Origin of the sequence: [Mycobacterium] stephanolepidis (genome assembly GCF_002356335.1) — a bacterium.
GTDB classification, from domain to species: domain Bacteria; phylum Actinomycetota; class Actinomycetes; order Mycobacteriales; family Mycobacteriaceae; genus Mycobacterium; species Mycobacterium stephanolepidis.
This window is the reverse complement of record NZ_AP018165.1, coordinates 1,026,119-1,139,274: the sequence shown is the minus strand read 5'-3', so window position 1 is coordinate 1,139,274 and position 113,156 is coordinate 1,026,119. Positions and strand designations below refer to the sequence as shown.

The 113,156-nt window shown below is 64.8% G+C and carries 112 protein-coding genes, 4 tRNA genes and 2 pseudogenes (2 of these 118 running past the window's edge); 60 read left to right on the top strand and 58 right to left on the bottom strand.

From position 1 onward, the window contains the following. The 6 genes in view from MSTE_RS05720 to MSTE_RS05695 are tightly spaced (at most 15 nt apart) and all read left to right on the top strand, a layout consistent with a single transcriptional unit that may run on beyond the window. On the top strand, positions 1-1,283 hold the 3' portion of the coding sequence (locus MSTE_RS05720) for a CoA-acylating methylmalonate-semialdehyde dehydrogenase (RefSeq protein ID WP_096499651.1). It extends 235 nt beyond the left edge of the window; the window shows 1,283 of its 1,518 coding nt (coding positions 236-1,518); the start codon falls outside the window, past its left edge; it ends in the stop codon at positions 1,281-1,283. 2 nt (positions 1,284-1,285) lie between these two features. Beyond that, complete coding sequence (locus MSTE_RS05715) at positions 1,286-2,434, top strand: isobutyryl-CoA dehydrogenase (RefSeq protein WP_096499649.1); 1,149 nt, start codon at positions 1,286-1,288, stop codon at positions 2,432-2,434. Continuing rightward, positions 2,431-3,462, top strand: a complete 1,032-nt coding sequence (locus MSTE_RS05710; RefSeq protein WP_096499647.1) for an enoyl-CoA hydratase/isomerase family protein — start codon at positions 2,431-2,433, stop codon at positions 3,460-3,462. The genes MSTE_RS05715 and MSTE_RS05710 overlap by 4 nt, the downstream gene beginning before the upstream one ends. Then, entirely contained in the window at positions 3,459-4,340 is an 882-nt protein-coding gene (gene mmsB, locus MSTE_RS05705; RefSeq protein ID WP_096505494.1) for a 3-hydroxyisobutyrate dehydrogenase, read from the top strand. Before MSTE_RS05710 ends, mmsB begins: the two co-directional genes overlap by 4 nt. Then, positions 4,337-5,110 (top strand): enoyl-CoA hydratase, encoded by a 774-nt coding sequence (locus tag MSTE_RS05700; protein WP_096499645.1) that lies wholly within the window; start codon positions 4,337-4,339, stop codon positions 5,108-5,110. Before mmsB ends, MSTE_RS05700 begins: the two co-directional genes overlap by 4 nt. A 15-nt stretch (positions 5,111-5,125) precedes the next feature. Then, complete coding sequence (locus tag MSTE_RS05695) at positions 5,126-5,623, top strand: MarR family winged helix-turn-helix transcriptional regulator (RefSeq protein WP_096499643.1); 498 nt, start codon at positions 5,126-5,128, stop codon at positions 5,621-5,623. A 62-nt stretch (positions 5,624-5,685) separates the two neighbouring features. On the opposite strand, the gene MSTE_RS05690 is transcribed toward MSTE_RS05695, so the two are convergent. Beyond that, positions 5,686-6,054 (bottom strand): rhodanese-like domain-containing protein, encoded by a 369-nt coding sequence (locus MSTE_RS05690; protein ID WP_096499640.1) that lies wholly within the window; start codon positions 6,052-6,054, stop codon positions 5,686-5,688. Further along, positions 6,051-6,611 (bottom strand): cysteine dioxygenase, encoded by a 561-nt coding sequence (locus tag MSTE_RS05685; RefSeq protein WP_057967227.1) that lies wholly within the window; start codon positions 6,609-6,611, stop codon positions 6,051-6,053. Before MSTE_RS05685 ends, MSTE_RS05690 begins: the two co-directional genes overlap by 4 nt. Positions 6,612-6,756: 145 nt before the next feature. On the opposite strand from MSTE_RS05685, the gene MSTE_RS05680 reads away from it, so the two are divergent. From MSTE_RS05680 to MSTE_RS25835, 4 genes are all read left to right on the top strand, one after another. Beyond that, a complete protein-coding gene (locus MSTE_RS05680) occupies positions 6,757-7,227 on the top strand; it encodes a lipoprotein LpqV (RefSeq protein WP_096499638.1) in 471 nt (156 codons plus the stop codon). Positions 7,228-7,404: 177 nt separating this feature from the next. Then, positions 7,405-7,992: a hypothetical protein gene (locus tag MSTE_RS05675; RefSeq protein WP_162291374.1), complete on the top strand. Its 588-nt coding sequence runs from the start codon at positions 7,405-7,407 to the stop codon at positions 7,990-7,992. Further along, positions 7,985-8,461 carry a hypothetical protein gene (locus MSTE_RS05670; protein WP_030094632.1) on the top strand — a complete coding sequence of 159 codons (477 nt, stop codon included), beginning with the start codon at positions 7,985-7,987 and terminating at the stop codon, positions 8,459-8,461. The genes MSTE_RS05675 and MSTE_RS05670 overlap by 8 nt, the downstream gene beginning before the upstream one ends. A gap of 128 nt (positions 8,462-8,589) precedes the next feature. Continuing rightward, the gene (locus MSTE_RS25835; protein ID WP_096505490.1) at positions 8,590-9,204 is read left to right on the top strand and encodes an LGFP repeat-containing protein; all 615 of its coding nucleotides are present in this window, start codon (positions 8,590-8,592) and stop codon (positions 9,202-9,204) included. A 30-nt stretch (positions 9,205-9,234) separates the two neighbouring features. Here the strand turns inward: MSTE_RS25835 and MSTE_RS05660 are convergent, their stop codons facing one another. Both MSTE_RS05660 and MSTE_RS05655 read right to left on the bottom strand, forming a co-directional pair. Next, a complete protein-coding gene (locus tag MSTE_RS05660) occupies positions 9,235-9,609 on the bottom strand; it encodes a hypothetical protein (protein ID WP_096499636.1) in 375 nt (124 codons plus the stop codon). Between the two features lie 44 nt (positions 9,610-9,653). After that, the gene (locus MSTE_RS05655) at positions 9,654-10,043 is read right to left on the bottom strand and encodes a VOC family protein (protein WP_096499634.1); all 390 of its coding nucleotides are present in this window, start codon (positions 10,041-10,043) and stop codon (positions 9,654-9,656) included. Positions 10,044-10,091: 48 nt separating this feature from the next. Between MSTE_RS05655 and MSTE_RS05650 the strand changes: the two genes are divergently transcribed. Further along, positions 10,092-10,754 (top strand): DUF3060 domain-containing protein, encoded by a 663-nt coding sequence (locus MSTE_RS05650; protein ID WP_096505488.1) that lies wholly within the window; start codon positions 10,092-10,094, stop codon positions 10,752-10,754. A 2-nt stretch (positions 10,755-10,756) separates the two neighbouring features. Here MSTE_RS05650 and MSTE_RS05645 read toward each other — a convergent pair whose 3' ends face one another. After that, complete coding sequence (locus MSTE_RS05645; protein WP_096505486.1) at positions 10,757-12,079, bottom strand: acetyl-CoA hydrolase/transferase family protein; 1,323 nt, start codon at positions 12,077-12,079, stop codon at positions 10,757-10,759. 349 nt (positions 12,080-12,428) lie between these two features. On the opposite strand from MSTE_RS05645, the gene MSTE_RS05640 reads away from it, so the two are divergent. Then, positions 12,429-12,501 (top strand) — tRNA-Arg (locus MSTE_RS05640). A gap of 152 nt (positions 12,502-12,653) precedes the next feature. Here MSTE_RS05640 and MSTE_RS05635 read toward each other — a convergent pair. From MSTE_RS05635 to MSTE_RS05620, 4 genes are all read right to left on the bottom strand, one after another. Further along, positions 12,654-12,989, bottom strand: coding sequence for an Imm63 family immunity protein (locus tag MSTE_RS05635; RefSeq protein ID WP_096505484.1), 336 nt, complete (start codon positions 12,987-12,989; stop codon positions 12,654-12,656). Between the two features lie 58 nt (positions 12,990-13,047). After that, positions 13,048-14,754: a TNT domain-containing protein gene (locus MSTE_RS05630; RefSeq protein ID WP_231897002.1), complete on the bottom strand. Its 1,707-nt coding sequence runs from the start codon at positions 14,752-14,754 to the stop codon at positions 13,048-13,050. Positions 14,755-14,783: 29 nt separating this feature from the next. Then, positions 14,784-15,961 (bottom strand): IS3 family transposase gene (locus MSTE_RS05625; protein WP_408645809.1). Its coding sequence is split into 2 segments (ribosomal slippage): positions 14,784-15,692 and positions 15,695-15,961, totalling 1,176 coding nucleotides; the frame shifts between segments, so codons are not numbered across the junction. Positions 15,962-16,127: 166 nt separating this feature from the next. After that, positions 16,128-16,433, bottom strand: a complete 306-nt coding sequence (locus MSTE_RS05620) for a hypothetical protein (RefSeq protein ID WP_096499632.1) — start codon at positions 16,431-16,433, stop codon at positions 16,128-16,130. Between the two features lie 424 nt (positions 16,434-16,857). Between MSTE_RS05620 and MSTE_RS05615 the strand changes: the two genes are divergently transcribed. Together MSTE_RS05615 and MSTE_RS05610 are read left to right on the top strand one after the other, a co-directional pair. After that, positions 16,858-17,556 (top strand): ABC transporter ATP-binding protein, encoded by a 699-nt coding sequence (locus tag MSTE_RS05615; protein WP_096505480.1) that lies wholly within the window; start codon positions 16,858-16,860, stop codon positions 17,554-17,556. A 128-nt stretch (positions 17,557-17,684) separates the two neighbouring features. Next, the gene (locus MSTE_RS05610) at positions 17,685-20,084 is read left to right on the top strand and encodes an FtsX-like permease family protein (protein WP_231897071.1); all 2,400 of its coding nucleotides are present in this window, start codon (positions 17,685-17,687) and stop codon (positions 20,082-20,084) included. A 15-nt stretch (positions 20,085-20,099) separates the two neighbouring features. Here MSTE_RS05610 and MSTE_RS05605 read toward each other — a convergent pair whose 3' ends face one another. The 4 genes from MSTE_RS05605 to MSTE_RS05590 form a co-directional block, all read right to left on the bottom strand. Further along, on the bottom strand, positions 20,100-20,723 hold the full coding sequence (locus MSTE_RS05605) for a class I SAM-dependent methyltransferase (protein ID WP_096499630.1): 624 nt from the start codon (positions 20,721-20,723) through the stop codon (positions 20,100-20,102). Next, a complete protein-coding gene (locus MSTE_RS05600; RefSeq protein WP_096505476.1) occupies positions 20,720-21,292 on the bottom strand; it encodes a DUF4389 domain-containing protein in 573 nt (190 codons plus the stop codon). Before MSTE_RS05600 ends, MSTE_RS05605 begins: the two co-directional genes overlap by 4 nt. Before the next feature lie 17 nt (positions 21,293-21,309). Further along, the gene (locus MSTE_RS05595) at positions 21,310-22,515 is read right to left on the bottom strand and encodes an FAD-dependent oxidoreductase (protein WP_096499628.1); all 1,206 of its coding nucleotides are present in this window, start codon (positions 22,513-22,515) and stop codon (positions 21,310-21,312) included. Between the two features lie 111 nt (positions 22,516-22,626). After that, a tRNA-Leu gene (locus MSTE_RS05590) sits at positions 22,627-22,700 on the bottom strand. A gap of 313 nt (positions 22,701-23,013) precedes the next feature. Here MSTE_RS05590 and MSTE_RS05585 point away from each other — a divergent pair. The 4 genes from MSTE_RS05585 to MSTE_RS05570 all read left to right on the top strand — a co-directional run bounded on the left by MSTE_RS05585 (position 23,014) and on the right by MSTE_RS05570 (position 27,125). Then, positions 23,014-24,855 (top strand): fatty acyl-AMP ligase, encoded by a 1,842-nt coding sequence (locus MSTE_RS05585; RefSeq protein WP_162291373.1) that lies wholly within the window; start codon positions 23,014-23,016, stop codon positions 24,853-24,855. 85 nt (positions 24,856-24,940) lie between these two features. Further along, positions 24,941-25,420 carry a transcriptional regulator gene (locus tag MSTE_RS05580; protein ID WP_096499626.1) on the top strand — a complete coding sequence of 160 codons (480 nt, stop codon included), beginning with the start codon at positions 24,941-24,943 and terminating at the stop codon, positions 25,418-25,420. A 2-nt stretch (positions 25,421-25,422) separates the two neighbouring features. Next, positions 25,423-25,941: an ImmA/IrrE family metallo-endopeptidase gene (locus tag MSTE_RS05575; protein ID WP_030094601.1), complete on the top strand. Its 519-nt coding sequence runs from the start codon at positions 25,423-25,425 to the stop codon at positions 25,939-25,941. Further along, complete coding sequence (locus MSTE_RS05570) at positions 25,938-27,125, top strand: MAB_1171c family putative transporter (protein ID WP_096499624.1); 1,188 nt, start codon at positions 25,938-25,940, stop codon at positions 27,123-27,125. The genes MSTE_RS05575 and MSTE_RS05570 overlap by 4 nt, the downstream gene beginning before the upstream one ends. On the opposite strand, the gene MSTE_RS05565 is transcribed toward MSTE_RS05570, so the two are convergent. The 7 genes from MSTE_RS05565 to MSTE_RS05535 all read right to left on the bottom strand — a co-directional run bounded on the left by MSTE_RS05565 (position 27,052) and on the right by MSTE_RS05535 (position 33,244). Beyond that, positions 27,052-27,924: a sulfite exporter TauE/SafE family protein gene (locus tag MSTE_RS05565; protein ID WP_269458227.1), complete on the bottom strand. Its 873-nt coding sequence runs from the start codon at positions 27,922-27,924 to the stop codon at positions 27,052-27,054. The two genes, MSTE_RS05570 and MSTE_RS05565, sit on opposite strands and share 74 nt — an antisense overlap. After that, positions 27,921-28,811, bottom strand: coding sequence for an alpha/beta fold hydrolase (locus tag MSTE_RS05560; protein WP_162291372.1), 891 nt, complete (start codon positions 28,809-28,811; stop codon positions 27,921-27,923). The genes MSTE_RS05565 and MSTE_RS05560 overlap by 4 nt, the downstream gene beginning before the upstream one ends. Before the next feature lie 217 nt (positions 28,812-29,028). Further along, on the bottom strand, positions 29,029-29,982 hold the full coding sequence (locus MSTE_RS05555; RefSeq protein ID WP_096499622.1) for a Ppx/GppA phosphatase family protein: 954 nt from the start codon (positions 29,980-29,982) through the stop codon (positions 29,029-29,031). Further along, positions 29,979-30,458, bottom strand: a complete 480-nt coding sequence (locus MSTE_RS05550; RefSeq protein WP_070951433.1) for a DUF501 domain-containing protein — start codon at positions 30,456-30,458, stop codon at positions 29,979-29,981. Before MSTE_RS05550 ends, MSTE_RS05555 begins: the two co-directional genes overlap by 4 nt. Next, positions 30,455-30,985, bottom strand: a complete 531-nt coding sequence (locus tag MSTE_RS05545; RefSeq protein WP_162291570.1) for an FtsB family cell division protein — start codon at positions 30,983-30,985, stop codon at positions 30,455-30,457. The genes MSTE_RS05550 and MSTE_RS05545 overlap by 4 nt, the downstream gene beginning before the upstream one ends. Positions 30,986-31,101: 116 nt before the next feature. Beyond that, complete coding sequence (eno, locus tag MSTE_RS05540; RefSeq protein WP_046252782.1) at positions 31,102-32,394, bottom strand: phosphopyruvate hydratase; 1,293 nt, start codon at positions 32,392-32,394, stop codon at positions 31,102-31,104. Between the two features lie 82 nt (positions 32,395-32,476). Then, positions 32,477-33,244, bottom strand: coding sequence for a lytic transglycosylase domain-containing protein (locus MSTE_RS05535; RefSeq protein WP_096499618.1), 768 nt, complete (start codon positions 33,242-33,244; stop codon positions 32,477-32,479). Positions 33,245-33,417: 173 nt separating this feature from the next. On the opposite strand from MSTE_RS05535, the gene efeU (MSTE_RS05530) reads away from it, so the two are divergent. From efeU (MSTE_RS05530) to efeB (MSTE_RS05520), 3 genes are read left to right on the top strand one after another with little or no spacing between them, the layout of a single operon-like run. After that, positions 33,418-34,317: an iron uptake transporter permease EfeU gene (gene efeU, locus MSTE_RS05530; RefSeq protein WP_096499616.1), complete on the top strand. Its 900-nt coding sequence runs from the start codon at positions 33,418-33,420 to the stop codon at positions 34,315-34,317. Then, on the top strand, positions 34,314-35,468 hold the full coding sequence (gene efeO / locus MSTE_RS05525; protein WP_096499614.1) for an iron uptake system protein EfeO: 1,155 nt from the start codon (positions 34,314-34,316) through the stop codon (positions 35,466-35,468). Before efeU (MSTE_RS05530) ends, efeO begins: the two co-directional genes overlap by 4 nt. Beyond that, entirely contained in the window at positions 35,449-36,720 is a 1,272-nt protein-coding gene (gene efeB, locus MSTE_RS05520; protein WP_096499612.1) for an iron uptake transporter deferrochelatase/peroxidase subunit, read from the top strand. The genes efeO and efeB (MSTE_RS05520) overlap by 20 nt, the downstream gene beginning before the upstream one ends. Here efeB (MSTE_RS05520) and efeB (MSTE_RS05515) read toward each other — a convergent pair. The 4 genes from efeB (MSTE_RS05515) to mfd all read right to left on the bottom strand — a co-directional run bounded on the left by efeB (MSTE_RS05515) (position 36,717) and on the right by mfd (position 44,756). Then, on the bottom strand, positions 36,717-37,943 hold the full coding sequence (gene efeB / locus MSTE_RS05515; protein ID WP_162291371.1) for an iron uptake transporter deferrochelatase/peroxidase subunit: 1,227 nt from the start codon (positions 37,941-37,943) through the stop codon (positions 36,717-36,719). The two genes, efeB (MSTE_RS05520) and efeB (MSTE_RS05515), sit on opposite strands and share 4 nt — an antisense overlap. 17 nt (positions 37,944-37,960) lie before the next feature. Next, positions 37,961-40,015, bottom strand: coding sequence for an iron uptake transporter permease EfeU (gene efeU / locus MSTE_RS05510; RefSeq protein WP_096499608.1), 2,055 nt, complete (start codon positions 40,013-40,015; stop codon positions 37,961-37,963). Between the two features lie 101 nt (positions 40,016-40,116). Beyond that, positions 40,117-41,106: a nucleoside triphosphate pyrophosphohydrolase gene (locus MSTE_RS05505; RefSeq protein WP_096499606.1), complete on the bottom strand. Its 990-nt coding sequence runs from the start codon at positions 41,104-41,106 to the stop codon at positions 40,117-40,119. Next, complete coding sequence (gene mfd, locus MSTE_RS05500; RefSeq protein ID WP_096499604.1) at positions 41,103-44,756, bottom strand: transcription-repair coupling factor; 3,654 nt, start codon at positions 44,754-44,756, stop codon at positions 41,103-41,105. Before mfd ends, MSTE_RS05505 begins: the two co-directional genes overlap by 4 nt. Before the next feature lie 107 nt (positions 44,757-44,863). Here mfd and lysA point away from each other — a divergent pair, with 107 nt between their 5' ends. After that, a complete protein-coding gene (gene lysA / locus MSTE_RS05495; protein WP_096499602.1) occupies positions 44,864-46,210 on the top strand; it encodes a diaminopimelate decarboxylase in 1,347 nt (448 codons plus the stop codon). On the opposite strand, the gene MSTE_RS05490 is transcribed toward lysA, so the two are convergent. The 6 genes from MSTE_RS05490 to MSTE_RS05465 form a co-directional block, all read right to left on the bottom strand. Beyond that, positions 46,207-46,506: a hypothetical protein gene (locus MSTE_RS05490; RefSeq protein ID WP_096499600.1), complete on the bottom strand. Its 300-nt coding sequence runs from the start codon at positions 46,504-46,506 to the stop codon at positions 46,207-46,209. The two genes, lysA and MSTE_RS05490, sit on opposite strands and share 4 nt — an antisense overlap. Positions 46,507-46,597: 91 nt before the next feature. Beyond that, a complete protein-coding gene (locus MSTE_RS05485) occupies positions 46,598-46,864 on the bottom strand; it encodes a hypothetical protein (RefSeq protein ID WP_096505471.1) in 267 nt (88 codons plus the stop codon). 118 nt (positions 46,865-46,982) lie between these two features. After that, positions 46,983-47,222: a hypothetical protein gene (locus MSTE_RS05480; protein WP_096499598.1), complete on the bottom strand. Its 240-nt coding sequence runs from the start codon at positions 47,220-47,222 to the stop codon at positions 46,983-46,985. A 104-nt stretch (positions 47,223-47,326) separates the two neighbouring features. Next, positions 47,327-47,626, bottom strand: a complete 300-nt coding sequence (locus tag MSTE_RS05475; protein ID WP_096499596.1) for a hypothetical protein — start codon at positions 47,624-47,626, stop codon at positions 47,327-47,329. 93 nt (positions 47,627-47,719) lie between these two features. Continuing rightward, a complete protein-coding gene (locus tag MSTE_RS05470; protein WP_044104543.1) occupies positions 47,720-47,899 on the bottom strand; it encodes a hypothetical protein in 180 nt (59 codons plus the stop codon). A 128-nt stretch (positions 47,900-48,027) separates the two neighbouring features. Next, positions 48,028-48,621 carry a TetR/AcrR family transcriptional regulator gene (locus MSTE_RS05465; RefSeq protein ID WP_030094579.1) on the bottom strand — a complete coding sequence of 198 codons (594 nt, stop codon included), beginning with the start codon at positions 48,619-48,621 and terminating at the stop codon, positions 48,028-48,030. Positions 48,622-48,772: 151 nt separating this feature from the next. Here MSTE_RS05465 and MSTE_RS05460 point away from each other — a divergent pair. The 4 genes from MSTE_RS05460 to MSTE_RS05445 all read left to right on the top strand — a co-directional run bounded on the left by MSTE_RS05460 (position 48,773) and on the right by MSTE_RS05445 (position 52,112). Continuing rightward, positions 48,773-48,844, top strand: a tRNA-Gln gene (locus tag MSTE_RS05460). A gap of 16 nt (positions 48,845-48,860) precedes the next feature. Next, a complete protein-coding gene (glmU, locus tag MSTE_RS05455) occupies positions 48,861-50,309 on the top strand; it encodes a bifunctional UDP-N-acetylglucosamine diphosphorylase/glucosamine-1-phosphate N-acetyltransferase GlmU (protein ID WP_096499592.1) in 1,449 nt (482 codons plus the stop codon). Positions 50,310-50,482: 173 nt separating this feature from the next. Further along, on the top strand, positions 50,483-51,469 hold the full coding sequence (locus tag MSTE_RS05450) for a ribose-phosphate diphosphokinase (RefSeq protein ID WP_005059141.1): 987 nt from the start codon (positions 50,483-50,485) through the stop codon (positions 51,467-51,469). Next, entirely contained in the window at positions 51,462-52,112 is a 651-nt protein-coding gene (locus MSTE_RS05445) for an LpqN/LpqT family lipoprotein (RefSeq protein WP_096499590.1), read from the top strand. The genes MSTE_RS05450 and MSTE_RS05445 overlap by 8 nt, the downstream gene beginning before the upstream one ends. Here the strand turns inward: MSTE_RS05445 and MSTE_RS05440 are convergent. Beyond that, a complete protein-coding gene (locus MSTE_RS05440) occupies positions 52,099-53,277 on the bottom strand; it encodes an erythromycin esterase family protein (protein WP_157997644.1) in 1,179 nt (392 codons plus the stop codon). The two genes, MSTE_RS05445 and MSTE_RS05440, sit on opposite strands and share 14 nt — an antisense overlap. Before the next feature lie 41 nt (positions 53,278-53,318). On the opposite strand from MSTE_RS05440, the gene MSTE_RS05435 reads away from it, so the two are divergent. The 4 genes from MSTE_RS05435 (at position 53,319) to MSTE_RS05420 (ending at position 56,647) form a co-directional block, all read left to right on the top strand. Continuing rightward, a complete protein-coding gene (locus tag MSTE_RS05435) occupies positions 53,319-54,191 on the top strand; it encodes an oxidoreductase (protein ID WP_096505469.1) in 873 nt (290 codons plus the stop codon). A gap of 155 nt (positions 54,192-54,346) precedes the next feature. After that, on the top strand, positions 54,347-55,000 hold the full coding sequence (locus MSTE_RS05430) for a 50S ribosomal protein L25/general stress protein Ctc (RefSeq protein WP_096499586.1): 654 nt from the start codon (positions 54,347-54,349) through the stop codon (positions 54,998-55,000). A gap of 27 nt (positions 55,001-55,027) precedes the next feature. Further along, positions 55,028-55,594: an aminoacyl-tRNA hydrolase gene (gene pth, locus MSTE_RS05425; protein ID WP_162291567.1), complete on the top strand. Its 567-nt coding sequence runs from the start codon at positions 55,028-55,030 to the stop codon at positions 55,592-55,594. 30 nt (positions 55,595-55,624) lie between these two features. After that, positions 55,625-56,647 carry a beta-ketoacyl-ACP synthase III gene (locus MSTE_RS05420; RefSeq protein WP_096499582.1) on the top strand — a complete coding sequence of 341 codons (1,023 nt, stop codon included), beginning with the start codon at positions 55,625-55,627 and terminating at the stop codon, positions 56,645-56,647. A gap of 16 nt (positions 56,648-56,663) precedes the next feature. Here the strand turns inward: MSTE_RS05420 and MSTE_RS05415 are convergent, their stop codons facing one another. From MSTE_RS05415 to MSTE_RS05405, 3 genes are all read right to left on the bottom strand, one after another. After that, the gene (locus MSTE_RS05415) at positions 56,664-57,047 is read right to left on the bottom strand and encodes a hypothetical protein (RefSeq protein ID WP_096499580.1); all 384 of its coding nucleotides are present in this window, start codon (positions 57,045-57,047) and stop codon (positions 56,664-56,666) included. Between the two features lie 3 nt (positions 57,048-57,050). After that, positions 57,051-58,700 carry a fatty acyl-AMP ligase gene (locus MSTE_RS05410; protein WP_096499578.1) on the bottom strand — a complete coding sequence of 550 codons (1,650 nt, stop codon included), beginning with the start codon at positions 58,698-58,700 and terminating at the stop codon, positions 57,051-57,053. Positions 58,701-58,931: 231 nt separating this feature from the next. After that, positions 58,932-59,882: a 4-(cytidine 5'-diphospho)-2-C-methyl-D-erythritol kinase gene (locus tag MSTE_RS05405; protein WP_162291370.1), complete on the bottom strand. Its 951-nt coding sequence runs from the start codon at positions 59,880-59,882 to the stop codon at positions 58,932-58,934. An 83-nt stretch (positions 59,883-59,965) separates the two neighbouring features. Between MSTE_RS05405 and MSTE_RS05400 the strand changes: the two genes are divergently transcribed. After that, entirely contained in the window at positions 59,966-60,883 is a 918-nt protein-coding gene (locus MSTE_RS05400; protein ID WP_096499576.1) for a bifunctional helix-turn-helix transcriptional regulator/GNAT family N-acetyltransferase, read from the top strand. Between the two features lie 135 nt (positions 60,884-61,018). Beyond that, positions 61,019-64,060: an MMPL family transporter gene (locus MSTE_RS05395; protein WP_096505465.1), complete on the top strand. Its 3,042-nt coding sequence runs from the start codon at positions 61,019-61,021 to the stop codon at positions 64,058-64,060. 24 nt (positions 64,061-64,084) lie between these two features. Here MSTE_RS05395 and MSTE_RS05390 read toward each other — a convergent pair whose 3' ends face one another. Then, entirely contained in the window at positions 64,085-64,741 is a 657-nt protein-coding gene (locus tag MSTE_RS05390) for a TetR family transcriptional regulator (protein WP_096499574.1), read from the bottom strand. A gap of 165 nt (positions 64,742-64,906) precedes the next feature. On the opposite strand from MSTE_RS05390, the gene MSTE_RS05385 reads away from it, so the two are divergent. The 4 genes and pseudogenes from MSTE_RS05385 to MSTE_RS05370 all read left to right on the top strand — a co-directional run bounded on the left by MSTE_RS05385 (position 64,907) and on the right by MSTE_RS05370 (position 70,629). Continuing rightward, a complete protein-coding gene (locus MSTE_RS05385; protein WP_096499572.1) occupies positions 64,907-65,329 on the top strand; it encodes an MmpS family transport accessory protein in 423 nt (140 codons plus the stop codon). Next, a complete protein-coding gene (locus MSTE_RS05380) occupies positions 65,326-68,274 on the top strand; it encodes an MMPL/RND family transporter (protein WP_096499570.1) in 2,949 nt (982 codons plus the stop codon). The genes MSTE_RS05385 and MSTE_RS05380 overlap by 4 nt, the downstream gene beginning before the upstream one ends. Before the next feature lie 49 nt (positions 68,275-68,323). Continuing rightward, on the top strand, positions 68,324-69,124 hold the full coding sequence (locus MSTE_RS05375; protein WP_096499568.1) for a serine/threonine-protein kinase: 801 nt from the start codon (positions 68,324-68,326) through the stop codon (positions 69,122-69,124). A gap of 19 nt (positions 69,125-69,143) precedes the next feature. Further along, a pseudogene (locus MSTE_RS05370) lies at positions 69,144-70,629 on the top strand (amino acid permease). A 3-nt stretch (positions 70,630-70,632) separates the two neighbouring features. Here the strand turns inward: MSTE_RS05370 and rsmA are convergent. The 3 genes from rsmA to MSTE_RS05355 form a co-directional block, all read right to left on the bottom strand. Further along, positions 70,633-71,523 (bottom strand): 16S rRNA (adenine(1518)-N(6)/adenine(1519)-N(6))-dimethyltransferase RsmA, encoded by an 891-nt coding sequence (gene rsmA, locus MSTE_RS05365; protein ID WP_162291565.1) that lies wholly within the window; start codon positions 71,521-71,523, stop codon positions 70,633-70,635. Beyond that, positions 71,496-72,623 (bottom strand): resuscitation-promoting factor, encoded by a 1,128-nt coding sequence (locus MSTE_RS05360; RefSeq protein ID WP_096499564.1) that lies wholly within the window; start codon positions 72,621-72,623, stop codon positions 71,496-71,498. The genes rsmA and MSTE_RS05360 overlap by 28 nt, the downstream gene beginning before the upstream one ends. A gap of 73 nt (positions 72,624-72,696) precedes the next feature. Further along, entirely contained in the window at positions 72,697-73,572 is an 876-nt protein-coding gene (locus MSTE_RS05355) for a TatD family hydrolase (protein WP_096499562.1), read from the bottom strand. Between MSTE_RS05355 and metG the strand changes: the two genes are divergently transcribed. The 5 genes and pseudogenes from metG (at position 73,454) to MSTE_RS05330 (ending at position 79,437) form a co-directional block, all read left to right on the top strand. Then, positions 73,454-75,163: a methionine--tRNA ligase gene (metG, locus tag MSTE_RS05350; RefSeq protein WP_269458226.1), complete on the top strand. Its 1,710-nt coding sequence runs from the start codon at positions 73,454-73,456 to the stop codon at positions 75,161-75,163. The two genes, MSTE_RS05355 and metG, sit on opposite strands and share 119 nt — an antisense overlap. A gap of 89 nt (positions 75,164-75,252) precedes the next feature. After that, on the top strand, positions 75,253-76,410 hold the full coding sequence (locus MSTE_RS05345; protein ID WP_096499558.1) for an NAD(P)/FAD-dependent oxidoreductase: 1,158 nt from the start codon (positions 75,253-75,255) through the stop codon (positions 76,408-76,410). 2 nt (positions 76,411-76,412) lie between these two features. Further along, positions 76,413-77,318 (top strand): RNA polymerase sigma-70 factor, encoded by a 906-nt coding sequence (locus MSTE_RS05340; protein WP_096499556.1) that lies wholly within the window; start codon positions 76,413-76,415, stop codon positions 77,316-77,318. A 41-nt stretch (positions 77,319-77,359) separates the two neighbouring features. Beyond that, positions 77,360-78,179: pseudogene (locus MSTE_RS05335) on the top strand (GNAT family N-acetyltransferase). A gap of 4 nt (positions 78,180-78,183) precedes the next feature. After that, positions 78,184-79,437 (top strand): aminodeoxychorismate synthase component I, encoded by a 1,254-nt coding sequence (locus tag MSTE_RS05330; protein ID WP_096499554.1) that lies wholly within the window; start codon positions 78,184-78,186, stop codon positions 79,435-79,437. Here the strand turns inward: MSTE_RS05330 and rsmI are convergent. Further along, positions 79,421-80,254 (bottom strand): 16S rRNA (cytidine(1402)-2'-O)-methyltransferase, encoded by an 834-nt coding sequence (gene rsmI / locus MSTE_RS05325; protein WP_096499553.1) that lies wholly within the window; start codon positions 80,252-80,254, stop codon positions 79,421-79,423. The genes MSTE_RS05330 and rsmI overlap by 17 nt on opposite strands. Before the next feature lie 86 nt (positions 80,255-80,340). Here rsmI and MSTE_RS05320 point away from each other — a divergent pair, with 86 nt between their 5' ends. After that, positions 80,341-81,894, top strand: coding sequence for a dolichyl-phosphate-mannose--protein mannosyltransferase (locus MSTE_RS05320; RefSeq protein WP_096499551.1), 1,554 nt, complete (start codon positions 80,341-80,343; stop codon positions 81,892-81,894). Here the strand turns inward: MSTE_RS05320 and arcA are convergent. After that, positions 81,891-83,105, bottom strand: coding sequence for an arginine deiminase (gene arcA, locus MSTE_RS05315; RefSeq protein ID WP_030094551.1), 1,215 nt, complete (start codon positions 83,103-83,105; stop codon positions 81,891-81,893). The genes MSTE_RS05320 and arcA overlap by 4 nt on opposite strands. 53 nt (positions 83,106-83,158) lie before the next feature. Here arcA and MSTE_RS05310 point away from each other — a divergent pair, with 53 nt between their 5' ends. Beyond that, a complete protein-coding gene (locus MSTE_RS05310; RefSeq protein ID WP_096499549.1) occupies positions 83,159-83,770 on the top strand; it encodes an alpha-ketoglutarate-dependent dioxygenase AlkB family protein in 612 nt (203 codons plus the stop codon). Here MSTE_RS05310 and MSTE_RS05305 read toward each other — a convergent pair. Continuing rightward, complete coding sequence (locus tag MSTE_RS05305; RefSeq protein ID WP_096499547.1) at positions 83,767-84,453, bottom strand: DUF5642 family protein; 687 nt, start codon at positions 84,451-84,453, stop codon at positions 83,767-83,769. The genes MSTE_RS05310 and MSTE_RS05305 overlap by 4 nt on opposite strands. A gap of 96 nt (positions 84,454-84,549) precedes the next feature. Here MSTE_RS05305 and MSTE_RS05300 point away from each other — a divergent pair, with 96 nt between their 5' ends. Both MSTE_RS05300 and MSTE_RS05295 read left to right on the top strand, forming a co-directional pair. Next, a complete protein-coding gene (locus MSTE_RS05300; protein ID WP_057963776.1) occupies positions 84,550-84,864 on the top strand; it encodes a hypothetical protein in 315 nt (104 codons plus the stop codon). Positions 84,865-85,133: 269 nt separating this feature from the next. Further along, positions 85,134-85,445 carry a hypothetical protein gene (locus MSTE_RS05295; protein ID WP_057963775.1) on the top strand — a complete coding sequence of 104 codons (312 nt, stop codon included), beginning with the start codon at positions 85,134-85,136 and terminating at the stop codon, positions 85,443-85,445. 53 nt (positions 85,446-85,498) lie between these two features. On the opposite strand, the gene MSTE_RS05290 is transcribed toward MSTE_RS05295, so the two are convergent. The 4 genes from MSTE_RS05290 to MSTE_RS05275 all read right to left on the bottom strand — a co-directional run bounded on the left by MSTE_RS05290 (position 85,499) and on the right by MSTE_RS05275 (position 88,767). Further along, entirely contained in the window at positions 85,499-86,392 is an 894-nt protein-coding gene (locus MSTE_RS05290) for a metal-dependent hydrolase (protein ID WP_096499545.1), read from the bottom strand. A 90-nt stretch (positions 86,393-86,482) separates the two neighbouring features. Beyond that, entirely contained in the window at positions 86,483-87,244 is a 762-nt protein-coding gene (locus tag MSTE_RS05285) for a DUF1295 domain-containing protein (protein WP_096499543.1), read from the bottom strand. 29 nt (positions 87,245-87,273) lie between these two features. Then, positions 87,274-87,906, bottom strand: coding sequence for a sensor domain-containing protein (locus MSTE_RS05280; protein WP_096499541.1), 633 nt, complete (start codon positions 87,904-87,906; stop codon positions 87,274-87,276). A 51-nt stretch (positions 87,907-87,957) separates the two neighbouring features. After that, positions 87,958-88,767, bottom strand: coding sequence for a sulfite exporter TauE/SafE family protein (locus MSTE_RS05275; protein WP_096505463.1), 810 nt, complete (start codon positions 88,765-88,767; stop codon positions 87,958-87,960). Between the two features lie 88 nt (positions 88,768-88,855). Between MSTE_RS05275 and MSTE_RS05270 the strand changes: the two genes are divergently transcribed. From MSTE_RS05270 to MSTE_RS05260, 3 genes are read left to right on the top strand one after another with little or no spacing between them, the layout of a single operon-like run. Further along, positions 88,856-89,611, top strand: coding sequence for an AraC family transcriptional regulator (locus MSTE_RS05270; protein WP_096499539.1), 756 nt, complete (start codon positions 88,856-88,858; stop codon positions 89,609-89,611). A 16-nt stretch (positions 89,612-89,627) separates the two neighbouring features. After that, the gene (locus tag MSTE_RS05265) at positions 89,628-89,903 is read left to right on the top strand and encodes a hypothetical protein (RefSeq protein WP_096499537.1); all 276 of its coding nucleotides are present in this window, start codon (positions 89,628-89,630) and stop codon (positions 89,901-89,903) included. Between the two features lie 56 nt (positions 89,904-89,959). Then, positions 89,960-90,184 (top strand): hypothetical protein, encoded by a 225-nt coding sequence (locus tag MSTE_RS05260; protein WP_046252744.1) that lies wholly within the window; start codon positions 89,960-89,962, stop codon positions 90,182-90,184. A 30-nt stretch (positions 90,185-90,214) separates the two neighbouring features. Here MSTE_RS05260 and MSTE_RS05255 read toward each other — a convergent pair. Together MSTE_RS05255 and sepX are read right to left on the bottom strand one after the other, a co-directional pair. After that, a tRNA-Ala gene (locus MSTE_RS05255) sits at positions 90,215-90,290 on the bottom strand. An 84-nt stretch (positions 90,291-90,374) separates the two neighbouring features. Beyond that, a complete protein-coding gene (sepX, locus tag MSTE_RS05250) occupies positions 90,375-91,376 on the bottom strand; it encodes a divisome protein SepX/GlpR (protein ID WP_096499535.1) in 1,002 nt (333 codons plus the stop codon). A 272-nt stretch (positions 91,377-91,648) separates the two neighbouring features. Between sepX and MSTE_RS05245 the strand changes: the two genes are divergently transcribed. Continuing rightward, positions 91,649-92,542 carry a DUF559 domain-containing protein gene (locus MSTE_RS05245; RefSeq protein WP_096505461.1) on the top strand — a complete coding sequence of 298 codons (894 nt, stop codon included), beginning with the start codon at positions 91,649-91,651 and terminating at the stop codon, positions 92,540-92,542. Positions 92,543-92,566: 24 nt separating this feature from the next. Here the strand turns inward: MSTE_RS05245 and MSTE_RS05240 are convergent, their stop codons facing one another. The 3 genes from MSTE_RS05240 to MSTE_RS05230 are packed head-to-tail and all read right to left on the bottom strand — an operon-like array spanning position 92,567 to position 95,494. Beyond that, positions 92,567-93,220, bottom strand: a complete 654-nt coding sequence (locus tag MSTE_RS05240; protein ID WP_044104202.1) for a GNAT family N-acetyltransferase — start codon at positions 93,218-93,220, stop codon at positions 92,567-92,569. 28 nt (positions 93,221-93,248) lie between these two features. Continuing rightward, the gene (gene glp / locus MSTE_RS05235) at positions 93,249-94,553 is read right to left on the bottom strand and encodes a molybdotransferase-like divisome protein Glp (protein ID WP_096499533.1); all 1,305 of its coding nucleotides are present in this window, start codon (positions 94,551-94,553) and stop codon (positions 93,249-93,251) included. A gap of 11 nt (positions 94,554-94,564) precedes the next feature. Further along, positions 94,565-95,494: a UTP--glucose-1-phosphate uridylyltransferase gene (locus MSTE_RS05230; protein ID WP_096499531.1), complete on the bottom strand. Its 930-nt coding sequence runs from the start codon at positions 95,492-95,494 to the stop codon at positions 94,565-94,567. Positions 95,495-95,592: 98 nt separating this feature from the next. Here MSTE_RS05230 and MSTE_RS05225 point away from each other — a divergent pair, with 98 nt between their 5' ends. The 4 genes from MSTE_RS05225 (at position 95,593) to mscL (ending at position 97,714) form a co-directional block, all read left to right on the top strand. After that, positions 95,593-96,153 (top strand): 5-formyltetrahydrofolate cyclo-ligase, encoded by a 561-nt coding sequence (locus MSTE_RS05225; RefSeq protein WP_231896999.1) that lies wholly within the window; start codon positions 95,593-95,595, stop codon positions 96,151-96,153. A 90-nt stretch (positions 96,154-96,243) separates the two neighbouring features. Further along, on the top strand, positions 96,244-96,570 hold the full coding sequence (locus tag MSTE_RS05220; protein WP_096499529.1) for an FmdB family zinc ribbon protein: 327 nt from the start codon (positions 96,244-96,246) through the stop codon (positions 96,568-96,570). 64 nt (positions 96,571-96,634) lie between these two features. Further along, entirely contained in the window at positions 96,635-97,309 is a 675-nt protein-coding gene (locus MSTE_RS05215; protein ID WP_096499527.1) for an SAF domain-containing protein, read from the top strand. Positions 97,310-97,318: 9 nt separating this feature from the next. Continuing rightward, positions 97,319-97,714: a large-conductance mechanosensitive channel protein MscL gene (gene mscL / locus MSTE_RS05210; RefSeq protein ID WP_096499525.1), complete on the top strand. Its 396-nt coding sequence runs from the start codon at positions 97,319-97,321 to the stop codon at positions 97,712-97,714. A gap of 27 nt (positions 97,715-97,741) precedes the next feature. Here the strand turns inward: mscL and MSTE_RS05205 are convergent, their stop codons facing one another. The 8 genes from MSTE_RS05205 to rpmF all read right to left on the bottom strand — a co-directional run bounded on the left by MSTE_RS05205 (position 97,742) and on the right by rpmF (position 104,178). Next, on the bottom strand, positions 97,742-98,371 hold the full coding sequence (locus MSTE_RS05205) for an MspA family porin (RefSeq protein WP_231897069.1): 630 nt from the start codon (positions 98,369-98,371) through the stop codon (positions 97,742-97,744). A gap of 264 nt (positions 98,372-98,635) precedes the next feature. After that, positions 98,636-99,241, bottom strand: a complete 606-nt coding sequence (locus MSTE_RS05200; RefSeq protein WP_408645908.1) for an MspA family porin — start codon at positions 99,239-99,241, stop codon at positions 98,636-98,638. Positions 99,242-99,610: 369 nt separating this feature from the next. Beyond that, positions 99,611-99,814 carry a hypothetical protein gene (locus MSTE_RS25440; protein ID WP_096499519.1) on the bottom strand — a complete coding sequence of 68 codons (204 nt, stop codon included), beginning with the start codon at positions 99,812-99,814 and terminating at the stop codon, positions 99,611-99,613. A gap of 4 nt (positions 99,815-99,818) precedes the next feature. Continuing rightward, positions 99,819-100,355 (bottom strand): MogA/MoaB family molybdenum cofactor biosynthesis protein, encoded by a 537-nt coding sequence (locus MSTE_RS05190; protein ID WP_070943063.1) that lies wholly within the window; start codon positions 100,353-100,355, stop codon positions 99,819-99,821. Next, positions 100,352-101,653: a S1C family serine protease gene (locus MSTE_RS05185; RefSeq protein ID WP_096499517.1), complete on the bottom strand. Its 1,302-nt coding sequence runs from the start codon at positions 101,651-101,653 to the stop codon at positions 100,352-100,354. Before MSTE_RS05185 ends, MSTE_RS05190 begins: the two co-directional genes overlap by 4 nt. A gap of 41 nt (positions 101,654-101,694) precedes the next feature. Beyond that, complete coding sequence (locus MSTE_RS05180) at positions 101,695-103,245, bottom strand: HAMP domain-containing sensor histidine kinase (RefSeq protein WP_096499515.1); 1,551 nt, start codon at positions 103,243-103,245, stop codon at positions 101,695-101,697. Positions 103,246-103,250: 5 nt separating this feature from the next. Next, entirely contained in the window at positions 103,251-103,937 is a 687-nt protein-coding gene (locus MSTE_RS05175) for a response regulator transcription factor (protein WP_030094525.1), read from the bottom strand. Between the two features lie 67 nt (positions 103,938-104,004). Further along, entirely contained in the window at positions 104,005-104,178 is a 174-nt protein-coding gene (gene rpmF, locus MSTE_RS05170) for a 50S ribosomal protein L32 (protein ID WP_005063395.1), read from the bottom strand. Between the two features lie 313 nt (positions 104,179-104,491). Here rpmF and MSTE_RS05165 point away from each other — a divergent pair, with 313 nt between their 5' ends. The 7 genes from MSTE_RS05165 to MSTE_RS05135 all read left to right on the top strand — a co-directional run. Then, positions 104,492-106,210, top strand: coding sequence for an acyclic terpene utilization AtuA family protein (locus MSTE_RS05165; RefSeq protein WP_096499513.1), 1,719 nt, complete (start codon positions 104,492-104,494; stop codon positions 106,208-106,210). Beyond that, positions 106,210-107,358, top strand: coding sequence for an acyl-CoA dehydrogenase family protein (locus tag MSTE_RS05160; protein ID WP_096499511.1), 1,149 nt, complete (start codon positions 106,210-106,212; stop codon positions 107,356-107,358). Before MSTE_RS05165 ends, MSTE_RS05160 begins: the two co-directional genes overlap by 1 nt. Beyond that, a complete protein-coding gene (locus MSTE_RS05155; protein ID WP_096499509.1) occupies positions 107,355-108,950 on the top strand; it encodes an acyl-CoA carboxylase subunit beta in 1,596 nt (531 codons plus the stop codon). Before MSTE_RS05160 ends, MSTE_RS05155 begins: the two co-directional genes overlap by 4 nt. 13 nt (positions 108,951-108,963) lie before the next feature. After that, entirely contained in the window at positions 108,964-110,973 is a 2,010-nt protein-coding gene (locus tag MSTE_RS05150) for an acetyl/propionyl/methylcrotonyl-CoA carboxylase subunit alpha (RefSeq protein ID WP_096499507.1), read from the top strand. Continuing rightward, positions 110,970-112,139 carry an acyl-CoA dehydrogenase family protein gene (locus MSTE_RS05145; RefSeq protein ID WP_096499505.1) on the top strand — a complete coding sequence of 390 codons (1,170 nt, stop codon included), beginning with the start codon at positions 110,970-110,972 and terminating at the stop codon, positions 112,137-112,139. The genes MSTE_RS05150 and MSTE_RS05145 overlap by 4 nt, the downstream gene beginning before the upstream one ends. Before the next feature lie 12 nt (positions 112,140-112,151). Beyond that, on the top strand, positions 112,152-112,937 hold the full coding sequence (locus MSTE_RS05140; RefSeq protein WP_096499503.1) for an enoyl-CoA hydratase family protein: 786 nt from the start codon (positions 112,152-112,154) through the stop codon (positions 112,935-112,937). Between the two features lie 86 nt (positions 112,938-113,023). Beyond that, on the top strand, positions 113,024-113,156 hold the start of the coding sequence (locus MSTE_RS05135; RefSeq protein WP_096499501.1) for a DUF1707 SHOCT-like domain-containing protein. The gene runs 470 nt beyond the window's last position; the window shows 133 of its 603 coding nt (coding positions 1-133); the start codon lies at positions 113,024-113,026; its stop codon lies off the right edge, out of view.

Sequence of the window (113,156 nt, the reverse complement as noted above, 5' to 3'; positions counted from 1 at the left end):
TCGTCGACCTGGTCCGCGCGGAGATCGACGACCTGGCCACCATGCTGTCCCAGGAGCACGGCAAGACGCATGCCGACGCCAAGGGCGATATCGAACGCGGGCTTGAGGTCTGCGAGTTCGCCACCGGCATCCCCCACCTCATCAAGGGTGAATACACCAGCGGCGCGGGCACGGGTATCGACGTGTACTCCATCCGCCAGCCCCTGGGCGTGGTCGCGGGCATCACCCCGTTCAACTTCCCCGCCATGATTCCGCTCTGGAAGGCCGGCCCCGCACTGGCGTGTGGAAACGCCTTCGTGCTCAAGCCCTCCGAACGCGACCCATCGGTGCCACTACGTCTTGCCGAGCTGTTCCTCGAAGCAGGGCTGCCACCGGGCGTCTTCAACGTGGTCAACGGCGACAAGACCGCCGTCGACGCACTGCTGCACGATCCGCGCATCGCCGCGGTCGGCTTCGTCGGATCGACCCCGATCGCGCAGTACATCTACGAGACCGCCACCGCGAACGGCAAACGCGCCCAATGCTTTGGCGGCGCCAAGAACCACATGATCATCATGCCGGACGCCGACATCGACCAGGCCATCGATGCGCTCATCGGTGCGGGATACGGCTCGGCCGGTGAGCGCTGTATGGCGATCTCTGTTGCGGTACCCGTCGGCGAATCCACCGCCGAGCGGCTCGTCGACGGCCTGACCAAACGTGCCCGCGAGCTGGTGGTCGGACCATCCCTGGACAGTGGCGTCGACTTCGGCCCGCTGGTGGGCGCCGACGCCCTCAAGAGGGTGCGCGACTACATCGATATCGGCATCGCCGAGGGAGCCGAGCTGGTACTCGACGGCCGCGATCTCCAGGTCGCCGGCCATGAAGACGGATTCTTCATCGGCGCTTCGCTTTTCGACCACGTGACGCCCGATATGCGCATCTACAAAGAAGAGATCTTCGGGCCGGTGGTATCGGTGGTGCGCGCCAAGGATTACGACGAAGCGCTGCGCCTGCCGTCCGAGCATGAGTTCGGAAACGGTGTCGCGATCTTCACCCGCGACGGCGACACCGCACGCGACTTCTGCGCCAGGGTCAACACCGGAATGATCGGCGTGAATGTTCCGATTCCGGTTCCGGTGGCGTACCACACGTTTGGCGGCTGGAAGCGATCCGGATTCGGCGACCTCAACCAGCACGGGCCCGACTCGATCCGGTTCTACACCAAGACCAAGACGGTGACCCAGCGTTGGCCTTCCGGCACCAAAGAAGGCGCCTCCTTCGTCATTCCCACCATGGACTAGCGGTGTTTTCACTCACCGACGAGCAGCGCGAAATCTGGAATACGGCGCGGGAATTCGCCGATATCCACATCGCGCCACACGCCCTGGAATGGGACCGCGACAAGTACTTCCCGGTCGAGGTGTTCCCGAAAGCCGCGGCCCTGGGCATGGGTGGCATCTACATCGATCCCGATGTCGGGGGCTCCGGGCTCACCCGCCTGGATGCCTCGTTGATCTTCGAGGCAATGGCCACCGGGTGCTCCGCCGTCTCGGCGTTCATCTCCATCCACAACATGGCCGCCTGGATGATCGACGAGTTCGGCGATGAGGAGCAGCGGCAACGATGGCTGCCCTCGATGTGCACCATGGAGACGATCGGGGCCTATTGCCTCACCGAGCCCGAATGCGGCAGTGACGCATCGGCCTTGCGGACCAGCGCGGTTCGCCAGGGCGACGAGTACGTGCTCAACGGCGTCAAGCAGTTCATCTCGGGCGCCGGGGCCGCGGATCTGTACGTGGTGATGGCACGCACCGGTGGCCCCGGCCCGCGGGGCATCTCGACCATCGTGGTGCCCAAGGACACACCGGGCCTGTCTTTCGGGCCGCCCGAACGCAAGATGGGCTGGCATGCCCAGCCCACCGCGCAGGTTGTCTTCGAGGACGTCCGGGTTCCGGTGGACAACCGGATCGGCGAGGAAGGCATCGGATTCACCATCGCGATGCGCGGCCTCAACGGTGGCCGGCTCAACATCGCGTCGTGCTCACTCGGCGGTGCCCGATCCGCACTGGAGAAGGCCATCGAGTACCTGCGCACACGGAAGGCATTCGGTGACGAGCTGATCAAGTTCCAGGCACTGCAGTTCAGGCTCGCGGATATGGCCACCGAGCTGGAGGCCGCCCGCACCATGGTGTGGCGTGCCGCCTCTGCGGTGCACGAGGGCGATCCGCGTGCGGCCGAGCTGTGTGCCATGGCCAAACGCATCGCCACTGACGTAGGTTTCACGGTGGCCAACGAGGCGTTACAGCTACACGGCGGCTACGGCTACCTGGCCGAGTACGGCATCGAGAAGATCGTCCGCGACCTACGGGTGCACCAGATTCTGGAAGGAACCAACGAGATCATGCGAGTCATTGTGTCCCGCAAGCTTATCCAGGAAGGGCTCCCGGCGTGACGGATCAGATCCAGACGCGGGTCGAAAAGGGTGTCGGCCTGCTGACGCTCAACCGCCCCAAGGCCATCAACTCACTGACCAACGACATGATCACCGCGATGTCGGTGGCCCTGTCCGAGTGGGAGGCCGACGACGCGATCCGCGCCGTGGTGCTCTCCGGCGCCGGGGAGCGTGGCCTGTGCGCCGGTGGCGACGTGGTTCAGATCCACGACAGCGCCAAGATCGACGGTGTGGTGGCCCGCCGCTTCTTCCGCGAGGAGTACCAACTCAACGCCCAGGTCGGCCGGTTCCCGAAACCGTATGTGGCGCTGATGGATGGCATCGTCATGGGCGGCGGCGTCGGAGTGGCCGGACACGCCAACACCCGCATCGTCACCGACACCTCCAAGGTCGGCATGCCCGAGGTGGGCATCGGATTCATCCCGGATGTGGGCGGAACCTATCTGCTGTCCCGCGCCCCTGGACAGCTGGGACTGCACGCCGGACTCACCGGGGCCCCGTTCTCCGGTGCCGATGCCATCGCGTTGGGGTTCGCCGACCATTACGTGCCCCATGACCGACTCGGGAAGTTCGTCAAGGCCATCATCGACAGCGATATCGCCACCGCACTCACTGTGCACGGCGCCATCGCCCCCTCGAGTGACCTTGTTGCCCAGCGCAGTTGGATCGACGAGTGCTATGCCAAGGACAGCGTCGCCGACATCGTGGCGGCACTGCAGGCCCATGGCGACGAACGTGCCCGCGCGGCCGCCGATCAGATCCTGACCCGCTCCCCCATCGCCTTGTCGGTAACGCTCGCAGCGGTGCGGCGGGCGCGCGAATTGCCCTCGCTGGAAGCAGTTCTCACGCAGGAGTACCGGGTGTCCAGCCAATCGGTGAGCTCCCACGACCTCGTCGAGGGCATCAGGGCGCAGTTGGTCGACAAGGACCGCAACCCGCAGTGGAATCCGAAGACACTCGCCGAGGTCACGGCGGCCGATGTCGAGGCCTTCTTCCAGCCGGTCAGTGATGATCTGGAGTGGTCATGACGAACATTGCCTTTATCGGCTTGGGCCACATGGGGTTACCGATGGCGGTCAACCTCACGAAGGCCGGGCATGCCGTGGCCGCCTTCGACCTGTCCGAGCAGGCACGTGCTGCCGCCACCGAGGCCGGCGTACCGCTGGCGGAATCGGGCGCGGCGGCCGCCACGAACGCCGAGGTGGTGATCACCATGCTGCCCAAGGGCGAGCATGTGCTCGCCGCCTATCAGGAACTGCTGCCCGCAGCGCGCCCGGGCACGCTGTTCATCGACTCTTCCACCGTCGATGTGGCCGACGCCCGCGCCGCACATGACGCGGCGACGGCCGCAGGCCATCGCTTCGCCGACGCTCCGGTTTCCGGCGGCGTACCCGGCGCCACCGCGGCGACGTTGACATTCATGGTGGGTGCCGATGACGCCGTATTCGCCGACGCCGAGCCGATTCTGACCGCCATGGGCAAGCGCGTCGTGCATTGCGGCGGCCCCGGCGTGGGGCAGGCCGCGAAGATCTGCAACAACATGATCCTCGGGATTTCGATGATCGCGATCAGCGAGGCATTTGCGCTGGGCGAGAAGCTCGGTCTGAGTCATCAGGCGCTTTTCGATGTCGCGGCCAACGCCTCGGGGCAGTGCTGGGCACTGACGTCGAACTGTCCGGTCCCCGGGCCGGTGCCCACCAGCCCGGCCAATCGCGACTACACACCCGGCTTCGCGGTCGCGTTGATGGCCAAGGACTTGGGGCTGGCCGCCAATGCGGTGCGCACCAACGGAGTTGATGCGCAGCTTGGCCTTGCGGCCGCCCATATCTACGACGACTTCAATACCTCGGGCGGCTCGGGCCTAGACTTCTCGGCGATCTTCACGCGAATTCAAGGAGCGTCATGACTTTCGAAACCATCCTCACCGAGCGGATCGACCGCGTCGCCGTCATCACCCTGAACCGGCCCAAGGCGCTCAACGCGCTGAACTCGCAGGTGATGAATGAGGTCACCACCGCCGCAGCCGAATTCGACGCCGATCACGGCATCGGGGCGATCATCATCACCGGCAGCGAGAAGGCATTCGCAGCGGGTGCCGATATCAAGGAGATGGCCGACCAGTCGTTCAGCGACATGTTCGGCTCCGACTTCTTCGCCGCCTGGGGAAAGTTGGGCGCCGTGCGCACCCCGACGATCGCCGCGGTCAGCGGATACGCCCTCGGCGGCGGATGTGAGCTGGCCATGATGTGCGACCTGATCATCGCCGCCGAGAACGCCAAGTTCGGACAGCCCGAGATCAAACTCGGCGTACTGCCGGGCATGGGCGGGTCACAGCGGCTCACCCGCGCCATCGGCAAGGCGAAGGCCATGGACATGATCCTCACCGGGCGCAACATGGACGCCGCCGAGGCCGAGCGCAGTGGTCTGGTGTCGCGCGTGGTCGCCACCGAGAGCCTGCTCGACGAGGCCAAGGCCGTCGCGAAGACCATCTCCGAGATGTCTCTGTCGGCCTCGATGATGGCCAAGGAAGCCGTCAACCGGGCCTTCGAGTCCAGCCTCACCGAGGGATTGCTGTTCGAGCGCAGGATCTTCCACTCGGCATTCGGCACCGCTGACCAGTCAGAGGGCATGGCCGCGTTCGTCGAGAAGCGCCCCGCCAACTTCAGTCACCGGTAAAGATTCGTCGGAACCATGACTCTGCCGTTCGATCCCGTCGACGATGCCCATCGCCATTGGGTTGAGAACGGCTGGGGTGAGGTCGCCGACGGGATGGCCGCCGTCACGTCGGTGATGCGTGCCCACCAGATCATGCTGGCGCGGGTCGAAGATGTGTTGCGCCCGCACGGCTTGACCTTCTCGCGCTACGAGCTGCTGATGCTGCTGTCGTTCAGCCGGGCCGGCTCCATGCCGATGGCCAAAGCCAGTGCGCGACTTCAGGTTCACCCGACCTCGGTGACCAATACGGTGGACCGGCTGGAGGAGGCGGGGCTGGTGCGCCGGGTGCCCAACCCCGCCGACGGACGCGGAACGCTGGTGGAGATTACCGATGCCGGACGCGATCTCGGTTCGGCGGCGACCACCGACCTGAACGCCAAGGTGTTCGCACAGATCGGGCTGTCACCCTCACGCACCCGCTCGCTGGTGTCGGTGCTGACGCACCTGCGGCGCGACGCGGGCGACTTCGGTTAAGCCAGACGTCCTGGACCTATCGCACGTGGTGCCCGCGTCTATGCGACAGCTGCCGTGCGTGCCTAGATCAGGATGCCCTTGTCCTTGAGGGCCTTGTATCCCCCGATGACATCGGTGGCCCGGTACAGGCCGATCTCCTGCAGCGAGGCCGCGGCCAGGCTGGAGGTGTAGCCCTCTTGGCACAGGATGACCCATTCGATGTCGTGATTGCCCGCCTCAGGGATGCGGGCGTCACTTTCGGGGTCCAGCCGCCATTCCAGGACGTTGCGTTCGATGACGAAGGCATTGATCACTTCACCCTCTTGCGCACGTTGCGCGGCGGGGCGAATGTCCACCAGGAACGCGCCGCGGCCCAGCGCGGTGGGGACTTCGTCGGCGGGCAGGCGCCGCAGCCGACCACGCGCCGTGGCCAGCAGATCGTGCACCGTCATGCCGCCGGTCCTTCGGGCTCGTCGGTGAGGATGGTGCGGCTGCGTCGCAACGTCTTGGCCTGGGTCACTTCGTAATACGACATAGCGGTCAGCGGCGGCGAGTACGCGTGCACGCTCAGCGTGGGTCCGGTGGCGATGCGCACGGGCGCCTCAGGTGCACGCATCACATCGTGCACCCAGCCCAGCGGGAATCCGGCCTGATCCCCCGCGTCGAGCCGACGGCGCACCAGTTGGCTTCCATCCCAGCGATATTCATGCAGAGAGCCGTTGAGCACGGTCAGTGCGCCGAGCGAACCGCAGTGGTCGTGCAGCTCGGTGGATTTGTCGGGCACCCAGCTGATCAGCCAGACATCGAGCTCGTCGTCGGCGTGAATGCGGGTGGCCCAGCGCTCGTCGACAGGAAGCCCGCCCTCGGGCAGCAGATGGTCGAAGCGGCCGTGCAGCGCGTCGTCGGCGCCCTCATCGGTGATACGGAGCAGATCCGGCAGTCGCAGGCGAGTGGGAGAGGATCCGGCGGAGGCAGGGCGGCGCAGATCCAGGACAGATGCAGTGGTCATGAAGGCTCAAATCGATGGCAGGGGCAGGGATGGTGGCGGCTAGCCGCAACACCACCCCTGAAAACCCCTGTGTCCCATCACAGCTGAAATGGTACCGGCGTTTTCCAGCGGTTTTGCCCCCAGGGCAAAAGCTCTGAGTGAGTAAATGTTGCCGCTGGTAGGCACTTGCTACTTTGGAGTGGTGACCGCCCCAATCCGCATCGCCGCGACCCTGATGGCCCTCTGCGTCCCGTTGATCGGTACGGCGTGCACGTCGAAATCCGACGAAAAGGCGGCCCCTAACCCGGCCGGCGCCTCCACCACCCCGATCGAGGCGCCCGCGGCGCAGCCGCCGGCTTCCGGCTCGGGGATGTCCCCGGCGGGCGTCACAACGTCCGTGGACGCCGCACCCAGTTCCCTGGAAGAGGAGTACTACCAGGCCTGCCGTGCAGCCGCCGACTGGATGACCGGGAAGCAGGATGGCCCCGCCCAGCTCGTGGAGGGCTATCTGCAGTCCATCCAGACCAATGGGAACGTCGGCCCCGGGACTTTTCACAAGGCCTGGCACGAGCTGCCCGCGGACCGGCAAGCTGCGGTAATTGTGGCGACGAATGCCGCCGCCGAGCAGCAGTGCTAAGAACTGCCCGATAGGGCCCCTATCGACACCCCTTGCGATTCAACAATATTCGAAAAAATCCGACGCGATCGCAACACTCAGCAAACATCGAGTAATGCGCGTAACCTCACCTTGGACGAACCTGTACACGGTGTTAGCATGCTCCGGTCAGTGCTCATGGGGTCACGGATGCAATGAATGTGTCCACTCACCGAACGGACGGTAACGACGTTGGCAAATTCAGATCAGCTTCCCCCGAAGCCCACGCTGGTTCATTGGACGATCGTCGGAGCGGCGGTTGTCGCAACCATCGTCGCGGCGGTTGTCGGCTTCACGGCGGGCGACACCGAACTCGTGCGATTCGTACAGGGCATCGTCACACCGCTGCTTGCCCTCGTCTCCGGAATCTTGATTGCCGATCTGTATCACCGCATTCAGCAGAGCAACAAGCTTGACCGCAATGTCGGACAGTCGGCGTACGCCACGATGGTGACCCTGCAGGGCATGATCGACGTGGACAAGCACCTTGCGACCGCGTCGAACGACCTCAACGAGGGCAACAAGCACTCCGCTTCCAGCGCGCTGAACCTGGCGCTGACCATCAGCCGCCTGACTTTGCGCCACGCCTTCCAGGCGCTGCGCGAGTCGGAGAATGTCTCGAGCACGGCAGTGGCCAAGGCCAAGACCGATTTCGCGACGGCCGAGACCGCCGGACAGCCGGAGCGGCAAAAGATCGAGACCGCGTCGCGCGCCAACAACTACACCGTCGGCGTGGGCAATGCCTGAAGAGACGAAACCAGCGGAGCAATCGGCTGGTGAGCTGGAGCCGGAGCCCGTCGACCCCATCATCGGGAAGGTCGCCGATATCGTCGACCGCTACTCGGTGCTGGTCAACAAGGGCGATGAGGCCGGCGTAGAGGTCGGGATGATCTTCTCGGTCATCGGAGCCACCGGCACCGCGGTACGCGACCCGGAAACCGGCGATGACCTGGGCACCTTGCCTATCGAGAAGGCGCGCATCCGGGTCACCGAGGTGTACTCGAAGTTCTGCCAGGCCGAGACCTACCGCATCACCGAACCCGCAGTCGCCGGTCTGATCAGCGACATCCTGCAGGAACAGTGGCCGGGAACTACCGATGAGTTCGGCCGCGAGCAGTTCCAGCTCAATGTCGTGCCCACTCCCACGGTTCCGGACGCGACCGAGGTACACATCGTGGTCGGCGACTACGTCTGCGAGCTGACACCGGTTTCGTAGTTTTCGCGTAATTTCGGTGCATTTTCGTGCGTTCAACGCGCCTTTTTCCACCGAAATCGATCGATGACCAATTGGTGAACATCGAAAAACTCACCTATTGGCCCGGTTTACATTGTTACGTTCGGTTCATGGATACCAATCTGATGAAACGAGCAGCAGGCGCGGTTTCCATCGTCGCCATGTCAGCAGCAGTCGTTGTCGCGTGTTCTCAAGATGACAAAAACGCCGCCAAGGAGTCGCTGTCGAGCGCGACCAGTGCGGCATCGTCGGCCATCAGCGCTGGTGGTAGCGCCGCATCGAGTGCCGCATCGTCGGCAAGCAGTGCGGTGTCGTCCGTCATCGCCGGGGCTCCCTCCACCGTCAACGTGCCGGGTGTCGGCGACGTGACGCTGGAACCGCCGGTCGCCGAGGCGTACACCAAGGCCGGCGGAGAAGCCAAGCTCGGCTTGCCGACCGGACAGCCCGAGAAGGTGGGTGACGGCACGGTGCAGGCCTTCGCCAAGGGCACGATCTTCAGCTCGCCGTCCACCGGTGCGCACCTGGTTCAGGGCGAAATCCTGAAGGTGTACACCGAGCAGGGTGGCGCGGGCGGCACGCTCGGCTTCCCCACCGCCGACGAGACTGAGACGGCCGGCGGGCCCGACGTCGCCAAGGGCGGCTGGATCGGCGAATTCCAGAAGGGCACCATCACCTGGCTGAACCAGGGCGACGGGACCTTCAAGGAGACCGTCACCCCGAAGTAGAGACTGGCTGCCGCGACGGGCGCTGAGCGGTTAGCGCCTGTCGCGGAACCAGTGCGGGTTTTCTGCCGGTGACCATCCCGGCAAGGTGAGATCAGGCCATGGCGGCCGGCGGATCAGGGCTGTCAGTCCCAGCACCGCCGCGACCATTCCGGTGAGTATGCCCAGGGTCGAGGCCCGGTCGGCGTTAAAGGCTGGCTGCCATTGAGCGTTCCCGTCCTTGACGACGAAGACTCCTAATGGTCTCGCACGCGTTTCCACGGGTTCGCCGTCGGCGCCGCTGCCCCGGGTGCGCACCTTGGCAACCGTGATGACCAGGGTGCCGTCGGCTGTCGTGTACGGCTCGCCGTAGACGATGGACTTGCCTCCGTCGGTGACGAGCCCTTCAAATGAGGTTGGCAATCGCATGCCTCATTGTCATCGCTCAGCGCCCCAATGGCGAGAGCTTCTTTTCAGGCTTCCGCGCCCGAGAACAACAGCAGGTTCCCGTCGGGGTCCTTCACGATGAAGGTGACGCTGCCCCACTCCTCGGTCCGCAGGGGCTGATGGAAGGCCACACCCGCCGCCTGGTACTCGTCGTGCAGGGGGCCCAACTTATAGGTCGTGAGCGTGGCGGCAAGCGGATCATGTTCCGTGGCAAGGAAATTGCCGTCATACACCGGGCCGTCGACCTTGCGTAGGTTCAAGCTCGCCCCTCCGCGCCGCACCTGGCCGTAGAAGGGCGGCTCACCGTAGGTGAAGGCCACGTCGAATCCGAGCGTATCCACGTAGAAGCCGATGGCGCGCTCGAAGTCGGTGACGAACAGTTGTGGTTCGGCGGCGACAATCTCGGAGGACCCCATAACCAAAACGCTACCGCCGCGGCGGCCCCTGTGTGGGACTATCTGTGGGTGGAGCCGGACGGTGACCCCGAAGCCCGAATCCGAGAGCTGGAACGCTCCCTGAACGAGACGGCGCGGACCTCGGAACTGGGTGTCACGAAACCGAACCCGTATCCGCCGACGGTGTCGAGCCCGTATCCACCCCCGCCGGTGTACGGGACGCCCTATCCGCCCCGGCTCTCCGTCCGCAGATTTCGCCGGCGATTCATCGTCTTCTTCGCCCTGATCACGGCGGGAGTTGCCGGACTGGTGTTCTACGCCGCCAAAACCACACTGCCCCAGCATGTACGCACGAGTCCGGGCCCAACAAGCACACTGCCCGTGAGATCGACTCTCGTGCCGCCTGCGACGCGTACCCGCGCGACTGCCTCGTCGAGCGCGCCCGCGGGTCCCACATTTGTGCCCGCGGGTTCGACCTTCAGCGTCTCCGGTACGCATAAACAGGTCGCGGTCGACTGCGACGGCTGTCTGATCAACGTCAGCGGAGTGTCCAATACCGTTGAAATCACCGGCAATTGCGACACCCTCACGGTATCCGGTGTCGAGAACACGGTGCACCTGGAAACAGCCCGCAAGATCGGCGTCTCGGGCTTCGACAACAAGGTCACCTATTACTCCGGGGAACCGGAAGTCTCCAAGTCCGGTAACAACAACACCGTCGAGCAGGGCTGAGCTCAGCTGACCGGTGAGCGGCCATTCGACGCACGCTCAGCAGCCGCCAACAGGTCATCCCGGAACTGCGGGTGGGCGATGGATGCCAGCGCCTCTCCGCGCTCACGGACCGTTCTGCCTTCCAGTTCTGCGGCGCCGTACTCGGTGATGATCACATCGACCTGGTGACGCGGCGTGGTGATGACGGCACCCGGGCCGAACCACGGCACGATGCGCGACTGCAGCACCCCATCCTTTTCGAAGGTTGAGGGCAGACAGATCAGCGAGCGGTCCGACAGCTCCAGCCCGGCCCCGGCCACGAAGTCTTCGGCGCCACCGATCCCGCTGAACTGCCCTCCGTTGATGGTGTCGGCGACAACCTGCCCCTGGATGTCGATTGAGAGCGCCCCGTTGATCGAGATCATGTCGTTGTTGGCGCCGATAACCTCTGGCGCGTTGACAATCTCGACCGGCAGGAACGCGACATCGGAGTTGCCGTCCAGCCACTCGTACAGCTGTGGCGATCCGAAGGCGAAGGTCGTCACGCTGACGCCGTCGTACTGTCCCTTGCCGGTGTTGGTGATCTTGCCTGCGCGGTGCAGATGCATGCAGCCGTCGGTGAACATCTCGCTGTGCAGACCGTAGCCGCCGCCATCGCCTTCGGCCAAGAGGGTCGCAATCTGGTTGGGAATGGCGCCGATTCCGGTTTGCAGTGTCGCTCCCGGGCCGATGAAGGCCACCGCGTACTGCGCGATCGCCCGATCGACGTCCGACGGCTCCGCATCGCCCCCGGGCAGCGCCAGCGGTGCATCCGTCGAGCGCAACAAGATGTCGATCTCGTCCATATGCAGCGCGTGGCGATGATCCTCCCCGAATCCGAAGGTGCGCGGATATCCTTCCGAGACTTCGGCAATGAGCAGTCGCTCCGGATCGGCGCCCGCTCGGCGCAGCTCACCGATGGTCCCGCCCGCGTGTAGCGACAGGGAACACCAGCCGTCGGCATCCGGTGGTGCCGCGACGGTCGTCATCACCCGCGGCGACTGGCGCTCAAGTAATGGCCCGAACCGGCGGAAGTCTGCGGCGGCGAATTCGATATCTGCGCCCATGTCCCGCAGCGCGCGTTCGAGTGGGCCGAAAAAGCCCGACAGGTAATGCACACCCTGCCGCGAGAACAGTTCGGTGCCGACCGCCAACAGCGCGCCGTACACCCGCAGGTCCGTCCAGTCCGTGCGCACGCCGAGGGCGCGCAGGAAGGCCGGTGGCTGGCCGGGGCCCAGAGGGATTCCCAGTGTGTCGACGGGTTTCAACAGTGCAGCGGCTTGTTCTGCGGTGAGCTCCTGCGGCATGGCATCCATCTTGCATGAACCGGTGGGCGACGGTTGGACGTTGCCAATGAGCAGGTCCGGCCCTGGTCTCAACCGCGGAAATGGCGGTGGCGCTCCGTCAAAAGTGCGTACAAACGAGCCCGTCGCTTGATGCCTACCGCTTCTTAAGAACATACGGGCCGACTATCGTGCAATCACTCGAAAAGTTCACGGCGTATAACAAGCCGGCTGGAACGTTGCCCAGATGGTGTCGTACAGCCCTATGCCGCCCGCGGACACCGGTAAGCGGCGTTAACTAAATTGAAACGCGCATTCCCAACGCCAGACAACAGTATCGTGTTGGTTCCTACGTGGCCCAGCGCTGCGTGGCGGGGCCATAGCTCAGTGGTAGAGCGCTCGATTGCGAATCGAGAGGCGGGGGTTCAAGTCCCCTTAGCTCGCCAGTGGTACCTAAGTTGCAAAGGCGCCCAGTCGTCGTCTTTTCGAGCGCAACGGGACCTCCGCAATTCTGAAACCACTCGTACCGAGTACATAACGATCCCTGCGAAGGCCTACCGCCCCCTTCTAACAGGAAGCCTCGGCTGAGGCCCCACCCTTACAGAGGTTCGCCGATATCTGGAAGTAGCGAAATATCCTGCGGCTTACCGTATCTCCGAAACATGGCAGCTGTTTCTCGGACATTCCGTTTAGCCCAGTCAACACTGAAGTCACTCAGCCATTGATACTCGAACTTGAACCGCTCTTTGCGGTCGCTCACGCGCTTTGAAGCTTGACTTGAAATGACGTCTTCGCAGTACCAATAGAGAAGGTCGTCAAGGCTTCCCGATTGGTCGAAGCCAAGTTGTCCCCGCTCATAGAATACGAAGTGGTACGAACCATCTTCTGCGACAAAGATGTTGAGCCCGTCATTGGTGCGCTGCCCGACGAGCATCGGACGCACCCCCAGCTTTTCTGATAGTCGATTGATCTCGGCCTGAAGTTGGTTTGACTTATCGTCCAAGGGGAGGTCCATCCTCTTCGATTATTCCCATCTTCAGTAGATCCCTGACCTTCGGCGTGACGCCTTCGGGACCGACAATCATGTACTGCGGGACGCCGGGCGAGGGAGTCTGCCCAAACCATGGTTGCACTGGCCCCTCGACGATGTCCCAACCAGGAGGCAGGGGCTCTCCTGTAAGCATGTACCGCGTGTATGAACCGCCCACTGTTTCAGGCGCTATTGCTCGGCCAGAAGCAGGAGTACCGTCCGGCGCAAGATAGCGGCCCCACTCTGAGCCGAACCTGTCGATGATCGTGCCTGCCGGAAGATTGGCCGACTTTGGGACGTAGCCGGGCGGAAAACCATTGTTCTCCGTCGGGTAGTGCCGCGCTTCTGGTGTCCCGAAATGGCTTTCAAAGTCCTTCCAAGGCATACCACCAGTCGGATTCCATCCCCGCAGCACAGATGCTGGCGCTCCACCCTCGGTGAGGATTTCGGCAGGAAGCCCCGCCCTGACAGCTGCTCCTTCGCCACCCAGAATGAGGCCCGGAACCATCTGGGTGGCAATGGCGGATTTGTGGCCGAGGAAGGCTTCCGGGTTATCTACAGCGCCTTTGAGTTCGTTGATTCCGTCGATGACGTTGTTGATCGGGTTTAACTGGTGCAGTAGTCCTTCGCCAGTGTTCTTCCAGGCGTCCTTGAAATCGTCAAGTCCGTTGGCACCCAACATGTCTTGGATGCCTTTGATGCCCTCGTCCCAGCTAGCGCGGTAGGCGTCTTTGAAGGTTTCCCTAACTCGCTCTTGTGGACCAGGTTCTGGCACCGCGACCATGGGGCGGTCTTGTTGAGCGCCCTTGATCGCCTCTTGAAGCCGCTGCTCTGCCTCGGCAGGTGGGTAGATCTTCTGCAGATATCCACGCATCTGGTCGATGGCAGCTTTGCCTTGTGGACTGTTGGGGTCGAGCTTCGGTGCTGCCGGGCGCAGCTGCTGTTCCAATGGACTCTTCGGGTCCGTGATGCCCAGCGCACCCAAGTTCCCTGTGAGGCTGCCCGCCCGCGGATCGGGCTGGAGCGGCTTGTCGCCGGGTACGGGTGGGCCAAGCTTGGGTGCGTTCGGGTCCACTGCGGTGGCGGCTGCGGCTTCAGTGCTGACCGGTGCGCTGGACCGCGGATACCATTCCTTGTAGAAGTTCGCATCTTTCGCACTGGGAACATCGGCAGGTTTTGTCTGGGCGGCGGCATTGTTGACGTTGAACGTCGCGGCTGCAAGATTCAACTCACCCGCGACCTTCGCTTCGCCGGTCTCGATCTGGCTTTTGACAGTTTGTGTTGCTGCCCACCATTTATCAGCGCTGTCTTTAAGTTCCTTGGCCATGGTTGCCACAGCCTGACGGCTCTTCTCAATCGCCTCATCACTCATACCACTGGGTGGGGTATAGGTGATGGACAGATCATCGTTGACCGTCACACCTTGTTGCTGCTCGGCGTGATTGATGATCGCCTTAGCGGCGGTCAACGGCGGCAACACACTGTAGGTGACCGTGGACGTGACTTCGTCAGCGAGCCCATCGATCGTGTCGCGAATGGAGCCAATAGTTTTCAGGCCATCGCCGGCGTTCTGCTGGGCCGCCTCGGCGAACTGCCCCTCCCAGTAGGTGCCACCTGGCTTGTCCACATAGCCTTTGAACGTTTCAGTCCGTGACTCTAATTTCTGCACGGGTCTGCTGCACGGATAGGTGACAGTCTTTAGGCGGCCTGATTGGCCGGTGTGGTCATGATGGTCTCGTATTCGATGGGGGTCAACTTGCCGAGGGCGGGTTGGCGTCGGCGGCGGTGGTAGGTGCGTTCGATCCAGGTCACGATCGCTGTCCGTAGTTCGTCGCGGGTGTTCCATCGGCGCCGATTCAGGACGTTCTTTTGCAGCAGGGAAAAGAAGGACTCCATCGCGGCGTTATCACCGGCGGCGCCAATCCGGCCCATGGAGCCAATCATGTTGTGCCGGTTGAGGGTATGCACGAATTTTCGGGACCGAAATTGGCTGCCCCGGTCGCTGTGGACGATGCACCCACTCACATCGCCACGGCGGGCCACCGCATTGTTGAGCGCGGTCACCGCTAGGGCAGCTTTCATGCGGTTACTGATGGAATAGCCGACGATGCGGTTGGAGAACACGTCCTTGATCGCGCACAGATAGAGCTTGCCTTCGCTGGTCCGGTGTTCGGTGATATCGGTCAACCACAACATGTTTGGGGTGGTTGCGGTGAAATTGCGGCATACCAGATCGTTGTGAACAGGTGGGCCTGGTTTCTTGCCGACACGGCTGCGTTTCTTGCCGAATGCCGACCACCAGCGGTTCTCGCGGCAGCGTTTCCACACCGTCCGGTCAGACACAGCGATTCCCGCGGCCCGGACTTCATCAGCGAGGAATCGGTAGCCGAACTCGGGGTCATCACGGTGGGCGTCATAGACCGCGTTCGTCACTGACGCTTGCACCCACTCAGTTCCAGTGACCGGGCCAGCACACCAGCGATAAAATGGCTGACGAGCGATTTTGAGGACCCGGCACGTCACCGTGACGGGAACACCGTCGGCGGCCAGCTCACGAACGAGCGGGTACATCATTTTGGGGACTGACCCAGCTTGAGGTTGGCCTGCGACAAATAGGCCGCCGCCCGCCGCAACACCTCATTTTCCTGCTCCAGCAACCGGACTCGCTTCTTGAGTTCGCGGTTCTCGGCGGACTCAGTGGCGGTCACACCAGGGCGAACCCCCTCATCGACATCGGATTGGCGTATCCATTTCGACAGCGTCATCGGGTGAATACCGAAATCAGCAGCGACCTGCTCCAACGTCACACCAGCATCGCGATCACGGGCAATTCGCACCACATCGGCACGGAACTCTGCAGGAAACGGCTTCGGCACAGCGACATCCTTCCAGGCCCACCCCACAGGGCAAGCCATCTCAGTTGTCACCTATCCGTGCACCAGACCCCACGGACTGTTTCCAGCCCTGTATCGGAGCAAGGTAGGCATTCTGGTCGGTGTTCAGAATCAGCTGTTTAGTGGGAGACATAGCAGATGTCCTAGGTCAGCCCTTGCGGCCCAAGGTTGGGACGCTTTTCATCAGCGCCACTCCGTGCTCCTCATTCGCGATCAAGCCTTGCCGACCGGCTTCGCATACTTCACCGAACACGTTCATCCATCCGGCGACAATCTTCTGGGCGTTCGGCAACGTCCTACCCGTCAACGATGCAATCGCCGCCAACGCCGGATCGCTACCGCCGGACGCCGCCCCTGCGGAGGCTGTCTCGCCTTGGATCGCTTGAGCTAGCTCTTGAACCTGCGGACGCAGCTTTCCCAACGCGTCCAAATCGGCCTTAATCCGATCTACCACCCCAATGCCCCCTGCGGTTTGATACAGCAATACGAACTGCTGCTAGCCAAACTATACGCGGTAGCCAAATTCCGGTATCCACGATTTCACAGGGTGCGAGCAACGCTACTGGCGGCCGCTCTCGCCGCCGGTCACCGTTTCCGCATACCGATAAGACCGTCTAGTCGTGGGCCTCGTGACATATGTCCGCCTATGGACTCTGCCCCCTATTCGGACTCACGCGGCACGTGGCGGATTTCGTGCCCGCTGGCTCGACCAATGGGGTTGCCGGGCTCACTTAGGAACCTCGCGTAAGCCCATATGTGGCAAGAGCGCCGGGAGTAGGCTCCGCATATCCCGACCGCGCCTCCGCGCGCCGGGTAACTCGGTCTCGCGGGAGGCCACCTTGAGACAACTGGACAACGTCGATACGCCCCAGCGCGAACTGGCCATCGAACTGCGCAATGTAGTGCGCGAGTACAGGGTTGGTGGGCAGACGGTGCGCGCCCTCAACGAGATCAGCCTGCACCTTGCCGGCGGCCAGTTCGTCTCGATCGTTGGGCCGTCGGGGGCGGGGAAAAGCACATTGCTACATCTGCTCGGGGCGTTGGACTCCCCCGACTCGGGATCGATCACCTTCGACGGCGAGGAGATCGGCAGGCTCCGCGACGAGCAACAATCGGAGTTCCGTCACCATCGGGTCGGGTTCGTCTTTCAGTTCTTCAACCTGCTCCCCACGCTCTCGGCGTGGGAGAACGTGGCGGTGCCGAAGCTGCTCGACGGCATCCGCCTCGGCAAGGTCAAAGCGGACGCGGTTCGACTGCTGGACAGGGTCGGCCTCGGTAAACGGACCGAACACCGACCGGCTGAACTGTCCGGCGGCGAGATGCAACGCGTCGCGGTGGCACGGGCAATGATGATGGACCCACCGCTGATCCTCGCCGACGAACCCACCGGGAACCTGGATTCCCACACGGGTACCGCCATCCTGGCTCTGCTCGCCGAGGTCGCCCATGAAGAGGGCTCCGGCCGCCTGGTGGTGATGGTGACCCACAACGCCGACGCCGCCGCGGCAACCGATCGGGTCATCACACTGCAGGACGGTCGGCTTGGTTCCGACGAGATGTCGGTGGCGCCAGGGTGAGTGGCGGCGGACGCGAAGAGCAGCACGGCCCCGGAGCCACCATCGCCGCCGCAGCGAGCAGGCTACGTGTGTTCAGTCTGCGCGAGCTGACCGTACATCGTCGACGCACCATCGCCTCGATCGCCGTAATGGCCGTTTCCGCAATGTATCTCGTGGCGATATTCGGAATCTTCGGGTCGATCACCGGATCGGTCAATCGGCTGGCGGACGGAGTCGCCGGCGTCGCCGCACTCGAGGTATCAGGTATCACCGATGCGGGCTTCCCCGAAGCGGTGCTGGCCGACGTCGCCAAGGTTCCCGGAGTGGCGACCGCGGCACCGATGATCAGGATGTCCGCACCCACAGATGCCGAGCCGGTTCTGCTGTTCGGCGCCGACGACCGCAGCGCCGCGCTGGAAGGCGCCTTGAAAGATGCTGTCGGAGTGAAGGTTGACGCACCATCGCGGACAGCCGCCGGTGTGCAGATCGGACCGTCCGTGGGCCATACGAAAGGCGATACATTCCGGCTCGGCTCGGGTTCGGTCACCGTCGCCGAGGTGCTCCAGGGCAAGCAACTCGCGGATCTCAACGGCGGGCACTATGTGCTCGCCGCGCTGCCGTTGGCGCAGGAGGTCACCGGACGGCAAGGTCAGCTCGATTCGATTCTGGTCACGACAACGCCGGGTGCGGATCTGGCCGCGGTCCGGGACGGGGTCACCGCCGCCGTGAACGGCCGGGCGATCGTCGCTGATCCGAGCCTGCGGGCGGTGCGGGCCGGCGACGGAGTCAAGCTCATGAACTACATGGCTCTGATGGGCGCGGCGGTCGCGCTGGTGGTCGGCGCGTTCCTGATCTACACGACGATGACCATGGCGATCGCCCAACGCCGCCCGGTCATCTCGATGCTGCGCGCCATCGGTGGCCGCCGCGTCACGATCATTCGCGACATGCTCGCCGAAGCCGCGATCCTCGGGCTGATCGGCGGAGCCATCGGGTCTGCCCTCGGAATACTGCTGGGCCGAAAGGCGATTGGCCGTTTGCCGCCGACGGTAACCCAAGGACTCGAAGCCCGCATCGAATACTGGCTGCCCGATTATGCGATCCCGGCGGCCGTCGCCGCGACGGTACTGACCAGCGTGACCGCGTCGGCGATGGCCGCACGGCAGGTGTACAAGGTGTCACCGATCGAGGCGCTGGCGCCCGTCGGAGTTTCCGTGGCCGACAACGTGCCGCGCTGGCTGCGTATCGCCAGCGGGGTCGTAGCGGCGGCGGTGTTAGCGGCATCGATGCTGACCGTGTTCTACCAAGCGGGGTCGCTTGCCTTCGTCGCGATCGCAGCACTGTTCGTCGCCGAGATCGCGCTGGGCTTCGCGCTGGCCGGACCCATCGTCAGTGCGACAGCCACAGTGGCCCGAGTGTTCGGTTCGCCCGGGGCGCTGGCGGCGCCGACGGTCCAGCGTGCGCCGCGGCGGGTGTGGGCCACGGTCATGACCGTGCTCATCGCTGTGGTCACCACCGTGGTGATCACCGGGACGAACAACGACATGATCCGATCCGCGCGCGCCATCTTCGCGCCGGTCGCCGATGTCGATGTCTGGGTGAGCGCGAACTCACCCGACCGCTACCCCACTGACGTTCTGCCGCAAGGTCTTACCGAGAAGGTGGCGGCGGTGCGGGGTGTCGCGAACGTCGTCGAAGGTGCCTCCGGATTTGCCGTCATCGGCGGCACCCGCGTGATGCTCGACGGGTTCTCCCCCGGCACCCACGATCCGCTTTTCCGTGCGCTCGACGGACGGGTACGTCAGGACGTACTCGCGGGCCGGGGCGTGGTGCTCTCACAGAACCTGGGCAAGACTCTCGGCGTCCGGGTGGGCGACGAGCTGGAGTTGCAAACGCCCCACGGTCCGCAGCGCACGCCCGTGCTGGCCCTGGTGCCCTATTTCTCGACGGTCATCGGCACCGTCGGAATGAGCCTGGATCGCATGCGGGCATGGTTTGACCGCCCGGGCACGACGACACTGCAAGTTACCGCCGTCGAGGGCGCCGATCGCGGACAACTGCTGGCCGGCGTGCGCGGTGCGGTGCCCGCACCGAACTATGTGTACGACGGCCGCACCGCCTTGGCCGGTCTGGAAGCCCCGCTGCACCAAAGCATGCTGATCGCCAACGCCGTGTGGATCATCGTGGTGTTCGTCGCCGCGGTCGCGCTACTCAACACGTTGACACTCTCTGTACTCGAACGACGCCGGGAAATCGGTGTGCTGCGGGCGATGGGATCGAGCCGCCGATACACCTTGGGCATGGTTCTTGCCGAGGCCGCGGCCATCGGGCTCGTGGGCGGTGTCGCGGGGCTGCTAATTGGTGTGGTTGATCAGTGGCTGTTCAGCCTCGTCAGCGGCACCATCATGAACTTCGACGTCACTTTCCGGCCGAGCCCGATGGCGGTGGCCTTCACCGTGGGCGCGTTGGCGATCAGCCTGCTGGGCTCGGTCCCACCCGCACGCCGCGCGGCGCGGCTCAACATCATCGAGGCCATCAGCGTCGAATAGCGATGTCGAATAGCACTATTCGGTTACGGTGGCGACGCCTTGCAGGTGAGGCGTGCACGGCGGCGGAACCAGGGTTCGTCGAACGCTGTGCAGGCCGCTGGTATCGAATCCGGCCGCGGCAATCGCTTCGACGGTCCGGCGGTTCGGCTCGCACCCGGAGGCCAGCCACGACCATGGCTTGGCGATCAGATCCTGGAAGCGCCCCATCACGCCGTCCCCGCGGACATGCTCAAGAACCACCAACCGGCCTCCCGGCGCAAGCACCCGCCGGATCTCACCGAGGGTTGCCGCCACATCGTCCACCGAGCACAACACCAGCCCGACATGTACCGAGTCGAAACTGTTGTCCGGGAACGGTATCGCCTCCCCGACCCCCTCCAGGATGTCGACCTCGACGCCACAGCGGCGTGCCAGGGCGCCAGCCATCCGACGCATCGCCGCCTCCGGCTCGACCGCCGCGACCGATGTCACCGCGGGCGGCAGAAACATGAGATCGGTGCCCGGGCCGAGGCCCACGATCAGCAACCGGCCGGTCGCAAGACTCATCGCCGCCCGCCGGTATCGGCGATAGAACAGCCGGTCGAATATCGGCATGCCGAGCCCATATATATACGGGAACAATGGATTACGGTGCTTCACGTGCCGCCACCGCCCAAGTCCATTCGGAATGGCGGATACTCGTCGCACATCAACGAGACATACACGGCCACCCGGTAACGCCACCGCACGATTCCCATGAGGAGGTCGAACATGCCTTGCGACACCGTGCCTCTGGCCAACAACCGCACCGCGGAAATCACCGCCAGCACCTGCAGCAGTGGCTCCATGGCCCAGCAGATGATGATCTGCGGCAGTGCCAGTAGCAGCTTTACCAGCACCGCCCACTGGGTGAGGTGTTCTGGATAGTCGACGTCGAGTTCGCCGGGATAGTCGGGCCGCGCGGCGAGCGTGAAAGGCGGATACCTATCGGTGCTGTTCATCGGAAACCGGTAGTTCATCACCCGCCAGGACCACCGCAGCACTCCGACGTTGACGTCGAAGATGATTCGCGGATATCGCCCCGTGAACAAGATCGCGATACCGGCGATCACGGTCAGCACCGGATACATCAGATAAAGGACGATCAATATGGGGTAGTGCGGCACCGCCAGCACGCACCATTTGACGAGAAAGAGCCAGCGCGAGGGCGCGTCGATCGTGCCTCGCACATGAACAGCCTCGGACATCACGGCCGGCAGGCTGTGTCGGCGGCATGGCCCCGGCTGATGTCAGCGGCCATCCGGCGATGACTCACCGACTGTAAGAAGGTCGCCAGTGCCCACGTCATGAAACGGTCCGAGACCAGCCCCGCCGTTCTCAGCACACCCTCACCGTGCGAAACCTGAAGCGAGGCAACCCGGGAGACGGCGGCAGCGCGGCGCCGCCTGGTCTTCTCATACCAGCGCAACGCCTCGGGCAGATCAGTGTTGTTGCCGCGCTGAAATTCCGAAACCGCCCTACACAGCACCATCGTGTCGAGCAGTGCCTGGTTGGCGCCTTGCGCAAGCGTGGGCGGCATGGTGTGGGCCGCATCCCCGAGCAGCGTCAGCACTCCATGGCCCGGCCGGGGAATGGGATGGCGGAAATGCGGATAGGGCGAATGCGCCAGATCGTCATCGGTGAGCGTCGCAAGTACGCGATCGACGGGCCCGGACCACCCGGCGAACGTGGACCGGATCATGTCGATCGGGCGTTCGGGTCTGACAAAACCGGACGACCAGGGCAAGTCGAACCACCACTGCACATCGGAGCCTCCAGCAGGCCACAGGCCGAGGCTTGCGTGCTCACCGATGACGACGAAGCCGACCCGCTCATTGGCGCCGTCCGGGAGGGTTGTCAGCCCCTGCCAGCTGCACCATCCGGTCGACTGCCCACGCTCCGCGCCGACAACATCACGAACAAGCGAATGCCTGCCATCGGCGCCTATCACCAGGTCTCCCTCGGCCACGCTGCCGTCCGCGAACTCCACTCGCGCTCCGTTGCAGCCGCCACCCACGGCGACGGCCCTGGCATTACACCGGATACGTTCGGCCGGAAAACCTTTCAGCAGCCGCTCAAGCAAGACGTGGCGCGGGACCATCCGAACCGGCTCGCCCAGCCGGTCGGCGATGGTGGCCACGTCCAAGGTGGCCAGCGAGTGCCCCGTCGATGTCATGACCCGCACCGTGGACAGCTGCTGGCCGGCCCGGTCCATATCCACACCCAGCTGCCGCAGCACCGTGGCGCCATTCGACCAGATCGTCACCGCACCGCCACCGGCGTGCACATCCGGACGCTGCTCGTAGACGGTCACGTCATGGCCGTCGCGCAATAGTCCCCGCGCGATGGAGATACCGCCGACACCGGCACCGACGACCAGGACCCGCAACGATGGCGCCTGCGCTGCTGGCATCAGCTTCGTGGGTCGGCTCGTGAGCCGTTTTGGCTCCACGGCTCAATGTATGACCGCTGCGAGCGCGCTGTACACGGTTTGACCCCAGGGCCGTTACCAATTCGTACTCTGTGCCCCCAGTCGGACTCGAACCGACACTTGGCGGATTTTAAGTCCGCTGCCTCTGCCAATTGGGCTATGGGGGCCTTGCAGGTCAGCCCTAGTTCTACCCGGCGTATCCCGTGGCGCCAACTTCCGGCCCCGACCCTCACCGGCCTACGACAAAGATCACACCCCGGCGCGACACACCCTCGCGTCACATTGAAACTCTCCGACAGATAGTGATACCCCTTGTACAACACCGGGATTCGATCGGACTCTGGTGTGATTCGTCACCAGACCGCGCGATCGCCGACATTGAAAGTTGCCGCCCGCTCCTCGTACGACGGGTCACCTGCGAACAAAGAGATCCCTTAGTTAGCGCAGGTAGTGTTTTTCATCGTGAGTCGGGAGTGGGATATGTCAGATGCAGTGGCGGTTCGCCAGAGTGGAATTGAGGATTATCTCGACGCCCAGGGCTCGATCGACCTTCCCCCAGGCACCACGCTGCTCTCCAACTTCGCACACAACATCGCCGAGTTCGGCGCTACCGCCGCCTACCGCTACCTGGACTTCACCCGCGACGATGACGGCGTCGCAATCGAACTGAGCTGGGTGGAGCTGGACACCCGGATGCGCGCGATCGGCGCCCGCCTGCAGCAGGTCACCCAGCCGGGTGATCGCGTCGCGATCCTGGCGCCGCAGGGTCTGGACTACGTCATCGGATTCTTCGCCGCCATCCAGGCCGGAAACATCGCGGTTCCCCTCTTCGCCCCCGAGCTGCCCGGCCACACCGAACGCCTCGACGCGGTGCTCGCCGACGCGACACCGTCGGTCATCCTGACCACCGACAGTGCCGCCGAATCGGTGAACGCGTTCCTGCGCAAGCTTCCTCGCGGGCGGCGCCCCCGCGTCATCGCCATCGACGCGGTGCCGGACTCGGTCGGCGCGACATTCATCCCCGCCGAACTCGACTCTGAGGATCTCGCCTACCTGCAGTACACCTCGGGTTCCACCCGTACCCCGGCCGGTGTCGAGATCACCCACCGCGCGGCCTGTACGAACGTGCTGCAGATGATCCTGGCGGGCGGCCTGGACACCAACATCCGCAGCGTGAGCTGGCTGCCGCTGTATCACGACATGGGCTTGATCATGATCCTGTTTCCCCCGTTGTGCGGCGGCCACATCACCTTGATGTCGCCGTTGGCCTTCGTGCGGCGCCCCCGGCGCTGGGTCAAGCAACTGGCCACCGAATCCGCGTTCGGGCGGGTGTTCGCCGCCGCCCCCAACTTCGCCTTCGAACTCGCCGCCCAGCGTGGCCGCCCACCGGCCGGTGAGACCTGGGATCTGAGCAATGTCGCGGGCCTGCTCAACGGATCTGAGCCGGTGACCATTTCCGCGATCGAGAAATTCACCGAGGCCTTCGCCCCCTACGGATTTCCGGCCACCGCGATCAAACCGTCCTACGGCATGGCCGAAGCGACGCTCTCCGTGGCCACCATCGCCACCGACGCGCGCCCCAGCGTCATCTACCTGGACCGCGACCAGCTGGCCGAAGACCGCGCCGTGCCCGTCTCACCGGACGCACCCATGGCGGTCCCCCATGTCTCCTGCGGTCAGGTGATCTCCAGCCAATGGCTGACCATCGTGGACCCGCGCACCGGAAACGAACTCCCCGAAGGAGAAATCGGCGAGATCTGGCTGCACGGCGACAACATCGGCCGCGGCTACTGGGGCCGCACCCAGGAAACCCAAGACACCTTCCACAACACGCTGAAATCACGGCTCACCCAGCGCAGTCACGCAACCGGGACAGCCACCGACAGCCGATGGCTGCGCACCGGGGACCTTGGCGTGTACCTGAACGACAACCTCTACGTCACCGGCCGCATCAAGGACCTCATCATCATCGACGGGCGCAACCACTACCCGCAGGACATCGAGGCCACCGCCTCGGAGGCCTCGACTGCGGTGCGTTCCGGCTATGTGGCGGCGTTCTCCGTCGCGGCCAATCAGCTCGCCGAAGCCGCCATTGCCGACACCAGCGAGCGCCTGGTGATCGTCGCCGAACGCGCCCCCGGATCGGGACGGGCCGAGCACGCCCCCGTCGTCGAGGCGATCCGTGCCGCCATCTCACGCCAGCACAATCTGCCCGTGGCCGACGTCCGGTTGGTCGCCGCCGGCGCGATACCCCGCACCACCAGCGGAAAGCTGGCCCGCGGCGCATGCCGCGCGGAATACCTCACGGACACCTACCACTAAATCCGGCCTCAACTGTGCGTTGAATCACACTGGGAGTCTGCCCCCTCACGTTGAGGGCGCGCGGCATCGGTGTTTGACTTAGTAGATGGCCACTACGAGCCCGCCGCAGGTGTCCCTTCAGGACGCCAAAGCCGCCGACGCGAACCTTGCTGATCGCATCAATGCGCTCTTCCAGTCGCATCGTCGTCCCGACGGCCGGATGTGGACCAATGATGAGGTCGCCAACGGCATCAAGAAGGCTCACCCCGGCATCAAGGTCGGCGGTGCCTACCTCTCGGCGCTGCGCACCGGTAAGCGCGCCCGTCCCGCCATCGACCTGCTCGGCGCGCTGGCCGATTTCTTCCGCGTTCCGCTCTCGGTGCTCATCGACCCCGAGCGCACCTACTCGCTCGACGAGCGTCTGGGTGCGCTGGATGAGACCACGCGGGACGAGGTGGAGCTGATCGCGTTGCGCGCGATCGGTCTGAACAAGCAGAGCCTGGAAACAGTCGCCGCGGTACTCGATCACGTGCGCGCGTTGCAGGGCCTGCCGACGGTGGACAACTCGGTCAGCAACGGGCAGTAATCATGCCGAAGATGCGTTGTGTCACAACCGATCTACGATCGACTCGCGAACTTCAGGCCATCCACAAGCAGTGCACCCGCAAGCTGGCGGATCTGGGCCTGGACACGCTCACTACGGTCGAGGACATCCGCGCCCGCGCCAGTGAACTCAGCGAGCGCGATATCCAGTTGGTGCCCTACGCGCTCTCCGGCAGCGGAGTGCACGGCCTGCTGGTCCGCACCGATGCCACCGATTACGTGGTGTACGACAGCGATACCACCACCATGCATCGCGAGCACATCATCCTGCACGAGCTGAGCCATGTGATGTGTGGACACACCAGTTCAAGCAAGCGCGAACTGGCCGAAGTCCTGTGTCGCGAGACCTATCTCGACGACCAGGAGGTCGAGGCAGAAATGCTCGCCTCCATGATGGGGCAGCGCGTCAGTCCCGACAGCCACCGCCCCATCCCCGTCACGAACGCCAACCTCCGGCGCATCCTGGCATCACTCGTGCTGGAAGGCTCACCGGCGGCACCGTGACCTCAGTTTTTGAAGACTCCGCCGCGGCGTATTCGATAGCGGCCGTCTTCAGCTTTGGTGCAGTGGTCGTGGTTGCCGCCGCGATGCTGCGTTCCCGGGTCCGTCCACCCGCGTCGGTGGCACTGTTGCTGTCATTCCTCTTCAAGGGGATTGCCGTCACGTTGGCGACTCCACCCCTGTACGAGAAGTTCGACAACTTGGTCGGCGTGCACAACATGGGCCGGCTCGTCTTGAACCTCTCGGGCGGCATGGCGTGGACCGCATGCGTTCTCACGGTCATCACCTTCTGGGGTGAATCCGGTCCACGTGCGGTGCAGCGCGCACGGCTCTGGGTCGGCATGGCAGTAGCCATCGGCGCCGCGCTGGTTCTCTGCTGGTTTGTGGCACCGACTTCCGAACTGCCACAGGACTTCTACGCCTCACACGGCAACAAGCCGGCCTGGGTGCTCTACATGCTGATCTATCTGATCACCTACGGCCTGGGCGCACTCCTGATCACCGTCAAATGCCTGCAGTACGCCCGTTTTCACGATGTGGCGTGGCTGCGACGCAGCATGCTGCTCACCGCGGCAGGAGCCGCCATGTGCCTGTTGTTCTGCATCATGCGGGCACACTCGGCCATCTACGGCATGATCACCAACGACAGCTACTCCTGGCAGCGTCTGGCCCCGCTGGCCGCCACCATCGGGCAGATCCTCATCGTGGTAGGCCTTGCCGGACCGTCCTTCTCACAGCTGGTCGCCTCGGCACGCCAACGCATCCAGGCCTACCGGCAGCACCGTCAACTCGAACCGCTGTGGACCGCGCTGTATGAGGGCAACGCCCAGATCGCACTGGCACCGCCGCAGGCCGCCATCGGTGATCACAACTACCGGCTCTACCGCAGAATCGTCGAGATTCGCGACGGCCTGAGCGCCATCGGCCCCTACCTCACCGAAGACGCGTCCACCACATCAGCGGCGCGCCAGATTCATTCGGCCATCGAACAACAGCGCACCGCACCGCAGCACGACAAGACCTCCGGCACCAAGATCATCGGCGAACGTACGGGCGCCAACCGCAAGGAAGAACTGAGCTGGCTCCTGGACGTCGCCCGGGAGCTGCAGAAGATCAACCGCCAACACACGCCTGCGACGCCGGCGCCGGACTTGGTTTCTTCGTCGTACGGGCAGGCGAGTTCGTAAACACCCGCACGATCTCGCGCACGGCGATGAACACCAGATAAGACCCGAACACCAGCGCCAGCCAGCGCGCGTTCAGGGCGAGCGCCAACAGCGCCCCGATGACGGTGCCCGGCAACGCGAATGCCGCCAGCCGGAAGCCGATCGGAGCATCAGCGGTACCCTGACGCAGATATGTGGTCGCAGCGACCAGCGCGTTGGGCAGCATCACCATCAACGAGGTGCCCTCTGCCACGTGCAGATCGGAACCGAACAGCCCCAGCATCGCCGGAACCGTCAGCAGCCCACCGCCAAGACCCAGTGCGGCCGACCACGCGCCGACCAGGAAACCAACGACAGCACCGATAGCGATGACCGATGGCACATGGGCGAGCACAGCATCGGGAAGCAGCGCCTCACCCGCCGAGGGGTCGATGCCGGCGGCACTGAGCAGCAGTTTGAGCGCGGTGGCCAGCAGCACAAAGACGAACAGCGCCTTGAGGATCCACTCGGGGATGCGAGACACCAGCTTGGCCCCCACCACCGCGCCGATCACGCCGCCCGCCATCAGTCCGGCGCCCGCCACCAGATCCACCTTCGCCCCGTGCAGCGCGTAGACGGTGCTGCCCGCGATCACAGCAGAGACGTTCGGCAGCGTCGAGGTGCCGTGAATGACGGCCCGGCTCAACGTGGTCGCCCGAGCCAGCGAGGGCACGGTGATCACCCCGGTGCCACCGCCCAGCAGCCCGCCCGACATGCCGCCGAGCACACCGATGCGGGCAAGCGTCGCCAGGCTCGGGCGCGGCCCGGAATCTCCGGTCACCCGGCCACCCGCAGCTTCTCGATATCGGAGAACTCAGACAGCCGGAAGAACGCCTCGGCGCGATCCAGAATGCGCTCGCGCATCGTCACCGTCTGCCCGTGGTTGCAGCCGTCCAGCAGGGCGAAGTAGGCACACGGCATCCGGACGGCCGCCTCCCGGGACTCGGCCAGTCGCATGGGGTCTTCGGACCCGGCGAAAAACAGTGTGGGCGTCTCGATTTGGAGCAAGGCGTCCTCGGCGACACCCGGCTCGGCATCCCACTGCCGCAGCAGGGCCGCCAGGCCACGCTGGCCCAGGGCCTCGATGGTCGCCCGGAATCCCGAGCCCATCTGCCGACCGCGGTGTGCCTCCCAGCCGTCGACGAACGCCTCCAGACCGGACTCCTCCACCACGCGAACGGCGTTGGGGAAGATCAAAACGTCCACCGCACCACACTGTGGCCGGTGCGAGGACCCCGCCACCACCAGTGAGGTGAGCCGCTCGGGAGCGGTGGCGGCAAGGGTGAGCCCGATACGCCCGCCCAGCGAGTAGCCGATGTAGTGCGTCCGATGAATGCCCAGATGGTCCATGACCGCGCAGACATCCCGTGCCGACGAGGCGATGGCGTATCCGCCGGGATGATCGGGCTTCTCGCTGGCGCCGTGCCCACGCACGTCGATGGTGGTCACCCGGTACTGCTGAGAGAGCTGCGCGATGTAGCCGTGCTTGGACCACACGGTCGAGTTCTGCAGGCTGCCGTGCACCAACACCACGTCGGCGACACCGGGCCGCGCACGCCCATATGTCCGGTAGGCGACCGCGGCACCGTCCGGGTCGGGCCGTCGCACGAAACCTGTTTCCGAAACCCCAATTTCGCGTACTTCGGCCTTCGACATCAATCCGGACATGAGATATCCAAACCTTCCGCACCTAATCAAACGTTGCTGATCCGGGCTCGTGCGCGACGCTGCGCCTCCTCAACTGACCGTTTATGAGACTTCAACTGCCCGCTATCGGTCTGTGTTGATATATCAACTGTCAGTTGATTTGATCAACTTGTCAACTGGAGGAAGGGGTACATTGTCAACTGTTACGCAGGTCACACGGTTGCGTGTTAAGGCCCAGTTACCTGCGCAAGGACATTGCGATGCCGTCGAGGATGTCGTGCTCGCTGACTACCAGCTCGGTGATGCCGGCGCGGGCGGAAAACTCTCGCGCCAGTTCCTGCACGACGATCGATCCACCACCGATGACGTCGACGCGTCCCTCATGCATCGGCCCCAGGGCGGCCCGCTGTGCGCGCGGCATCGCGATCAACTCGGACGTCACCTCGGACAGACGCCCCAACGGCACCCGCGACAGATGGATCGCCGCGGGATCGTAGGCGTCCAGCCGGTGCGCCAGCGCCGCCAGCGTGGTGAAGGTGCCCGCGACCCCCACCCAGGTTCGCGCGCCCTGAACCGGCACCACCTCGAAGGTGCGGGCCAGCTGCGCACGCACCGCATCGCGTGCGGCCTCGATCTCGTCGTCGGTGGGCGGATCCGAATGCAGGCACCGCTCGGTGAGCCGTACGCATCCGATATCGGCCGAGAAACTGGCCGTCACCCCGTCGGCATCACCGATCACCGTCTCGGTCGATCCCCCGCCGAGGTCCACCACGACATATGGTCCCGCCGCCGAGTCCAACTCGCCTACCGCGCCGGCAAACGACAGCCCGGCCTCCTCGGTGCCCGTGATCACCTCCGCCACCGCCCCTGGGACGACGGATCCGAGCAACTCAGCGGTCATCGCAAAGAATGCCTCGCGGTTCGTGACGTCACGCGCGGCCGAGGTGGCCACCATGCGCACACGCTGCACCCCAAGGGAGCCCATCAATTCCGTGTACGCCCCGAGCGCGACCCGGGTGCGCGCGATGGCCTCCGGGGCGAACTCTCCCGTCGCGTCCACACCCTGTCCCAGCCGCACAATCCGCATCTCGCGGTGCACATCGGTCAGCCGTCCGGCGTCGTCGACATCCGAGACCAGCAGACGGATCGAGTTGGTACCGCAATCCACGGCGCCAACCCGAAGGGCTGTCACCAGACCTCCGGCAGCACGCCCGGCATGGTGCCCAGCAGCTCTCGAATCGCCTCATCCCCCAAGGGATTGACTCCCGGCCCCACCGCAAGTGAATGTCCGATCAGCACATGCAGACACTTCACCCTGTCGGGCATTCCGCCCGCGGTCACCGTGGTGCCGAGCGGCTCGATCGCGTCACGCTCGGCGAGGTAGCTCTCATGGGCGCGCTGATACGCGGCGGCCAGATCCTCATCGGAGGCAAGGCGATCGGTCATATCGCGCATCAGCCCGCCGGACTCCAGACGGCTCGCCGCGGCCGTAAGAGCCGGGTGCGTCAGGTAGTAGAGCGTGGGAAACGGTGTGCCGTCGGGTAGCCGCGGAGCGGTCTTGACGACGGCGGGTTCCCCGTTGGGGCAACGGTAGGAGACCTCCAGCATGCCTCGCGGCGCGCGACCCAATTGCCTTGTGACCGCGGCGATATCGTCGTCGGAGATCACGGGATCGGCACCGGGGCGGCTGGTATGGCCGTGGGCGAGTCGGCGATGTTGTGCCACAGGTTGGTGTACCACGGGTTGCCGTTGTCCACCGGCCCCTGGCCCTGCGGCTTGGCATCGACGGGAGTATTCGGCAACTGCACCTGGAACGGCACCTCACCCGGCATCACGAACCCCAGGCGCTCACGCGCCTGAGCGGCGATGTAGGCCGGGTCCGCCAGCCGACGCTTCTTGTCCTCGAGCCCGGCGATCTGGTCCCGCAGCTGAGCCTCCGCCGCCGCAAGCTGGTTCCGTTCGGCCTGTTGCGAGAAGTAGGTGCGCACCGGACCGGCCACGGTCAGGGTCAGGGCACACACCACGGCGGCCAGGACGGCGGCCCGGCGTGCGGTGGACCCCAGGCGCTGCTCGGACTGGTGCTCGGCACTGCGTTCGATCGAGGCAGCCACCGCGCCGGTAGCCCCGCCCGTCTTGGCAGCCTTGGCAGGAGCCGCCGGACCGCTGCCGGCGGGGCCTCGGACGACCTTCTGCACCGGCCGCTTCACCGGCGTCCGTTTACGGGCAGCCGGAGCCGGACCCCGCGACCTACCGGACGCGGGGCGGCGTTTGGAATCAGCCATAGCTCGGCCTCAGCCCGTCGGCTTGTCCGCTAGTCGGACGTCTCGATCGAGAAGCGCGGGAAGGCAAGGTCTCCCGCAAAACGGGCAGCGTCCCCAAGTGTTTCCTCGATACGCAGCAGCTGGTTGTACTTGGCCACCCGCTCGCTGCGCGCCGGGGCGCCGGTCTTGATCTGACCGCTGCCCACCGCGACCGCCAGGTCCGCGATGGTGGTGTCCTCGGTCTCGCCACTGCGGTGGCTCATCATCGTCTTGTAGCCGCTGCTGTGCGCCAGTGTCACCGCGTCCAGGGTCTCGGTAAGGGTGCCGATCTGGTTCACCTTGACCAGCAGGGCGTTGGCGGCGCCCCGCTCGATGCCCTCTTCCAGGCGCTCGGGGTTGGTGACGAACAGATCGTCGCCGACCAGCTGAACACGGTCACCGATCGCCGTGGTCAGTGCTACCCATCCGTCCCAGTCGTCCTCGGAGAGCGGGTCCTCGATGGACACCAACGGGTAGGCGTCGAGAAGCTCGGCGTAGAAGGCGCCCATCTGCTCGGCGGTGCGCTTTTCCTTCTCGAAGCTGTAACCGTCTGCGGCGCTGTAGAACTCGGTGGCCGCGACGTCCAGCGCCAGCGCCACATCCGAGCCCAGCTTGAGGCCCGTCGCCTCGATCGCGGTGCTGATCAGATCCAGCGCGGCCCGGGTCCCGGCGACATCGGGGGCGAACCCGCCCTCATCACCCAGTCCGGTGGACAGGCCCTGCTTCTTGAGCACCGACTTGAGCGAGTGGTACACCTCGGTGCCCCAGCGCAGCGATTCCTTGAAGCTCGGCGCACCGATGGGCGCCACCATGAACTCCTGGACATCGACCCCGGTGTCGGCGTGCGCGCCGCCGTTGAGGATGTTCATCATCGGCACCGGCAGGATGTGCGCGTTCGGGCCACCCAGGTACCGGAACAGCGCCAGCCCGGCCGAGTCGGCAGCAGCCTTCGCAACCGCCAGCGAGACACCCAGAATGGCGTTGGCGCCGAGGCGCGACTTGTCCGGGGTGCCGTCCAGATCGAGCAGAGCCTGATCGATGAGGCGCTGGTCGTCGGCGCTCTCACCGATGATGGCCGGGGCGATCTCGTCGAGCACGGCGTTCACGGCCTTGGTGACGCCCTTGCCGCCGTAACGTGCGTCGCCGTCGCGCAGCTCGACGGCCTCATGCTCACCGGTGGAGGCACCCGAGGGAACCGCCGCCCGTGCGAACGTGCCATCGGTCAAGGCGACCTCGACCTCGACGGTCGGGTTGCCGCGTGAATCGAGGATCTCGCGGGCGCCTACCTGCTCAAGAATCGGCACTGTCTCTCCTTAGGGGTGCTGCGGTTCCGACGTCGTATGTTGATGAGCCACTCGGGCGAAGAACATCGGGTACAGACTAGTGCTACAGCGACCCGCCCTTGGCGTAGGCCGTGGCCCAATCCCGTACCTGCTCGGCGTACACGTCCGACATGTTGTACGCCCACAGCGCCTTGATCCAGCCCTCGGTGGTGCTCAGGTCGCCACCGCGCGAGCACAGGTATCCCGCCGCCGACAACGCCGCATCGTCGATGTTGTCGGGGCTGGGGTCGCCCTCACCTGCGGCGCGGACACCGTAGATGCGCCAGGTCTCGGGGATGAACTGCATGGGCCCCATCGCCCGGTCCTGGTTCGCGTCGCCGTCCAAGAGGCCCTTGTCCGTGTCCGGAAGCCGCAGGTTTCCATTGGATCCGTCCAGGCGAACCCCGCGGATCGGCGGCAGTGCGTCGCCGTTGGGGTGCAGTTCGGCGCCGTGGTAGGTGCCGTTGTGGCTCTCGACGGTGCCAATTCCGGCCAGCGTCGTCCACGCGATCTTGCACCGTGGGTTCTCGCGCTCGGCAACCTTGGCCGCGTACGCGTACGCCTCAAGGGCGATGACGGGGATTCCCGTCTTCTGGGCACGTGGAGTGGACCAGTCACGGAGCTGGTCGGCGGGACGGCCATGGATCTGCGCGGGCGGCGTCTCGATGTCGGGCACCGGATCACCGGCGGGCGGCGGCACCCCCTGCGGTAGCGGCGTACGCCCGCCCAACTGCCAGGAACAGCCCGCTGCCAGCAGAAACATCGAAATGGAGACGACGAGCACGATCCGCACTAAGCGCGCCGACAAGGAGCGCACGGCGAGGGACGACACGACGGAACTCCTAGACGGTGCGATGGATTGCCTTCCATCGTCGCATGAGCTGGACACACACGGATGCAACCGATGCGCTGCCATCGCTTCCACAGGACCTGTTCAGGTAAGGTCAGCCGCACCTTGGCAAGCGTTGGCTAGCCAAAGTCACATGAAGGAAAAGGACCCTGGACATGCGCAGTATCGGCGTCCTAGCCGACGGGCCGACACACTTCTCGCAATACTTCAGCAGCGGCCTCATCGGACTGCGCGAAGGCCTTGAATGCGGAATCGTCGTCACCATCCTGGTGGCGTTCCTGGTCAAGTCGAACCGCCGCGACGCGCTGCGCTGGGTGTGGTTGGGCGTGGCCGGTGCCATCGCGATGACCTTGCTCGTCTTCGTGACGATCCACTTCGGCAGTAACACCATCAGCGACCTGGGCGCCGAAGCGATCGCCGGGGTGGCCTCACTGGTCGCGGTGGCGATCGTGACCACCATGGTGCTGTGGATGCGCACCGCCGCCGCCAGCATCGCCGGGGAACTGCGCCAGGGCATGGCCCAGGCGCTGGAGGCCGGCTCGTTGGCGGTCCTGACTGTGGCGTTCCTGTCGGTCGGGCGTGAGGGAGTCGAGACGGCCCTGTTCATGGTCGGGTACGCCAAGGCCGAAACCGCCTGGCCCCTAGCCGGACTGGTCACCGGAGTCGCTGCCGCGGCCGCGTTGTCCTATGGCATGTACCGCGGCGCGGTCAGAATCAACTTGAGCAAGTTCTTCAAGTACACCGGCGCCTTCCTGGTGGTGGTGGCCGCAGGCATTCTTTCCTATGGCATCGGCGCCCTCCAGACCGTCGGATGGCTTCCCGGGCTGTCGCGCAAGGCCTTTGACATCACCGGCTGGTTCGACTGGAGCGCCTGGTATGGCGAGCTGCTGCGCGGAATCTTCAACGTGACACCGACTCCGACAGTGCTGCAACTGGCGGGCTGGATCACCTACCTGGTGATCGTGCTCGGCCTCTTCCTACGTCCTGTGGCCACTGGGCCCAAGGCACCCACCACCAACACCACAGAAGCCCAACCCGAGAGGACCGCTGGATGAAACCATCACTCGCCTACGTAGCCGCCGCGCTTGCGATGGCCACCGGTACGACCTTGGCTGCCTGCACCCCCAAGGAGCCTGCCGAAAGCGGTGCCGCCGGTGCGGGCCAAGAAATCACCGTGACCGCCACCGACACCAGCTGCGACGTGTCCAAGACCGAGGCCACCACGGGCCCAGTCACTTTCAAGGTGACCAACAACGGGTCCAAGGTCACCGAGTTCTACGTCTACGACAAGGGCGACCGCGCGCTCGGTGAGGTCGAGAACATCGGCTCGGGCATCAACCGCAAGCTCATCGTGCAGTTCACCGAGCCCGGCACGTATCAGACCGCCTGCAAGCCCGGCATGATCGGCGACGGCATCCGCGGCGATTTCACAATCACCGGAGCCGCGGTGAAGCTCGACGCCGAGGGCAAGTTCAAGGACGCCACGGACCGTTACCGGGGTTACGTGATCAGCCAGGTGGACGCCCTCAGTGAATCCGCCGCCAAGTTCGTCGAGGCGGTCAAGGCCAAGGACATCGCCTCGGCGAAGGCGCAGTACCCGACCAGCCGCGTGTACTACGAGCGGATCGAGCCGGTCGCCGAGGCCTTCCCCAACGACCTGGACCCGCGAATCGACTTGCGCGAGGCCGACCTTCAGCCCGGCGAGAAGTGGACCGGCTACCACCGGCTGGAGAAGGACCTGTGGGTGACCGGCCTGCAGCCCGATACCGACGCGATCGCCGATCAGCTGCTCAAGGACATCAAGGAGCTCTCGGACGGCGTGCGCGCCAAGGACTTCGACATCAACACCACCAAGATCGCCGGTGGAGCGCAGACTCTGCTCGACGAGGTGGCCAGGACGAAGATCTCCGGCGAGGAAGAGGCCTTCAGCCACACCGATCTGTGGGACTTCCAGGCCAACGTGGACGGCTCGCAGAACGCGGTCGCTACCGTGCGCCCGATCCTCGATGAGCGCAAACCCGAACTGGGACAGGCGATCGACAAGCGGTTCAAGGAAGTCGACACACTGCTGGGCAAGTACCGCAAGGGTGACGGATTCGTCTTCTACGACACGGTGACCCAAGATCAGCGCATCGAGCTCGCACATGCGATCGACGCGTTGTCCAAGGAGGTCAGCGAGGTGCAAGGTGTCATCGCCGGACGGTAACGGCTTCAACCGCCGCAAGCTGCTGGGCGCGGCGGGGGTTACCGCCGCCGTGGCCGGCGCTGCGGGAGCGGGAGTGCTGGGCGGCCGCGCGAGCGCGGCCAGCGTCGGACCGGACAACGTCAAGGTCCCGTTCCGCGGCGAGCACCAGGCCGGGATCACCACCCCGGCGCAGGACCGGATGCACTTCTGCGCCTTCGACGTGATGCCCAATGCCACCCGCGGCGAGGTGCAGGCCATGCTGCGCCAATGGACCGAGATGGCCGAGCGGATGTCCCAGGGCGAGGAGACCACACCGGGCGGTGCGATCGACGGCAATCCCTATGCCCCGCCTACCGATACGGGCGAGGCATTGGACCTGGCCGCCTCCGCGCTGACCCTCACGATCGGCTTCGGTCCTTCGTTCTTCCGCAAGGACGGGGTGGACCGGTTCGGCATCGCCGACAAGCTACCGGCACCCCTGCAGGAACTGCCGAAGTTCCGTAACGAGAAGCTGGACCCCGCCCGCTGTGGAGGCGATATCTGCATTCAGGCCTGCGCCGACGACCCGCAGGTCGCGGTCCATGCCATTCGCAACCTGGCCCGGGTGGGCTTCGGAACCGTCGCCGTCAAGTGGTCGCAGCTGGGATTCGGCCGCACCTCCTCGACCAGCCGGTCCCAGGTGACGCCGCGAAACCTGTTCGGATTCAAGGACGGCACCCGCAACATCAAGGCCGAAGACACCGGGAAGGTGGACACCAGCGTCTGGGTGGCCAAGGGCGATAACCCCGAATGGATGACCGGCGGCACCTACCTGGTGGCGCGGCGCATCCGGATGCTCATCGAGAGCTGGGACCGCACCGTACTCAACGAGCAGGAACGGGTCATCGGTCGCTCCAAGGGATCTGGTGCGCCGATCGGTCAGAGCGACGAGTTCGCGGCCATCGACTTCACCGGCAAGAAACCCGACGGGGAACCGCTGCTGGACGTGGACGCGCACGTGAGACTGGCTTCCGCCGAAGAACTGGGCGGTATCGAGATCTTGCGCCGCGGGTACAACTTCACCGATGGCTCGGACGGGTTCGGACATTTGGACGCGGGGCTGTTCTTCATCGCCTTCGTGCGCAATCCGCAATCGCAGTTCATCCCGATGCAGCGCAAGCTGGCCACCGAGGACGCCCTCAACGAATACATCTTGCACACCGGGTCGGCGATCTTCGCCTGTCCACCGGGCCTGGGCGCCAAGGAGTATTGGGGTCAAGCGCTCTTCGGCTAGCTGAGCAGGGCCCTGCCATACCAGTCGTTCTCATCGACGACACCCGGCAGGGCGAAAAAGTACCCACCCCCGAACGGCTGCACATAGTCGACGAGAGGCTCGTCGTTCAACCGGTTCTGCACGGTTTCGAACTGGCGCTCAAGGTCCTGCTGGAAACAGACGAAGACGTGCCCCGACTGCATGTTCCCGTTCGGTTCCACGCCCAGGTCGTAGTTGTAGGAGCGCCGGACCAGCCGCTGGTTGTCGGTTTCCGTGGTGCGCGGGTTGGCCAGCCGGATATGCGCATCAAGAGGAATGGTCTGACCTTCGGGATCAGTCGTGTAGTTGGGGGTATCGAACTCGTTGTTCCCGTCCAGCGGTGCGCCGCTGTCACGACGTCGACCGAACATCCGCTCCTGCTCATTGATGGAAACCCGGTCCCAGAACTCGACGAGCATCCGGATGAGGCGCACCACCATGTAGGTGCCATCCGCGGTCCAGGCCGGTTCATCATCGCCGACCCAGATCAGCTTTTCGGCATCGTTTGACACCGGGTTGGCGGTGCCGTCCTTGAATCCCAAGAGGTTTCGTCCCGTTCCGGACGGGCGCGGGGGCGAGTTGTATCCCTCGATACGCCAACGCATCTGCAGATCGCCCCGCACCGCGCGGGTGATGTCGCGCAGTGCGTGATGCACCGTATCGGGATTGTGGGCACACAGCTGAACCAGCAGATCACCATGCGTCCACGCCGCGTCGGGAAAGTCGTTGGGAAACACAGTCATTGGTTTGAGCTTGGCAGGCTTGCGGTCCGTCAGCCCGAATCGCTTATCGAACAGGCTCGACCCGACGGCCACTGTGACGGTGAGACCATCGGCCTCGACCACGGGCCCGACCACCTCGCTATCCGCCGGCGGTTGCCCCACCCCCAGCTCGGGTGGGGTGCCGCCGGTACAGAGGAACCGTGCCCGCTCGGTCAACTTTTTGAAGGTCGCAGCCAGCGCATCCCTGTTCTTTGACGTGACGTCGAATGCCACGTGACAGGCGAAGTTCTGCTTCTCGGCGGGCACCGGGGTGAGGATTCCCGATTGCTTGGCCCCGTGAAAGGGGTACCTACTCGGGGGCGACGCCACTGCCGCCGCGTTCGCATCGACCTCGGCGCCGTGGGCCAGCACCGCGCCCGTTACGGCCGTGCCGGCCGCCCCGATAGCCGCGCCGCGGAGGAAGTTCCTGCGGTTGACATCCATGTTGCGCGCCTCCTTGGTCATCGGCTCGGCGGAAGTTCGATGAGCAGCGGTACCGAGGCGAGCGTCTCGAGTACCTGCCCCAGCGCGGCATCCACCGCCTGGCGACCGGCCAACGGCACCTGCTCGAGCGGACGCCACTGCCGACCCTGCTGCGTCGCCCTGAGTGCGGCGTCAAGGATGTCGAGCTGGGAATTGCTCTCTGCCAACAACTTCGGTGTACGGGCGTCGATCAGCACAGAGAACTGGCCTAGCACCGCACGGGTGGCCTCGACCGCCGCTGCCGCCTCCGCATACTCGGTTCCCGCTCCCTGATTCGTGTAGCCCATGAGCTGGAATCGCAAGGTGTCCTCGAGGATTTCGTGTGGGCGTTTCGTCTGGTCGGCCGGCTCGGTCATCACGTCCGCCAGGTTGGCGCGCAGTGTGTCGATGGTGGAGACCAGCTCGTCCGCCACCGGTACCAACGTCGACGAGGGCTGCCCGTGCCACAACCCGTACTCCAGGCGCCGTAAGCCCTTGAAATCGGGATCGTTCACCCCGTCGGGGAGCCCATGCGGCAGCCCGGCGATGGCATCCCCATAGTCCTTGAAGCTGCCGTACGCCGCACCGATTCGATTCCAGGTCAGAATCGCCGGCAGCCAATCCTTCTTGGCCGCTTCGATGTTGCCCGCCACAAGGTCGGCACGAAGGGCCCGTGCCTGGGTGCCCAGCACCGCCAGGAGGTTGTTCGCGTAACGCTGGTAGGCCTCCAGGGGCGGCTTGAGATCGTCCTCGGTCACCCTGACCACCGGCTGCGGCGCTCCGGGAACAGCCTTCCCCCGGACTTGTTGGGATGCCGAGTATCTGGCGGGCTCTCCGGCCATCAGACACGCGAACTTGTACGTGCCGTCCGATAGCGTCGCGGTGAGTGTGGCGCTGGTCGACGGGCCCAGAGTCTCGATCTCGGCGACCACACCGTTATTGCCGTCGACCAGGTTGATCTCACCGGTCTTGCCCGACTTGTTGACGACAGAGAACGTCTGCAGGCCGGTACCCGCGGACGCCCAGTCGTCGGCGCACCCGCTAGCCGTCACGGTGACGTGCGTATCGGCATCACGGTTGGCGGACGGCAGAATCGCAATCACCGCGGCCGCCACGAGCACCGGCACCACCACGATGGTCGCGGCGACCGCGAATGGGCGCCGGCCGATCAACCGCGCGAAGGCAGAGGGTTCCCCGTCGAGCTCGGACGCGCCAGTGGGCGAATGGCTTTCGCGCGATACCCGCAGGAACGGCGGTATCACCAGTATCAGGTATCCAGCCCAGGCCACCACCTGCAGCACGGTCATCCGCGGGGTGAGCTGGGTGATGCCGGTGACGATGGTGACCCACCAGGAGTCCGCGGAAATGCGTTGACTCAGATCGAAGGCGTACCAGGTGCGCCCGGGCAGCCAGCCCGCGGTCTGCAGGTCCCCGATGCCGTACGCCAGGATTCCGGCGGCGATCACAATGAGCACCACCGCCGTGCGGGTGAAGAACACTTTGAGGTTGAGCTTCACCGCGCGGCGGTACAGCAGCCAGCACAGCGCGACCGCAATGGCCAGGCCGAGGGTGCCGCCGATCACCGGCCCGGTGGTCTCCCCCGCTGCCTTGGCCGCGGTCCAAAAGAACAGTGTGGTCTCTAGTCCCTCGCGGGCGACCGCCAGGAACGCCGTCAGGGCCAGCGCACCCGCGCCGAGTGTGAGCGCGTGCTCCACCTTGCCGGACAGCTCACCGGAGAGGCTGGCGGCGGTGCGCGACATCCAGAAGATCATCGCGGTGACCAATCCGACGGCAAGGATGCTGAGCAGACCGCCCACCACGTCCTGGCCGTTTGCCCCGAGCGAGCTGGTCGTGGAGGTGAGCACCGCCGCGAAGCTCGCCGATACCGACAGCGCCCCGAGCACGCCCAACCACACCGGCTCGGTGGCCCTGCGCCCGTCGGCCGCCAGCGGTGAACGATGGACAGCGGCGAGCAGGATGCTCACCACAAGTCCTGCTTCGAGACCCTCTCTCAGGCCAATCAACAGATTGGGGACCGCGTCCGATAACACCACGTGGATAAGGTATGGCGTACCTAAATACTGTGCAAATGCTGTGCGGACCACGGTCACACGACACCGGGCACAAAGTCCCGTCGCACGGTTTCCCGAGCTACCTAGCTCTTGGCGGGTACCTCACCGGCGTCGTCGGCAGGTGCCTCAACCGGATTCCTCAGCCAATGCGCGCGCCATTCCCCGGCATCGACACCACGCAGATCGGCGCTGGCCAACCCGGCGGCGGTGTCCTCGCCCCGGCGATCCGCCAGGATGCCCTTCTCGGCGCGTCGCACGGTGTCCATGAACTCCAAAACATCTGCGCGCAACTGGTTCTCGGCATCCCCATCCAGCTCGATGGTCACCGACAGCAGCTGCGCCGGAATCAACTCGCTCGGTAGACCAGCGGCCGTCACTCGGCCGAGCACCTTTTGGGTGAGCGCGAGCGCGGGCTGACTGCTGGACACGCCATCCAGACAGGAGTCGCGATCCTTCTCCTGCGCCTTCCGCTCTTCCCATTGCGCCAGTTGCTCTTCCAGCGAGATCGAGCTGGAATCGCCACCGGCGCCGAGTATCACCGGAATACGGTTGCCCAACTTGTTCAGCAGCGCCTCGGCGACATCGTCGATATTGAACGGATGCTCCGGGGCGTCCTCGGCGATGCGGGCGTGAAACAGCACCTGCAGCAGCACATCCCCCAGCTCTTCACGAAGCTCGTCGACGTCACCGGTGCGCACCGCGTCGAACAGCTCGTAGGTCTCTTCGAGCAGATACCGCCGCAGCGAATCGTGGGTCTGGGTGCCCTCCCAGGGGCCGTTAGTACGCAGCCGATCCATCACCGCCACCGCGTCGATGAGCTTCTCGCCCTGCCGCACCGGCGGTGCGATGACCGTGGCCCCGGCCGCGATCCGCGCCTTCACCTCGGGATGGTTGCGGTCCGAGGACAACAGCGCCGGTGCGTCCTCGCCGATGTACACCGGCCGCGCGGTCGACAGCGACCACGCCAGCCGGACGGGAAGCTCCTCGGTGTACTGCAGATCACCGGCAAGCAAACCGACAGCCTCGACCGGGACCATCGACGGATGGCGCGGATCCACAAGGATGACGGTCATTTGCTCACCTCCACTGGTGTTATATCAACACTGCCCGCGGGACGCCCCGACAACGCCAGCAGCAGATCGACGATCATGTGCACCAGCTCCAGGTCGCGGATGCGCTCCGAACCCACACCCCCGTCACCGGCGCGCGGGATAGGCACCTGCACAACGGAAGTCGTCGCGCGATACTGCGCCGCCGGATGCAAACGTTTGAGCCGCAATTGCGCCGAGTCCAGAAGCGGCAACGGCTGTATTCGGATGTTGGTACCGACCACCGAAAGATCGGTGATCTCCATCTCACGACACAGCAAACGCAGCGAGGCCACCGCGACCAGTCGCTGCACCGGAAGCGGCAGCGGACCGTAACGGTCGACGAGCTCCTCGACCGCCGCGCCGATCTGCGCGGCGTCCCCGGCCGCCGCCAGCCTGCGGTATGCCTCCAGGCGCAGCCGATCGCTACCGATGTAGTCCGTGGGCAGGTGCGCATCGACCGGCAGATCGATACGCACCTCCTTGGGCTCCTCGGCGGTCTGCACCGTCTTGCCGTCGGCCGCCGCGCGATACGCCTCGACAGCCTCGCCGACCAGCCGGACGTACAGATCGAAACCCACCCCGGCGACGTGTCCGGATTGCTCGACACCGAGCACATTGCCCGCGCCACGGATCTCCAGATCCTTCATGGCCACGGCCATGCCGGCACCCAGATCGTTGTTCTGCGCGATAGTCGAGAGCCTGTCGTATGCGGTCTCGGTCAGCGGCACCTCCGGCGAATACAGGAAGTAGGCGTAGCCGCGCTCACGGCTGCGACCGACGCGCCCGCGCAGCTGGTGCAGCTGCGACAGCCCGAAGATATCCGCCCGCTCCACGATCAGGGTGTTGGCGTTGGAGATGTCCAGCCCCGTCTCGATGATGGTGGTGCACACCAGGATGTCGTACTCGCGGTTCCAGAACCCCTCGACGGTGCGCTCAAGCAGTTCCTCAGGCATTTGACCATGCGCGACAACGACTCTGGCCTCAGGAACCAGATCGCGTATGCGCGCGGCGGCCCGATCGATGGAGATCACCCGGTTGTGCACGTAGAACGCCTGACCGTCGCGCAGCAGCTCACGTCGTAGGGCGGCCGCCACCTGTTTGTCGTCATGCGGACCGACGTAGGTGAGCACGGGGTAACGCTCTTCGGGCGGGGTCAGGATGGTCGACATCTCCCGGATGCCCGCCAGGCTCATCTCCAGGGTGCGGGGAATCGGGGTGGCGCTCATGGTCAGAACGTCGACATGGGTGCGCAGCGCCTTGATGTGTTCCTTGTGTTCGACGCCGAATCGCTGCTCCTCGTCGACGATCACCAGACCGAGGTCCTTCCACCGCACCGCGGTCTGCAGCAGCCGGTGCGTGCCGATGACGATATCGACTGAGCCATCGGCCATTCCCTCGATAACCAGCTTCGAGGTGGCGGGGTCGGTGAATCGTGACAGGCCCGCCACCTTCACCGGGAATCCCGCGGTGCGACTGGTGAACGTCTGCAGATGCTGATCGGCCAGCAGCGTCGTGGGCACCAGCACAGCGACTTGCTTACCGTCCTGGACGGCCTTGAACGCCGCGCGTACCGCGATCTCGGTCTTGCCGTAGCCCACGTCGCCGCACACCACCCGGTCCATCGGAACCGGCTTCTCCATATCGGATTTCACCTCGGTGATGGCGGTCAGCTGATCAACCGTCTCGACAAACCCGAAGGCGTCTTCCATCTCGCGCTGCCACGGAGTGTCCGCCGCGAAGGCATGTCCGGGAGCGGCCTGGCGCGCCGCGTACAGCGCCACAAGCTCACCCGCGATCTCGCGAACGGCCTTGCGCGCCTTGGTCTTCGTATTGGCCCAGTCGCTGCCGCCGAGACGGCTCAGGCCGGGCGATTCGCCACCCACGTACCGGGACAGCTGATCGAGGGAGTCCATCGGCACGTACAGGCGATCGCTCTGCCCACCGGCGGCGGCGCCACGCTTACCGGATGCATACTCGAGCACCAGATACTCGCGACGGGCGCCACCGACGGTGCGTTCCACCATCTCCACGAATCGCCCGATACCGTGCTGGTCGTGCACAACCAGATCGCCGGCGGCAAGGGCCAGCGGGTCAACCTGGTTGCGGCGCTTGGCGGGTAACCGCTTGCCATCGGTGGCCGCGACTCGGCTGCCGGTGAGGTCCGTCTCGGTGACGATGACGATATTGGCCCCCGCGAGCACCACACCGTCGGTGAGGTGGCCGCGCAGCACTCCGACAACACCCTCGACGGGCTCCGCCCTGGGCTCCAACAGCTTTGCCGGCGTTTCCGTTTCGGCCAGCTGCTCGATGATCCGGTGGGTGGTGCCCGCACCGGCGGCCACCACCACGGCCCGTCCGCCCGTCATCACGTGGGCGCGCAGCATTGCGAAGATCTCTGCCGCACCCTCTTTGTGGCCGCGCGAGGACGGCGATGGCCGTACCGCGAGATCGATCGCCTGATCGTCGCCCATGCTGAGCGGGCTCAGTGACCACCACGGATGTCCGCTTTCGTCTGCCGCGTGCTTGACGTCAACAAGCTCCCGAAATCCCGAGTCTGCCAGCGCGGCAACATCGATCGGCGCATCGGCGCCGATCGCGGCGACCGACCAGGATGCCTCCAGAAACTCCCGGCCGGTGCGCTCCAGATCCGCCGCCCGGGTGCGCACCTTCTCGGGATCGCAGATCAGTACGGGAGTGCCCTCGGGCAGGTGGTCCACCAGTATGGTCAGCTCACCCGAATGCAGTACGGGCAGTAGCGATTCCATTCCGTCGACGCAGATTCCGTCGGCCAGCTTGGCCAGCATCTCCCCCAGCCCGGTGCCGAGCCGGTGCTCGCCCTCGGCACTACCGGAGTCTCCCGCCGCCGCCGCGAGCTCGGCCGCTCGCGTGCGCACCTGTTCGGTGAGGAGCAGTTCGCGGCAGGGCATCGCGAGCACGGAGGTGACCTGCAGCTCGGGGATCGATCGCTGGTCGGCGACGGAGAAGTAGCGCATCTCGCTGACCTCGTCGCCCCAGAACTCCACACGCACCGGATGGTCTGCGGTGGGACTGAAGACGTCGAGAATGCCACCGCGCACCGCGAACTCACCGCGGCCGGCCACCATGTCCACCCTGGTGTACGCGAGCTCGACCAGGCGCGCGATCAGCCCGTCGAATTCCGACTCGGCACCCACGGTGAGCTCCACCGGCTCCAGATCGAACAGCTCGGGAGACATCGGCTGCAACAGTGAACGAACCGTCGTGACAACCACCCGCAGTGCGGGCCCCATCCGGGAATCCTCCGGATGGGCGAGCCGGTGCAGCACCTGCAATCGGGCACCCACGGTGTCGACGCCGGGTGACAGCCGTTCGTGCGGAAGCGTCTCCCATGACGGCAGCAGGGTGACCGCGTCGCCGTACACGTCGCGCAGCTCGGCGGCCAGATCTTGCGCTTCCCGGGTGGTGGCCGTCACCACCAGGACAGGCGCGTCGCTCGCATCGGCCATACCGGTGACGACGAGTGGGCGGGCACACGACGGTGCCGTCAGATCAAGGCCGGTCTTGGCGGCGAGGGCCGGGGCAAGAACATCGAACGCGGGATCCCGCAAGGCTGTCCGGATCACCCCGGCGAGAGGCGGGGCAGTCACAGTCATGGTGCGTTCATTCTACGGCGCCCAGATCTCGAAAAGATCGGGCCCATCACCGTCAAGGCCACGTCAAGAAACTCCGCATGGGGTCGCCACAGGCGCACGGTAGATGCATGACACTTCTGGACCTCCTGCCGTCCTTACATAACGTGGCGCGACCGCGCGTCGACCCGGCCGTGTGGCCGGTCACCACACACCTGGACGAGCAGGGCCGGATGTGCGTCGGAGAGACGGCGCTCTCGGAAATCGCCGACCAATTCCGCACCCCCGCCTACGTGGTCGACGAGGAGGATTTCCGCCACCGCGCCCGTCATTATCGCCGTGCCCTGCGCGAGATAGAGATCGCGTACGCCAGCAAGGCGCTGCTGACGACCGATATCGCGCGCTGGGTGGCGCAAGAGGGGCTGTCGCTGGATGTCTGCTCTTCCGGCGAGTTGGCGACCGCACTTGCGGGCGGCTTCGACCCGAAACGAATCATCATGCACGGCAACGCCAAGACCCCTGACGAGCTCAGTGACGCGGCCGCGGTCGGCGTGAGCCGGATCGTGCTGGATTCCAATACCGAAATCATGTTCCTGGCGACTCGACTCAAGAAACGCCAGCGTGTACTGGTACGGGTTACCCCCGATATCGACATACACGGGCACGCCGCGGTAACGACGGGCGTCACCGATCAGAAGTTCGGATTCCCGTTACACAGCGGGCACGCCACCGAGGCCGTCCGCCGGGTGCTGGACCAGCCCCTGTTGAACCTGGTCGGCCTGCACTGCCACATCGGTTCACAGGTCACGGACTGCGCGCTCTACGGCGAGACCATTCGCCGCATGATCGCCGCGATGGCCGATATCCGCGCCAAGCACGGCGTGATCCTGGGTGAACTCAATATCGGTGGCGGCCACGGCGTTCCCTACCGCTCGGGTGACCCCGAACTCGACCTGGCCGAGCTCGCCGATTTCATCGACGACGCCCTCGACGCCGCCTGCGCGGCCGAGCGTTTCCCGCGGCCTCGCGTTGTGGTGGAGCCCGGTCGCGCCATCTCCGCACGCGCGGGAGTGACGCTGTACCGGGTGGTGTCGGTCAAGACCCAGCCCGGCGGGCGCACCTTCGTGGCCGTCGACGGCGGCATGAGCGACAATCCGCGAGTCTCGCTGTACGACGCTAAATACAGTGTCGCACTGGCCAATAGACACCCTTCTGCCCCACCGCAACTAGTGACGGTGGCCGGGCGGCACTGCGAATCCGGCGACGAGATCGCCCGCGATGTCAGCCTGCCGTCCGACGTGCGCCCCGGCGACGTCCTGGCGGTGGCCTGCACCGGTGCGTACAACCACAGCATGGCCTCGTCCTACAACCTGGTCGGGCGTCCCCCGGTGCTCGCGGTCCGCGACGGACGGGTACGCGAGCTGGTACGTCGCGAGACGATCGCCGATCTGCTCTCGCGGGACTGCGGCGCGCGTTAGAGCGCGGCACCGCTCTTGGTCGGGGCAACCGTCAACGGCGGTGCCGGGACGTGAGCGGTCGGAGTCGAGTGGAGCTCGGCATCACCGGGCTCGGCGCAGACCTCTTCGCCCGGCTTTGGCGCACTGCACTTTTCGTGGGCACCTGCCGGCGGCACAACTGCCGTGGGTAGCGCGCATGCGGGCGCGCCCGGCGCGCACGGGGGGTCGGCGTGCGATACCCCCAACGCTAGCGGCATACCGATGGTCACACCCGCCGCCACAAGCAGCGCCGCACGCCGTACCAGCACAAACATCATGAGCAAGACGATAAGTCGCGCCGTCTCAAGATGCCATCAGACCGGCACAATTCCCAGCCAGTTCACAGCTGATGCCCGACGATGCCAAGGCTCAGGGGTGGTTACGCGCTTCCCCCGGGGCGTTGATCATCTGCCACGGCGGCATCCCGCTCTGCGGGGCCTGCGGCATGTCCGCTGGATTTGGTTTCGAGTGCAGCTCGGCATCCTCGTGCACCGGCCCCGGTGTCGGTGCCTGGCACATCGCCGGATCCGCGCACGGCTGCTCTGCCGCAGCCGTGGGGGCAAGTACCGCGGGCGTGACGACCAGCGCCGCCGCGGCGGCTCCCGCCACCACCCACCGCATCACTGTTGACGTCATGACGACCACCTCGCCTATCGATCGACCCCAGAGTCTGATTTTAGGCGCTTTTCGCACGTCATACAGCTAGTTCACAGCTTTTTTGAAGATATCGCGAAGGTTGTGGGCCTCGACCGCCTCAGAGATTGTCCGGGCGTATCGGAACGTCAGGTGGCGTCGGCAGATCGGCCGGATCCGGCCACGATCGCAGCTCGGCATCACCCGGAGTTATGCACACCTCTGATCCAGTCCGAGGCTGCGCGCAATGTCCGTGACCGCCACGGACGGAACTCTCTACATCCACCGAACCGGCACCGACGGGTACCGCTGCCAGCAGACCCGCCACCACCACCGCCATGGCATATCGAAGGCCAGGCATGGGACAACACCCCTTTAAATGCTTAGATTTCCTAACGAGTCAACATTAGACTCGTTAGGATCGGAAAACAATTACCGAGGTCGGTGTTGCCCCGGGGTTACCGGTTAGTGGCCGCCCATACCGGGGTTACCGAAAACCATCCAGGGCGGAGTCTCGGCCTGGGGCACCGGCGGAATGTCTGCCGGGTTCGGCGAAGAGTGCAGTTCCGCATCCCCCGCACGAGTGCACACCATGTCGTCGGGTCCACCGTTGCAGTTCTCGGGATTGGGCGGCTCGGACTGACACATGGCCGGGTCCGCGCACTGCGGATCGGCTGCGGCAACCGAAGCCAGCGACACAGGCAAGGCGCCCAACGCGGCCGCGGCAGCCCCGACCACTGCCCATCGCACAACTACTGACGTCATGACAAACACCTCATCCTGTGGTCAACCCCAACGACTTAAATTCTAGGTGATCGGCGCATGTCACGCACCGGTTCGGCCCGGCGGCACGTTCGGTTATGGGATCCAGATACCCGAGCCGGTGCCACCCACGACCAGCCACGGCGAAGCCTGCGGAACATCGGGGATGAACTCCCGATTCGGCGTGGAGTGCAACTCGGCGTTGCCCGGCTTCACGCACACCCGCGCGGTCAGCGGACCACTGCAGTCGTCTGCGGCCGCAACGGGAGCGCCCATCACGCCGATCGCGACGGCAGCCGCGGCCCCGAGAACCAGGCGAATCCCTGTCACCACCGACCACCTCCTGAGCGAGCCACCCGTCATGTCCAACGATGCGGAGCGCGCAGATGTTCCTGTCCGAAGACTCATTCCTCCTGTAGCTGCGGATCTGCTTCCAGATGCTTCAGGCCATGCCAACACAGGTTGACGATGTGCGCCGCAACCACTTCCTTTTTGGGCTCTCGCGCATCGAGCCACCACTGAGCCGTCATCGATACCTGCCCCACCAACGCCTGCGCATACAGCGGCGCCATCTCGGCATCCAGTCCCCGACGCTGAAAGTCGCCCGCCAGGATACTCGACACCTGACTGACCGCGTCGTTGAGCAGGCTCGAATACGTCCCCGAGCTGACCCCGGGCGGAGAGTCCCGGATCAGGATCCGGAACCCGTCGGTGCGGTCCTCGATATAGCTCAGCAGCGCCAACGCCACCTGTTCCAGCCGCACCCGCGAGCGATAACTCGTCAGCGACGAGGTGATGCCGTCGAGCAGCACCGACATCTCGCGATCCACCACGACGGCGTAAAGGCCCTCCTTGCCGCCGAAATGCTCGTACACGACAGGCTTGGAAACTCCGGCGCGTTGGGCGATCTCTTCTATAGACGTGGCCTCGTAACCACGTTCGGCGAACAACGACCGCGCGACATCGATCAGCTGGCGGCGGCGCTCGGTGCCGGCCATCCGGACGCGAGGAGTCCGCCCGGGACCATCAGGCCTGCTAGGTACCGCCATGTGCCATCACTTTCCTCGGTCGCACGACCGAGCTTGTTGACCTGATGTCGCTCGGGCAAGCCTCGCTCCTTGGTCGACTACAGTCTTCATTCTGTAACAGTCCGTCGTGGTGTAATCGGCAGCACCTCTGATTTTGGTTCAGATAGTTCAGGTTCGAGTCCTGGCGACGGAGCAGTAGGGAGTAGGAAATGCCAGGCAATTCCGCTGGGACTGCAGTAATCGTGCTGGCCGCGGGCGCCGGTACCCGCATGTGTTCGGACATCCCCAAGGTGTTGCATACCCTCGGCGGCCGCTCGATGTTGGCGCATTCGGTACATGCCGCCGCCAGCGTCAACCCCGAGCACCTGGTGATCGTGCTGGGACACGACCGCGAACGCATCGCCACCGCAGTGGAGATACTCGCCGAATCGCTCCACCGTGAGATCGGCGTCGCCGTGCAGGAACAGCAGCTTGGCACCGGGCACGCCGTGGCATGCGGCCTCCAGGCGCTGCCCCCGGACTTCGCCGGCACCGTCGTCGTCACCTCCGGCGACATCCCCCTACTCGACGGGGAAACGCTCGCCGGCCTCATCAACCGGCATAAGGCCGAGCCCGCCGCGGCCACCCTGCTGACCACCACCCTGGCCGATCCCACCGGCTACGGGCGCATCCTGCGCACCCAGGACCGCGAGGTCATCGCGATCGTCGAGCAGACCGACGCCACCGACAGCCAACGCGCCATCGGTGAGGTCAACGCCGGCGTGTACGCCTTCGACATCGGGCCGCTGCATGCGGCGCTGTCTCAGCTGCGCTCGGACAACGCACAGCACGAGTTGTACCTCACCGACGCCGTGTCGATCATCCGCCAGGGCGGAAAAGTGGTGCACGCCAACCACGTTGATGACAGTGCGCTGGTGGCCGGCGTCAACGACCGGGTGCAGCTCTCTGAAATGGGCGCCGAGCTGAATCGGCGGATCATCCGATTCCATCAGCGCGCCGGAGTCACCATCGTCGACCCGTCAAGCACCTGGATCGATGTCGACGTCCGGATCGGGCAGGACGCAACCATCGCCCCCGGCACCCAGCTGCACTCGCAGACCGTCATCGGCAGCCACTGCCACATCGGCCCCGACACCACCCTCATCGACGTCACGGTCGGCGACTCCGCCACCGTCATCCGCACCCACGGCCAGGGCGCCACCATCGGCGCGCGATCGGTGATCGGGCCGTACACCTACCTGCGACCGGGCACGGTGACCGGTGAGAGCGCCAAGCTGGGCGCGTTTGTGGAGGTCAAGAACTCCACGGTGGGCCGGGGCACCAAGGTGCCGCACCTGACCTACGTGGGAGACGCCGACATCGGCGAGCACAGCAACATCGGAGCGTCCAGCGTGTTCGTCAACTACGACGGAGAAACCAAGCGGCGCACCGTGATCGGCTCGCACGTGAAGACCGGGTCGGACACCATGTTCGTGGCGCCCGTGACCGTCGGCGACGGCGCGTACACCGGCGCGGGCACGGTCATTCGCGAGGACGTGCCGCCGGGCGCGCTGGCGGTGTCGGCCGGTCCACAGCGCAACATCGAAGGCTGGGTATCGCAGAAACGCCCCGGAAGCGACGCGGCCAAGGCCGCCGAAGAAGCGTCCAGGGATTCCTGACCACCGAGGGCGAACACGGCCACCGAAAACCGGGGTTGGACATCTCGCGTTCAAATTCCGGCAACCCGCTCCCAGTCACCGGGGAAAGGTCCGTACCATTATCCCGGCGGGCCGGTACCTGGCTCCGTCCTTGTAAAGCCCAAAATTACGAACCCAAGAGGACTAGCTGCGCCGTGAGCACCGACTGGACCGATAACCGCAAAAATCTGATGCTGTTCTCGGGTCGTGCGCACCCTGAACTGGCCGAACAGGTCGCCAAGGAACTAGACGTCCAGGTGACCGCGCAGACCGCCCGCGATTTCGCCAATGGCGAGATCTTCGTGCGCTTCGAGGAGTCGGTGCGCGGCTGCGACGCATTCGTCCTGCAATCGCATCCGGCGCCGCTGAACACGTGGCTGATGGAACAGCTGATCATGATCGATGCGCTCAAGCGCGGCAGCGCCAAGCGCATCACCGCGATCCTGCCGTTCTACCCCTACGCGCGCCAGGACAAGAAGCACCGTGGCCGCGAGCCGATCTCGGCCCGCCTGGTGGCCGACCTGTACAAGACCGCGGGCGCCGACCGCATCGTCACGGTGGACCTGCACACCGACCAGATTCAGGGCTTCTTCGACGGACCGGTGGATCACATGCGCGCCCAGTCGCTGCTGTGTGGATACATCGCCGAGCACTACGTGAGCAATGGCGAAGATGTCGTCGTCGTGTCGCCGGACTCCGGACGCGTGCGCGTCGCCGAGAAGTGGGCCGACTCCCTGGGTGGTGTGCCGCTGGCCTTCATCCACAAGACACGTGACCCGCGAGTGCCCAACCAGGTCAAGGCCAACCGCGTTGTCGGTGACGTCACCGGCAAGACCTGCGTTATCACCGACGACATGATCGACACCGGCGGCACCATCGCCGGGGCCGTCGGGCTGCTGCACGAGGCCGGTGCCAAGGACGTCGTGATCGCCGCCACTCACGGCGTGCTGTCCGACCCCGCCGCCGAGCGCCTGGCCAACTGTGGTGCCCGCGAGGTACTGGTCACCAACACACTGCCCATCGGTGAGGAGAAGCGCTTCCCGCAGCTGACCGTGCTGTCGATTGCGCCGCTGCTGGCCAGCACCATCCGCGAAGTCTTCGAGAACGGTTCGGTAACAGGACTTTTCGACGGGAATGCGTAGCGCCGCGCTGGTCGCGGGGTGCCTGATGGCGCTCGCGGCGGCCGGATGCGAGTCGAAACAACCCGAACCACAAGCCAGTTCGTCAAGCAGCTCGACATCGAGCACCGCGGTGACACCCACCACCACACCGACGTCGATGAACGAGTACCTGCAAAACGCCGGCGTCATGGTCGTCCCGGTATCGCCGGAGAGTTCCGCGAACGTGCGTGTCGAGATGCCGCTGCCCGAAGGCTGGGAGAACCTGGGCGCGTTCGAACCCGCCTACCTGGTCAGTGACAAACCCAGCGCGGCCGATCAAGGACGAACACCGAGTGCGGTGATCTACCTCATCAGGCTGGAGGGCCCCCTGGAGGTGCGCACGGCGATCACCGAGCACGGGTTCGTCGACGCGCAGAACGCTCAGGGCTTTCAGAAGATCAGCTCATCCCTGGATGACTTTCAGGGATATCCGTCCGCCGCCATCGAGGGCACCTACGACAACCAGAACGTACGGGTGCACGCATGGAATCGGGACGTCATCGTGCCGGACGGACCACTGCACTACCTCGTACAGCTCACGGTGACCACCACCGAGGCGCAGGCATCGGCATTGGCCAAGGACGTCGCCATCCTCACCGGCGGCCTGAAGATCACGAAGCGCTGAGGCGCCGAATGAATGCGATGGCGTCCACGCCCGCCACGTGGGCGGGATCGATCGGATAACAGCCCGTCTGCGGAGCCACGTCCTGGCGAGCGAGCAGTTGGGCCGGTATCTCGCGTACGGGAAAGAGGATCCGGTCGGCGTCCCAGCTCCACATCCAGCCCTGCAGGGTGGCAGCGTGCGGCACACCGATGTTCGAGGCCTCACGGGTGCCGAAATCGCTCGCGATGACCGCGTACGGGACGCGACCAGCCGAGTCGACAAGTGCTCCGGCACACCACCAACTCGCCTGCGCAGAGCCCATGGACACCGTGCTCTGATGACGCTGCAGGTGCTCGTTGTGGGCGAACACCAACGTTGGGCCCCTATGCATTTCGGCCTCGGCGATAGCCTCCAGATTCTCGGCCATGAGCGCATCTCGGACACCCAACATGGTGGACATGCGATGCGGGCCAGGGTCGGCCATCGCGAAATGTGCCCGCAGCAGGCTCACGGCCGCGCGGGCGACGGTGCGCATCTGCCAGAACTGCCGCGGCGAGGTTGAGGCACGCAACGAGGGGGCGTGCCTCTCCAACGCGATCACGAGTTCATCGGCAATCAGCCGCAATGCGCGTGCCGGAGCCGATCGACCGATCGAGACGGTGGCATCGAGCATGGCGTCCGGATGAGACCAGGCGGCATCCTCACCCACCAGATCGGTGATCACCTCCTCCGAGTAGGGCAGGTCGACGCCACCGTTCGACAGATACCTGTGCACCGCAAGGAGGGTGTCGCGCGGGCTCGGTGACGCCATCATCTCGGTGGTGGCGTCGAAACCGTAGAACCGCACCTGGTCGCCGGGGCCTCGGCCGCCGTTCCAGTCGCGCAGCCACTCGACGAGCTCGCGGCTGGCCGGGTAGGCACCGAACCCATGGCTGAATCCGGCGTCGAGCACGTCGTCGAGCGTGCCCTCCCCTGCCGTCACATATCGGTCAACGGCGAATCCGGCCACGGCGTCACTCTCCAGCGCGACCGACCGGAAGCCGCGCTCGGCCACAAGGTGACGAAGCAGCCGGTTGCGCAGATACCCGAACTCCTGCGGCCCATGGGTCGGTTCTCCGATGCCGAGAAGGCGGGGCGGGGTGTTCAAGCCCGAAAGGAAGGCGTCGACGTCTGCCTCAAAAGTCACACCCTCGACGGTATCGGCCGCGACCGTTAGGGTCAGCTCCCGTGACCAAATGGACCGCCGCGGCGCTGCCGTCATTCGAAGGCCGCACCGTCATCATCACCGGAGCCAATAGCGGACTCGGCCTGGAGACCGCCCGCGAGCTGGCTCGCGTGGGCGCTCATGTCGTCATGGCGGTGCGCAACACCGAGAAGGGCAAGGCCTCCCAGTCCTCGATCACGGGAAGCACCGAGGTGCGTCAGGTCGATGTCGCCGATCTGGCGTCGGTGCGCGCCTTCGCCGACACCATCGACACCGCCGACATCCTGGTGAACAACGCCGGCATCATGATGGTGCCGCAGGCCAAGACCGTCGATGGCTTCGAAAGCCAAATCGGCACAAACCATCTCGGCGCATTCGCGCTCACCAACCTGCTGCTCCCCAAGATCACCGACCGCGTGATCGCGGTGGCATCGGTCGCTCATCGCGCCGGGAAGATCGATCTCGCCGACCTCAACTACGAGCGGCGTGGATACACCCGCGCCGGCGCGTACGGCGCATCCAAGCTCGCCAATCTGCTGTTCACCAAGGAGCTGCAGCGCCGGCTGAGCGCGGCCGGATCGTCCGTTCGCGCGCTGACCGTCCATCCGGGTGTGGCGGCCACCGAGCTGCAGTCGCACAGCGGGAACCCGATCTTCGAGATCGCGTTGAAGACCGGCAACCTTTTTGCGCAGGATGCCGCACACGGCGCCCTGCCGTCGCTGTACGCCGCTTCCCAGGACCTGCCGGGCGACACGTACATCGGGCCGGACGGCCCGTTCGAAGCCAAGGGCTACCCCAAGCCGGTGGGCCGTAGCCGCAGAGCCCAGGACGCCGAGAGCGCAAAGGGCCTGTGGGACCTGTCCGAGCAGCTCACCGGGGTGTCGTTCCCCCTCTGACCCCTGCACTGATTGGTCTTTCAGGTCCGGGCTCGGCTACTCTGAACGGGCTGTCACGGCGAGGGTGGGTCTTCCCACCGTTATCGACGGGATCACGGGCGTCATCCTGATGTCCTCCCTGCGCCGTGTCTCACGAAACGCAAGGAGTTGACCAGATGTCCCAGAAGAACGCCCCCACCAGCAATAACCTCACCGTCACCGTCCGCACGGACACGGGTAAGGGCGCCTCGCGCCGCGCCCGCCGCGACGGCCTGGTTCCCGCGGTCCTGTACGGCCACGGCACCACCCCCGAGCACCTGAACCTGCCGGCCCGCGACTTCGCGGCCGTGCTGCGCCACACCGGCACCAACGCCATCTTGACCTTGGACATCGAAGGCCACGAGCAGCTGGCCCTCACCAAGACCATCGAGATCCACCCCATCCGCCGCAACCTGGTGCACGCCGACCTGCTGGTCGTGCGCAAGGGCGAGAAGGTCACCGTTGAGGTGAACGTCCACGTCGAGGGCGACGCCGAGAGCGGCACCCTGGTCACCCAGGACGCCAACACCCTGGAGATCGAGGCCGAGGCGCTGTCCATCCCCGAGTTCCTCACCGTGTCGGTCGAAGGCCTGGCAGCGGGCACCCAGATCACCGCCGGATCGATCGAGCTGCCCAAGGGCTCCACCCTGATCTCCGATCCCGAGACCCTGGTCGTCAACGTCGTCGCGGCCCCGACCGCCGACGAGATGGACGCCGAGGGTGGCGGCGGTGAAGGTGCCGCTGAGGCTCCCGCCGCGGACGAGGCCGCCGAGGGCTCCTCCGAGGAGTAAGACGTGCCCGACGTATCCGACGACGCCGTGCTGGTGGTCGGCCTGGGAAACCCCGGGCCGACCTATGCCAAGACCCGGCACAACCTCGGATTCATGGTTGCCGACCTGTTGGCGGCCAAGGACGGCGCAACATTCAAGCCGCACAAGAAGTCCGGCGCCGAGGCGACAACGATTCGCCTCGGCGGCCGGGCCGTGAATCTGGCCAAGCCACGCACGTTCATGAACACATCCGGCCCTCAAGTGGCCGCACTGGCCAAATTCTTTTCAGTTCCCCCCGGGAACGTCATCGTGATGCACGACGAGCTGGATCTCGACTTCGGCACCGTGCGACTCAAGCTCGGCGGCGGCGAGGGTGGCCACAACGGGCTGCGCTCGATATCGCAATCACTGGGCACCAAGGACTATCTGCGGGTCCGTCTGGGTGTCGGTCGCCCACCCGGCCGCAAGGACCCAGCCGCCTTCGTACTGGAGAATTTCGCCAAGACGGAGACCGAACAGGTTCCGTTGCTGTGTGAGCAAGGCGTCGACGCGACCGAGCTGCTGATCCGCCTGGGCCTGGAGGCGGCACAGAATCAGGTACATGCCTGGGGTTAGACGTTCGGATGGTCCCGCTATGGTCTCCTCATGACCGACATCGCGGAGATCACCGGCATCAACAAGATCGGCCTGCTCAGCCTGGGGGCATACCGTCCCGAACGCGTCGTCACCAACGAAGAGATCTGCGAGCACATCGAGTCCTCCGACGAGTGGATCTACACCCGCACCGGTATCAAGACCCGCCGGTTCGCTGCCAAGGAAGAATCCGCCCAGACCCTGGCCATCGAAGCCGGACGTAAGGCCATCGCCAACGCCCTGCTCACCGGCGCCGAGATCGACGCGGTGATCGTCGCCACCAGCACCCACTACCTGCAGACACCGGCATCCGCCCCGGCCGTCGCCACCGCGCTGGGGGCCCAAGGCGTCCCGGCATTCGACCTGTCCGCCGGCTGTGCCGGGTTCGGATACGCGGTGGGCGTGGCGGGCGACATGATCCGCGGTGGCAGCGCCAGCAAGGTGCTGGTCATCGGCTCCGAAAAGCTCTCCCCCGCGCTGGATATGACCGACCGCGGCAACTGCTTCATCTTCGGCGACGGGGCCGGTGCGGTTGTCGTCGGCGAGACCGCCGAACAGGGTATCGGCCCCACGGTATGGGGCAGCGACGGCAGCCAGGCCAACGCCATTCGGCAGGATATCGACTGGATGGACTTCGCGGCAGCGCCCGACCCGGAGGGCCCGCGCCCCTATCTGCGCATCGAAGGAACCTCTGTATTCCGTTGGGCCGCATTTGAAATGGGCAAGGTGGGCCAGCGCGCCCTGGAAGCAGCCAAGGTGGGCCCGGAGGATATCGACGTCTTCGTCCCACACCAGGCCAACAGCCGGATCAACGAACTCTTGGCCAAGAACCTGCACTTGCGTTCGGATGCGGTGATCGCCAACGACATCGAACACACGGGCAACACCTCTGCCGCTTCGGTGCCGTTGGCCATGGAGGGCCTGCTGTCCACCGGCGCCGCCAAGCCGGGCGATCTGGCCCTGCTCATCGGATACGGCGCCGGACTGAGCTACGCCGCCCAGGTAGTCAGGATGCCACCCGTTCCGTTCGAGTAGTCAGCGCTTTCGGCGTTCACAACACGATGATGTCATGAACTTCCGACACGTAAAAGACCTGTGGGTTACGTTCAGCGGCACCGTCTCCGTTGGCGCCACTCACCACCACCCACACGCCTTCCAGCGGCCAGGCATCACCGAACCAGATCTCTTGCTCTACGCCGGTGTCATGCCATGCGATTCGCGCGTGCTCTCCTTGCTCCGCATCGCTCGAAAGCACTTCGACGATCTGTCCCAAGTGGAAGGCGGGATTCGCAGCGCACGTCCGTACCGCGTGCTCCCAGTGATTCTGCTGAGATGGTTTACGCCGCAGGCGACGAGTCGCCAACCACACGACGAGCAGGACTATCGGGCCAAACATGACGAGCTCGGCGAGCCGCTGCCCGAGAAAGTACGCCATCGATTAGATGACGAGGGCCACCGACGTCGAGCGGCGCAGCTTGCCCGATGGGGTCTTCGGAATGCTGCCCGGTCCGAGCACCACCACATTGCGCGGCCGCACATCGACCTCGGCAACGACCTCGTGCGCGACCTGCTGCTCGATGCGGCGAACCTCATCCGCATTCTCGAATGCGTTGGACTCCACCACAACCGCGAAGGTCTCGCGCTGATTCTTGGGGTCCACCCCGGCTTCCAGCCGCACGGCGACCGCACAACCCGGACGCACACCCTCGACACGGCCGGCCGCGCGTTCGATGTCGGTCGGGTAGATGTTGCGGCCCGCCATGATGATGACGTCCTTGACGCGACCGCAGACCACCACGTGCCCACGCTCGGTCAGATAACCGAGATCACCCGTGTTGTACCAACCGTTTTCGTCCTGCGCCGCCAGGAATCCACCCATGGTGACGTAACCGGGGGTGACCGACTCGCCACGCAACTCGATGACACCGACGCCGCGCGGAGGCAGCACATTCAGGTCCTCATCGATGACACGTGCCTCGATGCCGGGCAGTAGCGGGCCGAGTGTCGCCAGGTGGCGCAGATTTCCGCGGGTGGCGGGCACCGCCCGGCGCAGCGCGGCCAACAGGTCGGCGTCAACCTCGTCGACGATGAGACCGGAGGCTTCAACCTCGGAGAAGGACACGGCCAAGGCGGTTTCGGCCATGCCGTAGGCAGGCACCATCGCGGAGGACTTGAACCCAAACGGCTTTCCGGCATCGCACAGGTCGTGGACCACGGCCGGATCCACCGGCTCGGCACCGGAGAGCACGAATCGCAGGGTCGAAAGGTCGAAGTCGCCCGGCTTGGCCTGGTTGCGTAGCCGCTTGGCGAACAACGAGTAGGCGAAGTTCGGGGCGGCCGTCATGGTGCCCTTGTACTTGTCGATCAGCCTGCCCCACAACAGAACATCGCGCATGAAGTCCATCGGGGTGATCTTCACCAGCTCGGCGCCGAAGAACATCGGCACCGTGAGGAAGCCGACCATGCCCATGTCGTGGAACAGCGGCAACCAGCTGACCATCACGTCGGACTCCGGCTTGTACTTGGAGGCGACGTACATGCCGTGCGCGTTGGCGTACAGGTTGCGGTGAGTGATCTTGACAGCCTTAGGGGACCCGGTAGATCCCGAGGTCAGCTGCATCAGCGCGACAGCATCCTCGTCGACATCCAGGGGCTCGATCGCATCGGCATCCCACAGATCCTTGATCTGGACGACGATGACGCCCTTCTCCTCCAGCACCGGCGCGGCGGCGTCGAACGGCGCGGACACGATGACGGCCTTGGCGCCGATCATGTCGACAACCTTGAGGGTGTCCTCGGCCCACACCGCGAGGTCGGTGCGCGGGGTCGGCTGGTGCAGCATCGTCAGCGAGGCACCACGCATCCACACCGCCTGAATCGCCGGAGCGATCTCGACGGGCATACCCACCAACATGCCGATCGCATCGTCAGGCCCGAGACCCGCCGCGGCCAGACCACCGGCCAGCTGCTTGGCGCGCTCGTGGACCTGCTTCCAGGTGTGCCGAACGGGAGTATCGGGTTCGCCGGTGACCATGCCCTTGCTGCTGGACAGCGCATTGGCGTAGAGCTCGTCGGTAAACCTGCTCACAGTTCCTCCTGGCCTAGGCCTGTTGGGCGAGTCACGCGTCCTTATCGGATGGTCCGCCACAGCTGCCGCGACGCGCGGTAGGCGCGCGCGAGGCCGTTAGCAGCGGATTCATATCGTTCAGGTGACAGTCCGGATGCCTTCTTACGATCCCGTAGCATCTTAGGCTTTTCTTAATCGCCGTCAAAACCCACTGTGATCTGGCCGTTCGGCGTGTCGCGCTATTCGGCGTGTCTAGCCGTCGCTGCGACCCTGGATGACCTGTGCGCCGTGCACGGGCCCACTGGCCACTCGGACGGTTCGGCACACACCGGCACCCGCGAGCTCGGCACCCACCTGCACCGCATCATCGGCCGAGGTGCACAAGAACGCACAGGTGGGGCCGGAACCGGACACGATTCCGGCGAGGGCGCCCGCAGACTCCCCCGCTCGGAGCGTGCGCCGCAGGCCTGGATTGAGGCTCACCGCGGCGGCCTGCAGCTCGTTACCCAGCAGCGGCGCCAGTCGGCGTGCGTCCCCGGCAGCGAGCGCCCCGAGCAATTCGTCGGACTCGTCGAGCCGCGGCGGATCGCCGTTCTCGCGCAGCCGGTCAATCTCCCGGAACACATCGGGCGTCGACAAGCCCCCGTCGGCGAACGCGAACACCCAGTGAAAGACGTTGCGCGCCAAAACCGTGGCGAGCTGCTCGCCCCGACCCGTGCCCAAGGCGGTTCCCCCATGCAATGCGAACGGGACGTCGCTGCCGAGCCGGGCGGCCAGGTGGTGCAGATCGCGGCGCGGCACACCGGCGCGCCACAGCTCGTTCATCGCGACCAGCACCGCAGCCGCATCAGCGGATCCGCCCGCCATACCGCCCGCGACCGGGATGTCCTTGTTGATGAAGATCGAGACATCGGGGGCGCGGCCCACATGGTCGGCGAAGAGCTCGGCCGCCTGCCAGGCAAGGTTGCGCTCGTCGGTGGGCACCGTCCCCTGGCCCTGCCCGACGACATCGACGGACAGCACGTCGGCATCCCGAACCGTGACGTCATCGGCCAGCGACACCGCATGGAAAACGGTGGTCAGCTCGTGATAGCCGTCCTCACGCAGATCTCCGACGGCGAGATACAGGTTGACCTTGCCGGGCGCTCGAACGGTCACCGCGCCGGTGGGCACCCAATCGGAGACGGTCTCGGACACGCCCATGAGGGTACGTTCTGGCGGCGCACTTGGCCGTTACCCCTCGAACAACGGAGACATCGCGGCTTTATCTGACTAAAGTCAGGTAAATGACCGATGCCCTGGTCGACGGGTTGCGCAGCTTCAACAGAACCGTCACCCAACGAATAGGCGTCCTCGAGAGCGACTACCTCACCCGGGACCGCCCATTGGGTCAGTCGCGGGTGTTGTGGGAGATCGGCGCCAACGGTTCCGGGATTTCGCGGGGATGCGATATCCGCGAGCTGCGCGCCCGCCTGGGCTTGGACTCGGGGTACCTGAGCCGGCTGTTGCGCGCACTGGAAGGCGGTGGGCTCATCGAGGTGAACGCCGCGGACGGCGACACCCGGGTACGCACCGCGCGCCTGACACCCACCGGCCACGCCGAACTGTCCGAGCTGGATCGCCGCTCGGACGACCTGGCGCGTTCCATCCTGGAACCGCTCAGCATCGATCAGCGGCGACGGCTCGCCGATGCCATGGCCGAAGTCGAACGACTCTTTGTGGCCTCGCAGGTTCAGACCGCCGTGATGGACACCCGCGCCCCGGAGGCCCGATATTGCATTCGCGCCTACTTCGACGAGATCTCCGCCAGATTCTCCGGCGGGTTTGATCCCGCGCTGACGCTCCCCGCCGGAGACACCGAACTCTGCGCTCCCGCCGGACTGTTCCTCGTCGCAACCCTGCATGAAGAGCCCGTCGGCTGCGGTGGGCTCAAGCTGCTCAGGAACGCCGGCGGCATCATCGAAACGGCCGAAATCAAACGAGTATGGATCTCCCCCAATGTCCGCGGCATGGGGCTCGGGAAACGAATTCTCGCCGAGCTGGAGCAGCTGGCGATCGCCCACGGCGCCGGCACGATTCGCCTGGACACCAATCGGGCGCTTACCGAGGCGATCGCGATGTACCGCTCGGCGGGTTATGGCGAGGTCGCCGCGTTCAACGACGAAAAGTACGCACACCACTGGTTCGAAAAACCGCTGAGCTAACCGCAATCGAGCTCGATTCCGCGGTTCTGGCACGCCGCCACAGCAACGCTTGGCAATAGATCGATCGGTCTATATGCTGCGGTGGTATACCGATCGGTTTACCCAGTGGGGTAATGCAAACGAATGGCGGCTTACATGGCACACAGCGACAACCGGGCACTTCGCGCGGTCAGTCAGTTCTCGTGGCGGCGTCCGTGGCTGGTCATCGGCTCATGGCTAGCAGTCCTTGTCATCCTGAATCTCGGGATACCTCAGCTGGAGACAACGGTCGCTAAGCACTCCGCACCCTTCATGCCGTCCAATACCCAAGCTGCACAAACCTTTCAGTACATGTCGGAACGCTTCGGCGTGCCGGCGTCATCGGCCATCGGCAGCATCGTGCTGGTCGACGAGCGAGGCATCAACGAAGCCGACCGACTGGTGTACCGAAAGCTGGTGGATGCCCTACGCGCGGACAACGAGAACGTTGCGTACATGCTCGACGCCTACACCAGTGAAGACCTGCGTGATATCGGGCTGAGCCCGGACGGAAAGGCAATCCACCTCGCCCTCGCCGGCACCGGCGATATCGGGACGACCAAAGCCCACGAGAACACGGTGCGCATCCGTCAGATGATCGACGAGCTGCCTAAACCGGAGGGACTCGACATCTATCTCACCGGGCCCTCACCGATATTGACCGACATGTTCAGCGCGATGGACTCCTCCTTGGTGGTGATCACGGGCGTCTCGATAGTCCTGATCACACTGGTGCTGTTAGCGGTCTACCGCTCGCTGATCACGGCAATGGTCCCCCTGATCACCATCGGCATCGCCCTGGGCGTGGCCCGCCCGGTGATCTCCCTACTGGGCGAGCACGGAGTCCTGCTGGTATCGAATTTCACGATCTCGCTGATGACGGCACTGCTGCTGGGCGCCGCCACCGACTACGCGATCTTCATCGTCGCCAGCTACCACGAGGGACGAAGAGCGAAGCTTTCGGTTCCCGAGGCCCTAGGCCAGGGAACCAGCAAGGTCAACGGAATCCTCGCCGCATCGGCGCTGACCATCGCTGTCGCGGCATCTGCCATGGCCTTTACCGAGCTTGGCATGTTCAAAGCCGCGGGCCCCCCGATCGCCATCGCTATCGTGCTAGCACTCGCGGTCTCCCTCACCGTGCCGTACGCGATCCTGTCGATCCTTGGCGCACGCGGGTACGCCGAACCTCGGCATCTGAACGAGCTCAAGTGGCGACGTACCGGCGCGAGGATTGTCCGTCACGCGGGGGTCCTCAGTGCCGCCTGCGTGGTCCTCTTGCTCGCCGCCGCCTCGGTTGTCGCCACGTTCCGTGTGAACTTCAGCGAAAGTTCGATGCTGCTGAACGACACCGAAAGCACAACCGGTTATGCAAAGGTCCACGACCATTGGGGGGTCAACGAAGCTGCACCCGAGTACTTGGTCATCACCTCTGCCACGGACATGCGCAACACCGACGACTTAGCGGCCCTCGAGCACATCGCTACCGCCATATCCACACTGCCCGATGTCGCCTATGTCCGATCGATAACCCGGCCCACCGGAAAACCCCTCACGGAGACGACCACCGGGTATCAGGCCGGTGTCATCGGCCAGCGCCTGCAAGAGGCACAGCAGCGCATCGCCCAATCCGGTCCCGATCTTGGGCGACTGGTATCCGGACTGGCACAGCTGCAGGGCGGAGCCGACACGGCAGCGGCCAACGCGCCGCGGCTGGTGGCAGGCACCAGACAAGTCGTCGAACTCGCCCGCACCCTCATCAACAGCTACGAATCGGCGGGGCAGGCAATATCGACCGCGACAAACAGTACAGCCGATGTTCCGCAGACACTTGCCGATCTAACCGCCCTGGTGGACGTCCTCGATCATTCGCTACAAGCCCTGAGCGCCAACGCGTTAACGGCAGATGCGGTGAACACCCTCGAATCAGTGCTCGGTCCCGCACTGACTCCAGAACCGGCGCCGGCATGCACCACCAACCCGATCTGCACACATGCCCGGACGCAGCTCGACGAACTCGACTCGATCTCCAACGGCGCCATGACCAGGGTGCTGCGACAATTCCTGGCTTCGACCGCCGTTCCGCAGGAGACCATCGAGAACGCACGGTTGGCATTGCCACGGGTCAAAGACACCCTTGCACGGCTCCAGTCACTGTCGAAGCAGCTCGGAAATCAATCGCCGACGCAGGTCCGTAAACAACTGGACGAACTGGTCCAGGGTGCATCGGCGCTCTCCCAAGGAGTATCGCGGTTGTCTGGCGGGCTCACCCAGCTCAGAGGCGGGGTCGATCAGATCTCCGGCCTGACCGGCCAGCTCAACACCGGGCTGGGGGAAGCCTCGGGCTACCTCAACAACATCGGCGCGCATACCTCTACCGGCCCTGGGGCAGGCTTCTACCTACCGCCACAAGGCTTTACCGAAAAACAGTTTGTCGCCGGCCAGGAACTGCTGTTCTCTCCCGATGGCAGGACTGCCCGGATGCTAGTGGTGTTCGACGTCGAGCCCGACAGCTATCGGGCACTGAACACCGCACATCAACTTGCCCAGGCCGCCACCCAGGCCGCCGGCGAAACGAGCCTGCGGAACGCACAATTCGCGAGCACGGGTTTGGCATCGCTGTCGGCAGACATGCGCGATCAGGTCTGGCGCGATTTCGCCACCTACGGTGTGGTGGCCATCCTCGGCGTATTCCTGGTACTCGCCGTGCTATTGCGCAGCCTGCTCGCACCGCTGTTCATGGTGGCCGTGGTCACGTTGTCATTCGCCGCTGCCGCGGGCATCACGATCCTGTTCTGGCAGCACATCATCGGGATCGACGTCGACTGGTCGGTTTTCCCGGTGTCGTTCATGGCGTTGATCGCGGTGGGTGCCGACTACAGCATGTTGTTCGCGGCCCGAATCAGGGAGGAATCACAAGACGGCATAGTCCGCGGCATTCTCCGCGGCTTTGGCAGCACTGGGAGTGTGATCACCACCGCTGGGCTCGTCTTCGCCCTCACGATGTTCGCGCTGATGAGCGGAAGCGTGATCAACCTGCTGCAGATCGGCTTCACCATCGGCGTCGGGCTGCTACTCGACATCACCATTGTGCGCACCGTCATGGTTCCGGCGGCAATGTCAATCATCGGTAACAGGATCTGGTGGCCCAGCAAGGTGTAGGCGCCATGCCAACTCCGCCCTGGACTACTTCGCTGCCCCGATGCAGGTGGCGGTGAGCAGCCGGGTGAGCGTGCTGGCGAAATCCGTATCCCAATCCTCCGGAAAGCCCGGCTCTTCCCCGAAATCGTGCTCGAGCCCCGCAGGAGGATGGGCGAACTGCCACAGCATCCCGGCGAGCGCGAAGGCCGAGGTGACAATGTCGAGCGCACTGTTGCGGTCGAGCTCCGGCACCGCGCGCTCTATCGCGTCGACCATCGTCATCGCAGCCGCCTGGTTGACCCGCTGAGCCTCCCGGACCTGGCCGAGTGCCACCTCATGCTCGAGATGCAGATAGTGGCTGCCCAGCAGATCGCAAAACAGCGGCTCCTCGATGAGAGCGCTCGACAACACCGCACCGACGTCTGCCGGCGACCGCTCCTGCGAGCCGCCCAATTCCGAGCACACGGATTGAGCCAGCGCGGCCATGCCCTCCGTCGAGAGTCTCAGCAGCACCTCTTTATGGGAGGTGAAGTAGCGACGCACCGCGGAGTGATGCACACCCGCACGATTGGCCAAACCGGTGAGAGTGACCGACGCGACACCGGACTCCAACGCCAGCGACCGGGCGGCTTCCACGATCGTTGCCGCACGTTGACGCTTGTTCTCCTCCGAACGTGCGCGCCGGAAACCCAGGTGTGTCATCTACCTCAAGATAACGCACGGCGTGTGACTTGCGGGCGCACTTACCCGCTGGTAGGTTGCCTGTAACGCACACGCTATGCGTTATACGTGAACGCTTCATGCACTTTCCGGTAATCGATCTGTTCGACAGCACACGGGTGAAGGGGTCCTGCGATTCTCAGCGCATTGAAGCGGGCGTGGATTCCGGTGGTCATGGTGCTTGTCCTGGCCATCGCGGGTTTTGCGGTGTGGCGCATTCGCAGCATCTTCGGCTCGCAGCAGCTGCCCACCTACGCCGGCAGCATGACCGACGACAAAAACAACTCCAAGCCCAAGCACGTGGTCTACGACATCTTCGGCCCGCCCGGAACCGTCGCCGACATCAACTACATCGACAAGGAAGGGGAGCCCCACCAGATCAACGGGGCAACGCTACCGTGGTCGATTGAGATCATCACGACGGCACCGTCGATGACGGGAAACATCTTGGCTCAAACCCGCAATGCTGACGGACTGGGCTGCCGCATCACGGCCAATGGCGAGATAAAAGACGAGAGGTATACCAACGAGGTGAGCGCCTACGTCTACTGCTTTGTGAAGTCCGCATGAGCGGGGCACACGCCAACGGCGAGCCCACATTCATCGCCAAATGGATTCGGCGCCTGTCGGTTCCCATCGTCATCGCGTGGGTGGCAATCGTCGTCCTCCTCGCCCTCTCAGCGCCTCAGCTGGAGCAGGTGGGTCAAGAGAACACCGTTTCGCTGAGCCCCAACGACGCACCGTCGATGAAGGCCATGAAGAACATGGGACGGCTCTTCCAGGAGTCGGACTCCAACAGCGCGGCCATGATCGTGCTCGAGGGCGACCAACCGCTGGGCCCCGGCGCACACAAGTTCTACGACGAGATGGTGACGCAGTTACGCGCCGACACCAAACACGTTCAGCACGTACAGGACTTCTGGGGTGATCCCCTCACCGAGTCCGGCGCGCAGAGCACCGACGGCAAAGCGACCTACGTCCAGCTGAACCTGGCCGGCGATATGGGCGAGACACTCGCGAATGAATCGATCGAGTCCGTCCGCAACGTCATCAAGAAACTGACGACCGACGCCCAGGGCAACCCGAAGCCCATGCCGGACGGGCTCAAGGTCTACGTCACCGGTCCCGCCGCCCTGCAGACCGACTTGGCCCATGCCGGCGACAGCAGCATGATCAAGATCACCGGGCTGACGTTCATCGTCATCATCGTGATGCTGGCGTTCTTCTACCGATCGTTCTTCACCGTGCTGTTGGTGCTGCTCATGGTGGGTATCCAGTTGGGTGCCGCACGCGGAATGATCTCGGTGCTCGGCGACAACCACATCATCGGACTGTCCACCTTCGCGGTGAATCTCCTTGTGGTGCTGGTCATCGCGGCCGGAACCGACTACGCCATCTTCCTAATCGGGCGATATCAGGAAGCCCGGGTCAAGGGACTGGATCGCGAAGCCGCGTACTACGACATGTTCCATGGCACAGCCCATGTCATCTTGGGCACGGGATCGACGATCGCCGGCGCCATGTACTGCCTGAGCTTCACCCGCATGCCCTACTTCCAGACCCTGGGCGTGCCCTGCGCCGTGGCGGTTCTGACGGCCGTGGCCGTCGCCCTCACCCTGGGGCCGTCGCTGATCACCATCGGAAGCCGTTTCGGGCTGTTCGAGCCCAAGCGCGCCATGCGAATTCGCACCTGGCGTCGCATCGGTGCCGCGATCACCCGCTGGCCTGGCCCGATCCTGGCCGCCTCGATGGCGATCGCCATCATCGGACTGGCCGCACTGCCCGGCTACCAGACCAGCTACGACGATAAGAAGTACATCCCCAAGGACATCCCCGCGAATCAGGGTTTCCAGGCCGCCGACCGGCACTTCGACCCGGCCCGGATGAACCCCGAAATGCTGGTGCTGGAGTCCGATCACGATATGCGGAACTCCGCGGACTTCCTGGTCATCGACAAGCTGGCCAAGGCCGTATACAAGGTGCCGGGAATCGCACGCGTGCAAGCGATTACCCGCCCACAGGGCACCCCGATCGAGCACAGCTCGATCCCCTTCCTCATCAGCGCCCAAGGCGTCGGCCAGGTTCAGAACCTGAAGCTGATGAAGGACCGGATGGCCGATATGAAGGTCCAGGCCGACCAAATGGGACTCATGGTGAACACCATGAAAAAGATGCTGGCCAACATGACCGAGCTCACCGGCGTGATGCACCAGATGATCGGCGACATGCATCACCTGCAGGGCACCATCCACGACATGCGGGACAGCCTCGAGAACTTCGACGACTTCTTCCGTCCCATCAAGAACTACTTCTACTGGGAGAAGCACTGCTTCGATATCCCGATCTGTCAGGCGTTCCGATCGATCTTCGAGGTGCTCGACAAGATCGATGAGCTCACCGAGAACATGGACGGCATGGTCCTCTCGATGGAGAAGATGGACGTCATCATGCCTCAGATGGTCGCCGACATGCGGGACATGATCCCGCTCATGGAATCCATGCAGAACATGATGTTGACGATGCACAGCACCATGGCCGGCATGTACAACCTCCAGGACGAGACGAGCAAGGACTCGACCGCCATGGGCAGGGCGTTCGACAAGGCCAAGAACGACGACTCGTTCTACCTGCCGCCGGAGATCTTCGACAACCCGGATTTCAAGCGCGGCCTCAAGATGTTCCTGTCCCCCGACGGCAAGACGCTGCGGATGATCATCTCGCATCGCGGCGATCCCACGTCGCCCGAAGGACTTTCACATATCGAGCCCATCAAGCTGGCCGCGATCGAAGCCGTCAAGGGCACCCCCCTTGAAGACGCCAAGATCGAACTGGGCGGCACCGCAGCGACATTCAAGGACATGTCCGACGGCGCCCGATACGACCTGATGATCGCCGGCATCTCCGCGCTGTGCCTGATCTTCCTCATCATGTTGCTCATCACGCGAAGCTTTGTGGCCTCGCTGGTGATCGTCGGCACCGTATTGCTCTCCCTGGGCGCCTCATTCGGCTTGTCGGTCATCATCTGGCAGTACATCCTGGGTCAGGAATTGCACTGGATGGTCATGCAAATGGCGATCATCGTGCTACTCGCCGTGGGCTCCGACTACAACCTGCTGCTGGTCTCCCGCCTCAAGGAAGAACTACCGGGCGGGTTGAAGACGGGCATGATCCGGGCGATGGGCGGCACCGGCAGTGTGGTGACCTCCGCCGGCCTGGTGTTCGCCTTCACCATGATGGCCATGGCCATCAGCGATCTGACGATCATCGGCCAGGTGGGCACCACCATCGGTCTGGGTCTGCTGTTCGACACCCTGGTGGTGCGGTCGTTCATGACACCGGCCATCGCGACCCTGCTGGGCCGCTGGTTCTGGTGGCCGCTGAACGTGCGCGCCCGGCCGCTGCCGCCGCCGAGAACACCTCGGCCGGCAAGTTCCGTACCGCCTCCCCCAGCGCCCGTCGGTGCGGGACCAGATCCGGTGACTGGGCCGCCGTCGGAGTTCCCCAGACACGCGTAGTAGAACGAAATCCGCCACCACGCTGGGGTACTCGTGACACCCTCGGTGCATGCCGGTACCGGGTGGCGAATTCCATGGCTACGTCATCGACGCTGTGGCGGGACGTGGCGGGACGGCACAGGTCTTCCTGGCACACCGCGATGACGGTCCGGACGTCGCTCTGAAGGTGCTGGATCCACGGCATCGGAACCCGGAGAGCATCGACCGGTTGCACCGGGAATTTGTTTTGGCCCAACGGTTTTCGCATCCCCGCATCATCACGGTCTACGAACGCGGCGAGGACTGGCTGGCCATGGAAGCGCTCACCGGCGGCTCCGCGAAGGACTTGGTGGGCACCAATCAAAGCTGGATCATGCCCATAAAGCTAACTACCCTCCATCAGATCGCCGGAGCGCTCGACTACATCCACGACGCCCAGGTGGTGCATTGCGACGTGAAGCCGTCCAACATCATGCGTCGGCGCTCAGGCAGCGCCGTGCTCACCGATTTCGGTATCGCCCAGGAACTTATCCTCGCCGCCGGGCCACGCAGGCCCGTCGTACAGACATCCCTGCCCTACGCGGCACCCGAGGTGCTGCGCGGGCAACCCGTGACGGCGGCCACCGACCAGTATGCGTTGGCCTGCACCGCGGTCGAACTGTTCGACGGCAGACCCCCGTTCACCGCACGCACGGCGATGAGACTCGCTGACCTGCACCTGAACGCCACGCCGTGGCCGATCTCTTACCGCCATAAGGACATCCCCCGAGCGTTCGATTCGATCGTCGCCAAGGCCATGTCCAAGGATCCGTTAAGCCGCTATCCGACATGTACGGAGTTCATAACACTTTTGACACACGCGATGACCTAATCCCCGGTACCGTCGCCCCATGGCATCTCCAGCTAATTACGATACGTCCGCCCTCACTCGCGAGGACGAGGGATATCACAAAGGCCTGAAGAACCGCCAAGTCCAGATGATCGGGATCGGCGGTGCCATCGGCACCGGCCTGTTCATGGGCGCCGGAAAACGTCTGCACGAGGCCGGGCCAAGCCTGTGGCTCGTCTACGCCGTCTGCGGCATCTTCGTCTTCTTTATGCTGCGTGCCCTCGGTGAGCTGGTGCTGCACCGCCCGTCATCGGGGTCTTTCGTGTCCTACGCGCGCGAATTCCTCGGGGAGAAGGCCGCTTACATCGCCGGCTGGATGTACTTCGTCAACTGGGCGGCCACCTCGATCGTGGACGTCACCGCGATCGCCCTCTACATGCACTACTGGGGCTCCTTCAAGGCCATCCCCCAGTGGACCATCGCGCTCATCGCCCTGGTCATCGTGCTCACCATGAACATGATCAGCGTCAAGCTGTTCGGCGAGATGGAGTTCTGGGCCGCACTCATCAAAGTCGTTGCCCTCGTAGCCTTCTTGATCGTCGGCATCGTGTTCTTGGCGGGACGATTCACGGTCGAGGGTGCCACCACCGGGCCCTCGATACTCGCCGACAACGGTGGACTCTTCCCCACCGGACTATTGGCCCTGGTGGTGGTCACCTCCGGTGTGGTCTTCGCCTACGCCTCAGTGGAATTGGTGGGCACCGCGGCGGGTGAGACGGAAAATCCCGAGAAGGTCATGCCGAAGGCCATCAACGCAGTGGTGATTCGTATCGCCGTCTTCTACGTCGGCTCATTGATTCTGCTGGCATTACTGCTGCCCTACACCCTCTACAAGGAGGGCGAGAGTCCGTTCGTGACGTTCTTCTCCCGAGTGGGTCTGCCCTACGCCGGCGACATCATGAACTTCGTGGTGCTCACCGCCGCGCTCTCGAGCCTGAACGCGGGCCTGTACAGCACCGGCCGCATCCTGCGCTCCATGTCCATGAATGGCAGTGCACCGCAACTCTTGTCTCGCATGTCATCCAATGGCGTCCCTTTCGCGGGCATCGCTCTCACCGCCTGCTTCACCGTCGTCGGCGTCTTCATGAACATGGTCATCCCCGCCAAGGCGTTCGAGACCGCGCTGGATGTGGCAGCGCTCGGAATCATCGCCTCGTGGGCCACCATCGTCATCTGTCAGCTGCGGCTGTACCAATGGACGCAACGGGGCATCCTGCGACGCGGCAAGTTCCAGATGCCCGGCGCCCCCCTACACCGGGTACGCGACGCTCGTTTTCCTGCTGGTGGTGCTGGTACTCATGTGCTACGAAAACTATTGGAACCTGGTGGCTCTGGGGATCTTCACGCCGCTGCTCATCATCGGTTGGTACCTCTCCAAGGAACGCGTCATGGAGCTGGCTCGCGAGCGCGTGGGCTACACCGGGCAGTACCCGGTGATCGCGGAGACTCCGATGATGGACGACCCGCCCAACCTCGGTGACAAGTAGAACCTAGACGATCGCCGAACGCTCCAGCAGCCGAGCGAAATCCGCGACATCCAACGTCTCGCCGCGACGCGCCGGGTCGATGCTGGCGGCCAGCAGCCGACGCGCCGACTCGTCACCCGAACCCGCCCACTCCGCGAAAGCGTTACGAGAGGTCTTGCGGCGCTGGGCGAATGAGATGTCGATCAGGTCGAAGAGCTCCTTGCGGAACCCAGCATCGGAGGGCCAGATCGCGTCAGGATGACGGTCGATGCGCACCAGACCCGAGTACACCCGCGGAATCGGCCAGAACACCGCAGGAGACACGGTACCGAGACGCTTCACCTTGCCGAAGTAGCGCACCTTCACGCTCGGCACACCATAGATACGCGAACCGGGCTCCGCCGTCAGCCGATCGGCCACCTCGGACTGGACCATCACCAAAATGGTCTTCACCGAATCGAATTCGGTCAGGATCCGCAGCAGCGCCGGCACCGCGACGTTGTAGGGCAAGTTGGCCACCATTGCCGTCGGCGGATCCCCGGAGATATCGGCGGGGGTGAGCTTCAGTACGTCTTGGTGAATCACCGAGAACCGGTTGAACTCGCTGTGCGAGTGTTCCTTGATGGTGGCCGGAAGACGTCGAGCCAACACCGGATCCAGCTCGACCGCGGTCACCGCGCAGCCCTTGTCCAACAGCCCCAACGTCAGTGAGCCCAGGCCGGGCCCCACCTCGATGACGTGATCGCCCTTACCCACACCCGATGCGGACACGATCCGGCGAATGGTGTTGGCGTCGTGAACGAAGTTCTGGCCCAGCGTCTTCGTCGGTCGGAAATCGAGATCCTTGGCCAGTTGTCGGATCTCGGTGCGGCCGAGCAGCCTGATGGTCAGCGGGCACCGACCCTCGCGCTGCATACCGGCCAAGCGCCCCAACCCTGCACAGCCAACGTCTTCTCGGCGATGGCGATCTGTTCCTCGCGCGTCGCGAGGTCGGCACGCGGCGCATACTTGGCGCCGCCGTGGGCCAGCCAGGTTCCGTAGTCGAACTGCACACCACCGTAGAAGCCATTACCCGTGTTGATGGCCCAGTTGCCACCGGCCTCACACGAAGCCAGCGCATCCCACGCCGATCCACGGGTCACCGTGGGCACCTCGGTGCCCGGTTTGGCACCGACCCGCAGCACCGAGTCGCGGGCGGGAGTCAGCACATTGTTGGACACCGGCATCCGCCCGGTTTCGCGGCCATTGACCGTCAACACCGAGAACACGATGTCCTGGGTACCGGGAGCGCCCGGATCCTCGACTACCGAGCGACTCATGTTCATGTCGGCGTCTTCGATTTTCTGAGGAGTCGGCGCCAAGGGAGCCTGCTCGGTCACCTTGCTGACCCGGATGCGGGTCACAGTGATCGGCATGTCGGCGGTCACCGGGGTGCTCGGCGCGGGATCGACGGTGTCGAACTGCTGCAGCGGGTTACCGGTGGCCTCCAGGAGCGTGCCCACGGTGGGGGCGGCGATGCGCGGGGTGCTCATCGCGCCGCCGTCGTTGAGACGCACGGTCTTGGCACTCACCACCGCCAGTGACATGCCCTCCAACGGAAGGCGACTGCCACGCGTCGCGGCGGTCGGGGCGGTGTCGGTCATGGACAGCTGAGACAGCGCGTCGTTCACCGTGTTGGCGGTGGTCCAGACCTGCTGGGTGCCCTGCCCGTCTACGGAGATGTCCAGCGGGCGCGAACGCTTGAGCACGATGGTGTCGCCGTCACGTACCGAGTCGTGCTTGGCCGGAGCGACATCGTCACGATCCGACAGCGCGTATCCGTAGTCGGCCAGCACCTCGGACACCTGTGACTTGACGGTCGTGACCGTCATGGCGTTCCCGTCGACGTTGAGAGTGAGGGTCTTATGCGCAGCGATGGCGTAGCCACCGCCCGCGCCGATCACCACCAGCAGGGCGGCCACAAGGGCGCGCAGCAAGGGCGATCGCGTTGCGTTGAGCTTCGTCAGTGCATTCACGAGTAGGAGATTCCTGCGTTCGTTTCGGTGCCTCGATACCGGTTGTCAACGGTGACGCAACCCGGCGATCTGATCACGACACGGTAACGAAAGCATCGCGCCGAGGCAACTCATCAACCATCTTGAACACCCTTACTGCCGTCGCCGTGGACGCGGCCGCTAATCGCTCGGGGCGTTGCCCGGTTATGTCGGCGAGGGCCCGGACGGTGTACGGCAGACAGTACGACTCATTCGGTGCACCCCGATACGGATGGGGGGTGAGGTAGGGCGCATCGGTCTCTACCAGCAGTTGTTCGTCGGGAATGAGCGCGGCGGCCTCCCGAAGCGCATGCGCGTTCTTGAAACTCACCGTCCCCGACAAGCTCAAGATCCAGCCCTCAGCGACGCACCTCTTCGCCATCTCAGCATCCGATGAGAAGCAGTGGAAGATAACCGTGGGCGGCGCGCCCTCGGACTTCAGCACATCGAGCACTTCGGCGTCGGCATCGCGGTTGTGAATCATCAGCGGCTTGCCCGTCCGCTTAGCCAGCTCGATATGCCAAGCAAATGCTTCGCGTTGAATCGACGGCTCCGCGCAGCCCTCCAATCGGCCCGGCCAATACAGATCCAAACCGGTCTCCCCGATCGCCACCACGCGGGGATGTGCGGCCAGATTTTCCAACTCCGCGCGCGCGGAGTCGGTCAGATCACCGGCGCGAGTGGGATGCAACGCGACGGCGGCGTACACCCGCGGATCACCCGCGGCGGCCGACACCGCCCATCGGGCCGACGCAAGGTCGTCTGCCACCGTCACCACACGCCCCACACCCACGGACTCGGCGTGATCGACGATGGCGCGCACGTCCTGGTCCGTCACGGCACCGCATGCATCCAGATGGGTGTGCGCATCGATAAGGGGCGCGAGCGGCTCGGGGTTGGGCGGGGCCTGCCTCTTATTGCCGGGCGTCATCAGAACACCAGTCTATAAAGTTGCTCAGACCATGCCTGAATCATTGGATCCGTTCTACATCACCACAGCCATCGCGTACCCCAATGGCGAGCCGCACATCGGCCACGCGTACGAGTACGTCGCGACCGACTCGGTCGCCCGCTTCAAGCGGCTGGACGGCTTCGACGTGCGTTACCTCACCGGTACCGACGAACACGGCTTGAAGGTGGCGCAGACGGCGGCAGCAGCCGGAATTCCGACGGCGGAGCTGGCCCGGCGCAATTCCGACGTGTTCGAGGCGTTGCAGCGCAAGCTCAACATCTCCTTCGACCGGTTCATCCGAACCACCGACCCAGACCATTACGAGGCGTCGAAGGCGATCTGGCGCCGGATGGCCGACAACGGCGACATCTATTTGGACACCTACGCGGGCTGGTACTCGGTGCGCGACGAGGCGTTCTACACCGACGCCGAAACCACCGTCGCCCCCGACGGCACCCGCACCGCCACCGCGACGGGAACCCCGGTCGACTGGACCGAAGAACACTCCTACTTCTTCAGGCTGTCGAATTACCAGGACAAGCTGCTGGCGCATTACGAAGCCCATCCGGAGTTCATCGGCCCGGCGGTACGGCGCAACGAAATCGTCAGCTTCGTCTCCGGTGGTCTGCGCGATCTCTCCATCTCCCGCACCACGTTCGACTGGGGCGTGCCGGTGCCCGACCACCCCGACCACGTCATGTATGTGTGGGTGGATGCCCTCACCAACTATCTGACGGGGGTGGGCTTCCCCGACACCTCATCGGACTCGTTCGCGCGGTACTGGCCCGCCGATCTGCACATGATCGGCAAGGACATCAGCCGGTTCCACACCGTGTACTGGCCAGCATTTTTGATGTCGGCCGGCATCGCACTGCCCAAGCGGGTCTTCGCGCACGGCTTCCTGACCAACAAGGGCGAGAAGATGAGTAAGTCGATCGGCAATGTGGTCGACCCGATCAACCTCATCGACACCTTCGGACTGGACCAGGTGCGCTACTTCCTGCTGCGCGAGGTTCCCTTCGGCCAGGACGGCAGCTACACCGAGGAAGGTCTGATCGGGCGGATCAACGCCGACCTGGCCAACGAGCTGGGCAACCTGGCGCAGCGGTCGCTGTCCATGGTCGCCAAGAATCTCGACGGCATCGTGCCCGAACCGGGCGACTTCGCACCCGAGGACCTGGAGCTACTCAGCGCTGCTGACAGCCTCCTGGAACAGGCCCGCACCCATTTCGAGGTGCCGGCGATGCATCTCGCGCTGGAGGCGATCTGGCAGGTGCTGGGCGCGAGCAACCGGTACTTCTCGGCTCAGGAGCCATGGGTGCTGGGCAAGAGTGATAGCGCCGAGGACCAGCTGCGGTTCGGCACCGTGCTGTACACCACGTTGGAGGTGGTGCGGATTGTCGCGCTACTGGTGCAGCCGGTGATGCCCGAGTCCGCGGCCACACTGCTGGATCTATTGGGCCAGTCCGAAGATCAGCGGGACTTCTCCGCGATGGGGACACGACTCAAGCCCGGCGTGAGCCTGCCCGCGCCGACGGGCGTGTTCCCGAAGTATCAGGTGCCCAAGTAGGTCGCGACAGTGATCCCGGTCACGGTCTGTCACAGATTTCATCGCATCGGTGTCTTAAGGGCATCAGCGACTGAAAGGAAGTCACCGAAATGACCGAGAACACCCGAGTGATCGTGATCGGCGGAGGCTACGCGGGAACCCTGGCGGCCAACCAATTGCTCGCCAACAAAAACCTGACCGTGACCCTCGTCAATCCCCGACCGCACTTCGTCGAACGAATCCGACTGCATCAGCTGGTTGCCGGAAACAGCACCGCGACCGCCGAGTACGACACGCTGCTCAACCCGGCCATCCACCTCGTGGTCGACAAGGTCACCCATATCGATGCCGGCGCACAGAAGTTGGAGCTCGCCTCGGGCGCGGTGCTGCCGTACGACTACCTGGTCTACGCCGTCGGAAGCACCACCACAACCCCCGACATCCCCGGTGTGGCAGAACATGCGTTGTCCATCAACGAGTTCGAACACGCCCAGCAGGTGCGCGCCCGATACGAGAGGCTGGCGCCGGACGCACCGATCGTGGTCGTCGGCGCGGGCCTGACCGGCGTCGAGCTGGCCGGAGAACTCGCCGAGGTCGGACGTCGGGTGACACTGATCTGCGGTACACAACTGTTGCCCTCCGTCGGCGATCCGGCACGGCGCGCAGCCGCCAGGCGACTGGAGAAGCTGGGTGTCGAGGTGCTGCTGCCCGCCACGGTCGTGCGGGTCGACGAGGATTCGGTGACGCTGTCCGACGGACGCGTGCTACCGACCGCGCTCACGGTGTGGACCGCGGGATTCGGGGTGCCACAGCTGGCCGCCGACAGCGGCCTGAGCACCGATGCCCTGGGCAGACTACTCACCGACGAGGCGCTGGTCAGCGTGGACAATCCCCGCGTCATCGCGGCCGGGGACGCCGCCAGCCCGTCAGGTGTGCCGCTTCGGATGAGCTGCCAGGCCGCCGGGCCACTGGCCGCCCGCGCCGTCAAGACGGTGCTCGCCCTGGTCGATGGTCTGCAGCCGGAGGCTCGGAGCCAAATCTTCACCGGACAGAATGTCAGCATCGGACGGAACGCTGCCGTCATCCAGTTGGGCCACACCGACGACACTCCCCGCAAGCTGTACATAGGCGGGCGAGCAGGCGCCGCCATCAAGGAAATGGTTTGCAACGGAACGCTTTCCATCATCGCGACTGCTGCCAAGCACCCCACGTGGTACTTCTGGCCCCAGGGCGGCAAGCGCGCCGAGGCCCTCAAGGTGCAGGCCTAGCGGTGTCCGACTCCGCTCATGCCGAGCTGTTCACCCACCTGCGCCCGCTGCTGTTCACCATCGCGTACGAAATGCTGGGTTCCGCAACGGAAGCCGACGACGTACTGCAGGAGAGCTATCTGCGGTGGGCGCAGGTGGACCTGAACACTGTCACCGACACCAAGGCCTATCTGGCGCAGATCGTCAGCCGCCAATCACTGAACACCTTGCGGGCCAACAGCCGTAGACGCGAGGAGTACGTGGGACCGTGGCTGCCGGAGCCGGTGCGGGTGACCTTTGAGGGCAGCACCGACGACGCCTCGACCGACGTGGTCTTGGCAGAGTCGGTCTCCATGGCCATGCTGGTGGTACTGGAAACGCTGACACCGGATGAGCGTGCGGTATTCGTCATGCGCGAGGTCTTCGGCTTCGACTACGCCGAAATTGCCTCCACGGTATGCAAATCGGAGTCCGCGGTGCGCCAGATGGCGCACCGCGCCCGCGAGCATGTGCAGTCGCGCCGACGCAGGTTCACCCCGACTGATCAGCAGACCGAGGAACTGACCACCAAGTTCCTGCTGGCCGCTGCGGGCGGCGATGTCGATGCACTGGTGGAAATACTCGCCCCGGACGCCGTGTGGACATCAGACGGCGGCGGGAAGGTCAGTGCCGCGCGGCGCCCGGTGTACGGGGCCGACAGAGTGGCGCGCGTCGCCATCGGACTCTCGCGGGCGGCCGCGTCGTTCCCCGACGTCCGCATGGAACTGAGCACGTACAACAGCACGCCCGCGCTGCTGATCTACAGCGAGGGCCGCCTCGACGCCGTGCTGGCCGTATCGATCACGGACGGCAAGGTGGCGCACGTCTTCGCGATCCGCAACCCCGACAAGCTGGCCACCGCCGAAACAGCGCGCCACATCAGCAGATAACCGGTAGCGGTCCCGGCAGGTTGTCGGACACAATCACCGGCGTGTTCTGTGACATCGATACCGCCGCACGCATTGAGCGCGCCGAAGCCGACACGATTGCCGCGGGAACCGCGCGATGCGACGACGGTGTCGTGATACCGCTGGCCGGGGGGCGTCGCGTCGTATGCGGGACCGGATTCACCGATGAACAAGGTCGCCGGACTCGGGTGGGGTGGTGTGCCCACCGCATCCGAACTCGAGGCCGTCGAGCAGATGTTCGCCGACCGCGATACCCCGGTGCAGGCCGAGGTATCGAGCCTGGCCGATCCGGCGGTCTGTGAGCTGCTGACCCGGCGCGGCTACCTGCTGGTGTCGTTCGAGGACGTGCTGGGCCTGACACTGCGCGATACCCCCGCGCCGGTGATCCCGGATGACATCACGGTGCGCCACAGCGGGACCGATGAGCTGGCCAGCTGGCTCGACGTGATCGTCGAGGGATTCGCGGTCCCCGATGACCAGGGCGTGGCCTCGCACGAATCGTTTCCGCGCGAGGTGCTGTCCCGTGCGATCGCCGCGCTGTCCACGGTGGAGGGTGAGCAGCGCTACATCGCCCTGCGGCAGGGCGCTGTCGCAGGCGGCGCAAGTATGCGAATCCTCGACGGGGTGGCCCAGCTCAACGGCGCGGCGACTGCCGCCCCACATCGTCGGCACGGTATCCAGACAGCGCTGCTGACCACCCGGCTTCACGAAGCCGCAAGAGCCGCCGCGGATCTGGCCGTGGTCACCACACAGCCCGGCTCAAAATCTCAGCAGAACACCCAGCGTCAGGGCTTCTCACTGCTGTACACCCGCGCGATCCTGGTGAAGGGTCTGCGAAACTAGACCCATGCGCGTCCAGCAGCTCGGCGATCTCGGCGCACCGCCCGCCGTGCTGCGATCCCTTGCCGTCGCCGCACGCCAGACGGGACGACCGGCACCTGCCGCATTGACCGGATGCTGGTTCGATTCACGGGCGATCATCGCCCCGTCCCTCGCCGCCCGCGCGGTGCTTCCACGACAAGCGTTCAGCGGCAATACTTCTCATGCGAATACCGTTCCACCCGGCGCGGTGGGAGGCGGCTGGATCGGCTATCGGGCATATCCGGACCTGGCCGCAGACGCCCGGGCCCCACGACTCCCCGCTTCGGCCGGAGGTTGGAGCGACGCGGTTCTACGTCTGGATAATGACGAATGCTGGTGGTACGAAAGCCTTCTCGATGAAGAATGTCCTCCGTGGATAGTTCAGGCGCTCACCCATCTCCGCGCTCCCGAGGTGTGGTCCATCGACTGGACGGCCCCCGATCGCGAGCGTCATCGCACCGCCGTCGGACGCTGCCTGGAGGCCATCGCCGCCGGTGAGGTGTACCAGGCCTGCGTGTGCACGCAATTCCGCGGTGCGCTGACGGGAGAACCGGTGGACTTCTTCGCCGATGCGATCACCCAAACCGCGCCGGCCCGAGCCGCCTTCATCTCCGGCGCCTGGGGTGCAGTGGCCTCACTGTCACCCGAATTGTTCTTGCAACGCAATGGATCTGATGTACGTTCCAGCCCCATCAAGGGCACCCTCGCGGCGACCGAGGACCCCGCCGCGTTGTTGACCTCGGTGAAGGATGTGGCCGAGAACGTCATGATCACCGACTTGGTGCGCAACGACCTCGGGCGCATCGCGATCACCGGCACTGTCACCGTTCCCGAACTTCTCGCCGTCCACCCGGCACCCGGTGTGTGGCACCTGGTGTCCACCGTCGCCGCGCAGATACCTACCGAGGCCACTGCGGCAGACCTGCTGGCGGCCGCATTTCCACCCGCCTCGGTGACCGGGACACCGAAAACCCGTGCCCGCCAACTACTGCGCCAATGGGAATCGGATAACCGCGGGGTGTACTGCGGCACCGTCGGCATGCTGTCGCCCGTGGCCGGCCTGGAACTCAACGTCGCGATTCGCACCGTGGAAATCGCACCCGACGGAACCGCCGTGCTCGGCGTCGGAGGCGGTATCACCGCCGACTCCGATATCGATGCCGAATGGCAGGAGTGTCTGCACAAAGCGGCTGCCACGGTCGACCTCACCGCGACCGCACTGCTCAAGCCCGCGCTTTGACCACCGCGTCGTAAAGGTCGCGCCTCGACAGCGTCGCGCCGGACTCCCCGATGGCCATCGCGCACGACTCACGCAACCCCATGCCATCGTCCATCAGCTCCTCCACCCTGGTCACCAGGGTGTCGATTTCGGGGACGGCAGGGCGACCACCATCAAGCACCACGGTGATCTCCCCCAGCACCTCGCCCTCGGCCCAGACGGCCAACTCACGCAGGGTGCCCCGCAAGACCTCTTCATGGGTCTTGGTCAGCTCGCGACATACCGCCGCACGGCGTTCGGGCCCCAGCACCTCCACCGCATCGGCCAGGGTCTCGGCCAGCCTGCGCGGCGACTCGAAGAACACACAGGTGCGGGGCTCCGCCGAAAGCTCGGCGAGCCAACGGCGCCGCGCCCCCTGCTTGCGCGGCGCGAACCCCTCGAAACAGAAACGGTCAACCGGAAGCCCCGAAACGGCCAACGCCGTCGTCACCGCCGACGGCCCGGGCAGACATTTGATCGGTATCCCTTTTTTCACGCATGCGGCGACCAAGCGATACCCCGGGTCACTGATCGAGGGCATCCCCGCGTCGGTGACCACCAGCACGTCGTACCCGGCCTCCAGATCGGCCAGCAGCGGCTCGATGCGGCTGGCTTCGTTCTGGTCGTAGAAACTGATGATCTGGCCGCTGATCTGCACATCCAGCGACTTGGCGAGCGCCCGGACCCGACGAGTGTCCTCGGCGGCCACCACCGCGGTCTTGGCCAGCGCCTCGCGCAATCGGGGCGAGGCGTCCCCGGGCTCCCCCAGCGGTGTCGCCGCCAGCAGCAAGTTCCCCATCCCGCAAGACTAAATGCCCTCGTTGCTATCGCTCCAGCCCGCCGCACCAACAGGCCCGGGCCGGGCCCTCCCTTACGATCGACCGTGTGACCGTGCCCGCAACCCTGCCGCCTACGGGGGAGACGTCTCGGAGCTCAGACGGCACCGAGTCGCCGGCGCCCCGGATACCGCCCGCGGATTTCGGGCCCACCCACCGGTTCCAGGGCTGGGTGATGACCGCCGTCATCACAGCAATCGCGGCGCTCACCCGATTCATCAATCTCGGCGCACTCACCGATCGCGGCACCCCCGTCTTCGACGAGAAGCACTACGTGCCGCAGGGCTGGCAGGTCGTCACCAACAATGGCGTCGAAGACAACCCCGGCTACGGGCTGGTGGTGCATCCGCCCATCGGCAAACAGATGATCGCCCTCGGCGAATGGCTCTTCGGATACAACTCGTTCGGCTGGCGATTCGCCGCCGCGCTGTCGGGCACCATCCTGGTGCTGTTGGTCGCGCGGATCGCCCGGCGGATCGGCCGGTCCACCATGATGGGTGCGATCGCGGGACTGCTGCTGATCGCGGACGGTGTCAGCTTCGTGACCGCACGCACCGCACTGCTCGATGTGTATCAGGCACTGTTTGTGGTGGCCGCCTTCGGCGCGCTGATCGTCGACCGTGATCAGGTGAGGGAACGGCTGTACAACGCGTACCTTGACGGGCGCATCGGCGAGACCGCCTGGGGCCCGCGCCTGGGCGTGCGTTGGTGGCGTTTCGGTGCCGGAATCCTGCTCGGATTGGCCTGTGGCACTAAGTGGTCGGGGCTGTACTTCATCGCGTTCTTCGGAGTGCTGTGCATCGCATTCGATATCGCGGCGCGGCGCGCCTACGGCGTGCAGCGGCCCTGGGCGGGCACCGGGGTGCGGGACCTGGGGCCGGCCCTGTATGCGCTGGTGGTCATTCCGTTCCTCGTATACATGGCTTCGTACTGGTCGTGGTTCGCCTCCGAGACGGGCATCAATCGGCATGCCGAAGGCCGCCAAATCGGCGTCGGCAGTTGGGTACCCGATGCCCTGCGATCGCTCTGGTACTACACGCACAGCGTCTACACATTCCATTCGACGCTCACCAACGCCAACGGCAATCATCATCCGTGGGAGTCCAAGCCGTGGACATGGCCGATGTCGCTGCGACCGCTGCTCTACGCCATCGAGGACAAGAACATTCCCGGCTGCGGCGCCAATTCCTGTGTGCGCGCGGTGTTGTTGGTCGGCACCCCGGCCATCTGGTGGCTGGCCGTCCCGGTGCTGCTGTGGGCCACGTGGGCGACGGTGGTCCGGCGCGACTGGCGCTATGCGGCGGCGCTGGTCGGCTACTGCGCAGGATGGCTGCCCTGGTTCGGCAACATCGACCGGCAGATGTACTTCTTCTACGCCACCCCGATGGTGCCGTTCCTGGTCATGATGATCGCGTTCATCATCGGCGATTTCCTGCGCAAGCCGGTGGCCAATCCGGAGCGAAAAACGTTGCGAATGTTCATTGCGACGTTCTATCTGGCGGTGGTGGTCACCAACTTCGCATGGCTGTATCCGATCCTCACCGGCGCCGCCATCTCACCGTTCATGTGGAACATGGAGATGTGGCTGCCCAGCTGGCGCTAGAGGAGATCACGCGATATCGGACAGGACATGCAGCGGGGTCCACCCCGGCCCGTGCCCAACTCCGACGCCGAGATGGCAAGCACCTCAACACCCGATTCCTCCAGGCGCGCATTGGTCTCCACATTGCGCTCATAGGCGACAACCACACCGGGAGCCAATGCCAGGGTGTTGTTCCCGTCATCCCACTGCTCACGTTCGGCGGTCACCGGATCCAGCCCGGTATCGATGACACGCAACTTGCCGATGCCCATCGCATCGGCCGCCGCTTCCACGAACGGAGCTGAACCCGAGATGCTGACCCCACCATCGTTACGCCGAATGGTGAACGCCGACAGCGAATCCTGAATCGCCGGATACATCACGACGGCATCGGTGTCGACCATGGTGCAGACGGTGTCCAGGTGCATCGACGCCCGTTCCTGCGCGATGGGCACCGCGAGCACGGTGTGAGCCAGGTCATCGTCGAACAGGCTGCGCGCCAGGGCTTCCGCACCGGCTGGAGTGGTGCGCTCCCCCACACCGACGGCCACCACCCCGGGCCCCAGCAGCAGCACATCGCCGCCTTCGACGGGGGCCGAATGCGACTCATAGGCCCGCCGCACCCCGAGAAACCGCGGATGATGGGCGTAGATCAGGTCGGTGAGCGAGGTCTCGCGGACGCGCGCCGGAAGCGCCAGCGAGGTGATCGCGAACTTACGACCGATCCAGAACGACGAATCGCGGGTGAACAGCAGATTGGGCAGCGGCTCGATGACGAAATCCGATCCGTGGTGCATGGTCCGCACCAAGGACGGCTGCGCCACCTTGCCGCCCACCGGCAGCTCGTCGAACGTCATCCCACACATCAACACGTAGGCAAGGTCGGCAGCATCCAGCGACCGCAGGTACTCCGAAAGATCCTGCGCTAGCGCATAACCCAGCCTGCGCGCGTTGACCGCCGCCGATATGCCCTGCACCCTGGCGGCGCCACTGGCCAGCGCCTCACGCAGCAGTTCGGAGAGCAGCAGCACCTCGACACCTCGCGAGCGCAGCACCTCGGCGAAGGCGTCGTGCTCCTCTTGAGCGCGCGCCACCCAGGGCAGGCCATCGAACAGCAGCTGGTCGTTGTTGCGCGGAGTCAGCCGCTTGAGCTCGTCACCGGGCCGGTGCAGCACCACCGCCCGCAGCCGTCCCACCTCTGAATTGGCACCCAGCACTGGCGCATCCGTCATGAGAAGACGCTAGCTTGCCACGCAATCGAACATGTGTGCGATACCATGGAGGTGTGACAGCCTCTCCACACGCTGTGCAGGCATCCCTGTTCGGCGCCCCACCGGTCCCGCGCCGCGAGCTGGCCGGCGGCGCTTGGCTTGAGGTACACCATGAATGGCTCGGACGTGCCGATAACCTCATGGGCCAGCTGTTGACGCAGGTGCCGTGGCGCGCCGAACGTCGCCGCATGTACGACCGCACCCTCGACGTCCCCCGGCTGGTCAGCTTCCACGATCTGACCGCGGGCCCGCCACCACATCCGGTGCTGGAGACGATCTGCGACCGCCTCAACGGCGAGTACACCGCCGAACTCGGCGAGCCATTCACCACGGTGGGCCTGTGTCAGTACCGGGACGGCACCGACAGCGTCGCCTGGCACGGCGACACCATCGGGCGCGGACTACGCGAAGACACCATGGTCGCGATCGTAAGCATTGGCGCGACACGCACTTTCGCGTTGCGGCCACGACTCGGTGGCGACTCTATTCGCATCCATGTGGGCCATGGCGATCTTTTGGTGATGGGAGGTACCTGCCAACGAACGTGGGAACACGCGATCCCTAAGACGTCCAAGCCGGTGGGCCCGCGGATCAGCTTGCAATACCGGCCCCGCGACGTGCGTTAAGAACGGACGGCGGCTACAGCCTTGACCAACAGATCCGATGCGCGCTTGCCGTCGGGCAACGCGGGCGGCACCTTGCCGACCGCAACCGGACTGACCGTGACGACCACCATGTAGCGACCGAGATATGCCGAATAGTTGAGCACCTCTTGACCGACGGCCCTGCCCGAGGTTCCGCTGAGCACATCCCGCTTCATGGCGAGGGTGCGCGCACCCTCGATGGCGGGTGCGTCGATCACCTCGGTCTGCCCGGCGATCCCGTTGCCGCGGAAGCCGACCTTCTTGCATTCCGCCGACACCGCGGGGTCGAAGGGGACCTCCTGCGAAGTTTCCACCGCGACCGCTACGTACTGATTTCCGGCGCCCGTGGCGGTGAGCGCGGCCATGTTGCCCTTGAGCCCGGCGGGTACGGCACTGCCGCCGCTGTACTTGGCGCAGCCGGGAGGATCCACCGTCATTCCCTGCGGCAATGGCGCCGGGGAGAGCAGCTTGGGGTCCATCCCCGCCGGTTCCATGGTCTTGACGACGAACTCCGGTCCGAACTGGGTCTTCAGTGAGGCGATGTTTCCGATCTTCACGTTGTGATTGACGGGGTTCTGGACGGTTCGGCCGCAGCCCGGCACCACGAGCGCAAGCGCGCAGGTGGCCCAGATTCCCCAGCTCTTGACGGTCACCGGCTTCAACACCCGGCCACTGTATCGATTCGGACCGAAAAATCGATGGCACCTATAGGGAACAATGTCTGTGTGGCCAAGAGTTAACACCTGTGAGGACGGTATGAGATGAAGACGGCGGCTCGCCTAACGACTGCGGCACTCGGTGTCGGAGCGTTGATGGCTCTCACTACCGGCACGGCGCTCGCCGATGACGCGCAATCGGTCATCAACCAGTACCAGTCGCAGGGCTATCAGGTCATCATCGACCGAAACGGCTCCGCCCCCACCAACAAGTGCACGGTGTCCAACATCCGTAACGGGCAGGACGTCTACCGCACCGAGTATCAGCGCACCTGGATGCCCAGCGGCAAGTGGCTGGTGCTGCCGGTCCGCGTACTCGACCACAAATTGGTGTACATCTCCCTTAACTGCAACGTCTAGTTAGCCTAACCTAACAAGATTTGCCAGTTCGCTGGGTGTTGCACGCCCCGCGGGCCGATACGCGCGCCGCCTGAGAGCGGCCGCAGACGAGAATGTGAATTTGACGTTAATTTCCCCGATTGGGAATCAATCTGGGTATTAGTGCGTTGGACTGGACAGATTCACGAGCGTTGATGATTTGGCGAGTCGGGGATCGGGCATTCGTGTGGTATGCGGACACATTTCCGTAACAGCGAAGCCACGAGGAGTGAGGCGAGAGGAGTGAAATCGTGAAGAGATTGTTATTTGCAGGTATTGCCGCAGTTGGCGTCATCGGGGCGTCGCTGGGATCGGCAAGTGTCGCGCTCGCCGGGCCATCGGGATCGGGCGATGCCAGCGCTGTCATCAATGACCTCAAGACCAATGGGTACCGAGTGATCGTCTCCAAGACGGGCGCTGCGGACCTGAGCAAGTGCACCGTGGCGTCTGTCACGCAGGAGTCGCCGGTGAACAATGTTCAGCCGGCCCGGGATGTGCGTAACAACCCCACCACCGTGCCGACTGTCGACCGCAAGGTCGCGCATGTCGCGCTGAGCTGCTGACACAGCAGACACCTGACAATGGCCCGGGCCACAAGCCCGGGCCATTGTTGTCTCTACTTCAAATGATCGACCAGGGTGCCCTCGGCACCGAACAGTTCGGCTCGCCACTGCTCCAGGAGCACTTCGGTGTCGAGATCGTCGGGATGAAAGTCCTTCTTCATGTAGACGGCCAACCGGCCAATCATCCCGTCGTTCAACAGAGGTCCGCGGATCAATCCGACCGTCTCGCGCAGCACGCGGCCCGGTTGACGCCGACCATCCGGGTCGCTCCACGCAATGGAGAACCAGGAGCCCGCGGTGGCGAATGGCACCGTACCCGTCCAGATGACGGCCATCACCGCACGTCGCAGCCATTCCGGCCCACCGACCGCGCGATAGACGTCGAAGGCGACCGATTTGTGCTCGAGTTCCTCGATCGCGTGCCAGTACAACAGGTTCCGCACCTCGTCGTCGGTCACCATGGCCTGCAGGTCGCCGCTTTCCAGCAGACGCTCGGCCAGAACCGCGGTGTAGTGCTCAAGTGCTGCGGTCGCCGCCAGCATGGTCAACCGGATGTATTTGAGACGGTCCATGTTGGGTAGGTATTTGTCGACCAGGTCTTCGACCTTGCCTGATCGCCGCCCGATGCTCTCGACCATCTTGCTGCGGTAGCCCATTTCCGTGAGCTTCTCGTTGAGCTCGCGATGGTGCAGGCCGTGGGTGACTTCTTGACCGATGAACCCGGCGACACGCTTTTTGAGCGTCGGCTCGGTGATCCTGTCGGCGTAGCGACGCACGGATCGGACGAAGAACTCCTCCCCCGGCGGAAACACCGCGGAGGCACCGGCCAGTACATGACTCAACGCGATGTCGTTGTCGGCGAAGTGCCTTCGCATCGGGACCGGGTCACCGAACCAAAACCTGATGCGTCGCGTCTTCGGGTATGAGGCCGTTACCGGAGCAGCCATGTCGCACACCTCCACATTGATCGTGTAACTCAGTGTTACACGAATCGCTTACGTATTGAAGTAATGCGTAAAAGTTGGTGGCTTAGGTCCCTACAGCAGCCCCGGAATGATCGCCTTGCGCTCGCGCGGATACTCGCCAGGGAATGTTTCGCGGTACCACCGATGGATCGAAAGCGCCCGCGGCAACAGATTGGCAATCGAGAACAGCACGAAGATCAGGGCGGGTAGCGTCCACGCCATCAATGCCCAGCCTGCCCAGAGGATGATCTCGCCGAAGTAGTTGGCCGCCGACACCCACCTGAACGCACCGCCATATGGAATGCGGTATCCATCGAAACCATCGGCTCGCAGGTTGATGAGGATGCGGTCGGCCTGAAAGTTCACCAACCAGCCACCAAGGGCCACAAGGACTCCGAATATGAACCGGGGATCGGTGAACCAGGCGGCACTCTGCAGGTGCGCGGCGAAGGCGACCGCATATCCGTTGGCGAAACCATTGACCGCGTTGAAGACGAAGCCGAAGGCGATCCCGCTGTAGGGGAATCGTTTTCCGCTGCCCTTACGAGAGATCGGATAGATCAGTCCGCGGTACAGGTAGTGACCCTGCCACAACCCATACAGTACAAGCGCCGGTGCGCCGTGGTGGTGCGCGAGGGACCAGAAGGTGACGGTAAACGCCCACCACTGCGGGCATTCAAAGATCAGCCAACCGATCTTCGCGGGTGCGGTAAACCTCTCGTCAGGCTTGGCGAACCGGCCGTAGGGATTGGTGAACCAGAAGCCGCTGACGAAGGTGACGACGGCCAGGACCACCAGGAAAACGACCGCAGCGTGATACAGCTCTGTAAGCACACCGGGACAGTACCGAGTGAACGCTCGTTCTAAGCAGGGTCGATGATGTTCGTCTTCATTTGGTTGGCAACCTGACCGGCGACCTGAGCGTTGTCGGCAGCACCGGACGAGGTCACCCCGTACACCACGTTGCCCGTGGTGTGGATGTGCGTGGCACCGGTGTTGTCGGCCCAGGTGATCGTGATCGGGTTACGCATGCCGAACGTGTACGCGCCGGGCGAATGCGCCTTGCACGTGTTGAAAGCCTCTGTGATCCGACGGAATTCGGCTTGGGCTGCAGGCTTGTCGGGATAAATCGCAATGGCCTCGTGCAATGTCTGATGCGGGTCCGCGCTGCTGTCGACATTCAGCTGACGAAATGCCTGCCAGCCGTCCCCCAAGTCACCTTGGGACGCCGCGTGCAACACGCCGCACGGGTCCGACGAGTTGATGGCGGGCCCGTAGACCGGTGCCGTGTCGGTATGTGTGGTGTCCGCCGTCGGGAAGCCCAGCGACTTGACCACATCAATCCCGGCGAACAGCGAATCCGCAGCGGCGGCACTGACTTTGAGCTCGGTCACCTCGGGCGTGGACGTTTCCACAACCGGACTCGCAGGCTGTGAGCAACCGGCAACTGCGACGAGTGCGAGGAGGCCCGATCCGACCCATACTGTCCGCGCCATCTGAGAATTGTGGACTCTCAACCTGGGAAATTCCTGGGTGTTCGGGGTCTATCAGGTGAAATGTGGCGACAAGACGCCCGGCGACAGCACTATCGCAACGGCCGAAACGATGAGCAGTGCGACATATGCCCAAGCATGCACGGTATCGGGAAGGCGAGGCGGACGTCGCCGCAGCCACACCACGATCGGCAGCGCTCCGATGAGAAGCGCCGCGGCAGATCGCACATCCACCGCGCCGATGATGTACGGCACGTCCGCAGCTGCTGACGTGCCGGTGAGAAAGATCGCCAATGCCGGCGCGCTGATCGCCAGTGTCAACGGATTCGCCAGTGCGGTAGCCATACTCATCGGCTGTCCGCTGCGGCGCAGCAGGGGAACCGTCATCACGCTGCCGCCCACCCCCAGGAATGATGCGACCGCACCGATAGGCACGCCCAGTAGTGGCGACACTGCGAACCCACGCGAGGAGCCCTCGATCATGATGGGGCGGCGCAGGAATCCGGGGCGTGCCAGCACATCGATGATCGTGACCGCGAGATAGAGCACGAATCCCCACATCGCGAGGTGCGGTGGCGCCCACCTTGCCAGCGTCGCACCGAGAACGCCCCCGCACCCCAACAAGGCGATGAGCGCTGCCGCACTTCGCAAGTGTGCCAGTACGGCTCGTGAGGTTGCAACGGTGGCCGCCGCCGCGTTCACCACCATGACGACCGCTGACGTAGCCACCGCCACCTCGGCCGTCCCTGCGGCGAGCGCACTGTCGGCCCAGACGATCACCGGAACACTGACAAATCCGCCGCCGAATCCGAACAGCCCCGTGGTGAGCCCCGTCAGAATTCCGATCACCACCAACACGATCACGCCCATGAGGCCAGTCCAGCCGACGGGAGGGTTGCGGACAATCGAATGACAGCTCGATTCATTCGAGTTTCAGCCATACCCTGTGGGGATGCGGAATGTGCCGCTCGCCGATGTCGACCATCTGCCCCGCGATGTGCTGCCCATCGCCACCGACTACACCAACGGCCAGCTGCTGGATTGGCATGAGCATCGACGTGCACAGTTCCTCTACGGATCCACCGGGACGATGATCGTGGACACCGACGCCGGAACCTGGACAGTGCCCACTCGTCGCGCCGTCATGATCCCCGCGCGCACTCGCCATCGAGTCCGGATGCTGGAGGTGCGCACCGCAAGCCTCTACATCGAGCCGTCGGCCGTCCCGTGGTGGCCGACGTCGTGCGTGGTCGTCGACGTCAGCCCATTGATGCACGAACTACTGGGCGCGGCAGCGGATCTGGCCGCCGACTGCGACCTCGCCGGACGCGACAGAGCACTTACCGCACTCCTACTGCATGAACTGGCATCCTTCACCGCGCTGCCGTTGCATGTCGACATGCCGCGGTCACCCGATCTGGCTCGGCTGTGTCGCGAGTACCTCGACGCTCCAGACGTGTCGATTTCCAATGCTCAATGGGCGCACCGACTGAACACCAGCGAGCGCTCGCTGACTCGCCGGTTCCGTGATGAGGTCGCGATGAGCCCGGCGGCGTGGCGGGTGCGGGCGCGATTACTCGCAGCGGTTCCGCTGCTACGGCAGCAGTCGGTCACCCAGGTTGCCGGACGGCTCGGCTATGCCGCACCCGCCGCCTTCTCCTACGCCTTCAGCCGCGCGTTCGACATTGCCCCGTCCAGCATCCGATGACCTAGAGTTCACAGCTATGAGCCGGACCGCGATCATCATCATCGTCGGAGTTATCGCAGCACTGGCGTTTCTCGCCGTCGGCGCACTGGTCAAGAAGGTCGGCATACAGACAGCCGTCACGCACTTCCTTGTCGCCTGGGCCGGCGTTGCCGCGTTCAACATGGGGGTGGGCGTGTTTGAGGCCGGGTACGGCGTCGCCGAAGAACTACCCGTGTTGCTGGCGGTGTTCGGGGTGCCCGCTGCGGTCGCCGGGATCGGTTGGCTTGGCGCTCGGCGCCTCTCGCGGTCCTGACGGCCGGCGCCACAGCCTCGACGCACAGGTCAGCGCTTGACGATACTGTGGGGCGTATGACGACAACGTTCGTCGGGATCGCAGTGATCGTGGCGATGACCTTTATCGGTATCGGTATGAACGCTGGCCTCTTCAACACCCGCAGGGCACGACAGGCGATTCCGCCGTTGGTAGCCCGGGCGGCGGCTCCTGTGTATGCGCTCAACCGCCGTATCGGCAATCCGGGTCGTGCGGCCAAGCCCAAGGAAGAGCCCGAATCACCGGGCGAACCGCAGAAATGAAAATCCCCCAGGCACGCCCGGGGGTTCTCTTGGTGGAGCTAAGGGGAATCGAACCCCTGACCTTCTCGATGCGAACGAGACGCGCTACCAACTGCGCTATAGCCCCAAGACGCTAAGACCTTACCAGCCGGTCCCGCGTCAGACCGAATCGTGCGATGAGCCGTAAGAAGCGAAGAGCGTCAGCCCCGGCCTACTGACCGACAGCGTGCGGCATGCGGTACTGCCGTGGCTCGTCGTAGTAATCCAGGTGCTCGAAAACCGGGTCCTCATCATCGATTTCGAGGACGGCGGCGCCCGGACGGCGCAACCGCTGGGGAACCACATCGAGCTCACGGTCCGCGACGTTCTCCACGCCGACCACACGCGACCGCTGGTAACGCGCGGCGCGACGACGACGCAGCTGCTCCTCGATGCGGGTCTGGCGACGCAGGTAGCCCAGATAGAGCACCGCCGCCACACCCAGGCCGCCGCAGGCCCACCACGCGGTGCTGGTCGCGGTCGCCGCGACTACCCCGGCGATGACCATTGCCGCGACCAGACCCATCAGCACGCGCTTACGGAAGGCGAACTTGCGTGCGTTCTCCTTGGCCATGACGTCTGGATCGAATCGGCGGCGACGCGACGAGCTGTACACCGGCGGAGCCTGGTGCCGTTCCCGTGTCGGCTCGGCAGGGATCGCCAGACCCGAGGTGTCGTCCACGTACTCGTACTCATAGCTGCGCGAATCGGTTTCGGAGACGGGCGCCTCTTCCAGATCCTCGAGGTCGTCGGACAACGCGGCCTCGCCCGCAGGCAATGCGGTCGCATCCTCGTCGATGACCTCGACGTCTACCGGCTCGTCGGTCTCGAACTTTTCGGGACGAACCTTGCGCACAGCCATGGCCTTGACGGCCTGCGCGGCGTCCTTGTCTTCTTCGGTGGGCTCGCTGGCGATGACGCCGGTCGAGTCTTCGTCCTCGTCGTCGAGTTCGTCGATGTCCTCGCGACGGAAGTCGGGGTCACTACGGTGACCGGCAGCGGGACCGGTGCGGCGCAGTAGCTTGGCGGCCTTCCCGTTGAGAACCCGGGTGGCGAGGGCGACGTCGCTCGTGCGCTTCACCACGTCACGCTTGTTGATCAGCATCGGCACCAGGACGAACAGCCACAGCACGACCAGTCCGATCCACAACACCGATTGGGGGATGCTCGGCATCTCGGCCTGCTCCTTTCTGTGCGCGTCAGGTGTGCCTCTGCGCCTTAAGCCTCAGGTCAAGGCTAGGTTGGCGATCTGCGCACGTTATGAGGCGCGCCGATACCAATTACACACCTGTAATTCTACAGGGGCAAGCATCACAGGCCCCAATAGTCACATCAGTCTCAGTAATATCTCGCGAGCCTGCGCCTCACGACGGTTTTTCCCCCGAAAGCGTCGCGAGACGCAGACTCGCTACGGGGGTGTCGGAGCGCGGTGGGACGCTGCGCGCCATGGGGGACATTCCGTGGCCATTCCGCTCGGCCGACGTACTCGCATCCGGTGCAATCTCCGAACGCCGGATGCGCCGGCTGTATCGGCAGCTGTACCCCGGCGTATTCGTGCCAAGAGATGCGCAGCTCTCGGCGACCGAACGAGCCGTCGCGGCCTGGTACTGGTCGCGACGCCAGGGCATTGTCGCCGGACTGTCAGCATCTGCACTACACGGTGCGAAATGGATAGATGGCGATCGACCAGCTGAACTCGTGTTTGACAACTACCGGACACCGTCCGGATTAACAGTTCACCAGGATTCGTTACTCGCCAACGAAATCACCGAGGTCCACGGCACGAATGCCACGACGCCCGCACGTACGGCGTTCGACCTCGGGCGGCGACTGACCCCCGGCCACGCCGTGGAGAGAATCGACGCCCTGATGAACGCGACCGGCCTGACGACCCCCGAGGTCCACGCGGTGCTGGCCGGCCATCCCGGCGTCCGCGGCGTCGTGCGCCTACGCGAAGTGCTTGAACTCGTCGACGCAGGAGCCGAGTCACCACAAGAAACCCGCACTCGCCTGCTCCTGGTTCGCAGCGGATTCCCTAAACCTCAGACACAGATACGAGTGCTCGACGGATTCGGTGACTTCGTCGCACGCGTGGACATGGGGTGGGAGGACACGAAAGTAGGAATCGAATTCGACGGCGCGCAGCATTGGACGGACCCGCGCCAACGATCCCGGGACATCGACCGTGCCGCAGCACTCACGGATGAAGGCTGGACGATCATCCGGGTGACCTCAGAACTGCTTCGGCACCGCCCCGGCACGATCGTCAGCCGCGTCGACGAAGCACTTCAGATGGCGAGTCTGCGTCTCGCGACGGTTCTTCCCCCGAAAGCGTCGTGAGACGCAGACTCAGCAGGAACGAGCTCAGGCCCAGGCGGCGTTTCCGGATCGCACCAGCATGGCGGCCACCGATCCACGCACTTCCTCGACCGTCATCGCCACCAACAGGTGATCGCGCCACGCACCGTCGACGTCGAGATACCGTTTGAGCAGCCCTTCCTCACGGAAACCGACCTTGGACAACACCGCACGGCTGGCGCCGTTCTCCGGCCGCACCGTCGCCTCCACCCGGTGCAGGGTGACGGGCCCGAAACAGTGATCGAGCCCCAGCGCGAGCGCCGCGGTCGCCACCCCTTGCCGGGTCACCGTGCTGACCACCCAGTACCCGATCCACGCCGAACGCAACGCACCATGCGCGATATTGCCGATCGTCAGCTGCCCGACGAAATTCCCGTTCAGCTCGATCGCGCACGGAATCATCCGCCCCTTACGCGCCTCGGCCCGCAGACCCGAACACAGCGCGGGCCAGGAAGACACGCCGTGCCGCGCCATCCAGTCGACCTCCGAGGACGGTTCCCACGGTTGTAGATGCGTCTGGTCGGCCAGCCGTGCCCGGCTCCACGCCATCCCGTCCCGCAACCGGATGGGCCGCACCGAAACCACTCCTGCGGGCACACGCAGTTTTCCCAGCGGCATCGGCCAACCGGGATGTGCACTCTCTTGCCGCCAGACGCTCATGCGGGCTCCTGGTCTTCGCGCGCGAAGTTCATCCGCGCTGCGCCAGGAACGCGACCTCGACGATCTCCCCGGTACGAACCTGTTCCACCTCGGCAGGCACGATCACGAGGCAGTTGGCCTCCGCAAGCGTCGCGAGAAGATGCGACGACGCACCCGGCGCGCCCAGAATCTGCACCAGATACTCGCCGGTGTCCTGATCGCGCATCAGCTGGCCACGCAGAAAGCCCTTGCGCCCGGCGATAGAGGTAATGGGAGAAACTGTGCGCGCCTGGACAATTCGGCGCTGCGCGTGCCTGCGCCCCAGGGCCAGACGAATCAGCGGGCGCACCATCACTTCGAACACCACCAGGGCGCCCACCGGGTTCGCCGGCAGCAGGAAGGTCGGCACCGCGTCACGGCCCAGCTGACCGAAGCCCTGCACCGAACCCGGATGCATCGCGACGCGCCCGACCTCCATATCGCCCAGCGCCGACAGCGCCTCACGGATCCCCTCTGCGGCGGCACCGCCGACGGCGCCGGAGACGACGACAACCTCTGCCCGGTTCAGCTGACCCTCAAGCACCTCACGGAACGCGGCGGGTTCCGCGCTGACGATGCCCACCCGGTTCACATCGGCGCCGGCATCACGGGCCGCGGCCGCCAGCGCATAGGAGTTCACGTCATATACCTGGCCGTTGCCGGGCGTGCGGTCGACGTCGACGAGCTCGCCGCCCACACTGATCACCGAGAGCCGAGGCCGCGGATGCACCAGCACCCGATCACGCCCGACCGCGGCCAACAGCCCAACCTGCGCGGCACCGATGATGGTGCCCGCGCGGACCGCGACATCACCGGGTTGCACGTCATCACCGGTGCGCCGCACATAGTCACCCGAACGCACCGCGCGCAGCACCTTGACCCGCGACTCGCCGCCCTCGGACCAGCGCAACGGCAGCACCGCATCGGCCAAGGTGGGCATCGGGGCACCGGTCTGCACCCGCACGGCCTGCCGGGGCTGCAGCCGAGTGGGGGTGCGCTCCCCTACCCGCACCGTGCCGACCACGGGCAACTCGACCGTTCCGATCTCGCCGCTGGATTCCTCGAGGTCGTCTTCCTCATCCGGGGCGCCTTCACCCGGGCTGATCACCCGCACCACGCCACCGGCCGCCTGCACATCTACGCTGCGCACGGCGTATCCATCGATGGCGGCCTGGTCAAACCCGGGTAGCGGCCGGGCGGTCACCACTTCCTCGGCGCACAACAAACCCTGGGCTTCGGCGATCGCCACCCGAACCGGGCGCGGCGCGACCGCAGCCGCCGTCACTTTGGCCTGCTGCTCCTCGACCGAACGCACTGGCGCCTTTCTTACTCCGAATCCGGCAGCGTGGCAGGTCCCAGACCCAGCCGCTCGACCAACCATTGCCGCAAGCCCGGACCGTAGTCGTCGCGGTCCAACGCAAAGTCAACAGCAGCCTTGAGATAGCCGCCAGGATTTCCCAGGTCGTGTCGGGATCCGCGATGCACGACGACGTGCACCGGATGTCCCTCATCGATCAGCAAGGCGATGGCGTCGGTGAGCTGTAGCTCGCCGCCCGCACCCCGTGGAATCCGCTTGAGCGCGTCGAAAATTACCCGGTCCAGCAGATACCGCCCGGCCGCGGCATAGTTCGACGGCGCGTCCTCGGCCTTCGGCTTCTCCACCATTCCCTTGACGCGCAACACATTTGGGTTGGCGGCATCGGGGACGATCTCGACGTCAAATGCACCATAGGAACTGATCTCGTCGGGGCGCACCTCGATGGCGCAGAGCACCGAGCCACCGCGCTTGGCCCGAACCTTGGCCATGGTCTCCAACACACCCCGCGGCCATACCAGGTCGTCGGGCAGCAGCACCGCAACGGCGTCTTCGTCGTCGTCAAGGACCGGCTCCACACAGCCCACGGCGTGCCCAAGGCCAAGTGGCTCGGCCTGAACCACCGATTGCACCTTGATGAGTCCGGGTGCACGGCGCACCTTCTCGAGCATGGCGTGCTTCCCGCGGTCCTCGAGCGTGCCTTCCAGCACCAAGTCCTCGACGAAATGCGCGACGACGCCGTCCTTGCCCTCCGAGGTGACGATCACCAGGCGCTCGGCGCCGGCCTCGGCCGCCTCCTCCGCCACCAGCTCGATACCCGGGGTGTCGACCACCGGGAGCAGTTCCTTGGGCACAGTCTTGGTAGCCGGCAGAAACCGGGTGCCCAGACCTGCGGCGGGCACCACGGCGGTGCGCGGGATGGACACGTCAGGGGCCGTCATAGCCACTCACCCTAACCACTGACCACGGGATTGCGTGGGTAAGGCGGTACCGTCACGGAATCGGCTCTCCCCAGAACACCCCAGAGAACATCAAGGACGTGCTGCGGCAACAGATTGTGCAGGCACGACGGGCGATGTCGCGCACCGATCGCGAAAAACAGAACGCCGCGCTCGCCGCGCATGTCGCAACCGCGACTTCGGGACTTTCGGTGGTCGCCGCCTACCTACCGGTGGGATCCGAGCCCGGGACGGTGGAGATGCTCGACGCCCTGGCCACCCGCGGTGTCCAGGTTCTCCTGCCCGTCGCACGTCATGACGAGACTGGCACGCCCACAGCGTTGAGCTGGGGTCGGTACCGCCCCGGAGAGCTGATGGACGCACCCTTCGGGCTGCGGGAACCGGCGCCGCCGGTGTTCGGTCCGGCCGCCCTTGCCGACGCCGAGCTGGTGTTCATCCCGACACTCGCGGTGGACAGGCGGGGAAACCGGTTAGGACGTGGCGCGGGCTTTTATGACCGATCACTGAGGTTCGCCGCACCCTCGGTGGCGTTGATCGCACCCCTGTATGTCGGCGAGATACTCGAGGACATTCCAGCCGGTCCGCACGATGTGCCGGTGACCCAGGCGCTGACCGCAGACGGATTGGTCACACTCGCCTGAATCCCCAGGTCGCCCAGTGGCGGACCTAGCACTCCAACCGGTAGAGTGCTAGTGGCGTTTCATGGCTTGCCAGTTCCTGGAGGACCCCTCATGCCCACCTATTCCTATGCGTGTGCCGACTGCGGCGACAAGTTCGACATCGTCCAGGCGTTCACTGACGATGCGCTGACCGTGTGTCAGAAGTGCTCTGGCAAGCTGCGCAAGCTGTTCAACTCGGTGGGCATCGTGTTCAAGGGCAGCGGCTTCTACCGCACCGATAGCCGCTCGGGCAGCGTGGACGCCGCCTCGAAGAGCGATTCCGGCGGCAAGAGTGAATCCAAGTCCTCCGAGTCCTCGGCGAGCAGCTCATCGACGTCGAGCACCTCGAGTTCCTCCAGCTCGACATCCACCGCCACCGCGTCCGCTGCCGCCGGCTGACGAGTTATCCACAGCGGCACGCCGCCTACTGACGTGGGGATGCGTGCCGTCCTAGCGTGAGGGCATGGCCCGTTCGCCCCTCGATCCCACTGCGCTGCAGCGCGTATCGGCAGCACTTCACCCCGATTGGGCACGATCAGCATTGGCCCGGCGAATCGCGGCCGCGATCCTGGTGCTGTTCGCGGCCGTGCTGGCATTTCGCCCCGACCCGGCCAACGATCGCATCGAGGTGATGGTCGCCGTCCATGACCTGCATCCCGGCACGATCCTGACAGGCGATGATGTACGACTCGAAAAGCGCTCCTCGACAATCCTTCCCGACGGGGTCAGCACCAACGCGTCAACCATCGTGGGTGCGACGCTCGCCGGACCGGTTCGGCGAGGGGAAATGCTCACCGATTTACGCGTGCTGAGCCCGCGATTGGCCGAGTCGGCCGCCGGTAAGGATGCGCGCATCGTCCCGGTGCCACTGGGCGACGCCGCCACCGTCGACATGATCCGCACCGGAGATATCGTCGACATCCTCACCGTGACCGAGCACGGACCTGGCGCATCGGACACCGCGCCGCCCGAACCCGCCGTGCTGGCCACCGGCGCAGTGGTGGTGCTGGTGTCGCCGAAGCCATCAACCAAAGGCATTGGGACGCAGCGGGTGGTAATGGTCGCATTGCCGCCGCAGCAGGCAAATCGTGTCGCCGCAACCGCGTTAGTACAAGCGATAACGCTGACCTTGCGTTAGTGTCAGACCATGCTCAAGGGATTCAGAGATTTTCTGCTGCGCGGCAACGTCATTGACCTCGCGGTCGCTGTGGTCATCGGCGCGGCCTTCACCGCGTTGGTCACCAAGTTCAGCGACGCCGTCATTCAGCCGCTGATCAACCGGATAGGTACCGGCCCCGATTCGGATCACCCTGCGCTCAAGGTTGGGATTGGCGGCGGCCAATATCTGGACTTCAACGTCCTGATCACCGCCACCATCAACTTCATCCTGATCGCGGCGGTCGTGTACTTCCTGGTGGTGCTGCCGTACAACACGATCAAGGAGCGTTTGGCCAAGTCGGGCGAAGACCCTGCCGCCCAGACCGAGGCGGAGCTGCTCGTCGAGATCCGTGACCTGCTGGCCGAGCAGAAGAAGGCGTCCTAACTTCTTCTGCCCGGCCCGCCTGGGCAATTACTTCATGTCCCAGGTTTCGCCGTACGTGGTGACACTGTCACCGGCGCTACTGATCAACCGAGCGTAGGGACGCAGCAGCACACCACCGGCCGCACCGGTCACCGTGCCGTGGGCGTTACTGACCGCAACGGCACCCTTGGGGCCGGCGATCGCAACAGAGAAGGTGGCGACTTCCTGGATGCCGGGGCCGTTGCCCAAGTCGACGTTGATACCCGCCGAAGGCAGCAGGTTCGTGGTCTGAATGTACGAAGCCTCAGGGCCACCGCCGAAGGCGTTCGGAATACCGTAAAGAATCGACGTATTGGGGGTTGTGTAGTTGAAGTTCAAACCCACACCCAGCGACCACGGGTAACCCACCTGATAACCCAGCTCCAGGGTCCCCTCGAACGCGTCAGAACCTGCACCCGTCACCTCATAGGCCGCACGGCCCGAATGAAACCACTCACGGGTGAGGCGGTTGCGGTCCAACGGAAACACACCGTTCAAGAACGTGTCCCACTGCTGAATCCGCAGTATCCGCCCCTTGCCATCAACCAGCGTCAGCTCATCATCCAAACCCGCATGCGCGGGCGCCGTCCCGATTACTGCCAGCCCCACCACGCCAGCCACCGCGAGAATCAATCGCATGAGGGTGTTGTGCATGACCTGCCAGATGCCACCTGTTCTCATTTAGCTCCCTCAATACTCGGGCGGATACACGCCTGGACAATGCCTATTTCGCCAGGACCACATTGTTGCCCAAGCGGGCCAAACGTAACGGCCAAATCATCCCTGCGAGTTTCCCGAATGTTTCCGGCAAGCTAACTCACAGCCGATACACAGATTCTGTAATTACGCGCCGTTCTTAACTGCGCAGCGTCCGGCGGCGGCATTCCTATTAAGTGATGGCAATTACTTCATGTCCCAGGTTTCGCCGTACGTGGTGACACTGTCACCGGCGCTACTGATCAACCGAGCGTAGGGACGCAGCAGCACACCACCGGCCGCACCGGTCACCGTGCCGTGGGCGTTACTGACCGCAACGGCACCCTTGGGGCCGGCGATCGCAACAGAGAAGGTGGCGACTTCCTGGATGCCGGGGCCGTTGCCCAAGTCGACGTTGATACCCGCCGAAGGCAGCAGGTTCGTGGTCTGAATGTAGGAGGCTTCCGGGCTGCCGCCGAAGGCGTTCGGAATACCGTAAAGAATCGACGTATTGGGGGTTGTGTAGTTGAAGTTCAAACCCACACCCAGCGACCACGGGTAACCCACCTGATAACCCAGCTCCAGGGTGCCCTCGAACGCGTCGGCGCCCGGTCCCGTCACCTCGTAGACCGCGCGGCCCGAATGAAACCACTCACGGGTGAGGCGGTTGCGGTCCAACGGAAACACGCCGTTCAAGAACGTGTCCCACTGCTGAATCCGCAGTATCCGCCCCTTGCCATCAACCAGCGTCAGCTCATCATCCAAACCCGCATGCGCCGTCGCCGCCGTCGTAAAGAGAGCAACAAGAGTCATGACTAGGGCGCCAACCGCCAACAGACCGTGGCGGGCCCAGCCCGACACCTTGCTCAACAGCTTCATTCTGTTCCTATCAGTCCACTCATGGCGAACATGAGAAATTCCTAAGCGACGGACAGAAGGACGATATCGGCACGGTGTCCACGCGGCAATCTGAACGTGAGTTCTGTTCGCGGTGGACTCACCCAACTCTTGGCACGTATGTGAAGCCGGAGTTAGCCGAACCCAAGACATCCCCGGGTTAACAATTGGGTGAACGAGCAATTTGCTGGGAAACGCCGAGGCATCACGGGGGAACGGACACCCCGAATGGGTATCCAGGCTTCGCGACCTGGCGGATTTACGCGTCCGATATGCGGGAATTCCTTAGCCGTGATGGGGCGGCACGTTATCGCGCAACCACCGATCACTTTCGTGCACGCCGCGCGAATCGTTCACATCGCGTTCATCTGGACCCAAAGACGGCATCGCCTGGCCGAAGATCCTGTCGATGTCCGCATTGCTGACACTTGTTCCCCCTTCACCATTTTTGTGGCGAAGGTCACAATCAGGGCCCTCGGGGGTCGGCACCCGATCAGATCTCCAGACTCGATAGCTGCTCGATGATCTGAATCGCCATCGGTGTCACCGTGGCCATTCCATCGCGCACCGCAGCACGCGTTCCCGCGATGTTGACCACCAGCGTGCTTCCCGAAATACCCGCCACTCCGCGTGACAGACCGGCCTCGGTGACACCCGCCGCAAGCCCCGATGACCGGATGGCCTCGGCGATGCCGAGCAGCTCACGGTCGAGTAATGGCTGAGTGGCCTCTGGGGTGACGTCGCGCGGGGTGACGCCGGTGCCACCCACGGTCACCACGAGATCCACACCGCCGATGACCGCGGTGTTGACCGCGTTCTGAATCTCCGTCAGATCTCCCTCGACCGCCACCACACCGTCGACCACGATTCCGGCCTCCGAAAGCAACTCGGTGACCAGCGGACCACTGGTGTCCTGGTCGCCGTGGGCCGTTCTGTCGTTGACGATGACGACCAGAGATCGCCCCACCGGTAGCACCTCAAGCTCTGTCATGGAAGCAACCGTAACGGCTCGCAGGGACATCTGAGTCATCGGGCGACCTCACCCAATGTCACATCCACAGTCTTCTCCGGTCCGCCGTTGCCGTCGGTGTACGTCAACGTCACCTTGTCTCCCGGCGCCTTGGAACGCACCGCGGCCACGAGTCCGTCGGCGCTGTTCACCGGGCGGTTGTCCACCTTCGTGACCACCGACCCGTTGGGCACTCCGGCCTTCTCGGCGGCACCACCGGCAACCACCTCGACGATCTTGGCGCCCTGGATCTCCTTCTCATTGCCGACCCGAACTCCCAGGGAAGCGTGGGTGGCATGGCCGTTGGCGATCAGTTGATCGGCGACCCGCTTGGCTTGGTCGACCGGAATCGCAAAGCCCAGGCCGATGGATCCACCCTGCGTCTCGCCGCTGGAATCTCCACCCATGGTCGCGATGGCGGAGTTGATGCCCACCAGCTCGCCGTTCAGGTTGACCAGCGCACCACCGGAGTTACCCGGGTTGATGGCGGCATCTGTCTGGATGGCGTCCAGCACGGTGTCCTGGTTACCCGCCTGTCCCGCGGTGAACACCGGCCGGTTCAGCGAGCTGACGATGCCCGTGGTCACCGTGCCGTCCAGACCCAACGGAGAGCCGATCGCGACAACCGACTGCCCCACAACAAGATTCGCGGAGGAGCCGAGTGCGACAGGCGTCAGGCCCGAGGCGCCGGTGATTCGGATCACGGCGATGTCGGTGGCGGGATCGATCCCCACCACGGTGAAGGGCGAGTTCTTACCGCCCGCGATGGTGGCGGTGGTCTTGGCACCGGGTTCGCCCGCCGCCTGAACGACGTGCGCGTTGGTAAGCACCAAACCGTCGGCCGAGAGGATGACGCCCGACCCCTCTTCACTGGAACGACCCATGATCGTTTCGAGCTTGACGACACTCGGAAGCACCTTGGCCGCAACCTGTTCCACCGATCCCGCGGGCAGCGCGGACACCTGTTGCGCAGCGGGCTGACGGCCCGGAGCGATGGGGGTCAGACCGGTGCTGGCGCTGGTGACGACTGGCGCCCTGTGTTGACGGTCGGCGACGACGGCACCGACGGTTCCGCCCAACCCACCGGAGACCAGAGCCAGGACGGTCGCACCCACCACGAGCCCGCCGCTGCGCTTCCCTCGAGGCCCCTGATTCTGCGGCTGGGAGGGACGCTGCTGGTTCGGCGGCTGCTGCGGCGAGTATCCGTATGCCTGCCCCTGGTAATGGTGACCGGACTGAGCATGATGAGTCGGCGCTTGTTGCCCGGAGTAGTGACCGGCCGGCCGGTAGGCCCAATTGCCGTGGGGGTCGTTGGTCATAGGTACTTCCTCACCCGTTCTTCATAGGCGTTCACGATCGACTAGCTCGGGTGCCACGCTGCCGGAGCGGACTGAGAATCCACTGAGATCTCCCTCGTGTTTGGCGCAGACTTCCGGCGCCCGGCGGTGTCTCCCCCATCGGGGTGGCCGACGGGTCCGGGACGGCCCGGAAGGAGTACGTGCATCGACGTACCCGGGGCCGGACTGCCGTCGACCACCGCACCGGGCTCCGTCTCCTCGACCTTGATCGCGCCACCATGTTTGAGCACAACTTGCTTCACGATGGCCAACCCCAAACCCGATCCCGGCATTCCCCGGGCCGGGGTGGCCCGGTAGAACCGTTCGAAGACCAGATCCCGTTCGGCGGGCGGAATCCCGGGCCCACGATCGGAGATCACCAGCTCGGCGTGCGCGGCGTCCACCTGGGCCAGCCGCACCGACACCGTGGTGCCCGATGGACTCCACTTCGCCGCGTTGTCGAGCAGATTGAGAACCGCGCGCGACAGTCCCGCCGCGTCTCCGTAGACCTGCCACGGCCGCATGGCGACGTCGAATTCGATGTCATTGCGGCGGCGACGAACTCGTTCCAGAGTGCCCTCGACCACCTCGACCAGGTCTACCGGTTCATGCACGATGTCGGCACCGTCACCACGCGCCAGATCGACCAAATCGCCCACCAATGTGGACAATTCCTCGATCTGGGCGATCACATCGAGTTGCAGCGCTTCCATTTCCTCGTCGGGCAGACGGGGGGCGCCAGGTTGCATGGCGGCCATCAGCAGCTCGGTATTGGTGCGCAACGAGGTCAGCGGGGTACGCAGCTCGTGGCCCGCATCGGTCACCAGGCGCGCCTGGCGGTCTCGGGACTCAGCCAGTGCCCGCAACATGGTGTTGAAACTGATTGTGAGCCGTGCCAATTCGTCGCTGCCGGTGACGGCGATGGGCCGCAGATCATCGGTTCGAGCCACCCGTTCGGCGGCATCGGTGAGCCTGGCCACCGGCCGCAACCCGGTGCCGGCCACCACGGCTCCGGCGGCGGCCGCTACCGCGACGCCTACACCGCCGACAATCAGCAACACCCAGCCCAGTCGCCGCAGCACCGTGTCGGTGGGGTCGAGCGATTTCGCCATGATCAGCGTGCTGCCATTGTCGAGCCTAAGCGCAAGCACGCGTTGATGATTGACGGTGCGCAGCGACTGCTCCAGCTCGCCACGGGTCACCGCCTGCTCGGGAGCGCCATAGGGAATGATCTGTCCCTGCTGTGTCGCCGAGAACGTGATGAGCCCCGGAAAGATCAGCTTGGCGTTGACATCGGCGGAGTACGCGGTGCCTTCGATGGCGCGACGTGGGTCCACCGACAGCAGCCCGCTGCCGATGAGCAGGTTGGCGCGATCGTTGAGCTGCTTGTCGACATCGCGATACAACGCCGTGGACACCAGCAGGTAGGAAGCCACGGCCATCAGCACCACGACCATCGCCACCATCGACATCGCGAGCAGCATCACGCGCCAGCGCAGCGATACCGATGAGCTGGTTGCCCGCAGTGGAGAGAACAGTGCAGACGTCGGTCTGCGCATCCGTAGTGTCGCCATAGGGATTACGGAGGGGTCTCCCGCAGCACGTAGCCGACACCGCGAACGGTGTGGATGAGCCTGAGCTCCCCCTCGGCTTCGGTCTTGCGCCGCAGATAACCGACATATACCTCAAGTGCATTACCGGACGTCGGGAAGTCGAATCCCCACACCTCTTCGAGGATGCGGCTGCGCGTGAGCACCCGCCGGGGGTTCGTCATGAGCATTTCCAGCAGTGCGAATTCGGTACGGGTCAGGCTGATCGACCGAGTGCCGCGGTAAACCTCGCGGGTGACGGGGTCGAGCGTGAGATCACCGAAGCTCAGCGTGGCAGCGTCCGCCGATTCATCGACGGTGGTCCGGCGCAGCAGCGCCCGCATCCGGGCCAGGAGCTCCTCCAGCGCGAAAGGCTTGGGGAGGTAATCGTCGGCCCCCGCATCCAGACCCGCCACACGCTCGGAGACCGAGTCTCGTGCGGTGAGCACCAGGATTGGCAGATCATCTCCGGTGCTGCGCAGGCGACGGCATACCTCGAGTCCGTCGAGCTTGGGCATCATCACGTCGAGCACCAACGCATCCGGCCGGTCGGCCGCGATGACATTCAGCGCATCGACGCCGTCCTCGGCCAGATCCACCGAGTACCCATTGAAGGACAGGGACCGTCTCAACGACTCGCGCACAGCGCGGTCGTCATCGACTACAAGAATTCGCACAGGTACCAGTGTTAACCGTGCGGCTGAGATATTACTGAGGAAGCCTGAGAATCAGGTCTCGCAGCGTTCAGCGACGGTCGAGATCGATGAGCCCGAGGCGGGCAGCCTTGAGCAGGCGACGGGGAACCTTGTGGTTCTGTCCGCCGACAGTGACATTGACCAGCTCAGTGGCGGTGGCCTTCCACTGCGAGCGCCGGCTACGGGTGTTGGAGCGGGACATTCTCCGCTTGGGGACGGCCATGGTCGCGCCCTCTCCTTATTTCTCAGGTTTCTGTGTCATTCGCCCGCGCCGCGCCAGCATGTGGGGCGCAGCGAGCGACAATCACCACACGATAGCCGGTGGCGGACATGAGCTGCAAATTTGCTCGGATCAATCCGCGCCGACATGCCGCATCGCAGCGGATTCACATCGCGTTTTCTCACCATAAGACGGCGTGTCGACGCCATCACCTGGGCTCGTCCAACCACTTGGTTGGACCGGCAGATTGACGTTTTAGGGGGTGGGGTAATTTAACAGCGCACGAGCAGTCGATGCCGACCTCGAGAGGACCACCGTGACCACTGCGCCGGTACGAATTGGGAACTGTTCAGGCTTTTACGGTGACCGAATATCTGCCATGCACGAGATGCTCACCGGCGGTGAACTCGACTATTTGACCGGCGACTATCTGGCCGAACTGACGATGCTCATCCTCGGACGCGACCGTGCCAAGGCCCCCGAACGCGGCTACGCCAAGACGTTCCTGCGGCAGCTCGAGCAGTGCCTGGGCCTGGCGCAGGACAAGGGAGTCAAGATCGTCGCCAACGCCGGCGGTCTGAACCCCGCGGGTCTGGCGGACGCCATCCGCGCGCTCGCGGAGAAACTGGGAATCGCGGCCAACGTCGCGCATGTCGAGGGCGACGATCTGCTCCCCCGTGCCGCCGAGCTCGGATTGGGGTCACCGCTCACCGCCAATGCCTATCTCGGCGCCTGGGGCATCGTGGAATGCCTCAATTCCGGGGCCGACATCGTGGTCACCGGTCGGGTGACCGACGCCTCCGTGATCGTCGGCCCCGCCGCCGCGCACTTCGGATGGCGGCGCGACGACTACGACAAACTCGCCGGTGCGGTCGCGGCCGGTCACATCATCGAGTGCGGCACCCAGGCCACCGGCGGCAACTACGCCTTCTTCACCGAGATTCCCGACCTTTCGCGTGCCGGGTTCCCGTTGGCCGAGGTATCCGAGGACGGATCGTCCGTCATTACGAAACACGCGGGTACCGGCGGCGCGGTCAGTGTGGGCACCGTCACCGCACAGCTGCTCTACGAGATCACCGGGGCGCGGTACGCCAACCCGGATGTCACCACCCGGATAGACAGCATCGAGCTGACCCAGGAGGGCCCCGACCGGGTGCGGGTCTCCGGCGTGACGGGCGAGGCACCACCACCGGATCTGAAGGTGTCGCTGAACGCGTTGGGCGGCTTCCGCAATCAGATGACGTTCGTGCTCACCGGTCTCGATATCGACGCCAAGGCCGAACTGACCCGCAAGCAGTTGGAGTCCGCCCTGTCTTCCCCTTCGGGAGCCCCGCAGGACATCCAATGGACGCTGGGCCGCACCGATCATCCCAATGCCGACACCGAACAGGCTGCCAGCGCCCTGCTGCACGTGATGGTCCGTGACTCCGACCCGAACAAGGTGGGTCGGCAATTCTCCAACGCGGCGGTGGAGTTGGCCCTGGCGAGTTACCCCGGCTTCCACGTCACCACACCTCCCAAGGATGGGGAGCCGTACGGCGTGTTCACCCCGGGATACGTCCCTGCGGAGACGGTTCCTCATGTGGCGGTGCTGGCCGATGGCTCGCGTATCGATATCGCCCAGGCGTCACAAACACTGCCACTCGCCGACGCCCCGGCAGCGGCGCTGCCCGAACCACTTCCGGCCGGACCGGTACGCCGAATCCCGTTGGGCACCCTTGCGGGTGCTCGCAGCGGCGACAAGGGCGGCAGCGCCAATGTCGGCGTCTGGGTGCGCACCGATGAGGAATACCGCTGGCTCGCACATGCCCTGACCATCGACGCGCTGCGCGAGCTGCTGCCGGAAACCGAGCAGTTGGAGGTGGCCCGCTACCTGTTGCCCAAACTGCGGGCCGTGAACTTCGTCATCCAAGACATCCTCGGCAAGGGAGTGGCCTATCAGGCCCGGTTTGACCCGCAGGCCAAAGGAATCGGCGAATGGCTACGTTCCCGTGAAATCGACGTCCCCGAATCCCTCCTGAAGGAGACAATCTAGTGGCCCAGTGGAACACCCCGGAGCGCAAGGCTCTTCGGGAGACGGTGCGTGACTTCGCCGAGCGCGAGATCTTGCCGCACGTCAACGAATGGGAACGTGACGGACTGCTTCCTCGCGAATTGCATCGCAAGGCAGGCGATCTGGGCTTACTCGGTCCGGGCGCGCCCGAGGAGGTCGGCGGTGGCGGCGGAGATGCCATCGATCCAGTGATCGTGTGCGAGGAACTGCACTATGCCGGCGTGCCCGGCGGCGTGTTCGCTTCCCTGTTCACCTGCGGCATCTCTACACCGCACATCATCGCCTCGGGCGATCAGCGACTCATCGACAACTACGTAAAGCCCACCCTGGCCGGCGATCTCATCGGATCACTGGCCATCACCGAACCCGGCGGCGGGTCCGATGTCGGGCATCTGACCACCTCGGCCAAAAAAGACGGGGATCACTACATCGTCAACGGCGCCAAGACCTTCATCACCTCCGGCGTGCGCGCCGACTACGTGGTGACGGCGGTCCGCACCGGCGGAGCGGGGGCGGGGGGAGTTTCCCTGCTGCTGATCGACAAGGACACGCCAGGGTTCGAGGTCACCCGCAAGCTCGACAAGATGGGCTGGCGCTCCTCGGACACCGCCGAGCTGTCCTTCACCGATGTGCGAGTGCCCGCCGAGAACCTGGTGGGTGGTGAGAACACCGGCTTCGCGCAGATCGCAGGCGCCTTCGTTTCCGAACGAATCGGCCTTGCCGCCCAGGCGTATTCGAGTGCGCAACGCTGCCTGGACCTGACCGTGGAATGGTGCAGGAACAGGGAGACCTTCGGGCGCCCCCTCATCTCCCGCCAGTCCGTACAGAACACCCTCGCGGAGATGGCTCGCCGCGTCGATGTGGCGCGGGTGTACACCCACGCGCTGGTCGACCGCGCAATCGCCGGTGAGACCAACCTCATCGCCGAAGTCTGTTTCGCCAAGAACACCGCCGTCGAAGCCGGCGAGTGGGTCGCCAACCAAGGCGTTCAGCTGTTCGGAGGCATGGGCTACATGACCGAGAGCGAGATCGAACGGCAGTACCGCGACATGCGCATCATCGGGATCGGTGGCGGCACTACCGAAATCCTCACCTCGTTGGCAGCCAAGCTCCTGGGGTTCCAGTCGTGACAATCCTGCGCACCGCCGTCAACACCAACTCTCCCGAATACGTCGATGCGGCCGCGGCCATGGCGACCAAGCTGGCCGAGGTCAATGCCGAAACCGCGAAGGCACTCGCCGGTGGGGGCGACAAATACGTTGCCCGCCACCATGAACGCGGAAAGCTGCTGGCACGTGAGCGCATCGAGCTGCTCATCGACCCCGACTCCCCGTTCCTGGAGCTGTGTCCACTCGCGGCCTGGGGCAGCGACTTCACCGTCGGGGCCTCGCTGGTCACCGGCATCGGCGTGGTCGAGGGCGTCGAGTGCATGATCGTGGCCAACGACCCCACCGTCAAGGGCGGTACCAGCAACCCGTGGACACTGCGTAAGGTATTGCGGGCCAACGATATCGCCTTCAAGAACCGGCTGCCGGTGATCTCACTGGTGGAATCGGGCGGCGCGGACCTGCCCACACAGAAGGAAGTATTCGTTCCCGGCGGACAGATGTTCCGCGACCTCACGCGGCTCTCGGCCGCGGGCATACCCACGATCGCCCTGGTGTTCGGAAACTCGACCGCCGGTGGTGCCTACATTCCCGGCATGTCGGACCACGTCGTGATGATCAAGGAACGCTCGAAGGTGTTCCTGGCGGGCCCGCCGCTGGTCAAGATGGCGACCGGCGAAGAGTCCGACGACGAATCGCTGGGCGGCGCCGAAATGCACTCCCGCGTTTCCGGTTTGGGCGACTACCTGGCAGCCGATGAACAGGGCGCCGTGCGGCTCGGACGCCAGATCGTCGCGCGCCTGAACTGGGTCAAGAAGGGCCCCAAGCCCACGGCCGTCATCGAACCCATCGCAGACCAGGAGGAGCTACTCGGCATCGTCCCCGGGGACCTGCGCATCCCGTTCGATCCGCGTGAGGTCATCGCGCGGATCGTCGACGGTTCGGAATTCGACGAGTTCAAGGAGCAATACGGCTCCTCACTGGTCACCGGCTGGGCCCGGCTGCACGGGTACCCGATCGGCGTTCTCGCCAATGCGCGCGGCGTGCTGTTCAGCGAGGAAGCGCAGAAGGCCACTCAGTTCATCCAGCTGGCCAACCAGACCAACACACCACTTCTTTTCGTACACAACACCACCGGATACATGGTGGGTAAGGAGTACGAAGAGGGCGGCATGATCAAGCACGGGTCGATGATGATCAACGCCGTGTCGAACTCGACGGTGCCGCATCTGTCCCTGATTGTCGGGGCCTCCTATGGCGCCGGGCATTACGGCATGTGCGGCCGCGCTTACGACCCCCGCTTCCTGTTCGCCTGGCCCAGTGCGAAATCGGCGGTCATGGGCGGCACCCAGCTGGCCGGCGTCATCTCCATCGTGAGCCGTGCCGCCGCGGCGGCACGCGGCCAGGCCGTCAACGAGGACGCGGACGCCGCCATGCGGGCTGCCATCGAGGCACAGATCGAGGCGGAGTCGCTGCCCATGTTCATGTCCGGACGCCTGTATGACGACGGGGTCATCGACCCCCGAGATACCCGGGCCGTGCTCGGTATGTGCCTGTCCGCCATTGCCAATGGACCGATCGAGGGGACGTCGAACTTCGGCGTCTTCCGGATGTGAGGGTTTGGAACACATGACTGCGCCTTCAATCACCTCTGTTCTGGTCGCCAACCGCGGCGAGATCGCCCGCCGCGTCTTCGCCACCTGCCGCAAGCTTGGGCTCGGAACCGTCGCCGTCTATTCGGATGCCGATGCCGACAGCCCACATGTGTCCGAGGCCGATGCCGCGGTGCACCTACCCGGCACCTCCAGTGCAGAGACCTATCTGCGCGGTGAGCTCATCATCGCCGCGGCCAAGGCCACCGGCGCCGACGCCATCCATCCCGGTTACGGATTCCTCTCCGAGAATGCCGATTTCGCTCGCGCGGTGGCGGACGCCGGTCTGACCTGGATCGGCCCGCCGGTCACGGCAATCGAGTCAATGGGCTCGAAGATCGAGTCCAAGAAACTCATGGAAGCCGCCGGTGTGCCGGTGTTGGGTCGGCTCGACCCCGACACCGTCACCGCCGATCAGCTCCCGGTGCTCGTCAAGGCCTCTGCCGGCGGCGGTGGCCGTGGCATGCGGGTAGTCGACAACCTTGCTGACCTGCCGGGCGAAATCGCTGCCGCACAACGGGAAGCCCAATCGGCATTCGGGGACCCGACGGTCTTCTGCGAGCGCTACCTGAGCACCGGCCGACACATCGAAGTACAGGTGATGGCCGACACCCACGGCACAGTGTGGGCCGTGGGTGAGCGCGAGTGCTCCATCCAGCGCCGTCACCAGAAGGTCATCGAGGAAGCACCCTCCCCCTTGGTGACCCGAATCGGCGGCATGCGAGAGCGACTCTTCGAGGCGTCACGTACTGCCGCGGCGACAATCGGTTATGTGGGCGCGGGAACCATGGAATTCCTGGCCACCGAAGACGGCGAGTTCTTCTTCCTGGAGATGAACACCCGCCTGCAGGTGGAGCACCCGGTGACCGAGTGCACCACCGGTCTGGACTTGGTGCTGTTGCAGATTCACGTGTCCGAAGGCGGGCGGCTCGATCCGGAACCTCCCGCGATTCATGGTCATTCGATCGAGGCGCGGCTGTACGCGGAGAATCCGGCCGCCGAGTGGCAACCGCAAAGCGGCACCGTGCGGCGCTTCGACATACCCGGGGCCGGCTCGGAATTCCATGTGCCCGGACATCCGGGGCGCAACGGGATCCGCTTGGACTCGACCATTGTCGACGGCAGCGTGGTGTCGGTGCACTACGACCCGATGCTCGCCAAGGTCATCACGGTGGCGCCGACGCGCACCGAGGCCGCCCGGCTGTTGGCCTCGACACTGGAACGCGCCCGGATACATGGGCTGACCACCAACCGTGATCTGTTGGTCAACGTGTTGCGTCACCCCGCGTTCCTCGCCGGTGACACCGACACGTCGTTCCTGAACAAGCACGGCCTCGACATTCTTGCCAAACCGCTGGCCGACGAGGCGGCGCACCAGTATTCAGCGCTTGCGGCGGCACTTGCCGATGCCGCCGCAAACCGGTCTTCGGCCGTGGCCTGTGCCGCCCTTCCGAGTGGCTGGCGCAATCTGGCGTCCGGCTTCCAGACCAAGGAATTCGCGGTCGGCGAGAGCGTCATCACCGTGCGGTACCGCCTGACCCGCTCCGGCCTGGAACTGGACGGCGACTGGCCATCCATCGACGTGGTCTCGGCGACACCGGATCATGTGGCGCTCGTCATCGACGGCGTCCGCCGCGGATTCGACGTGTCCTTCTACGGGGCGACCGTGGACGTCGACTCCCCGCTCGGTCCGGTGGCACTGGCCGTGGTGCCCCGATTCACCGACCCCAGCACCGAGGTGGCGGCAGGCTCGCTCATCGCGCCGATGCCGGGGGTGGTGCTGCGGGTGGGTGCCACGGTGGGAGACACCGTCACCGCGGGTACACCCATTGTCTGGTTGGAGGCCATGAAGATGGAGCACACCATCGTCGCCCCTGCCGATGGCGTTCTAGAGATCCTCAATGTCGAACCGGGACAACAGGTCGAGCTCGGCACCGTACTAGCCCAGTTGGCCGCAGAGGCCAGCACCGAAGGAGAGCCCACATGACGCAGACCAATCCGTACGTCGAGTCCGATGAGCGCAAGGCGCTGCGGCAAGCGGTGGCCTCGCTCACCGGCAACTACGGCCACGAGTACTACCTGGAGAAGTCCAAGACTCACGCCCCCCTGACGGAGTTGTGGGACGAGGCAGGAAAGCTCGGCTTCTTGGGAGTGAACATCCCCGAGGAGTACGGCGGCGGCGGTGCGGGCATGTACGAGCTCGGGCTCGTGTTCGAGGAGCTCTCGGCGGCCGGGTGCCCGCTGCTGATGATGGTGGTGTCCCCCGCCATCAATGCCACCATCATCGCCCGCTATGGCACCGACGAGCAGAAGAAGAACTGGCTGCCCTCGATGGCCGATGGCACCTTCACCATGGCGTTCGCCATCACCGAACCGGACGCCGGCTCGAACTCGCACAACATCATCACCACCGCCAAGCGCGACGGGGGCGACTGGATTCTCAACGGGCGCAAGGTCTTCATCTCCGGCGTCGACCAGGCCAACGCCGTGCTGGTGGTGGCGCGCACCGAGGAGGCCAAGACCGGCAAGCTCAAGCCGGCGCTGTTCGTGGTGCCCACCGACACCAAGGGGTTCGAGTACACACCCATCGATATGGAGCTCACGCTCCCGGAGCGGCAGTTCCAGGTGTTCCTCGACGATGTGCGGGTACCGGGTAATGCACTCGTCGGCTCCGAGGACGCCGCGCTCATGCAGCTGTTCGCCGGTTTGAACCCCGAGCGAATCATGGGCGCCGCCAGCGGCGTTGGCCTTACCCGGCTCGCGCTGAGCAAGGCCACCGATTACGTCAAGACGCGCCAGGTGTGGAAGACCCCGATCGGCGCGCATCAGGCCATCGCGCACCCGCTCGCCGAGATCAAGGTCGAGCTGGAGCTGGCCAAGCTCATGATGCAGAAGGCCGCCACCCTGTACGACTGCGGCGACGACTGGGGCGCAGCGGAGGCGGCCAACATGGCCAAGTACGCCGCAGCGGACGTGGCCTGCCGGGCCGCCGATCGGGCCGTGCAGTCCTTGGGCGGCAACGGATTGACCTCCGAGTACGCCGTGGCCCCCCTGCTGAATCTGTCGCGCTTCGGACGTATCGCCCCCGTAAGCCGGGAGATGATCCTCAACTTCGTCGCGCAGACGTCCCTCGGCCTGCCCCGCTCGTACTAGAGGAGACACCCCATGAGTGACACTTTGGTCCAGTACGAGGTGGAGGGCCGTGCCGCCCGCCTGACGCTCGACTCGCCGCACAATCGCAATGCGTTGTCCAGCGGGTTGGTACGGCAACTGCGAGAGGGGCTGCAGCGAGCCGCTGCAGACCAGACGGTGCGCGCCGTGGTGCTCACCCACACCGGCAACACCTTCTGCGCGGGCGCCGATCTGTCGGAGAGCTCAACGGCGTCGTCCGACCCCCAAGATGTCGCGAAGGATCGGGCCGGTCAACTCACCGCTCTGCTACGCGACATTCTGGAGCTGCCGCTGCCCGTCATCGTCGCCGTCAACGGCCATGTGCGTGCCGGCGGCTTCGGTCTGGTCGGTGCCGCCGATATCGCGGTCGCCGGACCCGACAGCACCTTCGCACTGACCGAGGCACGCATCGGAGTCGCGCCGTCGATCATCTCGCTGACGCTGCTGCCCCGGCTCACCGGCCGCGCGGCCGCGCGCTACTTCGTCACCGGCGAAAGGTTCGACGCACGGATGGCCGCGGAGATCGGTTTGGTGACAAAGTCCGTCGACAGTTCCGAGGCGGTCGAGGCCGCGGTGACGTCATTGGTGGATGACATCGCTCTCGGTTCGCCCCAGGGACTGGCCGAGTCGAAGAAACTCACCACCGCTCCCATCCTGGCTGATTTCGATGCGCGTGCAGTCGAGTTGACGGAAACCTCGGCGCGACTGTTCGTGTCGCCCGAAGCACAGGAGGGCATGCTGGCGTTCCTGCAGAAGCGTCCTCCCGCCTGGCAGGTGTGAACCACGCAGCACTACGCACGTAGTGCGCTGAGCAACACGAATGAACTGCGTGCCTTTAAGCGCGGTTCGTCGTAGGCTCGGCGGTGATGAGCAACCTCCCTGAGCGGGTTACCGCATCGATGCGGGCCGCAGACGCCGATCGCATGCGCGTCGCACAGCTGTTATCCGACGCTGCGGCGCAGGGCCGGCTGGAGCTCTCCGAGTTCGAGGAGCGTCTCA

What these genes read in the sequence shown, in the direction of transcription:
- mmsB (WP_096505494.1), top strand. Translation starts at nt 3,459, where the DNA reads ATGACGAACATTGCCTTTATCGGCTTGGGCCACATGGGGTTACCGATG.
- MSTE_RS05700 (WP_096499645.1), top strand. Translation starts at nt 4,337, where the DNA reads ATGACTTTCGAAACCATCCTCACCGAGCGGATCGACCGCGTCGCCGTC.
- MSTE_RS05695 (WP_096499643.1), top strand. Translation starts at nt 5,126, where the DNA reads ATGACTCTGCCGTTCGATCCCGTCGACGATGCCCATCGCCATTGGGTT.
- MSTE_RS05690 (WP_096499640.1), bottom strand. Translation starts at nt 6,054, where the DNA reads ATGACGGTGCACGATCTGCTGGCCACGGCGCGTGGTCGGCTGCGGCGC.
- MSTE_RS05685 (WP_057967227.1), bottom strand. Translation starts at nt 6,611, where the DNA reads ATGACCACTGCATCTGTCCTGGATCTGCGCCGCCCTGCCTCCGCCGGA.
- MSTE_RS05680 (WP_096499638.1), top strand. Translation starts at nt 6,757, where the DNA reads ATGTTGCCGCTGGTAGGCACTTGCTACTTTGGAGTGGTGACCGCCCCA.
- MSTE_RS05675 (WP_162291374.1), top strand. Translation starts at nt 7,405, where the DNA reads ATGTGTCCACTCACCGAACGGACGGTAACGACGTTGGCAAATTCAGAT.
- MSTE_RS05670 (WP_030094632.1), top strand. Translation starts at nt 7,985, where the DNA reads ATGCCTGAAGAGACGAAACCAGCGGAGCAATCGGCTGGTGAGCTGGAG.
- MSTE_RS25835 (WP_096505490.1), top strand. Translation starts at nt 8,590, where the DNA reads ATGGATACCAATCTGATGAAACGAGCAGCAGGCGCGGTTTCCATCGTC.
- MSTE_RS05660 (WP_096499636.1), bottom strand. Translation starts at nt 9,609, where the DNA reads ATGCGATTGCCAACCTCATTTGAAGGGCTCGTCACCGACGGAGGCAAG.
- MSTE_RS05655 (WP_096499634.1), bottom strand. Translation starts at nt 10,043, where the DNA reads ATGGGGTCCTCCGAGATTGTCGCCGCCGAACCACAACTGTTCGTCACC.
- MSTE_RS05645 (WP_096505486.1), bottom strand. Translation starts at nt 12,079, where the DNA reads ATGCCGCAGGAGCTCACCGCAGAACAAGCCGCTGCACTGTTGAAACCC.
- MSTE_RS05635 (WP_096505484.1), bottom strand. Translation starts at nt 12,989, where the DNA reads ATGCTCGTCGGGCAGCGCACCAATGACGGGCTCAACATCTTTGTCGCA.
- MSTE_RS05610 (WP_231897071.1), top strand. Translation starts at nt 17,685, where the DNA reads ATGGCCGTTTCCGCAATGTATCTCGTGGCGATATTCGGAATCTTCGGG.
- MSTE_RS05595 (WP_096499628.1), bottom strand. Translation starts at nt 22,515, where the DNA reads ATGCCAGCAGCGCAGGCGCCATCGTTGCGGGTCCTGGTCGTCGGTGCC.
- MSTE_RS05585 (WP_162291373.1), top strand. Translation starts at nt 23,014, where the DNA reads ATGTCAGATGCAGTGGCGGTTCGCCAGAGTGGAATTGAGGATTATCTC.
- MSTE_RS05580 (WP_096499626.1), top strand. Translation starts at nt 24,941, where the DNA reads ATGGCCACTACGAGCCCGCCGCAGGTGTCCCTTCAGGACGCCAAAGCC.
- MSTE_RS05575 (WP_030094601.1), top strand. Translation starts at nt 25,423, where the DNA reads ATGCCGAAGATGCGTTGTGTCACAACCGATCTACGATCGACTCGCGAA.
- MSTE_RS05560 (WP_162291372.1), bottom strand. Translation starts at nt 28,811, where the DNA reads ATGTCCGGATTGATGTCGAAGGCCGAAGTACGCGAAATTGGGGTTTCG.
- efeU (WP_096499616.1), top strand. Translation starts at nt 33,418, where the DNA reads ATGCGCAGTATCGGCGTCCTAGCCGACGGGCCGACACACTTCTCGCAA.
- efeO (WP_096499614.1), top strand. Translation starts at nt 34,314, where the DNA reads ATGAAACCATCACTCGCCTACGTAGCCGCCGCGCTTGCGATGGCCACC.
- efeB (WP_162291371.1), bottom strand. Translation starts at nt 37,943, where the DNA reads ATGGATGTCAACCGCAGGAACTTCCTCCGCGGCGCGGCTATCGGGGCG.
- MSTE_RS05505 (WP_096499606.1), bottom strand. Translation starts at nt 41,106, where the DNA reads ATGACCGTCATCCTTGTGGATCCGCGCCATCCGTCGATGGTCCCGGTC.
- mfd (WP_096499604.1), bottom strand. Translation starts at nt 44,756, where the DNA reads ATGACTGTGACTGCCCCGCCTCTCGCCGGGGTGATCCGGACAGCCTTG.
- lysA (WP_096499602.1), top strand. Translation starts at nt 44,864, where the DNA reads ATGACACTTCTGGACCTCCTGCCGTCCTTACATAACGTGGCGCGACCG.
- MSTE_RS05490 (WP_096499600.1), bottom strand. Translation starts at nt 46,506, where the DNA reads ATGATGTTTGTGCTGGTACGGCGTGCGGCGCTGCTTGTGGCGGCGGGT.
- MSTE_RS05485 (WP_096505471.1), bottom strand. Translation starts at nt 46,864, where the DNA reads ATGACGTCAACAGTGATGCGGTGGGTGGTGGCGGGAGCCGCCGCGGCG.
- MSTE_RS05480 (WP_096499598.1), bottom strand. Translation starts at nt 47,222, where the DNA reads ATGCCTGGCCTTCGATATGCCATGGCGGTGGTGGTGGCGGGTCTGCTG.
- MSTE_RS05475 (WP_096499596.1), bottom strand. Translation starts at nt 47,626, where the DNA reads ATGACGTCAGTAGTTGTGCGATGGGCAGTGGTCGGGGCTGCCGCGGCC.
- MSTE_RS05470 (WP_044104543.1), bottom strand. Translation starts at nt 47,899, where the DNA reads ATGGGCGCTCCCGTTGCGGCCGCAGACGACTGCAGTGGTCCGCTGACC.
- MSTE_RS05465 (WP_030094579.1), bottom strand. Translation starts at nt 48,621, where the DNA reads ATGGCCGGCACCGAGCGCCGCCGCCAGCTGATCGATGTCGCGCGGTCG.
- glmU (WP_096499592.1), top strand. Translation starts at nt 48,861, where the DNA reads ATGCCAGGCAATTCCGCTGGGACTGCAGTAATCGTGCTGGCCGCGGGC.
- MSTE_RS05445 (WP_096499590.1), top strand. Translation starts at nt 51,462, where the DNA reads ATGCGTAGCGCCGCGCTGGTCGCGGGGTGCCTGATGGCGCTCGCGGCG.
- MSTE_RS05430 (WP_096499586.1), top strand. Translation starts at nt 54,347, where the DNA reads ATGTCCCAGAAGAACGCCCCCACCAGCAATAACCTCACCGTCACCGTC.
- MSTE_RS05420 (WP_096499582.1), top strand. Translation starts at nt 55,625, where the DNA reads ATGACCGACATCGCGGAGATCACCGGCATCAACAAGATCGGCCTGCTC.
- MSTE_RS05415 (WP_096499580.1), bottom strand. Translation starts at nt 57,047, where the DNA reads ATGGCGTACTTTCTCGGGCAGCGGCTCGCCGAGCTCGTCATGTTTGGC.
- MSTE_RS05405 (WP_162291370.1), bottom strand. Translation starts at nt 59,882, where the DNA reads ATGGGCGTGTCCGAGACCGTCTCCGATTGGGTGCCCACCGGCGCGGTG.
- MSTE_RS05400 (WP_096499576.1), top strand. Translation starts at nt 59,966, where the DNA reads ATGACCGATGCCCTGGTCGACGGGTTGCGCAGCTTCAACAGAACCGTC.
- MSTE_RS05395 (WP_096505465.1), top strand. Translation starts at nt 61,019, where the DNA reads ATGGCACACAGCGACAACCGGGCACTTCGCGCGGTCAGTCAGTTCTCG.
- MSTE_RS05390 (WP_096499574.1), bottom strand. Translation starts at nt 64,741, where the DNA reads ATGACACACCTGGGTTTCCGGCGCGCACGTTCGGAGGAGAACAAGCGT.
- MSTE_RS05380 (WP_096499570.1), top strand. Translation starts at nt 65,326, where the DNA reads ATGAGCGGGGCACACGCCAACGGCGAGCCCACATTCATCGCCAAATGG.
- MSTE_RS05375 (WP_096499568.1), top strand. Translation starts at nt 68,324, where the DNA reads ATGCCGGTACCGGGTGGCGAATTCCATGGCTACGTCATCGACGCTGTG.
- rsmA (WP_162291565.1), bottom strand. Translation starts at nt 71,523, where the DNA reads ATGCAGCGCGAGGGTCGGTGCCCGCTGACCATCAGGCTGCTCGGCCGC.
- metG (WP_269458226.1), top strand. Translation starts at nt 73,454, where the DNA reads ATGGCGCGCACGTCCTGGTCCGTCACGGCACCGCATGCATCCAGATGG.
- MSTE_RS05355 (WP_096499562.1), bottom strand. Translation starts at nt 73,572, where the DNA reads ATGACGCCCGGCAATAAGAGGCAGGCCCCGCCCAACCCCGAGCCGCTC.
- MSTE_RS05345 (WP_096499558.1), top strand. Translation starts at nt 75,253, where the DNA reads ATGACCGAGAACACCCGAGTGATCGTGATCGGCGGAGGCTACGCGGGA.
- MSTE_RS05330 (WP_096499554.1), top strand. Translation starts at nt 78,184, where the DNA reads ATGCGCGTCCAGCAGCTCGGCGATCTCGGCGCACCGCCCGCCGTGCTG.
- rsmI (WP_096499553.1), bottom strand. Translation starts at nt 80,254, where the DNA reads ATGGGGAACTTGCTGCTGGCGGCGACACCGCTGGGGGAGCCCGGGGAC.
- arcA (WP_030094551.1), bottom strand. Translation starts at nt 83,105, where the DNA reads ATGACGGATGCGCCAGTGCTGGGTGCCAATTCAGAGGTGGGACGGCTG.
- MSTE_RS05300 (WP_057963776.1), top strand. Translation starts at nt 84,550, where the DNA reads ATGAAGACGGCGGCTCGCCTAACGACTGCGGCACTCGGTGTCGGAGCG.
- MSTE_RS05290 (WP_096499545.1), bottom strand. Translation starts at nt 86,392, where the DNA reads ATGGCTGCTCCGGTAACGGCCTCATACCCGAAGACGCGACGCATCAGG.
- MSTE_RS05280 (WP_096499541.1), bottom strand. Translation starts at nt 87,906, where the DNA reads ATGGCGCGGACAGTATGGGTCGGATCGGGCCTCCTCGCACTCGTCGCA.
- MSTE_RS05270 (WP_096499539.1), top strand. Translation starts at nt 88,856, where the DNA reads ATGCGGAATGTGCCGCTCGCCGATGTCGACCATCTGCCCCGCGATGTG.
- MSTE_RS05265 (WP_096499537.1), top strand. Translation starts at nt 89,628, where the DNA reads ATGAGCCGGACCGCGATCATCATCATCGTCGGAGTTATCGCAGCACTG.
- MSTE_RS05260 (WP_046252744.1), top strand. Translation starts at nt 89,960, where the DNA reads ATGACGACAACGTTCGTCGGGATCGCAGTGATCGTGGCGATGACCTTT.
- sepX (WP_096499535.1), bottom strand. Translation starts at nt 91,376, where the DNA reads ATGCCGAGCATCCCCCAATCGGTGTTGTGGATCGGACTGGTCGTGCTG.
- MSTE_RS05245 (WP_096505461.1), top strand. Translation starts at nt 91,649, where the DNA reads ATGGGGGACATTCCGTGGCCATTCCGCTCGGCCGACGTACTCGCATCC.
- MSTE_RS05240 (WP_044104202.1), bottom strand. Translation starts at nt 93,220, where the DNA reads ATGAGCGTCTGGCGGCAAGAGAGTGCACATCCCGGTTGGCCGATGCCG.
- MSTE_RS05230 (WP_096499531.1), bottom strand. Translation starts at nt 95,494, where the DNA reads ATGACGGCCCCTGACGTGTCCATCCCGCGCACCGCCGTGGTGCCCGCC.
- MSTE_RS05220 (WP_096499529.1), top strand. Translation starts at nt 96,244, where the DNA reads ATGCCCACCTATTCCTATGCGTGTGCCGACTGCGGCGACAAGTTCGAC.
- MSTE_RS05215 (WP_096499527.1), top strand. Translation starts at nt 96,635, where the DNA reads ATGGCCCGTTCGCCCCTCGATCCCACTGCGCTGCAGCGCGTATCGGCA.
- mscL (WP_096499525.1), top strand. Translation starts at nt 97,319, where the DNA reads ATGCTCAAGGGATTCAGAGATTTTCTGCTGCGCGGCAACGTCATTGAC.
- MSTE_RS05205 (WP_231897069.1), bottom strand. Translation starts at nt 98,371, where the DNA reads ATGCGATTGATTCTCGCGGTGGCTGGCGTGGTGGGGCTGGCAGTAATC.
- MSTE_RS05200 (WP_408645908.1), bottom strand. Translation starts at nt 99,241, where the DNA reads ATGACTCTTGTTGCTCTCTTTACGACGGCGGCGACGGCGCATGCGGGT.
- MSTE_RS05190 (WP_070943063.1), bottom strand. Translation starts at nt 100,355, where the DNA reads ATGACTCAGATGTCCCTGCGAGCCGTTACGGTTGCTTCCATGACAGAG.
- MSTE_RS05185 (WP_096499517.1), bottom strand. Translation starts at nt 101,653, where the DNA reads ATGACCAACGACCCCCACGGCAATTGGGCCTACCGGCCGGCCGGTCAC.
- MSTE_RS05180 (WP_096499515.1), bottom strand. Translation starts at nt 103,245, where the DNA reads ATGGCGACACTACGGATGCGCAGACCGACGTCTGCACTGTTCTCTCCA.
- rpmF (WP_005063395.1), bottom strand. Translation starts at nt 104,178, where the DNA reads ATGGCCGTCCCCAAGCGGAGAATGTCCCGCTCCAACACCCGTAGCCGG.
- MSTE_RS05150 (WP_096499507.1), top strand. Translation starts at nt 108,964, where the DNA reads ATGACTGCGCCTTCAATCACCTCTGTTCTGGTCGCCAACCGCGGCGAG.
- MSTE_RS05145 (WP_096499505.1), top strand. Translation starts at nt 110,970, where the DNA reads ATGACGCAGACCAATCCGTACGTCGAGTCCGATGAGCGCAAGGCGCTG.
- MSTE_RS05140 (WP_096499503.1), top strand. Translation starts at nt 112,152, where the DNA reads ATGAGTGACACTTTGGTCCAGTACGAGGTGGAGGGCCGTGCCGCCCGC.